Source organism: Streptomyces sp. NPDC046303 (assembly GCF_055588085.1).
Genome location: NZ_JBVJFA010000008.1, coordinates 169,316 through 259,215 on the forward strand (window position 1 = coordinate 169,316; position 89,900 = coordinate 259,215).

Sequence of the window (89,900 nt, forward strand, 5' to 3'; positions counted from 1 at the left end):
CCGTGTGGACCTCGATCTTCGAGCCGGTGTCCACCTTCAGCTTCCTGGAGCGCTACGGGCGCCTGTCGGAGCTCACCAAGCGCCACGACCTCCCGTACCACATCATCGGCTCCGACCTCGCGGGCGTCGTCCTGCGCACCGGCCCCGGCGTGAACGCCTGGAAGCCGGGCGACGAGGTCGTCGCCCACTGCCTGTCGGTCGAGCTGGAGTCCTCGGACGGCCACAACGACACGATGCTCGACCCCGAGCAGCGCATCTGGGGCTTCGAGACCAACTTCGGCGGCCTGGCGGAGATCGCACTGGTCAAGTCGAACCAGCTGATGCCCAAGCCCGACCACCTCAGCTGGGAGGAGGCCGCCTCCCCCGGCCTGGTCAACTCCACCGCCTACCGCCAGCTGGTCTCCCGCAACGGCGCCGGCATGAAGCAGGGCGACAACGTCCTGATCTGGGGCGCGAGCGGCGGGCTCGGCTCGTACGCCACCCAGTTCGCCCTGGCCGGCGGCGCCAACCCGATCTGCGTGGTCTCCAGCCCCGAGAAGGCGGACATCTGCCGCGCGATGGGCGCGGAGGCGGTCATCGACCGCAACGCCGAGGGCTACACGTTCTGGAAGGACGAGCACACCCAGGACCCGAAGGAGTGGAAGCGCTTCGGCAAGCGCATCCGCGAGCTGACCGGCGGCGAGGACATCGACATCGTCTTCGAGCACCCGGGCCGCGAGACCTTCGGCGCCAGCGTCTACGTCACCCGCAAGGGCGGCACCATCACGACCTGCGCCTCGACCTCCGGCTACATGCACGAGTACGACAACCGCTACCTGTGGATGTCGCTGAAGCGGATCATCGGCTCGCACTTCGCGAACTACCGCGAGGCGTGGGAGGCCAACCGCCTGGTCGCCAAGGGCAAGATCCACCCGACGCTGTCGAAGGTGTACTCCCTGGAGGACACCGGCCAGGCCGCGTACGACGTCCACCGCAACCTGCACCAGGGCAAGGTCGGCGTCCTGGCGCTGGCCCCCGAGGAGGGTCTGGGCATCCGCGACCACGAGCTGCGCGCCCAGCACATCGACGCCATCAACCGGTTCCGCAACATCTGAAGTCCGCAGAGGATCGCCTGAGATGACAGAGCGCCAGAAGGACAGGCCGTGGCTCATGCGGACGTACGCCGGCCACTCCACGGCCGAGGCGTCCAACGAGCTGTACCGCCGCAACCTCGCCAAGGGCCAGACCGGCCTGTCGGTCGCCTTCGACCTGCCGACGCAGACCGGCTACGACCCGGACCACGTCCTCGCCCGCGGCGAGGTGGGAAGGGTCGGGGTCCCCGTCTCCCATCTGGGCGACATGCGGCGGCTGTTCCAGGACATCCCCCTGGAGCAGATGAACACCTCGATGACGATCAACGCCACCGCCATGTGGCTGCTGGCGCTCTACCAGGTGGCCGCCGAGGAGCAGGGCGCGGACATATCCCTGCTCCAGGGCACCACACAGAACGACATCGTCAAGGAGTACCTCTCGCGCGGGACGCACGTCTTCCCGCCGGGACCCTCGCTCCGCCTGACGACGGACATGATCGCGTACACGGTCAACCACATCCCGAAGTGGAACCCGATCAACATCTGCAGCTACCACCTGCAGGAGGCCGGAGCCACCCCGGTCCAGGAGATCTCGTACGCCATGTCCACCGCGATCGCGGTGCTGGACTCGGTGCGCGATTCGGGCCAGGTGCCCGAGGAGCGCTTCGGCGAGGTGGTCGCCCGCATCTCCTTCTTCGTGAACGCGGGCGTCCGCTTCATCGAGGAGATGTGCAAGATGCGCGCCTTCGGCCGCATCTGGGACCAGGTCACCCGTGAGCGCTACGGCATCGAGAACGAGAAGCAGCGCCGCTTCCGCTACGGGGTCCAGGTCAACTCCCTGGGCCTGACGGAGGCGCAGCCGGAGAACAACGTCCAGCGCATCGTGCTCGAGATGCTGGCCGTCACCCTCTCCAAGGACGCCCGCGCCCGCGCGGTGCAGCTGCCCGCCTGGAACGAGGCGCTGGGCCTGCCCCGGCCCTGGGACCAGCAGTGGTCACTGCGCATCCAGCAGGTCCTCGCGCACGAGAGCGACCTGCTGGAGTACGAGGACATCTTCGCCGGATCCCACGTCATCGAGGCCAAAGTCGACTCCCTGGTCGCCGACTGCCTGGCCGAGATCGACCGGATCCAGGAGATGGGCGGGGCGATGGCCGCCGTCGAGTCCGGATACCTGAAGTCCCAGCTGGTCTCCTCGCACGCCGAGCGGCGGGCCCGGATCGAGGCCGGCGAGGACAAGATCGTCGGCGTGAACTGCTTCCAGCAGACCGAGGAGAACCCGCTCACGGCCGACCTGGACGGCGCCATCATGACGGTCGACCCGGCGGTGGAGGCGCTCACCGTCGAGCGCATCGCCCGCTGGCGGGCCGAGCGGCAGGAGTCCTCGGACCGGCAGGGGAACGGCGACCCGTTCGTCTTCCCCACCACCGGGCAGGCCCTGGAGCGCCTCAAGGAGGCCGCGGCGGGCACCGAGAACCTGATGGAGGCCACCCTGGAGTGCGCCCGCGCGGGTGTCACGACCGGCGAGTGGGCGAGCGCCCTGCGCGAGGTCTTCGGCGAGTTCCGCGCTCCGACGGGGGTCTCCTCCGCCCCGGTGGCGGTCACCGCCGAGCCCGGTACGCCGATGCACGAGGTCCGCGAGAAGGTCGCTCGAACGGCCGACGAGCTCGGCTCGGGCCGGCTGCGCCTGCTGGTCGGCAAGCCCGGCCTGGACGGGCACTCCAACGGCGCCGAGCAGATCGCCGTACGGGCCCGCGACGCCGGCTTCGAGGTGGTCTACCAGGGCATCCGGCTGACCCCGGAGGAGATCTCCTCCGCGGCGCTGGCCGAGGACGTGCACTGCGTGGGACTGTCCATCCTGTCCGGCTCCCACAGCGCGCTCGTCCCGGACGTCCTGGAGCGGCTGCGCACGGCGGGGGCGGGTGACATTCCCGTCATCGTCGGAGGCATCATTCCGAACGCGGATGCCATCACACTCAAGGCAGCCGGTGTGGCCGCCGTCTTCACGCCGAAGGACTTCGGCATCACGGAGATCATCGGTCGTATCGTCGACGAGATCCGCAAAGCCAACAAGCTCGCCCCTCTCGAAATCGTTGCAAGCACGGAGGTCCCCGCATGACCACGCCTGTCCACCCGGTGAACCGTCTTCGCCCGCGTCGCTCCTGCCTCGCGGTGCCGGGTTCGAACCCGCGCTTCCTGGAGAAGGCCCAGGGCCTGCCGGCCGACCAGGTCTTCCTGGACCTGGAGGACGCCTGCGCGCCGCTCGCCAAGGAAGGCGCCCGCCACACGATCGTGGACGCGCTGAACAACGGTGACTGGACGGGCAAGACCCGCGTCGTGCGCGTCAACGACTGGACCACTCACTGGACGTACCGCGATGTCATCACGGTCGTCGAGGGCGCCGGGCAGAACCTCGACTGCATCATGCTGCCGAAGGTGCAGGACGCCCAGCAGGTCGTGGCCCTCGACCTGCTGCTGACGCAGATCGAGAAGACCATGGGCTTCGAGGTCGGCAAGATCGGCATCGAGGCGCAGATCGAGAACGCCAAGGGCCTGGTGAACGTCGACGAGATCGCCGCCGCCTCCCCGCGCCTGGAGACCATCATCTTCGGCCCGGCCGACTTCATGGCCTCCATCAACATGAAGTCGCTGGTCGTGGGCATGCAGCCGCCCGGCTACGGCGCGGACGCCTACCACTACATCCTGATGCGGATCCTGATGGCGGCCCGCATGCACAACCTCCAGGCGATCGACGGCCCCTTCCTCCAGATCCGCGACGTGGACGCGTACCGCGAGGTGGCCGGCCGGGCGGCGGCGCTGGGCTTCGACGGCAAGTGGGTGCTCCACCCGGGCCAGGTCGACGCGGCCAACGAGGTCTTCTCCCCCTCCCAGGAGGACTACGACCACGCCGAGCTGATCCTCGACGCGTACGACTGGTGCACCTCGGAGGCCGGCGGCAAGAAGGGCTCGGCGATGCTCGGCGACGAGATGATCGACGAGGCCAGCCGCAAGATGGCCCTGGTCATCGCGGGCAAGGGCCGGGCCGCCGGCATGCAGCGCACCAGCAAGTTCGAGATCCCGGAGGCCTGACCCCATGCAGTTCGGACGCACGTACGAGGAGTTCGAGGTCGGGGCGGTCTACAAGCACTGGCCCGGGAAGACGGTCACGGAGTACGACGACCACCTCTTCTGTCTGCTGACCATGAACCACCACCCGCTCCACATGGACAGCAACTACGCCGAGAACACGACCGACTTCGGCAAGAACGTGGTCGTGGGCAACTACATCTACTCGCTGCTGCTCGGCATGTCCGTGCCGGACGTCTCCGGGAAGGCCATCGCCAACCTGGAGATCGAGTCCCTGCGGCACGTGGCGCCGACCTTCCACGGCGACACCATCTACGGCGAGACCACGGTCCTCGACAAGACCCCGTCGAAGTCGAAGAACGACCGCGGCATCGTCTACGTGGAGACCAAGGGCTACAAGCAGGACGGCACCCTCGTCTGCGTCTTCCGGCGCAAGGTGATGGTCCCGACCGAGACGTACATCAAGGAGCGCGGCGGCGAGCAGCCCGGCCGCCCGCAGCTGAAGGAACAGGGGAAGTAGCCATGGCCCGACTCGCCCAGACCGCCGGGCTCACGGACGTCCAGCGGGAGATCCTCAAGACCGTCCGGGAGTTCGTCGACAAGGAGATCATCCCGGTCGCGACCGAGCTCGAGCACCGCGACGAGTACCCGCAGCAGATCGTCGACGGCCTCAAGGAGCTCGGCCTCTTCGGCCTGATGATCCCGGAGGAGTACGGCGGTCTGGGTGAGTCGCTCCTCACCTACGCGCTCTGCGTCGAGGAGATAGCGCGGGGCTGGATGTCCGTCTCGGGCATCATCAACACGCACTTCATCGTGGCGTACATGCTCAAGCAGCACGGCACGCAGGAGCAGAAGGACCACTTCCTCCCGCGCATGGCGCTGGGCGAGGTGCGCGGCGCGTTCTCGATGTCCGAGCCGGCGCTGGGCTCCGATGTGTCGGCCATCACGTCCAAGGCGGTGAAGGACGGCGACGAGTACGTCCTGAACGGCCAGAAGATGTGGCTGACGAACGGCGGCAGCTCCACCCTGGTGGCCGTTCTCGTGCGAAGTGACGAAGGACACCCCGAGGGCACCGCGCCCCACAAGTCGATGACGACCTTCCTCGTCGAGAAGGAGCCGGGCTTCGGTGAGGTCCGTCCGGGCCTGACCATCCCCGGCAAGATCGACAAGATGGGCTACAAGGGCGTCGACACGACCGAGCTCATCATGGACGGACTGCGCATTCCGGCCAATCGGGTCCTCGGAGGCCAGACGGGCCGAGGGTTTTACCAAATGATGGACGGGGTCGAGGTCGGCCGCGTCAACGTGGCGGCCCGTGGCTGCGGCGTCGCTCAGCGTGCTTTCGAGCTCGGTGTCTCGTATGCCCAGCAACGTCACACTTTCGGCAAGGCGATCGCCGAGCACCAGGCCATCCAGTTCAAGCTGGCCGAGATGGCTACCAAGGTCGAAGCCGCCCATGCGATGATGGTGAACGCAGCACGCAAAAAGGACTCCGGGGAACGAAACGACCTCGAAGCAGGGATGGCGAAGTACCTCGCCTCCGAGTACTGCAAGGAGGTGGTGGAGGACGCCTTCCGCATCCATGGCGGCTACGGGTTCTCGAAGGAATACGAGATCGAGCGCCTCTACCGCGAGGCTCCGATGCTGCTGATCGGTGAAGGTACCGCCGAGATCCAGAAAATGATCATCGGGCGACGCCTGCTCGAGGAGTACCGACTCCAGGGCTGAAAGTCCCTTTTGCGGCGAATCATCCACCGATTCGCCGCAAAAGAGTCACTAGCAGTCACTGGCTGACGGACATCGACTCGGCTTCTGGCTTGCCCAGTTGTTGCGCGCAACCGATAGCATTCCAGTAAAGCCGCCGTCCCGTCCCCCCGTTTGCGGCGCGGCAATCACCCGCTACGAAGGTCATCCATGCCCCACAGCCAAACCTCTGCACCTCGCGACAGCCTCCTTGGCGTACGCCTCGCGCGCGGAGCATCGCCGTGGCTTCTGCCGACCCTCGCCACCGCGGCGCTCAGCCTCACCCGGGCTCGCAAGTCCGGGCGCTGGGCCGCGGCGGCCGTGCCCACCACCGCGCTCGCGGCGGGCATGCTGTGGTTCTTCCGCGACCCCGAGCGCGAGATCGCCCAGGGCCGTGTCATCTCGCCCGCCGACGGTGTGGTGCAGAGCATCATGCCGTGGAAGGACGGGCGGACCCGCGTCGCGATCTTCATGAGCCCGCTGAACGTCCACGTCAACCGCGCGCCCCTCGCGGGCACGGTGACGTCCGTGGAGCACATCCCCGGCGGATTCGTCCCGGCGTTCAACAAGGAGAGCGAGAACAACGAGCGCGTTGTCTGGCACTTCGACACCGAGCTCGGTGACATCGAGATGGTGCAGATCGCCGGCGCAGTCGCCCGGCGCATCGTTCCGTACCTGCCGGCCGGCACCAAGGTCGAGCAGGGCGAACGCATCGGTCTGATCCGCTTCGGCTCCCGCGTCGACATCTACCTCCCCGAGGGTGTCGAGGTCGCGGTCGAGGTCGGTCAGGCCACCACCGCGGGGGTGACACGAATTGACCGTGACTGACCCTGAGACTCCGGCAGCCGGCTGGGTGCCCGAGCCCGCCGAGGAGGAGTCCGCCGAGGACGACATGCCGCTCTCGCTGCGGCTGTCGATAGCGGACACCCTCACCCTCGGCAACGCGACGTGCGGATTCATGGCGGTGTACTTCACCACCACCGGAATCCTCATCCCGCACCTCACCGGCAGCGGCGAGTCGGGCATGGCCCGCAACAGCGCCGCGACGGCGGTGATACTGATGCTGCTCGCCGCGGTCTTCGACCTCTTCGACGGCATCGTGGCCCGCAAGCTGCGCAGCTCGCCGATGGGCGCCGAGCTGGACAACCTGTCGGACCTGATCAGCTTCGGCCTGGCTCCCGCGTACTTCGTGCTCGTCTACGGCATGGTCGCCGACGACGCGGTGCAGAAGATGTCGGCGCTGGCCGCGATCGTGGTGCTGCTGGCCGTGGTGCTCAGACTCGCGAGATTCAGCTGCGTGACGATGAAGGACGGCATGTTCCAGGGCATGCCGAGCCCCTTCGGCGCGCTGACCGTCGTCTCGATCGTGCTGCTGGAGCTGCCCTTCATCCCGACGCTGCTCGCGATCATCGGGGTGGCCTGGCTGATGGTGAGCCGGGTCGAGTACCCCAAGCCGCGGGGTGTCCTCGCGGTGGCGATGCTCTGCTGGATCATCGGTGCGATGGGGCTGCTGGCGGCCTGGGCGTTCGACGCCCCGGGCGGTCAGCTGCTGCTCCAGACCGGCTGCGCCCTGCAGATCGCGATGGCGGCGACCATTCCGCTGTTCGCGACGACCCGGCGGGCCAATACGTTCCGGCACAACCGCCGTGAGGCTCGCGCCACGACGCTGCGCTGAGCTCGACGTGGGAGAGGGCCCCGGATGCCACTGGCATCCGGGGCCCTCTTTCGTCGTGTGCGGTGGTGCCGCGCCGGCGGCCCCGGGCTGTGCCTCAGCCGGCGGGGGTGTACGTCTGCGCCGCAGGCACCACGGCGGGCTCCTTGATCACCTTGAGGCCGCCCGGGGTCTGCTCGTCCGGCTTCATGATCACGCTTTGGCGGGTGGAGGGGGACTTGGGGTCGGAGAAGTCGTGGGTGATGCCGAAGCCGCTGTCGTAGGCCTTCAGGCCCAGCAGGGCCCTGCCGACGCCCTCGCGGGTGAGGTCCTTGTCGGCGCAGGCCTTCTTCAGGGCCTCCCCGTAGACCGCCGCGGCCGTGTAGCCGGCCACCACGCCGTTGTCGAGGCCCGCTCCCGGGTAGGCCTCCTTGTAGGCCGTCGCCAGGGCCGCCGGGCCGGGGGCCGGGGAGCCGATCGGCAGGCTGGAGGCCGCGACGTAGTAGTCCTTCTGCAGGGCCGCGCCCGCCGGGGTGGCGAGCAGCTGGGGGGCGAAGGCCGAGTTGTTGCCGACGACCGGGACGTTCCAGCCGCCGGCGGCGGCCACCCCGACCAGCGAGGCCGCCTGCCGTGGCCCGGCGCTGATCACCACGGCCTTGACCCCGGCCTGCTTGAGGGCCGCGACCTGGGCGGACATGTCGTTGTCGGTGGGCTTGATCTTCTGCTCGACGACGGTGAGGCCGGCCTCCTTGGCCGCGTGCTTGGCCCCGGCCAGGGCGTTCTCGCCGTAGTCCCCCTCGAAGTACACGTGCCCGATCTTGTCGCCGGAGGCGATCCGCTTCTGTTCGAGGAGGTAGCCGATGGCGTTGACCGTCTCGATGTCGTACGTGGCCCCCACCGTACGGATGGACGGGCTGCCCAGCAGCGAGGCCGACCAGGCCTGCGGGATGACCAGGCCCTTGTCCTGGCCGTCGATGCGGTCCTTGGCGGCGGCGACGAACGGGGAGCCGATGAACTGGGCGAAGCCGAGCACGTCGGGCTCCAGCTCGGTGTAGCCGGCGAGGGCCTTCTGCGGGTCGTATCCGTGGTCGCGGACCGTCAGCTCCAGCTGCCGGCCGCAGATGCCGCCCGCGGCGTTGGCCTGCTTGATCCAGAGCTGCTGGGCCTGGGTGACGCTCTTGCCGAGCGAGGCGTAGACACCGGTCATGTCGGTGAGGGCGCCGAGCTTGATGGCGGTGGCGGTGACCCCCTTGCCCGTCTTGACGCCTCCCTCGCCCTGCTCGTCGCCGCCCGAGGTGTTCGCCTTTCCGCTGCACCCGGCGGCGCCGGTGAGCAGGAGCGCGGCCGCGAGGGCCGCCGTACCGAGTCGCGCTCGCTTGTCCGTGCCGGGTCTGATCACGCTGGCTCCTTCGGGGGTCGGATCCGGGCGAGGCCGCCCGGGAGGAACAGGACGACGGCGACGACGGCCGCGCCGTACAGGTAGCGCGACGCCTCTCCCGGGGAGACACCGCCGGCGCCGGGGGCGGCGACGAGCGGGAGGGCGTCGCTGTATCGGGTGAGCAGCTGGGGCAGCAGGGAGACGAACGCGGCGCCGATGACGGCGCCCGCGACCGTGCCGAGCCCGCCGATCACGATCATGGCGAGATACTCGAGGGACAGGACCATGCCGAAGTAGTCGGGCACGGTGCGCTGGAAGACGAGGGCGAGCAGGACCCCCGCCAGGCCCGCGTACATGGAGGACAGGACGAAGACGGCGGCGCGGTAGCGGGCGACGGGGACGCCCATGACACCGGCGGCGATGGTGTGGTCGCGCAGGGCGTTCATGGCTCGGCCCGGACGCCCGCGCAGGATCCCGCGGGCGAACAGGGCGCAGGCCAGGAGCGCGGCGAGCGCGACGTACCAGAGCTTCTCGGCGGACTGGAAGGGGACCGCGGCGATCACGGTCTCGGTGTCGTCGAAGGTGATCCCGAGGAGGGAGAGCGGCTCGACGGCGCGGCCGTTGAAGCCGCCGGTGAGCGGGGTCGCGTTGAACAGGACGTGCTGGCCGATGAAGATCAGCGCGAGGGTGGCGATGCCGAGGTAGGCGCCGCGCAGCCGGCCGGCGATGGGGCTGAACAGCCCGCCCGCGGCTCCGGCGAGGGCGACGGCGAGCACGGCCGCCAGCCAGCTGGGCAGGCCGAGGCCGACGAGTTCGTGGCCGCCGGAGCGCCCGCCGTCCCCGGCCAGCGCGCAGTATCCGTACGCGCCGACGGCGAGGAAGAAGGCGTGCCCCATGGACAGCTGGCCGGTGGCTCCGGTGAGCAGGTTGAGGCCGATGGCCCCGATGGCCGCGGCGATGGCGAACAGCCCGGCCTGGAGCCAGAACCGTTCCAGGTAGAAGGGCAGCGCGAGGAGCACGACGGCCCCCGCCGTCCACAGGAGCGGGCGCAGGGGGAACGGGCGCCGCGAGGCCCGGCTTTCCGAGGTGGGGTGCGGGCTGTCAGACACGGGCGGGCTCCTTCGTGCCGAAGAGGCCGGCCGGGCGCAGCAGCAGCACCACGACCATGACCAGGTACGGGGCGAGGTCGCCGATGCCGCGGCCGAGGAAGGCGAGCTGGCCCTGGTAGCCGGTGGCCATGGCCTCGGTGACGCCGACGATCAGGCCGCCGGCGAGGGCTCCGGTGGTGGAGTCGAGGCCGCCGAGAATGGCCGCCGGGAAGGCCTTGAGAGCGGCCAGCGAGGTGGCCCGTTCCAGGCCGGGGGTGGGGAAGACGGTGAGGAAGAGCGCCGCCACGGCGGCCAGTGCCCCGGCGACCGCCCACGCCGCCAGGGAGACCCGGCCCAGCCGCACGCCCATCAGCGCGGCGGTCTCCGGTTTCTCGGCGGCGGCCCGCATGGCCACGCCCCAGGCGGTGTACCGGAACAGCAGCAGGAACGCGCCGATCAGGAGGGTGGCGGAGACGAAGGCCGCGATCCGGGTCTGCGGGAGGGTGACCGGGCCGAGGTGGACCACGGCGTCGCCCCAGGGGTCGCCGAGGGCGAGGACGTCCGTACCGATGCGGCGGGTGAGATCGGTGGTGATCAGGATGTCCACGCCGATGGTGACGATGGCGAGGACGCTCTGGTCCTGGCCGCGGTAGCGGCGCATGACGAGGAACTCCACCGCGGCACCGACCGCGGCGGCGGCGCCGACTCCGACGGCCAGGGCGGGCCAGAATCCGATGTCGTCGTGCAGGACGGCGGTCACCCAGCCGCCCGCCAGCAGGAGCGAGGCGTGGGCGAAGTTGACGACCTCCGTGGCCTTGAAGATGACCACGAAGCCGAGGGCGATCAAGGCGTACACGGAGCCCATGGACAGGCCGCCGAGCAGCAGTTCGAGGAAGGTGGTCACGCGGCCGGGTCCTCCTCTCCGAGGTAGGCGCGGACGACCGCCGGGTCGTTCTGCACCTGGGCGGGCGTCCCGCCGCCGATCCGTCTGCCGAAGTCGAGTACGGTCACCGCGTCCGCGAGCCGCATCACCACCCCCATGTCGTGTTCGACCAGCACGATCGAGATGCCGAGGCCGTCCCGGACGCCCGCGATGACGGCGGCCGTGCGCCGGCGTTCGTCGGCGGTCATTCCGGCGACGGGTTCGTCCAGGAGGAGCAGCCGGGGCTCCATGCACAGGGCCCGGGCCAGCTCGACGAGTTTCTGCTTCCCGTACGGGAGGGAGCCCGCGGGCGCGGCCAGGTCGGCGTCCAGGCCGACGAAGGCGGCGATCTCGCGGACCCGTTCGCGGTGCCGGCGGTCCTCGCGGACGGCGGCGGGGAGCCGGAGCCCGGCCGCGAGGAACCCGGAGCGCATCAGCCGGTGGCGGCCGAGGAGCAGGCTGTCGGCGACCGTGGTGCGCGGCGGCAGGGCCAGGTTCTGGAAGGTCCGGGCGATGCCGAGGGCCGCGACGGCGTGCGGGGCGAGGCCGGTGAGCTCGTCGGCGCCGAAGCGGACGCTGCCCGCCGTTGCGCGGTAGACCCCGGAGAGCACGTTGAAGCAGGTGGACTTGCCGGCGCCGTTGGGGCCGATGACGGCGTGCAGACTGCCGGGCTCGACGGTGAAGGAGACCCGGTCGAGGGCGGTGAGCCCGGCGAAGCGGACGGTGACGTCGGTGACCGTGAGCGGCGCTGTGCCGGGGCCGCCGGGGCCGGGGAGCCCCGTCATGCCGACCACCTGCGCAGGGTGCGGGTCCGCTCCGGGGCCGGGGCGGCCTCGTCGGTGATGCCGAGGTAGCGGCGGCGCACCTCGTCGGAGGCGGCCAGTTCGGCGGCCGGGCCGGACAGGGTGACCTCGCCGACCTCCAGGACGTGGGCGTGGGAGGCCAGCCGGAGCGCGAGCGCGGCGTTCTGCTCCACCAGCAGCACCGAGGTGCCCGAGGCGTTGATCTCGGTGATGGTCGCGGCGATCGTCGCGGCCATCTTCGGCGCCAGGCCCAGTGAGGGCTCGTCCAGGAGCAGCAGCCGGGGGCGGGCCATCAGGGCGCGGCCGAGGGCCAGCATCTGCTGCTCGCCCCCGGAGAGCAGCCCCGCCCGCTGGCGGGACCGTGCGGCGAGGACGGGGAAGAGTCCGTGGACGCGGGCCAGCGAGCGGGCGGTGTCGGCGCGGGAGCCGGCCCGGGCCCCGAGGGCGCCGGCCCGCAGGTTGTCCGCGACGCTCATCCGGGCGAACACCTGCCGTCCTTCGGGGACTTGCACCACTCCGGCGGCGACCGCGCGGGCCGGGGCCAGTCCGTCCAGGGGCATGCCGTCGAAGGTCACGCCTCCCCCGGTGACGGCGCCGCGGTGGAACGCGAGCGTGCGTGACACCGCCCGCAGCAGCGTCGTCTTTCCCGCGCCGTTCCCGCCGAGTACGACGACCACGGCGCCTTCCGGTACGTCGAGCGACACGGCGCGCAGCGCCCGGACCGGCCCGTAGCCGACGGACAGTTCGCGCACTTGGAGCGAGGCCACATCCCCTCCCACTGCCAGGCCCTGTTCGGGCGTTGTGCTGGCGCACAGACCAGCACCGGGCGGGGCGGCCGTCCACGGCCCGAAGCGGAATCGCTGCCGATGACCAGCCGGGGGTGGGGTCCGGTTGTGCAGCGGCACAGACCTGCGTACGGGGCCCCTTACGCAGGGGGGCCGCGGGTGACATCCTCAGCGGCCATGGGCGGACGCAGGGCGCGGACGGAAGCGGAGTGGTCGGTGCTGGTGACGGCGGCCGAGGTGCTGCTGGAGCGCGTCCCGGAGCTGACCGAGCGGCTGATCGGCGATCTTGCGCAGCACTCGCCGCTGTACGACCTGGTGGTGCCGCGGGACGAGCACTGGCAGCAGATCAGCGAGGCCATGCGGTACGGCATCGAGGCGTTCGCCGCGCGCCGCTCGGACCCGCGCCAGGACCTGGTGTACGCGGAGGAGCTGGGGCGGCGGCGGGCCGAACAGGGGCTGCCGCTGGACCTGTTGCTGTACGCGTACCGGCGCGCGGGCCGGCTGACCTGGGACGCGCTGCTGGACATCGTGACCGAGGAGGACCCGGACGCGCTGCCGGTGCTGGCGCGGACGGCCGGGGCGATGTGGGCCGGGATCGAACAGCAGGCCGCGACGACGGCGGAGGCCTACCGGGCGGGCGAGCGGGAGATGCGCCGGCGCAGCGACGAGCGGGTGCAGGCCCTGCTGGACGCGCTGCTCCACGGGGACGCGGCGCCGGGCCTGGCGGCGCGGGCTGCGGCGGGCCTGGACCTGCCGGAGCAGGGGCGGTACGCGGTGGTCGTGCTCCCCGTGGACCGGCGAGACTCCGTGCACCGGGTCGCGGCGGTGGGCGGGATGCGGCTGTTCTGGCGGATGCGGGCGGAGCAGGAGCTGGCGGTGGTGGCCCTGGGGTCGTGCTCCCCGGAGGAACTGGCGGCGGAGCTGGCGGACCGCTGCCACGGGCCCGGCGGGATCAGCCCGGTGGTGGACGGCCTGGCGGAGCTGGGCCGGGCGCGGCGGCTGGCGGAGACGGCGCTGGCCACCTGCGGTGCGGAGGAGCGGGGCCTGGTCCGGCTGTCGCAGCGGCTGCCCGCGGCGCTGGTGGTCGGTCAGCCCGAGCTGGCCGGTGAGCTGGTCCAGGCGGTGCTGGGGCCGCTGCTGGGGCTGGACCCGGCGGACCGGGCGGTGCTGCTGGAGACGCTGGACGCGTGGCTCGCGGCGGAGGGCTCCGCGGGGCGGGCGGCGAGCCGCCTCTACTGCCACCGCAACACGGTGTTCAACCGGCTGCGCCGCCTGGAACACCTGACCTCCCGCTCCCTGTCCCGCCCGCACGACCTGGTGGCCCTCACCCTGGCCCGAGACGCCCACCGCCTGTCGTCGACCGCGGGCCCGGTGACCTGACCGCCGGCCCGGGCGGGTACGCCGGAGTCGTAGGCTTGATGTCGGGAAACCGCCAGCCTTGGTGGGTCTCGCCCCGGATCCTGGAGCCATGCACACCGACACCGAGCGCTGCGTAAGGGCCGTGCAGTCGAAGGACGCCCGCTTCGACGGCTGGTTCTTCACCGCGGTCCTGACCACGCGGATCTACTGCCGGCCCAGCTGCCCCGCCGTACCGCCGAAGGTCGAGAACATGACCTTCCTGCCCAGCGCCGCCGCCTGCCAGCAGGCCGGGTTCCGGGCCTGCAAGCGGTGCCGGCCGGACACCAGCCCGGGCTCCCCCGAGTGGAACGCCCGCGCCGATGCCGTCGCCCGCGCGATGCGGCTCATCCGGGACGGGGTGGTGGACCGCGAGGGGGTGCCGGGGCTCGCCGCCCGGCTGGGGTACTCCACCCGCCAGGTGGAGCGGCAGCTCAGCGCCGAGCTCGGTGCCGGACCGCTGGCCCTGGCCCGGGCCCAGCGCGCCCAGACCGCCCGGCTGCTCATCGAGACGTCCGAGCTGCCGATGGGCGATGTCGCGTTCGCCGCCGGCTTCTCCTCCATCCGCACCTTCAACGACACCGTCCGCGAGGTCTTCGCCCTCTCCCCGAGCGAGCTGCGGCTGCGCGCCGACAAGGCCGGCCGCCATCAGCCCCGGATCCCCGGGACGATCAGCCTGCGGCTGCCGTTCCGGGCGCCGCTGACCCCGGACAACCTCTTCGGGCACCTGGCCGCGACCGCCGTCCCCGGCGTGGAGGAGTGGCGCGACGGCGCCTACCGCCGGACCCTGCGCCTGCCCTACGGCACCGGGGTCGTCGCCCTGACCCCGCAGCCCGACCACATCGGCTGCCGTCTCGCCCTGACCGACCTGCGCGACCTGACCATCGCGATCAGCCGCTGCCGCTGGATGCTCGACCTCGACGCCGATCCCGAGGCGGTGGACGAGCAGTTGCGCTCCGACCCGCTGCTGGCCCCGCTCGTCGACAAGTCCCCCGGGCGCCGGGTTCCCCGTACGGTCGACGCGGCGGAGTTCGCGGTACGGGCGGTCCTCGGCCAGCAGGTGTCCACCGCGGCGGCGCGCACGCACGCGGCCCGGCTGGTCACCGCGCACGGCGAGCCCGTGGAGGACCCGCTGGGCGGGCTGAGCCACCTCTTCCCGTCCCCGCAGGCCCTCGCCGCGGTGGACCCGGAGTCGCTGGCCATGCCGCGCACCCGGCGCACCACCTTCACCACTCTGGTCGCGGCGCTCGCCGACGGCTCGCTGCCGCTCGGCATCGACAGCGACTGGGAGGCGGCGCGCGTTCAGCTGTCCGCGCTGCCCGGTTTCGGCCCCTGGACCACCGAGGTCATCGCGATGCGGGCGCTGGGCGACCCGGACGCGTTCCTGCCGTCCGACTTGGGCGTCCGGCGGGCGGCGCGGGGGCTCGGGCTGCCGTCCACGCCCTCGGCGCTGACGGCCCGGGCGGCCGGCTGGCGGCCCTGGCGCGCGTACGCCGTCCAGTACTTGTGGGCCACCGACGACCACGCCATCAACCACCTGCCCGCCTGAGGAGCACACCGTGAACAGCACCGCCAAGCAGCACACCGTGGTCGAGAGCCCGTACGGCCCGCTCACCCTGGTCGCCACGGACGGGGTCCTCAGCGGCCTGTACATGACGGGACAGCGCCACCGCCCGGCCGAGGAGTCCTTCGGGGAGCGGGTGAGCGCCGAGGAGGAGCCGTTCCCCGAAGTGGTGCGGCAGTTGACCGCGTACTTCGGCGGGGAGCTCACCGCCTTCGACCTGCCGCTGCGGCTGGAGGGTACCGACTTCCAGCGCAGCGTGTGGGACCAGCTGGTACGGATCCCCTACGGCGAGACCTGGTCGTACGGGAAGCTCGCGGCCGAGCTGGGCAAGCCGAACGCCTCGCGCGCCGTGGGCCTGGCCAACGGGAAGAACCCGATCGGCATCATCGTGCCGTGCCACCGCGTGATCGGCGCCTCGGGCAGCATGACCGGCTACGGCGGCGGCCTCGAACGCAAGGTCCGCCTCCTCGACTTCGAGGCCGCGGCCCGGCAGCTCTGACCGATCGTTTCGCGATGATTCGCACTGAGGTGCGTCTGGGTGACCTGATGCGTGGCTCCGCCCGCCCCGCGCAGGTCGTTCAGCGTTCCTCGTCCGGGTAGCCCCAGTCGATGACGCCCTTCGCCGCCGGGGCGGCCTCGGACACGGCGAACGCGAAGGAGCTCTCGAACGCCGGCTGCCACTGGCCGAAGCGGGTGATGCTGAGCGGGAAGTGCGTCTCGCCCGACACGTAGTGGACACCGTCGTCGCAGGCCGTGCCGTAGCTGATCTGGTTCTCGATGCCCTCGTCGCGCAGCAGCTCGCCGATCGATTCGGCGACCGCCTCGGCCTGTGCCGCGTCCGTGAGCTGCGAGACGGTGAAGTGGAGATTGATGTTGACCGACATGCCCGCAGGCTACCGCCCGCCGGCGACAGGGCGAGCCCCGGCCGCCGCGGCGTCGCCTCCGTCGTCAGACCACGAGCAGCGGCACCAGCAGGGCGAAGGCCGCGCCCGCCTCGACCGCGTAGCCGTACAGCGAGGGGTGCTGGACGGGGGCGGCGAGCAGGACCACGCTCTGCCGGGCGGCGGCGGCCGCCACCCAGTCGGCGTCGGCGCCGAGGTTGCCCTGGTACCAGCCTTCGCAGGAGCCGGGGCCGCTGACCGCGAGCAGGTCGTCCTCGCGGCGGTACAGGGCCTGCCATTGGGCGGCCGGAACGGACCAGCCGTCGAAGTCGGTGAACGGGAACCAGCCGCCGTCGCGGATCGCGGTGTCGAACAGCCAGACCGGCATCCCCTCCGGGGTCACCTCGCCGGCGGACTGCTCGTCGGTGGTGAAGTGGACCATGGGGAGGGCGTCGGGCCCGTCGGCGGTGCTGGGCCAGGCGTACATCGTGATCATCAGCTGATTCTGTCCTGCTCGCAGTAAGCCCGGTGTTACGAGACGCCCTTTTCTACGAGGAGGTGGGGCGGCGGCCGTTCTCGAGTTCGGCGGCGCCCTCGCCCGACCGCAGGACCCGGTAGGCCTCTTGGGTGCGCAGGCCGAGCGATCCGGGGAGGTAGGCGGTGAGTTCGGCGGGATCGACCAGCCGCCAGGAGATCAGCTCCTCTTCCTGGAGCGTGATGGAGGCGAGCTGCCCGGCGTCGAGCACCCCGCCGTCGTAGAGGTAGGCGACCAGCGGCGGGCGGTCCGGCCCGAGGGTCCAGTCCACGGCGAGGAGCCGGCCGAGCGGCACGTCGATGCCGATCTCCTCGGCGCTCTCGCGGCGGGCGGCGGTGCGCGGCGACTCGCCCAGGTCCGACTCGATGGTGCCGCCCGGCAGGGCCCAGCCCTCCCGGTAGTTGGGCTCGACGAGCAGGACCTTGCCGCCGGCGTCCCGGTAGAGGGCGGCCGCGCCGGCCAGTACCCGGGGCAGGCTCGCGATGTAGGTGGCGTAGTCATCGGTGGTGGTCACCTCGCCACCCTATCCAGACGCGCTACACGGGATCCGGTCCGTCTTCCCGGTCGCGGCCGCGGGACTCGGCGACGCGCCGCAGCCCCGGGTGGCGGGCCGGGCCCTGTTCGGTGGTGGCGTCGCCGACCATGGCCCGTACCGCGTCCCCCAGTCCGTGCAGCGCGTGGTGGCGGGCGGGTCCGGCGCCGGGGTCCTCGCGCAGATCCGTCAGCAGGGCCCAGCAGAGCAGCAGCATGACGATGACGAAGGGCAGTGCCACGAGGATGGTGGCGGTCTGCAGGGATGTAAGTCCTCCGGCGACGAGGAGCACGGCGGCGACGGCCGCCATGAGCACGCCCCAGGTGACGACGAGCCAGGTCGGCGGGTGGAGCGCGCCGCGGCTGGTGAGGGAGCCCATGACCAGGGAGGCCGAGTCGGCGCTGGTGACGAAGTAGGTCATGACCAGGGCCATGGCCACCCAGGAGGTGACCGCGGACAGCGGCAGGGCGTCCAGCATCGCGAACAGCGAGGCCTCCGTACCGTCCTTGATCTTGGCGGCGAAGTCCACGGCTCCGGCGGAGTCGAGGCGGATGGCGGTGCCGCCCATCACGCAGAACCAGATGACGGTGGCCCCGCTGGGCACGAGCAGGACGCCGATCAGGAACTCCCGGATGGTGCGGCCGCGCGAGATGCGGGCGATGAAGGTGCCGACGAAGGGCGCCCAGGAGAGCCACCACGCCCAGTAGAAGATGGTCCAGGAGCCGAGCCATCTGGCGTCGGTGAAGGCGCCGGTCCGGCTGGCCATGGGCAGCAGCCGGTGGAGGTAGCCGCCGATGCTGGAGGGGATCACGTCCAGGACGTAGACGGTGGGGCCGAGCAGGAAGACGAAGAGCATGAGGGTGGCCGCGAGCACGATGTTGATGGTGCTGAGCCACTTCACGCCCTTGTGCAGGCCGGAGAAGGCGGAGAGCACGAAAGCGGCCGAGAGCGAGCCGATGATGATCAGCTCGACGGTGGTGGAGTCCTCGACGCCGGTGGTGAGGGAGAGCCCTTTGGACACCTGGAGCGCGCCGAGTCCGAGGCTGGTCGCGGTGCCGAAGACGGTGGCGAAGACGGCGAGGAGGTCGATGGACTTGCCGGCCCACCCGTTGGCCCGTTCTTCACCCATGAGGGGGACGAAGGCGGAGCTCAGCCGGTTGCCGCGGCCCTTGCGGAAGGTCGCGTAGGCCAGGGCGAGGCCGGCGATGCCGTAGATCGCCCAGGGGGTGAGGGTCCAGTGGAAGAAGGAGTACTCCATGGCCGCGAGGGCGGAGGCGCCGGTGGCCGGGGCCGCGCCGGAGGCGGGGGGCGGGTTCAGGTAGTGGGTGAGCGGCTCCCCCACCCCGTAGAACATCAGGCCGATGCCCATGCCGGCGCTGAACATCATCGCGATCCACGCGAGGTTCGTGAACTCCGGCTCGGAGTCGTCGGCGCCGAGGCGGATCCGGCCGAAGCGGCTGACGGCGAGCACCACGCACATCACGAGGAAGGCGTCGGCGGCGATCACGAACAGCCAGGCGAAGTTGTCCAGGACCCAGGCGAGCGCGGTGCTCGACGCGGTGTCGAAGGAGTCCTTGGCGAGGGCCGCCCACGCGACGACGGCCAGCACGGCGATCACGCCCACGGTGACGACGGTGTGGTCCGGGGTGCCGTCCGCCGGACCTCCGGGGCCGTCACCTGGGTGGTCCGGAGGTGGCTGTTCCCGTGAATCCGCGCTCATGCGGCCACACTATGCAGGCGTTTGTCCCCCTTTAGGTGCATGGCGCGCCGGGTGTGGCCCAGGCCACTCATGGGCATAGGAGGATCCTCCGGATAAGCTCATGGCGGCGCGACTGCACTGTTCGATAGCAAGGGAATAGCAAGGTGACGGACGGAGCAGTAACTGAGGCCGCGCGCGTGCTCATCGCCGCGGACAAATTCAAGGGCTCGCTCACGGCCGTTCAGGTCGCGGAGCGGGTGACGGCGGGCCTCCGCAAGGTCGTACCGGGCGTGGAGATCGAGACCCTCCCGGTCGCGGACGGCGGCGACGGCACGGTGGCGGCCGCGGTGGCGGCCGGTTTCGAACGCCGGGAGGTACGGGTGACCGGGCCCCTCGGCGACCAGGTCACGGCCGCTTTCGCGCTGCGCGGGGGCACCGCGGTGGTCGAGATGGCGGAGGCCTCCGGGCTGCAGCTGCTGCCTGCGGGCACCTTCGCCCCGCTGACGGCCACCACGTACGGCTCGGGCGAGCTGCTGAAGGCCGCGCTGGACGCGGGCGCCCGCTCCATCGTCTTCGGCGTGGGCGGCAGCGCCACCACCGACGGCGGCGCCGGCATGCTGGCGGCGCTGGGCGCGGTGTTCCTGGATGCGAACGGCGAACCGGTCGGTCCGGGCGGCGGCGCGCTGGCCGGGCTGGCCTCGGCCGACCTGTCGGGCGTCGACCCCCGCTTCGCGGAGGTCGACTTCGTCCTGGCCAGCGACGTGGACAACCCGCTGACCGGCCCGAAGGGCTGCGCGGCGGTGTACGGCCCGCAGAAGGGGGCCTCGCCGCAGGACGTGGCGGCGCTCGACGCGGCGCTGGCGCACTTCGCCAAGGTCCTCGAGAAGGCGATCGGTGCGACGGCCGCCGAGTGCGCGGTGCTCCCGGGTGCGGGCGGCGCGGGCGGCATCGGCTACGGGGCGCTGCTGCTCGGGGCCACCTTCCGGCCCGGCATCGAGCTGATGCTGGAGGTACTGGGCTTCGCGCCGGCGCTGGAGCGCGCCACGCTGGTCATCACCGGTGAGGGCTCGCTGGACGAGCAGACCCTGCACGGGAAGGCCCCGGCGGGTGTCGCGGCGGCGGCCCGGGCCGCGGGCAAGCCGGTCGTGGCGGTGTGCGGGCGGCTGCTGCTGACCCAGGAGGCCCTCGAGGCCGCCGGGATCCGCAAGGCCTACCCGCTGACGGACCTGGAGCCGGACCCGGCGAAGTCCATCCCGAACGCCGGTCCCCTGCTGGAGCAGGTGGCGGCCGCCATCGCCGCGGACGTCCTCTGACCCGGCGCACGCTCCAACCGAGGCCCGGCCCCGCTGTGGGGGTGCCGGGCCTCGGCCGTTCCCGGGGGAAGCACCGACCCCAAACGGACTGGACAGTGTTAAAAAGGGCTCATGACCGGACGTTTTGGTCGCTGGCCGACCGGGTGGGGCTCGCGCTTGTTCGCGCGCCTGTCCCGGTGGGGGCGGAGCGTCGCCGGTCAGGTCTTCGCCCTCCAGGCGGTGATCGTGCTGCTGCTGGCCACCGCGGCCGCGGTGGCCCTGGTGCTGCAGTCCCGGTACGACAGCCAGCGCGACGCCCGCAACCGTTCGCTGGCGGCTGCCGAGGCCTTCGCGCACGCGCCCGGACTGCCGGCGGCGCTGAAGGCACCGGATCCGACCGCCGTCCTCCAGCCGCTGGCCGACTCCGCCCGCCGGGCCTCCGGCGTCGACTTCATCGCCGTGATGCGCACGGACGGGCTCCGGTACACCGACTCGCGGCCCGAGCTGATCGGCCGCCGGGCCACGGGCGACCTCTCCCGGGCCGTCGCCGGGCAGTCCTTCACCGAGACGTTCACCGGAGAGCCCAGCGACGCGGTCCGGGCCGTCGTACCGGTCCGGGACGCCCAGGGCGCCGTGGTGGGCCTGGTCGGCACCGGCATCGAGGTGGAGAACGTGTCCGAGGTGGTCGAGGACCAGGTGCCGCTGCTCGTCGGCGCCGCGGCGGCCGCCCTGCTGCTCGGCACGGGCGGCTCCTTCCTGGTGAGCCGCCGGCTGCGGCGCCAGACCCACGGGCTGCGGGCGGACGAGATGGCCCGGATGAACGAGCACCACGAGGCCGTCCTGCACGCCGTCCGCGAGGGCGTGCTCATCATCGGGACCGACCACCGGCTGGTCCTCGCCAACGACGAGGCCCGCCGGCTCCTCGGCCTGGCGCCCGATGCCGAAGGGCGGCACGTTTCCGACCTCGGTCTCGACACCCGGACCACCGAGCTGCTCGCCTCGGGCCGGATCGCGACGGACGAGGTGCACCTGGCGGGCGACCGGCTGCTCGCGGTCAACGTGCGGCCCGCCAAACCGTACGGGGGCCAGTCCTCCGGCACCGTCATGACCCTGCGCGACTCCACCGAGCTCGCGGCGCTGTCCGGCCGGGCCGAGGTGGCCCGCGGGCGGCTCCAGCTGCTCTACGACGCCGGTGTGCGGATCGGTACCACCCTGGACGTGGTGCGGACCGCGGAGGAGCTGTCGGAGGTCGCCGTCCCCCGTTTCGCGGACTTCGTCACCGTGGAGCTGCTGGAGCCGGTGCTGCGCGGTGAGGAGCCCTCGTCGGCCGCCGGCGTGTACACCGAGATGCGGCGGGCGGCGATGAGCGGTGTCCGCGCCGACCAGCCGCTCCAGCCGGTCGGCGACATCATCCGGTTCGAGGTGCCGACGGCTCCGATGGCGGCCGCCCTGGACGCCGGGCAGGCCGTGCTCGCGCCGGACCTGCACGCCGCCATGGGCTGGCGGGCCCAGGACGCGCAAGGAACCAGGGAAGCCCTGGGCTACGGGCTGCACTCGCTGATCAGCGTGCCCCTCCAGGCGCGCGGCGTGGTCCTCGGCATGGCCAACTTCTGGCGGGCCCAGGACACCCCGGAGGCCTTCGACGAGGAGGACCGGTCCTTCGCGATGGAGCTCGCGGCGCGCGCGGCCGTCTCGATCGACAACGCCCGCCGTTTCACCCGTGAGCACGCGACGGCCGTGGCGCTCCAGCGCAGTCTGCTTCCCCGGGTGCTGCCGGACCTGACCGCCGTGGACGTCGCCTTCCGCTACCTGCCGGCGAAGGCGGGGGTCGGCGGGGACTGGTTCGACGTGATCCCGCTGCCCGGCGCCCGGGTGGCGCTGGTGGTCGGCGACGTCGTCGGCCACGGCGTGCACGCCGCGGCCACGATGGGCCGGCTGCGCACCGCCGTGCACAACTTCTCCACTCTGGACCTGCCGCCCGACGAGCTGCTCGGGCACCTGGACGAGCTGATCGACCGGATCGACCAGAGCGACACCGGCGGCGGTGAGGCCGAGGCGGACGAAGCCCTCGCGGAGACCGGGGAGGAGCCCGCCGGCATTACGGGTGCCACGTGCCTGTACGCGGTCTACGACCCGGTCTCGGGGCGGTGCGCGATGGCCAGCGCCGGGCACCCCGGGCCGGCGCTGATCCGCCCCGAGGGGGGCGTGGAGTTCCCGGAGCTGCCCACCGGGCTGCCGCTGGGGGTCGGCGGCATGCCCTTCGAGGCGACCGAGTTCCGGCTGCCCGTGGGGAGCCGGCTCGTACTGTTCACCGACGGTCTGGTGGAGGACCGCCGCCGCGACTTCGACAGCGGTCTGGCGCTGCTGCGGGAGTCGCTGTCCCGCTCCGGCCGCAGCCCCGACCAGGCCTGCTCGGACGTGCTGGCCGCGCTGCTCTCCCCGGTGCCGGACGACGACATCGCCCTGCTGATCGCCGACACCCGGCGGCTGGACGCGGACCGCATCGCGGAGTGGGACGTGCCGGTCGACGCCTCGGCCGTCTCCCGCGTGCGCAATGCCGGGGCGGCGCAGCTCGCCGCCTGGGGCCTGGAGGACGTCTCCTTCACCACGGAGCTGATCCTCAGCGAGCTGGTCACCAATGCCATCCGCTACGGGTCCGCGCCCATCCGGGTCCGCCTGCTGCGCGACCGCACGCTGATCTGCGAGGTCTCCGACGGCAGCAGTACCTCCCCGCACCTGCGGTACGCGGCCACGACCGACGAGGGCGGCCGCGGGCTGTTCCTCGTCGCGCAGTACGCCGACCGGTGGGGCGTGCGGTACACGGACCGGGGCAAGGTCATCTGGGCCGAGCTGCCGCTGACGGCGGGCACGGAGCCGCCGGCTCCCGCGCCGCTGGACCTGGACGCGCTGGAGGACCTGGCCTGGTGAGGGCGCGCCGTCGGACCGGGCGGCGTCACACGGGCCGGGTCGCCACCGCGCGGGTCCGGGCCAGGAGAACCGCGACGTCGTCCTGCGGGTCGCACGGCAGCAGCTGCTCCAGGATCGCGTCGCACAGCTCGCCGAGCGGCTGCCGCGCCTCCGTGAGGGCCCGTGCCAGCTGGTCCATGCCCTCGTCGAGGTCCCGGTCGCGGGCCTCGATCAGGCCGTCGGTGTAGAGCACGAGCAGGGTCCCCGGGGGCAGGCTCACCTCTTCGGTGCGGAAGTCCTGGCCGCCGGTGCCGAGGGGGGTTCCGGGCGGGCCGTGCAGGAAGGTGATGGCGCCGTCGGCTCCGACGACGGCCGGCGGCGGGTGGCCGGCGCGGGCGATCACACAGCCGCCGGACGCCGGGTCGTGGACGGCGTACACACAGGTGGCCATCTCGTCCTCGCCGAGGTCGGCCACCACGGCGTCGAGCGAGCGGAGCATCTGCTCCGGGGGCACGTCGAGGCGCGCGAGGGTCCGTACCGCCGTGCGCAGCTGCCCCATGACGGCCGCGGCGTGGATCCCGTGGCCCATGACGTCGCCGATCACCAGACCGGTCCGGCCGCCGGGCAGCTGGATGACGTCGAACCAGTCCCCGCCCACGTCGTGGTCGCTGGCGGGCAGGTAGCGCCCGGTCAGTTCGAGACCGGCGACCCGGGGGAGCTCGCTGTTGGTGAGGCTGCGCTGGAGGGTGAGGGCGGCCTGCCGCTGGCGGGTGTACATCCGGGCGTTGTCGATGTTGAGGGCGGCGCGGGCGACCAGCTCGTCGACGAGTACGCGGTCCTCGTCGTCGAAGGGCTCGCGCTCGCGCAGCCGGGTCACCGCGACCGCGCCGAGCACCTGCCCGCGGGCGACCAGCGGGATCATCCGGGCGGAGCCCAGGGTGGCGAGGTAGGTGCGCAGGGCGTCGGCGCGCGGGTCGGTGATCAGGGCCGGGACGTCGGCTGCGTACAGGTTCATCGGCCGGCCTTCGGCGATGACCCGCTCGTAGACGCTGTCCGGGGGGATCTGGAAGGTCTGGCCGGCCTGGAGCTTCGCGGTGGGCGCGGTCGGGTCGGGGAAGGCGGCCGCCAGCCGGCGCATCACGCCGCGGGTGGAGGCCGCGGCGGCCGGGGCCTCGTCCGGGCCCAGGACCGATTCGAGGAGCTGTACGTCGGCCGAGTCCGCGAGCTGCGGTACCAGCAGGTCCACGATCTCCTGGGCGGTCTGGTGGAGGTCCAGGGTGGTGCCGATGCGGGTGCCGGCCTCCGCCAGGAGGGCGAACCGGTGCCGGGCCCGTTCGGCTTCGGCCTGGGCCCGCTGTCCGTCGGTGATGTCGATGAGGGAGGCGATCAGGCCCAGCGGCCGCCCCGAGCCGTCGAGCAGCGGGGCGTAGGAGCAGGACCAGGTCCGGTCGTGGTCGGGGTCGGCGGCGGTGCGTCCGGTGCGGCGGACGTCGACGACGGCCGTGCCCCGTTCGAGGACCTGGCGCATGGTGGCCTCGAGGACGGTGGCGTTGACCCCCGGGACCACCTCGGTGAGCCGTTTGCCGAGGTGTGCGGCGGCGGGGACGCCGTTCATCCGGGCCAGGGCGTCGTTCACGCGCAGGAAGCGCAGGTCGGTGCCCAGGGTGGCGAGGCCGATCGGCGACTGGGTGAACAGGCTCTGCAGGGCGGCGAGCGAGTCCCGCATGTGGAGGACCTCGGAGGTCTCCACGGCGATGAGCATGGCCCCCGTACGCCCCTGCGGGTCGGCGGCGGGCACGATCCACATCTCCATCACGACGCGGTGGCCGTCGCGGTGGCGCACGGGGAGGGTGCCGACGACGGTCTCGCCCGCCTGGACCCGGCGGGTCAGGTCGTCGGCGAGTCCGCGGTTGGCCTCGGGGACGAGGACGGAGCTGCCGGGGCGGCCGAGGATGTCCTCGGGGCGGTGTCCGAGCAGGTCCTGGGCGGCGAGCGACCATTCGACGATGCGGCCGTCCGCGTCCTCGCGCCACAGGGCGATCGGCAGGAGCTCGCGGAGCACGCCCGCGTACCCGACGGCTGCGACCGGCGGGTCCGGCACTTCGCTCGTCGACTGGTAAGTGTCCACCGCACCGACCTCACCCCGGGGGGCCTGATTCCTACCGGTTCACCCTATCCGAGGGCTTGCCGGGTGGCTCTGTGTCCGGCAGGAAGAGCCGGACAGCCGGGGGCGGTCGGCGGGAAGCAGGGTCTTGACTGGGTGGAAATAGGGAGGAAACTCGTGATTACACCGGAACACCGGAAAGAGCCGCACCTCCCTCAGGAGACGTCCAGAGGCCCGCGTGACCCTTGTCCAGGCTCTGGCCAGGCCCCCGGCAGATCTCCGCGGTCCACGGGAGCCATCGGCGACGGCGGATGGCTCATGGAATCGGCGGGACTGCCGGGGACTGCCCTGTTCGGACGGGGTTGCCCCGGGGAATCCGGCGGGCTCGTCCTAGCGGGCGAGGCCTTCGAGGGGCCGCGGCGCGTGCGCGGTGTCCAGGACCGCGGCGACGGCCTGGGCGAGCCGTGGGATCCGGTGCCCGGGTATCCCGGCGATGTTGATCCGGCCCGAGGTGGTGCCGTAGACGGCGTGCCCGTGGCGCAGTTCGAGCATCTGCTCCGCGGTGAGCGGCAGCATCGAGAACATGCCCTTCTGGCGGTCGAGCGACCGGGCCTGCGCGTCATGGCCCAGGGCGCTCAGATGGGTCGTCAGGTCGGTCCGGTTGGCGGTGATCCGGCCCCGCATGACCTCCAGTTCCGCCCGCCACAGCGACCGCAGCCCGTCGTCCTCCAGGATCGTCGCCACGACGGCCGCGCCGTGCTCGGGCGGCATCGAGTACAGCGTCCGGGCGGCGTTCTGCAGGGCCGTCTCGGCGTGCCCCAGGGCCCGGGCGGACGTGCCGAGGACGATGGCGCAGCCGGTGCGGTCGCTGTAGAGCCCGAAGTTCTTCGAACAGCTGACGGCGATCAGCATCTCGGGCACCCGTGCGGCCAGGATGCGCGTGGGCAGCAGGTCGGCCTCCAGGCCGTCGCCGAGCCCGTGGTAGGCGAGGTCGACGAACGGAACCCAGCCGTCGCGCACGGCGCGTTCGGCCAGCGCCTCCCAGGCGTCCAGCGTGGGGTCGGCTCCGGTCGGGTTGTGGCAGCAGCCCTGGAGCAGGACCACGTCGTCGCGCCGCGCCGCGCTCAGTTCCCGCAGGACGCCCTCGGTGTCGAAGCCGCCCTCGGCGTCGCGCCAGCCGAACGTACGGACCTCGAGCCCGGCGGCCTCCAGGATGGGCCGGTGGTTGACGTAGGCCGGATCGCTGATCCACACCGTGGTGCCCGGGCGGGTGCGGCGGATCAGGTCGGCCAGCAGCCGCAGCGCGCCGGAGCCGGCGACGGTCTGCACGGTCACGGCCCGGCCGGCCGGCGCCTCGGGCCCCAGGACCATCGCCTGCATGGCGCGGTTGAAGGCGGTGCTGCCGGAGAGCCCCCGGTACTCCTTGGACTCGGCCCGTTCCGCCAGGCGGATCTCCGCCTCGCGGACGGCCGCCATCACGGGGGTGCGGCCCGTGTGGTCCCGGTAGACGCCGAGGACGAGGTTGAGGCGTTCGGGCCGCTCGTCGGCGGAGAACTCGGCGGTCAGGTCCCACAGCGGGTCGGTGGGCGGCGGCGGGAGGAGCTCAAGCATGGGCGGGAACCTTGGGTCGGGGGCGTCGGTTGGCGAGGACGACGCCGGCGGTGATGAGGGGGACGCCGACGAGTACGGCGATGCCGGGGGTCTCCCCGAGCAGGGGGATGGCCAGCAGGACGACGGCCACGGGGCTGAGGCTGCCGCCGATGGAGCTGCGCTCCGCGCCGAGCCTGCGGATGGCGACCGCGTACAGCAGACCGGCGCAGAGGCCGACTCCGAGCCCCTGCACGACGAGGAACAGGGCGATGTCGGCGCCCGCGGCGTGCGCGAGGCCGGTCGGGAGCACACCGGTCAGGACCAGGACCCCGATGATCGCGAAGGAGGGCAGGCACAGCAGGCCGATCGACCCGACGGGGTCGAGGGCGACGTCGCGCAGGCCCACCGTGTACAGGGCCCACAGGCCGCTGGCCACCAGGAGCGTGCCGGCCCCCTCCAGGACGTCGGCGTCCACCGGGACGACGTAGCGCCAGACCAGGGCGGCCACGCCGACCGCGATCAGCGCGAGCCCGGCCGCCTGCGTTCCCTTCGGGGCGCCGTGCCCGCGGGCGGCCATCAGCGCGGAGACGAACAGCGGGACCATCCCGGGGACGATCGAGCCCACGAACGCCGCCGAGGTCAGGGAGCCTCCGTGCATGGCCGCCAGGAAGAACGGCACCCCGGCCCCGCAGACGATCTTCAGGGCGGGGCCCGGCCGGACCGCCGCGATGCTGTGGCGGCGCCGCCACAGCGCGGGGAGCAGGACGACGAGCGGGACGCCGAAGCGCAGCAGTGCGGCGTCGGCCGGCAGCAGGGTCGAGGTGCTCAGGGCCCGGGCGCTGAGCGCGAAGGCGGCCCAGATGGACACGGTCACCAGCAGGGCCAGGACGCCCTCGGTCTGCGGGGAGAGCCCGCGCCGGCTGGGGGTCCCCCCGGCGGTGGCCGGGGGCAGGGGTCCGGCCGGCGGGCCCTCCGTGTGGGGAGGCGCGGTCGCCCCGGTGATGTGCGTTGCGACCACGTCGTTGCTCCAGCCGTACGAGACCGGACCGGTCTGGTCCGTTCCCGGGCAACGGTAGGGCTTAGGCCGGGGCAGCCGATTGCCAGTTCTGCCCGTCGGACATACGTTTGGGGCAGGATCTGCCAAGAACCGCCGAGGATCCGCCGAGGAGTGACCGTGGACGCAGTCGATCTGCAGATCATCCGGGAATTGCAGGCCGACGGGCGGCTGTCCAACCAGGACCTGGCCGACCGCGTCCGGCTCTCCCCCTCGCCCTGTCTGCGCCGGGTGCGGCGCCTGGAGGAGGCGGGCCTGATCCGCGGCTACACGGCCATGGTCGACCAGGTCGCCTTCGGGCTCCCGGTGACCGTCTTCGTCCGGATCCGGCTGGAGCGGCACACGGCGGAGGCGGTCCGGCTCTTCGAGGAGCACGTGGCGGTCATCGAGCACATCCAGGACTGCTACCTGATGGCGGGCAGCAGCGACTACCTGCTGCGGGTGGTCATCGAGGACCTGGAGGCGTACGAGGCCCTGGTGCGCCACCGGATCCACGCCATCCCCGGCATCGCCTCGATCGAGTCGAGCTTCGCGTACGGCAGCGTGAAGCAGTCCCGTACGTACCCCCGCCCCTCCCCCCGGTCCTCACCGCGGCCCTCAGCCCAGCGATGAACCGGACGGGACGACGACCCCGTACAGATCGGCGATCGTCGCGAGCGCGGCCTGGTGGATCTGTACGGCGGGCAGGTCGGCGACCGCCGTGCACAGGGGCCGGGTCGCGCAGGCGTCGGCGACCACGGTGGGCCGGTTGCCGCGCAGGAACGCGCCTTCCGCGGTGAAGGTCACGCACATGTGGGTCATGAAGCCGATGACGATGACGTCCTTGTTGCCGGCGGCGTCGACGTGTTCGCCCAGGTCGGTGTCGACGAAGGCGTTGGGAACCGTCTTGACCACGACGGTCTCCCCCTCGACGGGAGCCACGCTCGGGTGGATCCGGCCGATCTCGGCCCGGATGTCGTACGGGGTCCCCGGGCCGCCGTCGTTCACGACGTGGATGACCTTCGTGCCGGCCTCCCGGGCCCTGGCCAGCAGCGCGGCTGCGGAGTCGAGGGCGGCCCGCCAGCCCGTCAGCTCCATCACGCCGCGGGTGTAGGTGTTCTGGTAGTCGACCAGGATCAGCGTCGCACCGGCCAGCGGGGCCGGAGTCGGGTCGAAGCCGTTGAGCTCGCGCAGGGTGGTCGAAGGCATGGGAATACCGTCCTCGGAAGTTGTGCGGAAGGGTCCGGGCCACTTGCTCGGTGGCCGCGTATGGAACGCTATGACCCACCCAGCGTGTCGGCAATGTCATCCGACTTGCAGATACCGACATCCCGCAGGGCCGCCGAAGGGACACCAGTTGAGCCCCGTCACCCGATTCGTCGTCATCGTCCTCTTCGACGGCGTCGACCTGCTGGACGTCACCGGACCGCCGGAGGTGTTCGCCCTGCTGCGACGCGAGGCCGGCGGGACCGCGGGCTACGAGGTCGTCCTGGCCGCCGAGACCATGGACCCCGTCACCACCTCCGCCGGGGTCCGCATCCTTCCCGACACGACCTTCCAGGAGGTCGGGGGGAGGAGCATCGACACCCTCCTGGTGCCGGGCGCGGTCGAGACCGACGGCGGGGGCCGCGTGCGCGCCGTGACCGATCCCGCCGTCGTCAGCCGGGTGAAGGCCCTCGCCGGGCGGGCCCGGCGCGTGGCCTCGGTGTGTGTGGGAGCCCACATCCTCGCGGACGCCGGGCTCCTGGACGGCAAGCGCGCCACCACCCACTGGTCCACCGCGCGGCAACTCGCCGCCGAGCACCCCGCGGTCGAGGTCGACGCCGATCCGATCTTCATCCGCGATCAGGACGTGTGGACGGGCGCGGGCATCAGCGCCTGCCTCGACCTGTCGCTGGCCCTGGTGGCCGACGACTTCGGGGAGGCCCTCGCGCTCCGCATCGCCCGCCAGCTGGTGATGTACCTGAAGCGGCCGGGCGGGCAGAGCCAGTTCAGCGTCCCGCTCGAGCCCGTCTCGACGACGCGCCGCGTCGAGGACCTGCGCCACCACATCACGCGCCACATCGCCGACCCGCTCACGGTCACCGACCTCGCCGCGCACGCCCATGTGAGCGAACGCCAGTTGACCCGGATCTTCAAGGCGGAACTGGGCATGACCCCGGCGGCCTACATCGAATCGGCCCGTGTCGAAGTCGCGCGCAACCAACTGGAATCGACGGACGCCACCCTCGAACGCATCGCGTCCGCCTCCGGCTTCAACACCACCGACACCCTCATCCGCGCGTTCCGCCGACAGCTCGACACGACCCCGACGGAATACCGCAACCGCTTCCGGTCGCCCTAAGCCGTCTCTAACGCGCGGCTTCGACGGCCGCCGCGAAGGCGGCGTAGGCCTGGTCGTCGAAGAGGACGAAGCGGACCTCGTCCACCTCGGTCCGGGTGGTCCGTACGGTCTCCACGGCGATCCGCGCGCCGTCGTCCATGGGCCACCCGTAGATCCCGGTGGAGATGGCCGGGAAGGCGACCGTACGGGCCCCCAGCTCGTCGGCGACGCGCAGGGATTCCCGGTAGCAGGAGGCCAGCAGCTCCGACCGGTCGTCCTCCCGCGACCAGACCGGGCCGACGGTGTGGATGACGTGCTGCGCGGGGAGCCGGCCGGCGGTGGTGGCGACGGCCTTGCCCGTCGGCAGGCCCTTGCCGTAGTGCGAGCGGCGCAGGTCCTCGCAGGCGGCGAGGATCTCCGGGCCGCCGCGCCGGTGGATGGCGCCGTCGACCCCGCCGCCGCCGAGGAGGGAGGAGTTGGCGGCGTTGACGATCGCGTCGGCCTTCTCGGCGGTGATGTCGCCGCGGACCAGGGTGATGCGGACCATCAGGCGTCCTTTCGCAGGTGGCGCCACACGGCCTTGGCGGCGTTGTGGCCGGACATCCCGTGCACGCCGGGGCCGGGCGGGGTGGCCGAGGAGCACAGGAAGACCGCGGGGTGGGCCGTCGTGTACGGGAACAGCGTGATCTTGGGGCGCAGCAGGAGCTGGAGTCCCGAGGCGGCGCCGCAGGCGATGTCCCCGCCGACGTAGTTGGGGTTGCGGGCGGCGAGCTCGGGCGGGCCGGCCGTGGCGCGGGCCAGGACCAGGTCGCGGAAGCCCGGTGCGAAGCGCTCCAGTTGGCGCTCGACGGCGTCGGTGAGGTCGCCGTGCCAGCCCTTGGGGACGTGGCCGTACGCCCAGAACACGTGCTTGCCCTCGGGTGCGCGGCCGGGGTCGACGAGGCTGGGCTGGGAGGTGATGAGGAAGGGGGTACGGGGGGCCCGGCCGCCGGAGGCCAGTTGCAGGGCGGCGTCGATGTCGCGGGTGCGCGGGCCGATCTGGACGGTCCCGGCCCGGCGCGGTTCCTCGGCGGTCCACGGGACGGGGCCGTCGAGGGCGTAGTCGATCTTGTAGACGGCGGCGCCGTACCGGTAGCCGTCGTAGGCGCGGCCCAGGCGGGCGATGCGGGCCAGCGCGGTCGGCGAGGTGTCGAAGACGTAGGCGCGGGCGGGCGGGAGGTCGTCGAGCCGTTTGACCTCGAAGCCGGTGTGGACGGCGGCGCCGAGGTCGCGGAGGTACGCCGCGAGGGCGTCGGAGATCGACTGCGAGCCGCCGCGCGGCATGGGCCAGCCGTTCGCGTGCGCGGCCAGCGCGAAGACGAGGCCGATGGCGCTGGTGGCGATCCCGTCGAGCGGGGCGATGACGTGCGCCACCAGCCCGGCGAACAGCGCGCGGGCCCGCTCGTCGTGGAAGCGGCGCAGGAGCCAGGTCGAGGGCGGCATCCCGGCGAGCCCGAAACGGGCCAGGGTGAGGGGGTCGCGGGGCAGCGCGGTGCTGGGCAGTGACATGAAGTCCCGGGCCAGGGTGTCCCACTTGCCGAGGAACGGCTCGACGAGGCGCCGGTACGCGCCGGCGTCGCGGGGCCCGAAGGACGCCGCCGTCTCGGCGACCGAGCGGGACAGGACCGCTGCCGTGCCGTCGTCGAAGGGGTGCGCCATGGGCAGCGGCGGGTGCAGCCACTCCAGCCCGTACTGCTTCAGCGGCATCGTCGCGAAGACCGGCGAGCCCACGCCGAGCGGGTGCACCGCCGAGCAGGGGTCGTGTCGGAAGCCGGGGAGGGTGAGCTCCTCGGTCCGGGCCCCGCCGCCGACCGTGTCCGCGGCTTCGAAGAGGGCCACCGAAAAGCCCCGCCGGGCGAGTTCCACGGCGGCCGTGAGCCCGTTGGGCCCCGCCCCCACCACGACCGCATCGAGAATCGACGGCACTTGCGACTCCTTCGTCCGGCGGCGCCACCGCCCCCAGGATATTCCGGCTCGCCGCGGGCCCGGCCGGTCTCTTCCCGATCGTGCCCGACCCGCGTCGGAAGAGACGCCTAGGGGGTGTCTGACGGAGGTCCGAGGCGTCGCGATGCCCGGCACGCACTCTCGCCGCACCGGCCGAAAGCCCACGTACGTCCAGTACGCGGGCATCCGGCCGGCACGCCGAGAGCACGCACCGGACACCGCTCCTTCACCACGGACCTCCGTCAGACACCCCCTAGCCCCGCAGCAGGTCGCGGATGCGGACCGCGGTGGCCTCGTCCCGTCCGACGGCGAACGGCAGCGCGTTGTCCCGGTCCACCCGGAAGGGGATCCCTTCGACGGTGCTCTGCGCCCCGCCGGCCTCCGCGACCAGCAGCAGCCCGGCCGCGTGGTCCCAGGCCGAGGGCCAGGTGAACGCGAGGCCGTCCATCTCGCCGCGGGCCACCTTCAGGTACTCCAGGCCGGCCGATCCGCAGGGCCTGGCCGCCACGCCGGGCACGTCCAGCCGGCCGAGGGTCCGCTTGTCCTCTTCGGAGGTGTACAGCGGGTGCGCCATGGCGACCCGCAGGTCGGCGCCCGGCTCGGGCGAGCCGCTGCGGATCCGCTCTCCGTTGACGTACGCGCCCTGCCCGCGCACGGCGGTCGCCAGCTCCTCCAGGGCCGGGGCGAAGGTCCAGGAGGCGAGGATCTCCCCGCGGTGGGCCAGCGCCACGAGGGTGCAGAAGCCCGGCTCGCCGGAGACGAACTGGCGGGTGCCGTCGACCGGGTCCACGATCCACACCGGGGCGTCGGCGCGCAGCGCCCCGTACACGTTCGGGTCGGCGTGCACGGCCTCCTCGCCCACCACGGCCGAGCCGGGGAGCAGCCGCTGGAGGGAGGCGGTGAGGTGTTCCTCGGCCTTGCGGTCGGCGACCGTCACCAGGTCGTGCGGGCCGCTCTTCTCGTCGACCTCGTGCTCGGCGAGCTGCCGGAATCGCGGCATGATCTCGATCGCCGCCGCCTTGCGGACGGCCTCTTCCACGTCGGACAGGCCATGGGTAAGGAACTCATCGATCATGCACCCATCACATCACGTCCGACCGGCAAACCCCACCGACAATCTCCGACGGACGGCCGGACTCCCGATGTACCGGGGGTGAACCGGGCCGCGGCTCAAAGGCGCGGCAGCAGGGCGGTGAGCGGGAGCGCGGTCGCGTCTTCAGGGGGGCGCGACAGGTGCAGCGTCGTGTGGAAGTAGCCGTCGGTCTCCTTCCCGTGCGGGTCATCGCCGGCCGCGGTGACCGCTTGGACGGCGTATCGCTGTTCGTCCGCGTCCGTGAAGCGTCGTTGCCGGAACGTGTGCGTGGTGGTCCTCTCGGTGACCAGGCCCTTCGCAGCCAGGCATGCGGCAATCGACTCGTACGAGGTGGTCCGCAGGACGAAGGCCGCGACCCATACCGGGCCCTGGGTACAGGCCAGGATCGGTTGGAAGGTGCGGGGGGACAGGAAGGTGGCCCCTCCGGTGATCGTGATCAGCCGGGTCTGCCGAGCGGCGCGAAGCAGGGACGGAGAAGGAGGCGCGGTTTCGAGGTTCTCGGCGAAACCTTGTTCCAGGAGACCGACCTCGCACGCGTAGGAGATGGCGTTCTTGGACATGTCCAATCCGATCACCCGGGCCGGCTCACGGCGCCGACGGGCCGCGTAGTAGCTGCGGTCCCATGCGATCAGTTCGGCTGTGGTGAGCGCGGCCGCCTGCGGCGACGTGTAGTGGGCATAGAGGTCGTCCAGTGTCACCTCATGGTTGAGGAGGGCGGCGTTGATGCCGTAGGAGCAGCAGATGTCCAGCACGGTCACCGGTCGTTCCGCCGCGCGGGCCGTCTGCGTGCGGGCGGCAACCGCCCGCCGGAAGACGCTCTGTCCGTGATGGGGTGCCCGGTATTCCAGTGGACCCAATGACCGGAAATAGGCCCGAGGATCCGGCTGATCGTAGATGTCGTCGAACGCGGTCATACCCTCCGGGACGGGGATCCCCGACGTCTGCGGGCCGCCGGCAGCGTCGTTCCCCTGTCCCCTGTTCCCCATCCCGCTCATTCCGGTCCTCCTCGTACAGCTCAGGTCCGCTGTCGATCAGAGTCGGTGACCCCGGGCGGTACGGGAAGAAGGCAGGCAGGAATCCAGCCACACGCTGCAACAGACTCTCTTCCGTGACGACCACGCCTGAGCGAGTACCGGCACGGGCCGACCGATCGATGACGCCTGTGCGCACGGATATCGGCTCGCGGGAGGTCGCCGACTGGCACGCTGCATGCATGAAGCACGCGGAAGTACTGCTCATCGGGGGACGGGCCGGTGTCGGCAAGACGACGGTGGGGTGGGAGGTTTCGGCGCAGCTGCGCGCCGCGGTGGTCTCCCATGCGGTCATCGAGGGTGACTTCATGGGGCAGGTGCATCCGGCACCAGAGGGGGACCCCCACCGTTCGGAGATCACCGAGAGGAACCTGACGGCCGTGTGGGAAAACTTCGCCCGGCTCGGCTACCGCCGTCTGATCTACACGAACACGGCAAGCGTGCTGCCCGAGGCGACCGGCATGTTCGAGCGTGCCATGGGCGAGGACGTGCGCATCACGCGGGTCTTGCTCACTGCTTCCGACGCCACCGCCCGCGAGCGGCTGGTCGGCAGGGAACTCGGCTCGGAGCTGGAGCAGGAGTGGGAAGGCAGTGTCCGTAAGGCACTGCTTCTGGACCAGAGGGCCTCCGAGGGGACCGTGCGGGTGGTGACAGACGGACGGCCTGTCGTGGACATCGCGCGCGAGGTGGTGGCCGCCACCGGCTGGGCCGAGCAGCATGCCGCCCGCTGCTGACGATCGCACCCCCGGGCTCAGGAGACGTTCGAGGTCCTGACGAGTGACGCACCCAGTCCGACGGCCCAACCGTAGTCGGCGAGCGGTTTGAGGAAGGCGATGAGGCCGTCCGCCGGGAAGGGCCCTCGCCCGAGGCCGAATGCGAGCCGCCGACGGCGAAGGCCAGGACCGCGGCCGGGTTCCAACCGCCCTTGTACCAGTAAGGGCCGCCGGGCCGGTGCAGCCCGGCCAGGCCGAGTACGGTGCGGCGGATGATCCAGTAGTCGGCGATGAGGAGGCCGGCCACCGTGCCGAGGAGGCCGCCCACCAGGCCGGGGATCAGCGCGCCGGTACGGAAGTTGATCAGTCGGGGAGCGGCGATCACCTCCCAGGTGCGGGTCTCCCGGGTTGGTCACCATCGGTCCGATGTGCATCTTCTGCGTGGAGGACAGGATCTGGCTGTAGATGACGAACGGCTCCTGCCACAGGACAGCCGAGTCGAAGGTCCAGCCGTACCGGAAGCCGTTGCGTTCGGCGTGCTTCATCAGCTGACGACCTGGGAGGCGGGCGGGTCGGTTTGGAGTAACGAAACGAACCGGGCTGCGCTCACCGGCTGCGACCAGAAGCCGAACCTGAACCCTGAAGGAGCAGGCCGGTGAACTGGTGGGCCGCATCCCGTAACGTCCCCACCCTCGCCGCCGTCACCGCTGTCACGGCCGGCGCAGGCCTGGCATTCGGACAGAGCCGCATCCCCGTACCCGCGATGGTCGGCGGGGCCGGACACTTCCTTCTCGCCGCGCTGATCACCGTCATCCCCGCCGTCACATGGCTCGCCTTCACCGGCCGCGCCCGGGACGCCACGGAAACAGTCGCCGTGCGGGCCGTCCACCGCTTCGATACCTCCCTCGCCGCCGTCTGCGCAACCCTCGCCCTGAGCATGGCCGTCCTCGGACACTTCGCGGGCGCCCACTCCGTGGCCCTGGCCATCGGCCGGAACACCGCCTTCTACCTCGGCCTTGCGCTCACCCTCAACCCCCTCACCGGCGCCCGGATCGCGGCCCCGGTCCTCACCGCTGTCCCCCTGGTCCTCGCCGTCGGAGGATGGAAGAGCGGCGGCCGCGGAGCGCAGCCGTGGGCTGTCGTCCTGCACCCCGCAACCAGCATGCCCGCCCTCCTGGCGGGCGTCGCGGTCCTGGTTGCCGGGGCGACGTTCAGCAGCCTCAAGCCGCCGCGCGACGCCCTTTAAGAGGCCGACCTCAACTGACCTCACAACCGACAGGACGGGCCGCCCCACTCAACCTGGGGCGGCCCGTCCGCACTCTACGGACCTCGCAGGCGGTTGGTGATAGCACCCATGTGCTTCCCCCACTCCCAGTTGACCTCGGTGATGCGCTCCCGGCCGCGCAGCAGGCTCCTGCTCCGCGGGAACAGAGCAAAAGACGTCCGTCGACTGTGGGCCGTTGTCGATCGCCTCGGCCAGTTGTTCGGAGTGGACGTCCGTAGGGGCTTGAGAACTCGGTACCAGGGGTGGTCGTCTGGTTGCCTGAGCCACTGGCAGCCGTTGTGCCGCTGACGGCTCCAGACGGCACGAGGTCGGATACGAACTCGGGTCCGGCGTGCCCGGTCAGCAACATCGGCAGCAGCACGATGATTTGACGAACCGTCCGCCCGCGGGGACCGCGCCGGGCGCGCGCTCAACGCGGCCGCGCGGTCGGATATCTGGCCGGGCGGGCCGATGGGGACGGTGGCGGTCAGGGAGGTGGAACCCTTCTTCGGGGACGGAACGAGGCGCTCGGGGCACCAGCGGGTCGTGAGGCGCGGGGCGTGGTGCGAGGGGGAAAGGGCTCAGGCGTTGATCACGGGGATGATCTCGGAACCGTAGGCGTCGATGGCGGCCTCCCTGGCGTCGTGCATCGCGTACACGGCGAACTGGTCGACGCCGAGGTCGCGTAGGGCCCGGAGCTTGGTGATGTGGGCCTCGGGTGGACCCAGCAGGCAGAAGCGGTCGACGATCTCGTCGGGGACGAAGTCCGTGGACGGGTTCCCGGCGCGGCCGTGGTGGCTGTAGTCGTAGCCGTGGCGGGCCTTGATGTAGTCGGTCAGGGCGTCCGGGACCAGCCCGGAGTGCTCCCCGTAGCGGGAGACCAGGTCGGCCACGTGGTTGCCGACCATGCCGCCGAACCACCGGCACTGGTCGCGGGCGTGGGCGAGGTCGTCGCCCACGTACGCGGGGGCCGCCACGCAGATGGTGATCGAGGCCGGGTCCCGGCCGGCCTCCGAGGCGGCCTCCCGGACGGCCTTGACCATCCACTCGGTGAGGAAGGGGTCGGCGAGCTGGAGGATGAACCCGTCGGCCTTCTGCCCGGCCAGGGCCAGGGCCTTCGGCCCGTACGCGGCCATCCAGACGGGCAGCTTCCCCTCCCGGATCCAGGGGATCCGGATCGGGCTGCCGTCGACGACCGCCTCACGGCCCTCCGCGAGGTCGCGGATCACGTCGATGGCCTCGCCGAGCCGGGCCAGGGTGTTCGGCGCGCGCCCCGCGACCCGCATCGCCGAGTCCCCGCGGCCGATCCCGCACACGGTGCGGTTGCCGAACATGTCGTTGAGGGTGGCGAAGGTGGAGGCGGTGACCTCCCAGGTGCGCGTGCCCGGGTTGGTGACCATGGGGCCGACGTGCATCTCCTGCGTGTGCTCGAGGATCTGGCTGTAGATGACGAACGGCTCCTGCCACAGCACGGCGGAGTCGAAGGTCCAGCCGTAGCGGAAGCCGTTGCGCTCGGCACGGCGCATGAGGCTGACGACCTGCGAGGCGGGCGGGTCGGTTTGCAGGACGAGGCCGAAGTCCATACGTGCGGCTCCTTACGGGGCTTACAGGTACTGGCAGGTGGAGCGCGGGATGAACACGCCGTGGCCGGGCCGGCCTGCGTACTCGCGCCGGTCGATGACGAGTTCGCCGCGCGAGAGCACGGTGTCGACGCGTCCGGTGATCCGCTTGCCCTCGTACGCCGAGTAGTCCACGTTCATGTGGTGCGTCTCGGCGGAGATGACCTGCTCGGCGTGCGGATCGTAGAGGACGATGTCGGCGTCGGAGCCCGGTGCGATGGTGCCCTTCTGCGGGTAGAGGCCGAACATCCGGGCCGGGGTCGCGCAGGCGATCTCGATCCAGCGGCGGCGGGTGATGTGCCCGTCCAGGACCGCCTGGTGGAGCAGGTCCATGCGGTTCTCCACCCCCGGCAGCCCGTTGGGGATCTTGGAGAAGTCGCCGCGGCCCAGCTCCTTCTGTCCCCGGAAGCAGAACGGGCAGTGGTCGGTGGAGACCACCTGGAGGTCGTTGGTCCGCAGCCCCCGCCAGAGCGCCGCCTGGTGCTCCTTCGGCCTCAGCGGGGTGGAGCAGACGTACTTGGCGCCCTGGAAGTCGGGCTCCGCGAGGTTGTCGGTGGACAGGAAGAGGTACTGCGGGCAGGTCTCCCCGAAGACGGGCAGCCCCTTGTCGCGGGCGGCGGCCAGCTCCGCGACCGCTTCCTCCGCCGAGACGTGGACCACGTACAGGGGGGAGCCGGCGACCCGGGCGAGCTGGATGGCGCGGTGGGTGGCCTCGGCTTCCAGGAGCACCTTGCGAACCTCGCCGTGGTGGCGGGGGTCGGTCTCGCCGCGCGCCAGGGCCTGTTCGACGAGGACGTCGATGGCGATGCCGTTCTCGGCGTGCATCATGATCAGCCCGCCGTTGCCGGAGGCCCGCTGCATGGCGCGCAGGATCTGCCCGTCGTCGCTGTAGAAGACGCCCGGGTAGGCCATGAACAGCTTGAAGGAGGTGATCCCCTCCCCGACCAGGAGGTCCATCTCCTTGAGGGTGCCCTCGTTGACGTCCGAGAGGATCATGTGGAAGGCGTAGTCGATGGCGCAGTTGCCGTCGGCCTTGTCGTACCAGGTGTCGAGGCCCTCGCGCAGGGCGTGGCCCACGCTCTGCACGGCGAAGTCGACGATGGTGGTGGTGCCGCCCCAGGCGGCGGCCCGGGTTCCGGTCTCGAAGGTGTCCGAGGCGGAGGTGCCGCCGAAGGGGAGCTCCATGTGGGTGTGCGCGTCGACCCCGCCCGGGATGACGTACTTCCCGCTCGCGTCGATCGTACGGTCGGCCGTCCAGGCCGCGGCGGCCGCCGAGCCGTGCGCGGCGAGGGCCGCCACGCGGCCGTCCTCGATCAGGACGTCCGCGTGCAGTTCGTCGGCGGCCGTGACGACGAGGCCGCCGCTGATCAGGGTGCGGATGCTCATCGGACTCCCCCTACTGGACGCTGCGCAGTGCCTGTTCGAGGATCTCGGCGCCCTCTTCCGCCTCGGCGACGGTGAGGGAGAGCGGCGGCGCGATGCGCAGCACGCTGGTGTTGTGCCCGCCGCCCTTGCCGATCAGCAGGCCGCCCGCGCGGGCGGCCTCCAGTACGGCGGTGGCCGCCTCCGGATCGGCCTGGTCGGTGCCGGGCCTGGTCAGTTCCAGTCCGGCCATCAGGCCGCGGCCGCGTACCTCCCGTACGGCGGGCGAGTGGGCGGCGACGGCGCGGAGCCGCTCCAGGAGGAGGCCGCCGACGCGGCGGGCGTTGCCCTGGAGGTCGTGCTCCAGCAGGTACGCGAGGTTGGCCAGGCCGGCCGCCATGGTGACCGGGGAACCGCCGAAGGTGGAGATGGAGTTGGAGTCGAGGCAGTTCATCACCTCGGCGCGGGCCACGACCCCGCCGATGGACATGCCGTTGCCGATGCCCTTGGCGAAGGTGAGGATGTCCGGCGGGCCGTTCTGGGCGTGGGCCTGCCAGCCCCAGAAGTGTTCGCCGGTGCGGCCCCAGCCGGTCTGCACCTCGTCGCTGATCCACAGGATGCCGTGCCGGTCCAGGACCTCGCGGAAGGCCCCGTACAGGCCGTCGGGCGGGGAGGTGAAACCGCCGACGCCCTGGATCGGCTCGGCGATCAGCGCGGCCACTCCCCCGCGGGCCTGCCCGAGCACGTCCTCGAGGTCGGCGACGGCCGCGGCGGTGAAGTCCGTGTCGTCGAGGTGCGCGAGGGGGCCGCGGGTGCGGACGGCGCCGTGGACGTAGTACGTCTGGAGCGGCGAGAGGCTGGTCGGGGACCAGCCCCGGTTGCCCGTGATGGAGACGGTGGAGAAGGACCGGCCGTGGTAGCTGTTGCGCATCGCCAGGATCTGGTTGGAGCGGCGGTACGTCGTCGCGAGCAGCAGCGCCGTGTCGTTGGCCTCGGTGCCGGAGGTGGTGAAGAAGACCCGGGCGTCGGGGATCCCGGAGAGCGTGGCGACCCGTTCGGCCAGCTCGATCATCGGGCGGTTCAGGTAGAGGGTCGAGGAGTGGATGATCCGCCCGGCCTGTTCGGAGACGGCCTTGGTGACCTCGGGCAGTGCGTGGGCGGTCATCGTGGTGAGGATGCCGCCGAAGAAGTCGAGGTAGCGGTTGCCGTCCGCGTCCCAGACGTGGCGGCCCTCGCCGTGGGTGAGCTCGATGGGGCGGTCGTAGTACAGGGCGAGCCAGTCGGGCAGGACGGTGCGGTGGCGGCTGTGCAGGGGCGTCGGGTTGGTCACGGCTGTACGAGCCCTCCGTAGGCGTCGGGGCGGCGGTCGCGGTAGAAGGCCCATTGGGTGCGGACCTCGTCGATGAGGCCGAAGTCGAGGTCGCGGACGAGGAGTTCCTCTTCCTTGTCGCTGGCGACTTCGCCGACGAACTGGCCGCGGGGGTCGACGAAGTAGCTGGTGCCGTAGAAGTCGTTGTCTCCGTACTCCTCTTGGCCGACCCGGTTGATGGCGGCGATGAAGTACTCGTTGGCGACGGCGGAGGCCGGCTGTTCCAGCTGCCACAGGTGCGAGGACAGGCCGCGGTGGGTGGCGGAGGGGTTGTAGACCAGCTGGGCGCCCGCCAGGCCCAGTTGGCGCCAGCCCTCGGGGAAGTGGCGGTCGTAGCAGATGTAGACCCCGACCTTGCCGACGGCGGTGTCGAAGACGGGCCAGCCGAGGTTCCCCGGCCGGAAGTAGTACTTCTCCCAGAAGCCCTTGACCTGGGGGATGTGGTGCTTGCGGTACTTCCCGAGGTAGCTGCCGTCGGCGTCGATGACGGCGGCGGTGTTGTAGTAGAAGCCGGCGCTCTCCAGCTCGAAGACCGGTACGACGATGACCATGCCGGTCTCGCGCGCCAGGTCCTGCATGCGGCGGACCGTCGGGCCGTCGGGGACGGCTTCGGCCCAGCGGTAGTGCTCGGGTTCCTGGACCTGGCAGAAGTAGGGGGCGTTGAACACCTCCTGGAAGCCGATGATCCGCGCGCCCTGGGCGGCGGCCCGCCGGGCGTGCTCCTCGTGTTTGGCGATCATCGATTCGGTGTCTCCGGTCCAGGTGGCCTGGACCAGTGCGGCGCGGACGACTTGGGCCATGAGCTGCTCCTCGCGACGGGAACGCCGGTTCTACGCACGTAGACGGTTGTCCGTAGGGAGTAGAACGTAGGCCTCGTCACAGCGTGGGGCAAGACCGCGTTGCGCGGTTGGAGTAGTCGATCAAGTTACGTCGCCCCACGGTCGATTGCGGTCAGGCGGCGGGCGCTTTACGCCGTGGCCATGCCCGCCACCCGGAGCGCGTGGACCAGGTTCCGCCGGTGGGTCGCGGAGGCCTCTCCGGCGGCCTGGAGCAGCCTCGGCACGAACCACTGCGGGGCCCGGCGGGCGAGGGCGGCGGCCTCCTCCGCGGTGCGGACCCGGACGAAGGCACCGAGGAGGGTGTCGGCCTCCCGGACGCGGCCGGCCGCCTCGAGCGCGAGCGCGGCCTCGGCGATCTCGGCGGCGGGGCGGGCCATGCCCTGGCGCAGCAGGCGGTCGCCGTCGGCCTCGCGGCCGGCCTCTCCGAGGGCGGCCGCGGCCGCGGCGAGCCGCTCGGGCGGCAGCGAGGCCGCCTCCCACAGCAGGGTGGCCCAGTCGGCTGCCAGTCCGGCGCGGACCAGCTGGTCGGCGAGGCCGGGGAGCCGGTCCGCGGGCCAGGCGGCGATCTCGCAGAGCAGTGCGTGGGCCTCGCCGCCGCGGCCCCGCGCGCGCAGCGCGATCAGTTCGGCGACGGCCGCCCGTGCGTTCCCGGCGCGGGGCGCGGCCGCCTCGCCGGCCGCGGATGCCGGCTCCTGCGGTACGGGGCCAGGGCCGGTGGTGTCCGGGGGGAGTTGGGCCGACTGCCGTTGTGCCGATTGCCGTTGGGCCGCTTGCCGTTGGGCCGGGGCGTCCTCCGCCGGCCCGGCCGTCGGGCGGCCGAAGCGGGCTCCGCGCGGGGCGGGGATCCCGGGCTCGGGGTGGCCGGAGCGCGCTCCGTGCGGAGCGGATCCGAAGTGCGGCCCGCCGGGGAGGCGGTCGCCGTCCGGGTGGCCCGGCGGCGGGGTGAAGGCCAGCGGTTCGGGCGCCGCCGAGCCCGCGTACCGGGCGCCCCCGGCCCGCCGCCCACGGCGGAGCCACCGCCCCTCGGCCCGCCCGACCGGCGCCTGGTCCTGCGCCTCGGCCCCGGCCTCCGCGTGCTGCGACACCGCGGCGCCGGCCTCCGTCCACACCGAAGCCGCGGCGTGCGCCCCCACCGGGTCTTCGGCGTGCGCCGCCCCCGGCTCCTCGGCGGGCGGTAACACCGCGGCGCCGGACTCGGGCCACACCGGGCCCTGGGCGTACGCCCACACCGGCTCCTCCGCCGGCGGCGCCATCGGGATCCGGGCGTGCGCCTGCGGCCAGGGCGGGCCCTGGGCGTCGGTCTGCGGCGGGGCCGGCCGCTGCCGGGGTACGCCGGGGAGCGGCTCCGCGGCTTCCGGCCCGCCGGGCGGCGCCGCCTCGCCCGGGGCGCCGGGCCGCAGGGCCGACAGGCGGGTCGCGAGGTCCTCGTGGCGGGCCGTGGCACGGGCCGCGTCGTCGTGGGTCCAGGAGAGCTCCCGGGCGAGGGCGTCCCGTTCGGCGGGGTCGGCGGCGCCGCCGAGCCGGGCCGTCAGGCTCCGCACGGCCGCCTGGGTGGCGGCCTGCTGCGCGACCGCCGCCGTGTACTGGGTCCGGAGCTGCTCCGCGCCGCCCGGCAGCCCGTCCCAGGCGGTGACCGCCGCGGCCCGCAGCCGGGCGGCGTACGCGGTCTCCCGCGCCGCGAGCTCCTCGCCGCGCGCCGCCGCCAGATCCCGCAGCAGCGACTCGACCACGTCCCACGGGGGCAGCGCGGCCCCGTCGAGACAGGCCCGCACGCCCTCCGGATCCCGGCGCAGGAACTCCCCGTACCAGCCCGCCCCGGGGTCGAGCCGTTCGGCCAACGCCCTGAGGTATGCGGCGAATTGACCGATCGCCGGCGCAGTCGCGGTCTCCATGACCGCATTGGACCCCACCCGTGTTACGGGCGGGCTACGGGCACCTCAAAGCTTGACGGCGATCGCGGTGTGCGGACGCCGGCCCCGCCGCGCCAGCATCGCGGGCACGTCCACCGCCCAGAACTGCCAGGTGTACTTGCGCAGCATGAGCCCGCGCACCCGCTTCAGACCCTCCGCGTCGAGCAGCCGGGCCTCGCCCTCGCGTACGGGCGCGCCGTCCGGCACGCGTCCGCGCACGTCGCAGGCGGTGACGGTGACCCGCCCGTTGTTGCGGATCCGCTTGACCTTCCACGCATCGCTGCGCGTCCACACGTACAGCTCCGCGCCGTCGGCGACCGCCCACACCGGCGTCGCCACGGGTGTGCCGTCCTTGCGGAAGGTGGTGAGACTGACGTACCGCGCCCTGCCCAGCTCTTCGAGATCCATGCCGGAACCCTAAGCGGCGGCCCACCCCGCCGGCAGCGCGGTCATCTGGTGCGCGCGCTCGAGCCGGGGGTGGCCGACGGCGATGCCCGGCCGTCGGGCACGGCGCAGGCCGCGAGGAGCAGGCCTCCCGCGAGGAGCGCGCCGAGGAGTCCGAAACCGAGTCTCTGGGGTGCGTTGGTGGCTGACACGCCCTCACGCTTGCCCCGCGCCCCGGCCGCGCCACCGCCGATTGGGCCGTTCGGCCGCCGGAACTCCCCTGCGGGCGGGTGTTCTCAGGCCGGTACCGCCACCGGCGCCGGTTCCGGCGCGCAGCGGCGCAGCACCTCGTCGAGGGAGAGCCCGAGGACGCCGGCGAGGGCCGCCACGGTGAAGAAGGCGGGGGTGGGCGCCCGGCCGGTCTCGATCTTGCGGAGGGTTTCGGCCGAGAGCCCGGCTCCGGCCGCGATCTCGACCATGCTGCGCGGACCGCGCGCCTCGCGCAGCAGCGCGCCCAGCCGCTCGCCGCGCTCGCGCTCTTCGGGGGTCAGGGGGGTTCGGACCATGCCCTCATCCTACCTCGCGGCCCAATAAGTATCCCGTTACAGTTATACCGGTATAGTTATTGGCATGGTGGAACTCAAGACGGACCAGTCGATCGAAGAGATGCGCGCCGCCGGCCGCGTCGTCGCCCACGCCCTCGCGGCCGTACGGGAGGCCGCGCGGGTCGGGGTCTGCCTGCTGGACCTGGACCGGGTGGCCCGCGGCGTACTCCGTGAGGCGGGCGCGGCCTCCCCCTTCCTCGGCTACCGGCCGAAGTTCGCGCCGGTGCCCTTCCCCGCCGCCGTCTGCATCTCGGTCAACGACGCCATCGTGCACGGGATCCCCGGCGCGTACCGGCTGCGCGACGGCGACCTGGTCAGCGTCGACTGCGGGGCCCGGCTCGGCGGCTGGGTCGGGGACGCGGCGGTCAGCTTCACCGTCGGCCGGGCCCGGCCGGCCGACCTGCGACTGATCGGGACCGCCGAGGCGGCCCTCGCCGCCGGCATCGCCGCGGCCGTGCCCGGCAACCGGATCGGCGACATCGCCCACGCGGTGGGCACGGTCTGCCGCGCCGCCGGATACGGCATCCCCGACGGCTTCGGTGGCCACGGCGTGGGCCGCCGCATGCACGAGGACCCGGGCGTGCCCAACGAGGGCCCGCCGGGACGCGGCATGACACTGCGCCCCGGCATGGTCCTGGCGATCGAGCCGATGCTGACCGGGGGCGGCACCGACGACTACACCTGCGACGGGGACGGCTGGACCCTGCGCACCGCCGACGGCAGCCGCGCCGCGCACGCGGAGCACACGGTCGCGATCACCGCCGGCGGTCCGAGGATCCTCACCGCGCCGTGAGCCCGTGCGAGGCGCGGCGGCTCACGGCCTGCCGTGCGGGTGGACCACCATCGCCGAGCCGCCGCCCCGGCGGCTCGTCTCGGCCGCCGCCAGCCAGCGCCCGTCCGGCAGGCGCTGCACACCGGTCGCGGCGCCGATCTCCGGGTTCTGCCGGAATCCCTGGCCGAGCGCCTCCAGCTCCGCCCGCAGCGGGCTGTTCCACAGGCCCGGCTCCAGCTCGGTGGTGGTCTGGTTGCGCTGGCTGGCCCGCGGCGCGGCGATCGCGTCGACCAGCGGCAGGCCCCGGTCCAGATGGCCGGTCAGGGTCTGCAGGACGGTCGTGATGATGGTGGCCCCGCCCGGGGAGCCCAGCGCGAGCACCGGACGCCCGTGTTCGAGGACGATCGTCGGCGACATGGAGGACCGCGGCCGCTTCCCGGGACCGGGCAGGTTCGGGTCGTGGACGCCGGGCGCGGCCGGGGCGAAGGAGAAGTCGGTCAGCTCGTTGTTGAGCAGGAAGCCGCGGCCCGGGACGGTGATCGCGCTGCCGCCGGTGGACTCGATGGTCAGGGTGTAGGACACCACGTTGCCCCAGCGGTCGGCGACCGTCAGGTGGGTGGTGTTCTCCCCCTCGTACGTGGTCGGCGCCGCCTGCCCGGTGGTGGCGCAGGGCGCCGGGTTCCGCGGGTCCCCGGGGGCCAGCGGACTGGTCAGCGCCCGGTCGGGCTTGATCAGGCAGGCGCGCGAGTCGGCGAACCGCTGGGAGAGCAGTTCCCTCGTCGGCACGTCCTCGGCGGCCGGGTCGCCGACCCAGCGGCCCCGGTCGGCGAAGGAGATCCGCGAGGCCTCGATGAAGCGGTGCAGGTACTGCGCCTCGGACAGCCCCGAGAGGTCGCTGCGCTCCAGGATGTTCAGTGCCTCGCCGACGGTGGTGCCGCCGGAGGACGAGGGGGCCATGCTGTACACGTCCAGGCCCCGGTAGCTCACCTGGGTCGGGGCCTGCCGCTTGGTGGCGTACGCGCGCAGGTCCTCGGTGGTGAGGTCGCCGGGCCGGACCTTGCGGGCGGCCGCGGGGTCCACCGGCGGCGTGCGGACGGTACGCACGATGTCCTCGGCGATCGGGCCCCGGTACAGCGCGCCGGTCCCCTTGCGGGCGAGTTCCGCGTACGTGGCGGCCAGGTCCGGGTTCTTGAAGGTGGAGCCGACCACCGGCAGGGCGCCGCCGGGCAGGAACAGCTCCCGGGTGGCCGGGAAGTCCCGGAACCGGGCCTCGTTGGCCTCGGTCTGGGCGCGGAAGGTGGCGTCGACGGTGAAGCCGTCCCGGGCCAGTTTCTCGGCGGGCTTCAGCAGGTGGCGCAAGGGGCGGGTGCCCCACGCGTCGAGGGCGCTCTTCCAGGTGGCGGGGGTACCGGGTACGCCGACCCCGAGGCCGCTGGTCTGGCCCTCGGCGAAGGGGATGGGCAGGCCGTTCTCCTGGAACAGCGCCGCGGTGGCCGTCGCGGGGGCCGTTTCGCGTCCGTCGACGGTGTGCACGCGCCGGGAGGCGGCGTCGTAGTAGACGAAGTAGCCGCCTCCGCCGATGCCCGCCGAGTAGGGCTCGGTGACCCCGAGCGCGGCGGCCGTGGCGATGGCGGCGTCCACCGCGTTGCCGCCGGAGCGCAGCACGGCGATCCCGGCCGCGGAGGCGTCGGCGTCGACACTGGCGACGGCCCCGCCGTACCCCGCGGCCACGGGCACCTTGGGCGGGGTGGCGGCGTCCGACGGCGGAGCGGCGGCCCCGGTGGACACGAGCGCCCCGGCGAGGGCGACGAGCGCTAACTGACGTGCGGCGGGACCACGCATCCGGTTCCTCCAGTCGACTGCCTGTCAGACCTAGGTGGAGCAGCGTAACTTCACCGCACCCCGCGCGTCAGGAATGTCGTGCTGCGGCTACCATCCGCCGCATGAACGACGACGTGCGCAACATCGTGCTCGGGGTGATAGCCACCGCCCTCAGCGGTGGCTTCGGCTGGTTCACCCGGACCTACCAGTGGCGCCGCGCGCTCCGCCGCAAGCAGGCCTTCTTCGGGCTGCCGACCGGGTCCGACTGCCTGTTCGTCGTCAACCGGCAGATGGGCGGCACCCCTTCGTCACTGCACCGCAACGACGCCTTCGCGCTGCTGGAGATCTCCGCCCTGATCAAGGACTGCGGGGCGAACGTGCAGATCATCACCCACGACGAGGCTCGCCAGGGATTCGGGGACCGGGCCGAGTTCTGCATCGGCGGCCCGGTCTCCAACAACCGCACCACCGCGCACCTGACGTCCATGCTGCCCGGCGTACGGGTCGACAACAGCACGGAGAGCGGACCCGACCGGGGGGCGATCTCCGTCGGCGGGGAGCTGTACCGCTGGGAGAAGGGCATGGTCGAGCACGTACTGCTGGCGCGGCTGACGACGGGGCGGGGTGCGCGACCGGTGTTCCTGCTGTCCGGGCAGACCGCCAACAGCAACCAAGCGGCCGCCCGTTACCTGGCCAGGAACCACGAGCGGCTCGCCCGCAAGTACCGCGGTGAGTCCTTCTGCATCGTGCTGAAGGTGATCAACTCCGATGCGTACGGGCCCGATGTGACGGAGCTGGTCGCGGACGTCACCGCGGCGGCCCGGACACCCGCAGCGGCAGCCGTGTGATCCCGTTGATGAAGTTGGAGACCAGCCGCCGGGGCGGGCCCGCGAGTTCGGGCACGGGCATGGCCGCGCACCACTCCTCGTAGAAGGTGCGCAGCTGGAGCCGGGCGAAGTGGGCGCCCAGGCACACGTGCGGGCCGTCCCCGAAGGAGACGTGCGGGTTGCGCTCCCGGTTCAGGTCCAGCTTCCCGGGGTCGGTGAAGACGCGCTCGTCGTGGTTGGCGGAGGCGTGGAAGACCACCACCTTGTCCCCGGCCCGGATCCGCTGCCCGGCCAGTTCGGTGTCGGCGGCGGCGGTCCGGCGGAAGCTGAGCACCGGCGGGTGGACGCGCAGCAGTTCGTCGACGGCACGGTCCTGCGGGACGCGGCCCTCGGCGAGCATCAGGTAGGCGTCCGGGTCGCGGGCGAGCGCGAGCAGGCCGCCGGGGGCCGCGCTGCGCACCGTGTCGTTGCCCGCGACGGTGAGCAGGAAGAAGAACATCTCCAGCTCGGCCGGGTCCAGACCGGCCTGGGCGAGGGCCGTCATCACGTCGTCGCCGGGGTGCGCGCGCTTGTGGGCGGCCAGTTCGCGGGCGTACGCGAACATCTCGCCGAGCAGCGCCGGGGAGCGCGGGTTGAGCGGCTTGCCGTCGGGGCCGAGTAGCGGCTCCGGGGCGTCCTCCGGGTCCTGGTAGCCGATGATGCGTACGGTCCACTCCAGCAGCAGGGCGCGGTCGGAGGCCGGCACGCCCAGCAGGTCGGTGAGGTTCAGCAGGGCGTACTCGTCCGTGACGGTGCGCACCAGGTCGGCGGCCGCGTCCTCGGCTCCCTCCCGCGCCGCGGCGAGCAGGGTCCGGGCGCGTTCCCGTACCCGCCCGGCGAAGGCGTCGACGCGGGCCGGGGTGAAGGCGCGGGAGACGATCCGGCGCAGCGTTCCGTGGGCCGGCGGGTCCTGGTTGAGCATGGTGCGGCGCAGGAACGGCAGGTCGGCCGGGTCTGGGTCGCGGATCTGGGTGGCACCGGTCCAGGAGGAGTACGTGCGGTGGTCGCGCAGGACGCTCACGACATCGGCGTGCCGGGTGACCGCCCAGAAGCCGGGGCCCGCGGGCCATCCGAGGATCTCGGGCTCGGCCTGCCAGGCCACCGGGTGGCGTTCGCGCAGCAGCCGGTAGCGGTCGTGGGGGATGCCCTCGGCGTAGATCCGGGGGTCGAAGACGTCGGGGACGTCCGCGGCGGGGTCCATGGGGCCACCGTGACGGGTGCGCGCCCCCGCCCGCAAGGGGCCGGGCGGCGTGCCCGCGCCCGCGGGCCGTCAGCCGGCGAGCTCGCAGTCGGCGGGGCTGAGCGCGGTGTCGGTGCCCCGGAGCGTGACCCGGTTGAGGGTGCCGGGGGCGGCGGCGAAGGCGAGGGTGCACACGAGCTGGCCGCGGGCCAGGTCCGACAGGTCGCCCACCGTGAACGGCAGCTGGGCCGTCACCGCTTCGTTCCCCTCGGACCCGGTGACCACCACGCTGCCCAGGCGCGGGTCGCCGTGCGGGGGCAGCGCCGTCGTGAGGCCGGCCTCCCGGGCGCGGCCGGCCGGGCCTGCCAGCAGCACCTGCAGGAGCGGGGTGGGTTGCATGCGGTAGCCGTCCGCGAAGACGGGGGTCGGGACGAGCCGGTCGCCCTCGCGCGAGACGAAGTAGAGGACGGGCCCGTCCGTGCCCGGTACCTCGACCATGGCGGCGTGCCCGCTCTCGATCACCCCGGTGGGTTTGATCCCGCATCCGGCGAGCAGCACGGCGCAGCCCGCCAGGGCCGCGGCCGTCGCGCCGCCCCGGATCCGCACCCTCTTCCGAGTCTTCCGGGACTTCGGGGTCTTCGGGGTCTTCGGGGTCTTGCGCTGCGTCATGCGCGGGCCTCCAGCGGCATGTCGAGGGTGAACACCGCTCCCCCGGCGGGCCCGTTGTGCGCCAGCAGGGTGCCGCCGTGCAGGCGCACGTTCTCCAGGGTGATGGCGAGCCCGAGCCCGCTGCCCGCGGAGCGGGTGCGGGCGGCGTCGGCCTTGAAGAACCGGTCGAAGATGTGCGGCAGCACCTCGGGGGCGATGCCGGGCCCGCTGTCCGCGACCTCGATCAGCAGCCTCTCGCGGTCCTCAGGGCCGGGCGCGGTCCGTACGGTGACGCGCACGGGGGCGCCGCCGTGGCGCAGGGCGTTGCCGACGAGGTTGGCGAGGATCACGTCGAAGCGGCGCGGGTCGAGCCGGGCGCGGGTGCCGGCCGGCAGCTCGGTGAGCACGGTGAAGACGCTGCCGTCGTCCCAGCGCCGGCGTTCCAGGGACTTGGCCACGGCCTCGGCGAGGTCCACGTCGTCGAGGTGGAGCTCGGCGGCGCGGGCGTCGAAGCGGGAGATCTCCATCAGGTCCTCGACGAGGACGGCGAGTTTGCCGGTCTCGGCGCTGACCAGGCGCAGGGCCTTGGCGGTGTCGGGGTCGAGCCGCTCGGCGTCCTCGTCGAGGACCTCGGTGACGGCGAGCATCCCGGCGAGCGGCGTGCGCAGCTCGTGGGAGACGTCGGAGGCGAAGCGGCGGGCCCTGGCCTCCGCCTCCTGGAGCTCGTGCACCGACCGCTCCAGGGCGCGGGCCGTTTCGTTGAAGGTGCGGGCGAGCCCGGCGAGTTCGTCGGCTCCCCGCACGTCGATACGGGTGTCGAGGCGGCCGCGGCCCAGGCGCTGCGCGGCCCGCCGCATGTCGCGGACCGGCCGCAGCACGCTGCGGGCGGCCAGCAGCGCGGGGACCACGGCGATGGCAAGGCCCGGTACGGCGCCCTTCTGGGCGGCCTCGACCATGGCCTGGACGGTCTGCTTCTCGTCGGACAGCGGCATGCTGGCGAAGAAGACGGCTCCGGTGGGCTCGTCGTACCCGCTGTGGTGGAAGCGGGCGGCGACCCCGAAGGTGAGGTACGTGTTGCCGCCCTTGAGCTCCACCCGCTGGAAGGCGCCGTACTGGTTGTCGCGCACCTTCTGGCGCAGGGTGTCGGTGATCGCGCCGGCGGCGGTCCAGCCGCTGTTGGCGGAGGCGCGGAGGCTGCCGTACTCGCCGAAGACGCTCCACGGGTGCGGTTTGGCCCGTTTCCCGAGGTCGATGACGATCTTCTGGAGGTCGTCCTGGGTCAGCGGGAGCCGCAGCGGTTGCTGCTCCAGCTGGTCCCGCAGGGTGTTGAGGGCGGTGTCCTGGCTCTGCTTGAGGATGGCGTTGCGCGCCTGCTGGTAGGTGAAGCCGGCCGTGGTCGCCGCGGTGACCGCGGCGACCAGCAGGAAGGCCGCGATCAGCCGGGTGCGCAGCCCGAGCGGCGCCATGCGTCTCACGGCCGCCTACAGGGGGCCGAAGCGGTAGCCGAAGCCCCGCACGGTCTGGATGTAGCGGGGGCTGCCGTCGGGGTCCTCGACCTTGGTCCGCAGGCGGCGTACGCAGGCGTCCACCAGCCGGGCGTCGGCGTGGTAGCTGTGGTCCCAGACGTACTCGAGGAGCTGCTGGCGGGAGAAGACCTGTTCCGGAGAGGACGACAGGTGCAGCAGGAGCTTGAGCTCGCTGGGGGCGAGGGGGACGCGCTCGCCGTTCTTCGCGACGGTCAGCCCGGAGCGGTCGATGGCCAGCTCGCCGTGGTGCTCGACCTCGGGGCGGCTGCCCGCCGGGGTGCTGAGGCGGCGCAGCACGGCTTTCACGCGGGCCTCTATGACCTCGGTGCGGGCGGGTTTGACGATGTAGTCGTCGGCGCCGGCCTCGAGGCCGATGACTATGTCGAAGTCGTCGCCGCGTGCCGTGAGCATGATGATCGGCACCTCGCTGGTCTCGCGGATCCTGCGGCAGACCTGCACCCCGTTGATCCCCGGCAGCATCAGGTCGAGCAGCACCAGTTCGGGGCGGAAGCCGGCCATCAGCTCGAGTCCCGCCTCTCCGGTCTCCGCGGCGCTCACCTCGTGGCCGCGGCGGCGCAGGCCGAGGCCCACGCCCTCCCGTATGGAAGGGTCGTCCTCGATCAGCAGTACGCGTGGCATCCGGTCAGTATCCCAAGGTGGTTCATGGCTCGCCTCCGGCTAACGGCCGATCTTGCGGCGCAGGGAGTCGAGCTGGTCGGTGATCTCCGTCAGGCGCAGCGGCCCGGCGAGGAGGACGACGACGAGCAGCAGTACGGCGGTTCCCGCCGCGACCGCGGCGAAGTCGCCGAAGCGGTCGGCGGCGCCGGCCGCGGCGTACCCGGCGGCGGCGGCCGGTACGCAGGCGGCGAGCAGCCGCAGGTGGGTGCGTACGGCTGTGGCGCGCCGTTCCGTCCGCGTGCCCGCGCGCGGGCCGAGCCGCCGGGCGAGGGCGTACGCGGTGACGGCGGCGCCCGCCGTGAAGGCGACCGAGGAGGCGCCCGCCATGCCGGCCACGGCCCAGCGCGGGGGCAGCAGGAGGTAGGCGGCGTACGACAGCCCGGCGTTCAGCGCGACGATCACCAGGTTCAGGAAGAACGGGGTGCGGGTGTCGGACAGGGCGTAGAAGCCGCGGGAGAGCACGTACTGCGCGGAGTAGGCGATCAGGCCGGGGGCGAAGGCGATCAGCATGCCGGCCATGGCCTCGACGTCGGCGGCGCCGGTGCGGCCGTACCCGTAGACGGCGCCGATCACCCAGGGGGCGAGGGCGGCGAAGAGCGCGGCGGCGGGGACGACGAGCGCGGCGCTGGAGCGCAGCGCGTACGAGACGTCCTTGCGCAGGCCCGCGAGGTCGCCTTCGCTGGCGGCCGAGCTCATCCGGGGCATCAGGGCGGTGACCAGGGAGACGGTGATGATGCCCTGGGGGACGACCCACAGCTGGTAGGCGTTGCTGTAGGCGGCGTAGCCCGCGCCGGCTTCGAGGTCTCCGACGGTGGTGGAGAGCCGGGTCACCACCCAGTAGGCGATCTGGTTGGTGAACACGAGCAGGACCAGCCAGCCCGCGTTGCGCAGCGGGCGGGTGAGGCCGCTGCCGCGCCAGTCGAAGCGGGGGCGCCAGCGGAAGCGGGCGGCGCGCAGCGAGGGGACCAGGGCGAGTGCCTGGATGACGATGCCGGCGGTGGTGCCGAGCCCCAGCAGCCGGGTCTCGGCGGCGGTGAGGCCGCCGCCGGCCGCGTCGTGGGAGAGGGCGAGGAACAGCCCGAAGACGCCTGTGACCACGAGGTTGTTGAGGACCGGGGTCCACATCATCGCGCCGAACCGGCCGCGGGCGTTCAGCACCTGACCGAGCAGGGTGAAGAGCCCGTAGAAGAGGATCTGCGGGAGGCAGAAGCGGGCCAGGGCGACGGTGGTGCTCTGCTGGGCCCCCGTGTACGAGGGGGTGTACGCGCCGACGATCAGCGGCGTGGCCAGGACGGCGGCGGCGGTGAGCACGACGAGCGCCGCGGTGCAGGCGGTCAGCAGCCGGTCGGTGTAGGCGGCTCCGCCGTCCCGGTGTTCCTTGGCGGCGCGGACCAGCTCGGGTACGAAGACGGCGTTGAGGGCGCCGCCGATGAGCAGCATGTACAGGATGTTCGGGACGGTGTTGGCGACGGCGTAGCCGTCGCCGAGCAGTCCGGTGCCCAGCGCGGCGACGACGACGGCGGAGCGGACGAAGCCGGTGGCGCGGGAGACGATCGAGCCGGCCGCCATGAGCGCGCCGCTGCGCAGCACCGAGGTCTTCCCCGGTGCCGCGCTGCCGCCGGTGCCCTCGGCGGCCGGTCTGGTGTCGGTGGCGGACGTCACCGGCGGGCCATGTAGGCCTGGAAGGCCCTGTAGAGCGCCGTGTTGGCGTATCCGTCCATCGGGGTCTCCCACTCTCCGAGCGTCTCGACGACCTCTCCGCCGGTGCCGAGCTTCCAGCGCAGCAGTCCGAACGGGCGTTCACCCGGGTCGAGGGTGGAGGGTACCCCGCGCATGTCGTATTCGTCCGCTCCGAGGGCGTGTGCGTCGCGCATCATGCGCCACTGCAGGGCGTTGCTGGGCCGCACGTCGCGCCGGTGGTCGGCGGAGGCGCCGGTCTGGTACCAGACGCGGTTCCCGGCGACGATCATCGTGTGCGCGGCGAGTATCTCGCCCTGGTGTATGCCCAGGTAGAGGCGCATGCGGCCGGGTTCCTCGGCGTTGAGGACCTCGTACTGCTGCTGGTAGTACGCCAGGGAGCGGCCGAGCCGGAAGCCGTCGCGCTCCTCGGTGATCCGCAGCAGCCGGTAGAACTCGGGGAGGTCGGCGGCGGTGCCGACGACCGTCTCGACTCCGGCCTTGGCGGCCTTGCGCACGTTGCGGCGCCACTCCTGGTTGAGGCTGGACCACAGCTCTTCGAGGGTGCGGTCGGCGAGCGGGACCCGGAAGACGTGGCGGGGCTGGGCGTCTCCGTCGTCCTCGCCGCCGCAGCGCTTCCAGCCGCGGGTGCGCAGCCGGTCGGCGAGGGCGGCGCCGACCGGGTCCACTTCGGTGGCGAGGACGTCGGATATCTGCCGGCCGGGCCCGGTGGCGGACTTGACGCCGGCGGCGTCCCAGCGCCGGTAGGCGGGGGTGGGGCCGATGCGGACGGCGAAGGCTCCGGCCGCTCTGAGGTGGCGCAGGAGCGGGTTCAGCCAGCGGTCGAGGTGCGGGTCGGCCCAGTCGGCGACGGGGCCTTCCGGAAGGTAGGCGAAGTATTTGCGGGTGCCGGGGAATTGGCGATAGAGAACGAGTCCGGCACCGGCAAGCCCACCGCCGGGGTAGTGCCATCCGACCCTTTCCGAGCGCCAAAGGTCCTTCACCCGGGCCCACGAGGGGTACTGGAGGAAGCTCGCCTGTCGGTGCCGGGAAAGGAACTCCTGGTATTCGGCGACGGACAGGGTGCGCACCGGGAGTTCCTCCTCCTGGTCCTGCCGGGTGGTCACGAGCAGTGCACACATGGCTGATCGGCCTTCCTGTGCGTCCGGGAACTGGCGTTGCACAGGACTCTCACAGCCGTCCATGACCGAAGTGCGCGGCGATGGTGACCGGACGATGACCGTTTCGCTGCGGTCCACGTCACAACCGGACGTGCGAACTTTTCCGCGGATTGCGCAACCTAGAGTCGCCCCGTTCGCATCTACGTTTGCGAACGATCACCGCTTCCCGCTACTCGAAGGGACCCTTCGTTGAGCCGCATACGCCGTACCGCCATGGCGAGCACCGCACTTCTGGCCGCCGCGCTGACCGCTTGCTCGGGCGGGAGCGGGAGCGGGGGCGGAGCGGCCGGTGAGGCCGAGCTGAAGCCGAAGGCGGACATGGCGGTCTCGGTCAACCTCACGGGCGACCAGGTGAAGGCGGGCGAGCCCGTCACGGTGACGATCGCCGAGGGCAAGCTGGCCCAGGTGAAGGTGACCGACGCCAAGGGGGCGGAGCTCCCCGGGAAGATATCCGACGACGGGAAGACCTGGACCTCGCAGCGCAATGCCGCGCCCGGCGCGGAGTACAAGGTCGAGGCGCAGAACACCGAGAGCCAGAGCGCCTCGGCGCAGTTCAAGACCTCCGCCGCGGACAAGGTGAACAAGGTCTCGATCAACATACCCAAGGGCAGCACGGTGGGCGTGGCCATGCCGGTGTCGCTCGTCTTCGACAACCCGGTGGCGAACAAGGCCGAGGTGGAGAAGCAGCTCAAGGTCACCACCTCGGACAACACCGAGGGCTCCTGGGGCTGGATCAAGGACTACTCCGGCAACGACCGCGTCGACTGGCGGCCCAAGGAGTACTGGAAGTCCGGCACGGACGTGAAGGTCGAGATGAACCTGAACGGCGTGGACTCCGGGAAGGGCGGCGGCCTGTTCGCCCGTGACTACAACACCGAGTTCAAGATCGGCAAGGATCGCCGGATCGAGGTCAGCCTCGACACGAAGAAGATGTCGGTGACCCAGGACGGCCAGGCGCTCAAGACGATCCCGGTATCGGCCGGCACCCCGGGCGGCAAGAAGGCCTCATGGTCCGGGAAGATGGTGATCATGACCAAGGAGGGCACCATCCGGATGGACTCCCAGACGGTGGGCCTGGACGACGCGTACGACAAGATGGTCGACTACTCGATGCGGCTCACCTGGTCCGGCATGTACGCGCACGCCGCACCGTGGAACGCCGGCAACTTCGGCCGCGCCAACACCAGTTCGGGCTGTGTGGGGATGAGCGACGCCGACGCCAAGGACTTCTTCGCCCAGTCCCAGATCGGCGACCCCTTCGAGGTCGTCGGCAGCGGCTCCAAGGGCAACGCGGACATCGGCAACGGCTACGGCGAGTGGAACCTGTCCTGGGACCAGTGGAAGGCCAAGAGCGCCCTGTCCGGCGCTCCGCAGAACGGCTGACCCCCACGCCTTGCCGCACGGCTGACACGTATCAATCGTTACCAGCGCGTAACTTACCCACGGGTTACCTCCGGTAACCCGCTCACGTTACCGTCGGGTCACTTTGACAACCCCGGCGCACGCGAGGAGAGCGATTGATGCAGCGCACCACCACCGCCGCAGCCGTGGCAGCCCTGCTGGCGGCAGCCGCCCTGGGCCTGGCCCCCCACCAGGCCCAGGCGGCTCCCGCCCCCACCGTGGCGGTCCCCGCCGACGCCTCTTCGGAACTGAGCTTCCACGACATCCCCGGCTCCGGCGGCATCACCCTCAAGGGCAATGTCTTCGCCCCCTCGGGCGCCGCGGCGGGCGAGAAGTACCCGTTGATCGTGCTGCCCACGAGCTGGGGCATGCCGCAGATCGAATACATCGCCCAGGCCAGGAAGCTCGCCGACTCCGGCTACGTCGTGGTCAGTTACACCTCCCGCGGCTTCTGGCTCTCCGGCGGGCAGATCGAGGTGGCCGGCCCCCCGGACATCGCGGACGTCTCCGCCGTCATCGACTGGGCCCTGGCCCACACCGCCGCCGACGCGGACCACATCGGCCTCGGCGGGGTCTCGTACGGCGCGGGCATCAGCCTGCTGGCCTCCGCACACGACCCGCGGATCAAGGCCGTGGTCGCGATGAGCGGCTGGGCCGACCTCATCGACTCCATCTACTCCGGCCGCACCCAGCACCTCCAGGCCGCCGGCATGCTCGGCGCCGCCGGTTACCTCACCGGCCGCCCCGGCCCCGAACTCCAGTCGATCCTCGGCGACTTCCTCGGCTCCCGGCTGGACCGCGAGCAGCAGATGATCGAGTGGGGCAAGAAGCGTTCCGCCTCCGAGCAGGTGGACCGGATCAACGCCAACGGCGCCGCGATCATGCTCGGCAACGCCTGGGGCGACACCATCTTCCCCCCGAACCAGTACGCGAGGTTCTTCGAGCGGCTGACCGGTCCCAAGCGCCTGGAGTTCCGTCCCGGCGACCACGCCACCGCCGAGGCCACCGGCCTGCTCGGCCTGCCCAACGACACCTGGACCAACGCCCACCGCTGGTTCGACCGCTACCTCAAGGGCGAGCGCAACGGGGTGGACACCGAGGCCCCGGTGCAGCTCAAGTCCCGCAGCCAGAACGGCTACGAGGGCTACGCGGACTGGAAGTCGGTCGGCGCGGCCGGCACCGAGAAGCTCGCGCTCTCCGACAGCGAGCACCTCTTCGCCAACGTGGACTCCGGCGCCAACGGCGGCATCCTCTTCCTCTCCAGCATCCTCGACCAGCTCGCCCAGGCGCCCCCGGCCGCCTCGATCCCCCTCCTCCCCCGCGCCTTCGCCGCCGTCTGGCAGTCCGGGCGCCACGACGAGCCGCGCCGCATCCGCGGCACCGTGAAACTGCACACCACCGTCACGCCCACCAAGGGCGACGGCACCTTCGTCGCCTACCTCTACGACGTCGGCCCGCTCGGCATCGGCAAGCTCGTCAGCAACGCCCCGTACACGTTCCACGGAAAGGTCCCCGGGCAGGCCTTCGGGGTGGACCTGGAGCTCCTCTCCACCGCCTACGACGTACCCGAGGGCCATCGGCTCGCCCTTGTCATCGACACGGTCGACCCGCTCTACATCGAGCACAACCCCACCGGCGCACAGCTGACCTTCTCCTCGCCGGCCTCCGATCCCAGTTACGTATCGGTGCCGCTGCGCGAGCAGTGATCCACGGCTGCTGCCGGGCAGGGCCGGCCCATCGGAGCTACGGGCGACCCGGCGGCCCCTCGACCGGGGGGCCGCCGGACCTGCCGAAGCCGGCGGCGGCCACGGCGAGCGGGGGCACGGTGAGAGCCGGGATCGTGACCATCGGCCGGGCCCCCCTCAATGCTTCAGGATCTTGGAGAGGAAGTCCTTCGCCCGGGCGCTCTCGGGAGCCGTGAAGAACTCCTCCGGGCTCCGGTTCTCGACGATCCTGCCGTCGGCCATGAACACGACGCTGTGGGCGGCGGAGCGGGCGAAGCCCATCTCGTGGGTGACCACGACCATGGTCATGCCCTCGGAGGCGAGCTGCTGCATCACCTCCAGCACCTCGTTGATCATCTCCGGGTCGAGGGCGGAGGTGGGCTCGTCGAAGAGCAGGGCCTTGGGGTTCATGGCGAGGGCGCGGGCGATGGCCACGCGCTGCTGCTGCCCGCCGGAGAGCTGGGCGGGGAACTTGGCGGCCTGGTCTGCGAGGCCGACGCGCTCCAGCAGCTCCCGGGAGCGTTGGTCCGCCTCTTCCTTCTTGCGGCCGCGGACCTTCATCTGGGCGAGGGAGACGTTGGCGAGGACGGTCTTGTGGGCGAACAGGTTGAAGGACTGGAACACCATTCCGACCTCGGCCCGCAGCCGTGCCAGTTCCTTGCCCTCCGCCGGCAGCGGCTCCCCGTCGATGAGGATGGTGCCCGATTCGATGGTCTCCAGCCGGTTGATCGCCCGGCACAGGGTCGATTTGCCGGAGCCGGAGGGGCCGATGATCACCACCACCTCCCCGCGGCCGACGGTGAGGTTGATGTCCCGCAGGACGTGAAGAGCCCCGAAATGCTTGTTGACGTCCCGCAGCTCGATCAACGGATCGACGGCCATGCGCTGCCCTGCCCACTTGTCGGTGTGTCGAGGTCTGCGCAAACTATCCAGCCCAGGACGGCACTTCGCCCCGACACGCCTGAACGGACATAAACGTCACATAAACCTCTGCGCGTGTCAGCCTTCGGAGGCCTCCGCGTACGCCTGGCTGAGCTCGGGTGATCCGGTCATCGCCCAGGACACCCCGGACTCGATCACGTTCAGCTCGCGGCCCGAGGACAGCCGGATCACCGGCTGGCCGTTCGGCCACACCTGCCAGCCCGTCCCCGGAACGGTGCGGATGATCACGGTCCCGAGGTAGAAGCCCGCGTCGTTGCCGAGCCACGGCACGATCTCGGGATCCCGCCGCCAGCGGGGCATCAGCTGGTCGAGCGCCTCCAACGAGGCCGGGGTCTCATCCAGTTCGAGTCCGACCGCCCTCGCCTGGACCCGCAGCATCTCGCACTCCGAGAACAACTCGGCGACGCCCTCGGGATCATCGGCCAGGGCGTCGGCAAGACCCGCGGCCCGATGCGTTTCGTGCCGGTTCAGCCAGTTGTCCAGGAAAGGGATGTTCATACCGCACAGCGTCGCACCAGGACCCGCCGCTGGCCACAGGGCGCGCCTGGACGGGTCCCGTGCGGTCGGGCCGGTGGTCGGGCCGGTGGTCGGGCTAGCGGTCCAGGTCCAGGTCGATGACGACCGGCGCGTGGTCCGACGCTCCCTTGCCCTTGCGCTCCTCGCGGTCGACGTAGGCATCGGTGACGGCCTTGGTGAAGGGCTTGTTCCCGTACACCAGGTCGATGCGCATGCCCCGGTTCTTGGGGAAGGCGAGCTGGCGGTAGTCCCAGTACGTGTACGGCCGGTCGTACTTGAGGGGCCGCGGCAGCACGTCGGAGAGCCCGGCCGCCCGCAGCGCCTCCAGGGCGGCCCGCTCGGCGGGGGTGACGTGGGTGAGGCCCGCGAAGACCGCCGGGTCGTACACGTCCTCGTCGGTCGGGGCCACGTTGAAGTCGCCGAGCACCGCGAAGGGGCGGGGGCCGGCCGCGTCCTCGGCGACCGCGGCGGTCAGCGAGCGGAACCAGTCCAGCTTGTAGCCGTAGTGGTCGTGCTCGACCTCGCGGCCGTTGGGCACGTACACCGACCACAGGCGCACTCCGCCACAGGTGGCGGAGATCGCGCGGGGCTCCTGGACGCCCTCGTAGTCGGGCCCGCCGGGCAGGCCCATGACCACGTCCTCCAGGCCGGCCTTGGAGATGAGGGCGACGCCGTTCCACCGGCCGGTGGCGTTGACGGCCGACTCGTAGCCGAGCTCACGCAGCTCCGCGTGCGGGAACTGCTCCGCGGAGCACTTGGTCTCCTGGACGCACAGGACGTCCGTGCCGGAGGCCTCCAGCCAGGCCAGCAGGCGGGGCAGCCGGGCGGTGATGGAGTTGACGTTGAAGGTGGCGATACGCATGCGTCCCAACCTACCGCCCGGCACCGACAGTCACAGGTCGGCGGTGTCGCCCGCGGAGAGCCGGCCGTGGTCGGTGCCGCCGAAGGTGTCCAGGACCATGTCGTAGACCGGCCTCGCGATGTCGGCGAGGTAGGCGTCGTGGATGTCGATGGCCCGCCGCGGCTTGACCTCGCGGAGGTAGTCGATCACCTCGGCGACCTTGTTCCAGGGGGCGTGCACCGGGACCATCAGCGTGTCCACCGGCGCCCCGGGCACGGTCAGCGCGTCCCCGGGGTGGAAGAGCGAACCGTCGACGAGGTACCCGACATTGGTGACCCGCGGCATGTCCGGGTGGATCACGGCGTGCAGCTCGCCGTGCACCTGGACCTCGAATCCGGCGGCGCTGAAGGCGTCTCCGTGGCCCACGGTGTGCACCCGGCCCGGGTAGGCGGGGGCGATCCGCTCGGCGACGCTGCGCAGGGTCCACAGCTCGGCGGCCGGACGGGCGTCGAGCGCGGCGCGCAGCCGGCCCTCGTCGAAGTGGTCGGGATGCTCGTGCGTGACCAGCAGGGCGTCGGCCCCGAGGCCCGCGTCGGGTTCGCTGAACGCGCCCGGGTCGATGACGAGCGTGCGCCCGTCCTTCTCCAGCTGGACACAGGAATGCAGCCGCTTGGTGAGCTTCATGATCCCAGGCTATTGCCTGCCGCGGCACTGGCGCCGCGGTTGCTCGGGGCGGGCGCTCAGGGCGTGGTGGAGGAGACCACGTAGACCTTGGAGACCTTGGGGTCCGTGAGGTCGACGGTGATGTCCCTGGTGGGCCTCGGGTCGTCCTGTTCGATCGTGGTCCCGAGCCACTCGGTCCCGGGCTTCCAGTCCCATCCCGCGACGGAGGTGTCGTGCTCGGAGATCGACACCCCGGGAGTCAGCTCCTCCCGGCTGGTGCCGACGTCGGCCAGGAAGGAGTCCAGGTCCGCCGGGGTCACGGCGAACTGGGTGAACAGCCGGCTCGTGCGCCAGTTGTTGGTCTCGAGGAACCCGACCCGCCAGGCCTTCGGCGGGATGGGGACCTCGTAGATGCTGCGCTGCACCCGGGAGGGCCAGCCCGGACGCACCGTGGACGCGCCCACCCTGGCGGCCTTGTCGCGGCCGCTCTCGCGGCTCTGCTGGGTGGAGATGGCCAGGTAGCCCGCGGGTACGCCGACCAGCAGCAGGATGATGATCGCGGTGATCCAGCGGCGCTTGACGACGTGCCTGCGGTCCTCGGCGGTGGGCGGCGGGCCGCCCCCGTCGGGGGCGGCGGCAGCCTGGCGGGGCAGGTAGGGCGGGGTCACAGCTGTTCCGTGTCCTTGGGGTCCGTGGCGTCCGCGGGGGCGGCGGGGGTGCGCCGGCCCAGCTGCTGCGCGTAGCGCTCGTACCGTTCGTAGCGCTCGACGCGGCGGCGGGTGGCGCGCCGGAAGCGGCGGGCGACGAGCCGCGCCAGGTCGGCGGCACCGACCATACCGGCCTCGGGGCCGAGCTCGGCCTTGGCGATCCGGGCCTCGGGCCGGTAGCCGCGGCCGGTGAGGTGGCGGCGGAAGGCGTCGCGAGCCGGGCCGATGAGCAGGTCGTCGGCCGCGCTGACGCCCCCGCCGATGACGAAGCAGGCGGGGTCGAGAGCGGCGGCCAGGTTGGCGATGCCCACGCCGAGCCACTGGCCGATGTCCTGGAGCAGCTCGACGCACATGGCGTCGCCCTCGCGGGCCAGCTCGGTGATGAGCGGCCCGGTGATCTCGGAGACGTTCCCGCCGACCCTGGCGATGATGTTGTGCGCGACCGGGGAGTCGGCGGCGGCCAGCTCGCGGGCCTCGCGGACCAGGGCGTTGCCGGAGCTGTACTGCTCCCAGCAGCCGCGGTTGCCGCAGGGGCAGCGGTGCCCGCCGGGGACGACCTGCATGTGGCCGAACTCGCCGGCCACCCCGTACCGGCCGCGCTTGACCTGGCCGCCCTCGAGGATGGCCCCGCCGATGCCGGTGCCGAGGGTGATCATGACAAGGTGGTCCTCGCCGCGGCCCGCTCCGAAGCGCCATTCCGCCCACGCGGCGGTGTTGGCATCGTTGTCGACCATGACCGGGACCACGAGCCGGGACTGGAGCGCGTCGCGCAGCGGCTCGTCGCGCCAGGCCAGGTGGGGTGCGAACAGGACGCGGGAGCGGTCTGCGTCGACCCAGCCGGCCGCGCCGATGCCCACGGCGTGCACGTCGTGCCGGTCGGAGAGGTCCAGCACCAGCTCGACGATGGTGTCCTCGACGACCTTGGGGCTCTTGGACTTGTCCGGGGTCTCGGTGCGGATCTTCTCCAGGATGACGCCGTCGGCGTCGACGACCCCGGCCATCACCTTGGTGCCGCCGATGTCGATGCCGACGGTCGGGACCCGCGGGGCGGTCAGGTGCGACCTGCGCTCACGGCTCCCGATGGTCCGCAGGACGGTGCCTCGCGCCGACCCGCGGTGGGCGAGCGTGAAGTCCCGGTACGTGCTCATCGAGTCGTGTCGTTCCTGTCGGCGTCGGAAAGCGGGGCGGACGCGGTGTCCGGACCTGATTCTGCCACTCGCTCCAGTTCGTGGCTCAGCTCGTCGAGCTCGGAGCCGCCCGCCATCTGGCGGGTGAGCTCGTCCAGGGTGATCGAGTCGCGCGTGTGGCTGCCCGCCATGGTGCCGCGCTTGAGCAGCACGAACCGGTCTCCGACGAGGTGGGCGTGGTGCGGGTTGTGGGTGATCAGCACCACGCCGAGGCCCGCGTCACGGGCGGCGGCGACGTACTTGAGGACCACGCCGGACTGCTTCACGCCGAGGGCGGCGGTGGGCTCGTCGAGGACGAGGACCTTCGCCCCGAAGTAGACGGCGCGGGCGATGGCCACGCACTGCCGCTCGCCGCCGGACAGGGTGCCGATGGGCTGGTCCACGTCGCGCAGGTCGATGCCCATGCGCAGCAGCTCGGCGCGGGTGGTCCCGCGCATGAACTCCACGTCCAGGCGGCGGAAGGGGCCGCGGCCCTTCGTCGGCTCGGAACCGAGGAAGAAGTTGCGCCACACCGGCATCAGGGGGACGACGGCGAGGTCCTGGTGGACGGTGGCGATGCCGCGGTCGAGGGCCGCCCGCGGGTTGGCGAGCACGGTCTCCTCGCCCTCGATCTCGAAGGAGCCGGCGTCGTGCTGGTGCAGGCCGGCGATGATCTTGATGAGGGTGGACTTGCCGGCGCCGTTGTCGCCCAGCACGCAGGTGATCTCACCCGCCGAGACCTCCAGGGAGACCCCCTGGAGGGCACGGATGTTGCCGTAGTACTTGCTGACTCCGGTCAGCTTCACCAGGGATGTCGCGCCGCCCTCATCGGGCACTGTGATGGTCACTTCGCCTCCGCCCGCTTGCGGACCCATGCGTTGAGCAGCGTCGCGAGCAGCAGCATCGCGCCGAGGAAGAACTTGAACCAGTCCGGGTTCCACTGGGCGTAGACGATGCCGTTGCTGGTCATGCCGAAGATGAAGGCGCCCACCGCCGAACCGATGGCGGAGCCGTAGCCCCCGGTCATCAGACAGCCGCCGATGACGGCCGCGATGATGTACAGGAACTCGTTGCCGACCCCCTCGCCCGACTGGACCACGTCGAACGAGAACAGGATGTGCTGCCCGGAGATCCAGGCGCACAGGGCGACGCCCATGTAGAGGCCGATCCGGGTCTTCACGACGGGGACGCCGGTGGCGCGGGCCGCGTCGGCCCCGCCGCCCACCGCGAAGATCCAGTTCCCGGCGCGGGTGCGCAGCAGGATCCAGGTGGCCACGGCGACCAGGGCCAGCCACCACAGGATGGTGACCTTCAGGGTGACCGAGCCGACGTTCCACTGCGAGGCGAAGAGCGCGCGTGCGGAGGAGAAGCCCTCCATGTCGGCGATGGTCTTGGTGGAGACGGAGCCGCTGATGAGCTTGGTGAAGCCGAGGTTCAGGCCGGTCAGCATCAGGAAGGTGCCGAGCGTGATGATGAAGCTGGGCAGTTTGGTACGGGTCAGCATGAACCCGTTGAAGAAGCCGACGGCCAGGGTGACGGCAAGGGACACCAGGACACCGACCCACACGTTGGCGGTCATCTGGTAGCTGAACATGGAGCTCAGCAGCGCCGAGGTGGTGACCATGACGCCGGCCGAGAGGTCGAACTCGCCGCCGATCATGAGCAGGGCCACGGGGACGGCCATGATCCCGATGGTGGAGGCGGAGTACAGGACCGTGCTGAGGCTGGACGCCCGCAGGAAGCTGTCCGCGGCGAAGGAGAAGAAGACGAAGACGGCGGCGGCGCCGACGACGGCGCCCAGCTCGGGGCGGCCCAGCAGCCTGCGGACCACGGAGGCGGGCGCGAGCCGTTCGTCCACGGTGGTGGCGGACGCGCTCATCGGCTGCCCCGCTTGATGAAGTCCTCCAGCCCGGCGGCCTCGGCGCCGGTGACGATCTGCGGTCCGGTGAGCACCGGACGGCCGCCGCCGAGCGTGTCGCCGTTGTAGCGGTAGAGCCACAGCAGGTCGATCGCCTCGTAGCCCTGGAGGTAGGGCTGCTGGTCGACGGCGAAGCCCAGGGCCCCGGACTTCAGGTCGCGGGCGACGGACTCGTTGAGGTCGAAGGTGTCCACCTCGGCCTTGCTGGCCGCCGCCTCCTTGGCCTTGACCGCGGTGGGGGCGAAGGGCGCGCCGAGGGTCAGGATCGAGTCGACCCCGGGGTCCGCCTGGAGCTTCGCCTGGATGGCGGCCTGGACGGACGGCATGTTGGTGCCCTCGACGTAGAGGTTCTCCATGGTGCCGGAGAAGGTCTTCTTCGCACCGGCGCAGCGCTGCTCGTGGCCCACGTTGCCCTGCTCGTGCAGGACGCAGACGGCTCTCTTGCGGCCGCGCTTGCTCAGCTCGGTGCCGACCGCCTCGCCCGCGATCGTCTCGTCCTGGCCGATGTGGGTGAGTGCCCCGTACTCGGCGGACTGGGCGGATCCGGAGTTGACCGTGACCACCGGGATGCCGGCCTTGACGGCCTTGCCGATGACGTCCTTGAGGGCCTCCGGCTTGGCGAGGCTCACGATGATCCCGTCGACCTTCTGGTCGATGGCGTTCTGCACGAACTGCGCCTGCTGCTGCGCCTGGTCGTCGTGGGAGTAGACGAAGTTGATGTTGTCCTTCGCCGCGGCCTCCTTGGCGCCCTTCTGGACGATGTCCCAGAAGGTGTCGCCGTCGCCCGCGTGCGTGACCATCGCGAAGGTCCAGCGCGGGGTGGAGACGGCCGGCCGGCCCGCCTCGGCGGCCTTCGCCCGCTCCTCGGCGCGCTTGCCGCCCGTACTGCTGCAGCCCGCGAGCGAGGCCCCCAGTACCGCCGCGAGCACGGCGCCCACGACGCGTACCCCTGTCCGAACCCTAGCCACGTCGCCGCGCCCTTCCCTCGTCACCAATTCGGTCATTCCGGTTCCAGCCGCTCAGTATCCGCCACAGTGGACCATGCAGGCTCATCGGGGCATGCCCGGGCAGATTGACAGGTCCCCCGTACGGGGTCAGGTTGAGTGCATGCGCATCGGGCTCATCGGGACGGGCCGGATCGGGTCCTTCCACGCGGCGGCACTGGCCCGCCACCCGGACGCGGGCTCGCTCCTGCTCGCCGACGCCGTTCCCGCGCGGGCGGCGCGGCTGGCCGACCGGCTCGGGGCCACCGCCGCGCCCTCCGTGGAGCAGGTCTTCACCTGGGGCGTGGACGCGGTGGTGGTGGCCTGCGCGACGGAGGGGCACGCGGAGCTGGCCGTACGGGCGGTGCGCGGCGGGCTGCCGGTGTTCTGCGAGAAACCGCTGGCCCCGGACCTGGCCCGGACCCTGGGTGTGCTGCGCGAGGTGGAGGCCGCCGACGGCGTGCTCCAGGTGGGTTTCATGCGCCGCTTCGACGCGGGCTACCGCACGGCCCGGGAGCTGGTCCACTCGGGCGCCCTGGGCCGGCTGCACACCGTACGGACGATGACGGCCGATCCGGCTCCGCCGCCCGCCGCGTACCTGGCGACCTCCGGCGGGCTGTACCGGGACTGCCTGGTGCACGACTTCGACATGGTGCGCTGGGTCACCGGGCGCGAGGTGACGGAGGTGTTCGCGGCCGGGTCGGACGCCGGTCCGGCGCGGTTCCGCGAGGCGGACGACATCGACACCGCCGCGGCCGTGCTCACGCTGGACGACGGGACGCTGGTCACGGCGACCGGTACGCGGTGCAACGGCGCCGGGTACGACGTGCGGATGGAGCTGGCCGGGGAGCTGGACCAGGTCTCCGCCGGGCTGGACGACCGTACGCCGATCGCCTCGACCGAGCCGCAGGGCCCGCCCCCGGCGAGCAAGCCGTGGACGGGGTTCCTGGAGCGGTTCGGCCCCGCGTACGAGGCGGAACTGGCGGCCTTCGTACGCCTGGTCCGCGGCGAGGGCCCCAACCCCTGCGACGGCCGGGAGGCGCTCGCCGCGTTCCGGGTCGCGGAGGCGTGCGAGCGCTCGCGCCGCGAGGGGCGCCGGGTCCGGCTGACGGAGCTCCCGGATCTGTGAGCGGGTGGCCATCGGGCCACCTTAGGGCCGCTGTTCACCCTGGATGGGGAGCGGTTTCGGACAATCAGCCGACGGCGCGGCGGCCCCACGCCGTACCGGCGAGCACGAGGGCGGCGCCCGCGAGGGCGAGGGGGCCGAGGTGCTCGCCGCCGATGGCGATGCCGGCGGCGGCCGCCCACAGCGGCTCGGTGCCCAGCAGCAGGCTGACGCGGGAGGGCGAGGTGCGGCGGACGGCCCACATCTGCACGAAGAACGCGAAGAGCGTGCACAGCACGGAGAGGAAGACCAGCCCGGCCCACTCGGCGGCCCCGAATCCGGCGGCCACGGCCCACGGGCCGTCCCCGGTCCCGGGGACGGCGGCCAGGACCGCGAACACGAGTACGGCGCCGCCGAACTGGACGGTGGTGAGGGACAGCGAGTCGGCGTCCTGGACGGCCTTGACCCGGGCCATGAGCAGCACGTGCAGCGTGCGGGCGAGGGCGGCGCAGAGGATGAGCAGGTCGCCCGGGCTGGGCGCGGTGAACCCCCCGCCCTGGGTGAGCAGGACGACGCCGGCGATCGAGACCCCGGCGGCGGTGAGGAACGCGCCCGAGGGCCTGCGCCGCTGCACGGCCGCCTCGGCGAGCGGTGTGAAGATCATGGTCAGGCTGATGATCAGCCCGGCGTTGGTGGCGGAGGTGTGGACGACCCCGTAGGTCTCCAGCAGGAAGATCCCGCCGAGGACCAGCCCCAGCAGCCCGGCGCCGCGCAGCTGGGCGGGGGTCAGCGCGCGCAGCCGGCGCCAGCCGGCGACGGCCAGCACGGGCAGCACGAGCCCGAAGCGCAGGAGGAGTACGCCGATCACGGTCTGGGTGGTGGTGATGCCCTTGGCGGCGAGGTAGCTGCCGCCCCAGACGACGGCGACGGCCAGCACCGGGAGGTCGGCGAGCCAGGCGGCGCGGCGGAGGCCGTTGCCGGGGGCGCTGCCGGGGCTGCTGCCGTGCTGGGCTTCGAGTGCGGACGAGGACGAGGTCACGGTCACCGGGCGGTCTCCAACGGTCCGAGAGGAGTGGAGACTTCGGCGGCTCGCACACGTGCGGGCTCACCGTACCGGAGCCGATCATGCCGGTCGACCCGTTTGCGGTCCTGTCGGACCGGCCCCGTAGCATCGGGGACATGGCTGATCTCTACGCCCTGGACCTGGCCTTCGACCTCGTCGAAACCACCCCGGACGCCGTGGTCGCGGAGCTGCGGCGGCAACTGGCGCCGGACGGACTCCTGGGGACCAGGGGCCCGGCGCGGCGCGTCGGGGGCATGCTCGTCGGCGAGTTCGGGCCGGACGACCGCGGCGGCTGGGCCCTGACCAGCCGCCAGGAGATCCACGCGGAGCAGCTGCCGGACCTCGAGGACCTGCTGCTGCTCCTCGCACCCCACATCCGCCCGCCGGGCCCGGTCGGCCGGATCCGGCACTACGAGCACGAGTCCCCGGACCTGCTCGTCCTGCGCGAGCGCCGCGTGGTCCAGCTGGCCCTGGACCCCCGCTAGCACGGGGACGGGAAGGGTTCAGTCGTCGAGGAACGTGCCGAAGGTGGCGCGTCCCTTGGTCCGGTAGGTGTGGATGGCGATGCCGCTGGGCGTCGTACGGGAGCCGGTCAGCTCGAAGGCCGTCGGCAGCCCGCCCGTCGGGAACAGCCGCCGGCCCGCGCCCAGGAACACCGGGAAGACCTGCAGGTTGATCTCGTCCACGAGGTCCCGGGCCAGCAGCCACTGCGCGAGCTGCCCGCTGCCGTGCACTTGGAGCTCCCCGTCCAGCGCGTCCTTGACGCGGACGATCTCGCTCTGCAGGTGCTCCCCGTCGATGACGGTGGCCGGCCCCCAGGCCGGCTCCTTGAGGGTGGTCGAGGCCACGTACTTCGGCAGCCTGTTGAGCTTGTTCGGGACGGGGTCGGCGGGGTCGTCGTGCTCCGGCCAGTACGCCGCGAAGATCTCGTACGTCCGGCGCCCGAGCAGAAACGCCCCGGCCCGCTCGAAGACCTCGTTGACGAACTCCCCCATCCCCTCGTCGGCGTACGGGACCACCCAGCCGCCGTACCCGAACCCGCCGCTGGTGTCCTCCTCGGGCCCGCCGGGTGCCTGCATGACTCCGTCGAGGGTCAGAAAGGTGGTGAGGGTCAGCTTGCCCATGGCTCTGCGCTCCTGGCTCGATCGTCCTTACGCAGATTCAGACTCCCGCTCCCCCGGATTCTCATCGCTCCGCCACGCGGAGACGCGCGGGCCGCTCCCCCGATCACCCGCCCGCGCCGGTGACCGGCCTCAGGTGGAGCCGCCGGGGCCCAGGAGCTGGTCGCCGAGCGGGGAGCGGCGGTAGAGGACGTGGCGGCCGTCGCGGGCGCGGGTGACCAGGCCCGTGCTGTGGAGGACCGCCAGGTGCTGGGAGACGGCGCTGGGGGTGACCTGGAGGCGGCGGGCGATCTCGACGGTGGGCAGGGGGCCGTCGAGGAGGGCGAGGAGCGTGGCCTTGGGCGGGCCGAGGAGCTTTCCGAGCGCGGTGGCGTCGGGAGGGCGCGGGGCGGACCACAGGGTGGCCACGCCCCTGCTGGGATAGGCCAGGGCGGGTGGCTGGTCGGCGGTGACGGGCGGGGCGGGTTTGTGGGCGAAGACGGAGGGGATCAGGAGCAGCCCGCGGCCGGCGGCCGGGATGTGGAAGTCACCGAGGACGTTGTCGATGTGCAGGGTTCCGTCGTCCCAGTGCAGGTTGGGGTGCATGTCGGCGAAGAGCCGCCGGGCGCCGCCGACGGCGAGCTGCCGGGCCCGGTAGGTCATGTCGGCTTCCAGGACGAGCCGTATCGCCGGCCAGGCCGGCTTGATCGCGAGGGTCCAGTACCGCTCGATCAGCTCGCAGATGGTGTCGCGCAGGGCGAGGAGCGCGCCCTCGTCACCGGCGGTCGCCGCGTGCAGGGGCGCGGGCAGCGGATCGGGGGCGTGCGCGTCCAGCAGGTCGCGGCGGACGATGGCCGCCGGGGTACGGCGCACGACGGCCAGTTCCTCGGCGAAGGTGGCGGAGAACCGCCGGGGGCGGGGGCTCAGGAAGTCCGGCAGCGTGCGGCGCTGCGCGACCAGCGAGGTCAGGAGTTCCGTGTCGAGCACACCGATGCGCGGGAGCACCGAGCGGCGCCAGGGGGTGTGGAGCGCGGACAGGCCCGGCTCGCGCAGGACCCGCAGGCTCAGCACGGTGTCCTGGAGCGGGGACAGGGCGAAGCGGGTGTCCGCGAGGTCGTCGGCATCGAGCCCGAAGCTGATCATTAAGCCCGAGGCTACATCCATTGGCGGGTGCGGGCCGTTGGGCTGGACTGCCGGGCATGACAGAGAGCGCATGCGCCGCGGCCGGCCCGGCCCGGAACGAGCGGAAGCCGGCCACGATCCCGGCGGGCCCGACCCCCACGGCGGCGCCGGCAGTCCTGACCGCACCGGCAGGACCGGCAATGCTGACCGCACCGGCAGGACCGGCAGCACCGACCGCAGTGGCAGGACCGGCAGCACCAGCAGCACCAGCAGCCCCGGCCGCACCAGTAGCCCTGGCAGCCCCGGCAGCACCAGCAGCCCCGGCCGCACCAGTAGCCCCGGCCGCACCGGCAGCCCCGGCGCCCGCTGCGCCGGCCACGCTCGATCGGCGTCTGATCGCGCTCCTCGCGCTGACCTGCGCGATCGCCGTCGGCAACATCTACTTCCCGCAGGCCGTGAGCCCACTGGTCGCCGCCGGCCTGGGCACCTCGCCCGACAAGGCGGCCGTGGTGGTCACCGCCACGCAGATCGGCTACACCGCGGGCATCTTCCTGCTGGTCCCCCTCGGCGACCGGCTTCCCTGCCGACGCCTCCTCGTCACCCTGCTCGCGGCGAGCGGCGCGGCCCTGCTCGCCGCCTCCCTGGCCCGCAGCCTGACCCAGCTGGTCGCCGCCAGCGCCGTCGTCGGTGTGACCACCACGTCCGCCCAGCTCATCGGCCCCATGACGATCGGCCTGGTCGCGGAGGGCCGGCGCGGCGCGGTGATGGGGACCCTGCTCAGCGGCTCCATCGGCGGGATGCTCCTGGCCCGCACCTTCAGCGGCGCGCTCGGTGAGCGGTTCGGGTGGCGGGCCCCCTATCTGGTGGCCGGGCTCGTGGGGCTGTGCCTCGCGGTGGTGCTGGCCCGTGCGCTGCCCGCCACCCCCGCCGCCACGCCCCGCACACCCCTCCGCTCGCTGCCGGTCCGGCCGCTGCGGCTGCTGTGCGCCGAGCCCGAACTGCGGCGCTCCGCCTGGTACCAGGCGGCCCTCTTCGGCGGGTTCTCCGCCTCCTGGACCTGCCTGGCGCTGCTCCTCACCGGCCCCCTCTACGGATTCGGTCCGCAGGCGCTCGGCCTCGTGGCGCTCACCGGGGTGATCACCATGGCCTGCACCCCGGTGGCCGGCCGGATCGTGGACCGGATCGGTCCCGACCGGGTCAACCTGGCCTGCTTCCTGGCCACGCTCGCGGCCGCGGCCGTCCTCGCCGCCGGCGCCCGGGGCGGTACCGCGGGGCTCGTCGCGCTCGTCCTCGGCACGATGCTGCTGGACACCGCCATGCAGTGCGGCATGATCGCCAACCAGGCGCGCTTCTACGCCCTGCGCAGCGACTCCCGCAGTGCCCTGAACACCGCGTACATGACGTGCGCCTACCTGGGCGGCAGCGCCGGATCCTGGCTCGGCCTGCAGCTCTACCGGCACGGCGGCTGGCTCGGGGTCTGCCTGCTGCTGGCGCTCCTGACGGCTCCGGCCGCCGATTCCTTCCGCCGGGTACGGGCCGCGAAACGCCAGGGCGGATTCCTGCCAGCCCCGTAGAGCCTTCGGCGATTTCATTGAAGTCGCAACCAACGAGGGAGAAGAAGCATGAACGAGAACACGGTGGCCCTGGTGACCGGCGCAAGCCGCGGGATCGGAGCGGCGAGTGCGGTGCGGCTCGCCGAGGACGGGGCCGACGTCGTGATCACGTACGTCAACGGCGCGGAGGCGGCGGCCGAGGTCGTCGGGAAGATCGAGGCGCTCGGGCGGCGTGCGGTCGCCGTGCGGGCCGATGCCGCGGATCCCGCGGCCGGCGCCCTGGCGGTGGAGCGGACCGCGCGGGAGTTCGGGCGGCTCGACGTGCTGGTGAACAACGCCGGGGTGGGCGTGCTCGGGCCGCTGGACGCACTGGGCCCCGCCGAGGTGGACCGGGTCCTGGCGGTCAACGTACGCGGGGCGTTCCTCATGGCGCAGGCGGCGGCCGGGCGGATGCGGCAGGGCGGCCGGATCATCACCATCGGCAGCTGCGTCACCCAGCGGGTGCCCGGTCCGGGCGCCACGCTCTACACGATGGGCAAGTCGGCGATGATCGGGCTGACGAAGGCCCTGGCCCGGGAGTTGGGCGGGCGCGGGATCACCGCGAACATCGTCCACCCCGGACCGGTGGACACCGACATGAACCCGGCGGACGGTCCGCATTCCGGCCCGCAGGCGGCGATGACCGCCCTCGGGCGCTTCGGCACCGCGCGGGAGGTCGCGGCCGTGGTGTCCTTCCTCGCGGGCCCGGAGTCCTCGTACGTGACGGGCGCCGAGTTCGCGGTGGACGGCGGCCACGCCGCCTGAGTGCTGCGTCCCGGCGCGCGGGCAGGACCGGTCCATCGGTCCCGGACGCGCTGGAAGGCCCGTTGGGGCGCACCGCCTGGCGGTGCGCCCCAACGGGCCTCACCCCCGGGGGTGTCGGCCCCCGGGGCTGGTCCTCACGGCGCCGGACTACGCGCCGAGTTCCTGGGCGCGGGCGTCGTGCGCGGCGGCGCCGGCCTCCGTCAGGGAGCCGTGCAGACGCAGGCGGGAGAAGCCTCCGTCCGGGAAGATGTCGATCCGGACGTGGGTGCCGACCGCCGGGGTGTCCAGTACGAAGCGGTGGTTGGTGTCGGGCTGCAGGCGGGTGCGCGGCAGGAACTCCGTCCACTCGCCCTCCTCGCCCGTCTTGATGGAGAGCGAGGCCCAGCCGGCCGAGTTGCCCTTGAGGTAGGCGGTGTCGATCTCGACGGCGCGGATCTCGGACTCGGCGACGAGCTGGTAGCGGATCCAGTCGTTGCCGTTGTCGCGGCGGCGGGCGGTCTCCCAGCCGTCGTCCATCTTGCGGGAGCGGCCCGGGTTGATGGTGTTGGTCGGCGGGGAGTAGAAGCGGTTGGACGCGTCCTGGACCGAGCCGCCGTTCTCGAGCGCGACGACGTCGAAGGTGCCGAGCGTGGCGAGCCACTTCGGGTCCGGGACGACCTCGCCGTACACGCGCAGGCGGGCGATGCCGCCGTCCGGGTGCTGGTTGACGCGCAGGTGCGTGAAGCGCTGCTCGGCGGTCACCTCGAAGCCGTTGGCCGCGTGGCCGCCGACGGTGGTGCGCGGGACGAGCACGGTCCACTTCACGTCGTCGGCGAGGAGCTCCTCCGGGGTCGGCGCGAGGTCGCCGGCCCAGTTGGTGCCCTCGATGGAGACGGCCTGCGGCATGTTGCCGCGGAAGTGGGCGGTGTCGACGACGATGCCGCGGATGACGCCGGGGGCGCCCAGGCGTACGAGCGCCCAGTCGTGGTCCTCGGCGGTCGGCCAGGGCTGGGTGGCGGAGACGCCGCGGCGGCGGCGGGTCTCCCAGCCGTCCATGATCTTGCCCTTGTGGCCGAAGTGCTCGGGGTCGAAGTGCGCGGCCTCGGCGATGAGCAGGTTCTCGCGCTGGGCGAAGAACTCGTCGTTGGCGGCGATGACACCGGCGCCCAGCTCACGGGCGGCGAGGTTCGCGTACTGGGTGAACGGGAAGTCCGCGGTGCGGTAGTCCGCGTACGGGTCGCCGCCTCCGTACGGGTTCGCGTTACCGGTGAAGGAAGGAATCGCCACTGTCAGTTCTGCCTTTCGAGGAGGAGGCCCGTGGGCTCGGTCGGGGTGCCGTGGTCGGCGATCTGCGTACCGCGCAGCCAGGTGGACTTCACGACGCCGTGCAGGGTCTTGCCCGCGTACGCCGTGATCCGGTTGCGGTGGTGGAGTTCGGCCGGGTCCACAGTGAACGTTTCTTCAGGGGCGAGGACGGCGAAGTCGGCATCGCGGCCCACCTCGATCGCGCCCTTCTGCGTCAGTCCGGCCAGGGCGGCCGGGGCGGCGGACATCCAGCGCACGACGTCCTCGAGGCTGCGGCCGCGGCGGCGCGCCTCGGTCCAGATGGCGGGCAGGCCCAGCTGGAGGGAGGAGATGCCGCCCCACGCGGAGGCGAAGTCCTGCGTCTTGAGGTCCGCCGTGGAAGGCGAGTGGTCGGAGACGATGCAGTCGATGGTGCCGTCGGCCAGCGCGTCCCACAGGAGGTCCTGGTTGGCGGCCTCACGGATGGGCGGGCAGCACTTGAACTCGCTGGCGCCGTCCGGGACTTCCTCGGCCGTGAGGGTGAGGTAGTGCGGGCAGGACTCGACCGTGATCCGGACGCCCTCGGCCTTGGCGGCGGCGATCAGCGGCAGCGCGTCGGAGGAGGACAGGTGCAGGACGTGGACGCGGGCGTTCAGCCGCCTGGCCTGGGCGATGAGGTTGCCGATGGCGGTGTTCTCGGCGTCGCGCGGGCGCGAGGCGAGGAAGTCCGCGTACTTCGGGCCCGGGACGACGGGGGCCGCGTCCAGGTGGTGCGGGTCCTCCGCGTGCACGATCATCAGGCCGCCGAAGCCGGTGATCTCGGCGAGGGAGGCGGCGAGCTGCTCCTGGTCGAGCTCGGGGAACTCCTCCACGCCCGAGGGCGACAGGAAGCACTTGAAGCCGTAGACGCCGGCGTCGTGCAGCGGGCGCAGGTCCTTGACGTTGTCCGGCAGGGCCCCGCCCCAGAAGCCGACGTCCACGTGCGCCTTGGTACGGGCGACGTCCTGCTTGACGCGCAGGTTGTCGGTCGTGGTGGTCGGCGGCAGGGAGTTCAGGGGCATGTCGAGGATGGTGGTGATGCCACCGGCCGCGGCGGCGCGGGTCGCCGTCCAGAAGCCTTCCCACTCGGTGCGGCCCGGGTCGTTCACGTGGACGTGGGTGTCGACCAGACCGGGGAGCAGGACGTCGTCGCCGAAGTCCTCCAGCCGGGCTCCGGCCGGTACCTCGGCCTCGTACGCCAGCACGGCCGTGATCTTCCCGCCGGCGACGGCCACCGAAGCGGCGCGCGTCCCCTCGGGAGTGATGACGCGCGTCGAGCGCAGTACCAGTTCCACAGCCACGTCGGCCACCGGAACCTCCCCATCTACTTCCACAGAGCGAAATTCAACGTTCTGTTGACGGAGTCTTCACGGCGATCGAGAGCCAGTCAAGAGTGCCCGGACGGACCGCTGACCCGCCCGCGTCGCGATTGGATGTTTCCACAGGATGGAATTAAGATTTCGCTATACAGAATGTAGCTACCACCACCGGGGAAGGGGAGGTAACTTCCCGAGGACGTCCGCCACCCGGACAAACCGCCTCTGACCGGCGGGGACGGCATCGCCCCTGCACTAGGGCCGAAGCCGACCGACCGGTAGGCTGCTTCCTTGCCTGCCAGCACCGAAAGGACCGCGCCGTGCCGACGTCCAGCGCCAGCACCACCGACGCTTCCGCCAAGACCACCGCCGCCAGCGGTGGCGTCCAGTCCCTTGAGCGCGCCTTCGATCTGCTCGAACGCATGGCTGACGCGGGGGGTGAGGTCGGCCTCAGCGAGCTCTCCGCGGCCAGCGGACTGCCGCTGCCCACGATCCACCGTCTCATGCGGACGCTCGTCGCGTGCGGATACGTCCGCCAGCAGCCCAACCGGCGGTACTCCCTCGGGCCCCGGCTGATCCGCCTCGGCGAGTCCGCGTCGCGGCTGCTGGGCACCTGGGCGCGCCCCTACCTCGCCCGCCTGGTCGAGGAGACCGGGGAGACGGCGAACATGGCCCTGCTCGACGGGGACGAGATCGTCTACGTCGCCCAGGTGCCGTCCAAGCACTCCATGCGCATGTTCACCGAGGTCGGCCGGCGGGTGCTCCCGCACTCCACCGGCGTGGGCAAGGCGCTCCTCGCCTACACCCCGGCCGACGAGGTACGGGCGCTGCTCTCGCGCACCGGCATGCCCGCGGCGACCGAGAAGACCATCACCACGCCCGAGGGCTTCCTCGAGGCGCTGGACCAGGTCCGCAAGACCGGCTACGCGGTCGACGACAACGAGCAGGAAATAGGAGTCCGCTGCCTCGCCGTGTCGGTGCCGAACTCGCCGACCGCCGCCGCGATCTCCATCTCGGGCCCGGCCGGCCGGGTGACCGAGGCCGTGGCCGAGTCCTTCGTGCCGATCCTGCAGACCGTCGCGGCCGAGCTGTCGGTGGCCCTGTCCAACCAGAACCCGGCGTAGCGCAGGCCTGCCCGAACGGCCCCGGCCCCCCCTCGACCAGGGGACCGGGGCCGTCCGCGTCCCCGCGCTCAGGACGCCGGGACCGCGACCGGGTCCGCGACCGGATCCGGGCTCCGGGCCAGGCGGCCGTCGGCCATGGTCACCGTCCGGTCCATCCGCCCCAGGTGGGCGTGGTCGTGGGTGACCAGCACCGTGGCCGTGGAGCGCTCACGGGTCAGCGTGACCAGCAGGTCGAGCACGGCGGCGCCGCGCTCGTGGTCCAGCGCGCTGGTCGGCTCGTCGACCAGCAGCACGGAGGGCTCGTTCATCAGGGCCCGCGCTATGTTGATCCGCTGGCGCTGGCCCCCGGAGAGCTGGTGGGGCCGCTTGTCGGCCTTGTCCGCCAGACCCACCGCGTCCAGCAGCTCCAGCGCGCGCCGGCGCAGCGGGCGCGCGGGCCTGCCCGAGAGGTGCGCCATGACCTGGAGCTGTTCGGCGGCGGTCAGCGAGGCCGGCAGGTTCGGCTGCTGGAAGACGATGCCGATCTGCTCCCGGCGCAGGGCCGACTTCGCGGCGGCGCTCATCTCCGCCGTGTCCCGGCCGGCGACGACCACCCGGCCGGAGTCGGGGGTGACCAGGGTGGCGGCGACGGCGAGCAGGCTGGACTTGCCGGAACCGGAGGGTCCGATCACCGCCGTCAGGGTGCCTGCGGGCACCTCCAGGCAGACCCCGTCGAGCGCGGTGAGCCGGGAGTCGCCATCGGGGTAGGTGAGCGTGACGTCGTGGAGGAGCAGGGTCATCGGGCGCTCCCGAGAGCGGTCAGGGGGTCGACGGCGGTGATCCGCCGGATGGACAGGGCCGCGCCCAGCGCGCCGAGCGCGATCAGCACGGCGGCCGGGACGAGCACGGTGGCGGTGTCGAGCACGAAGGGCACGTTCCCGCCGCTGATCAGCGCCCCGAAGCCGGCGGCCAGGGCGGTGCCCAGTCCGGTGCCGGTCACGAGCATCACCACGGCCTGCCCGAGGGCGTCCTTGAGGAGGTACGGGGTGGAGGCACCCAGTGCCTTCAGGACGGCGATGTCCCCGCTGCGCTGGATGGTCCACACGGTGAAGAAGGCGCCCGTCACCAGGGCCGAGATGGCGAAGAGGAAGCCGCGCATCAGCTGGAGCGAACCGTTCTCGGCCTGGTAGGAGCCGATGGCGCCCAGGGCCTCCTCCACGGTCCGGACCGCGGTGCCGGCGGCCTCGTCGGCGGCGGCCAGGTCGATGCCCTCGCCGGAGACGGCGACGACGGTCGCCCAGGTCTGCGCGGTCTGCGCGGTCTGCGGGTTCTCCGCGGTCTCCGGGGACGTGCCGGGGTTTCCGATGCGCTGCCAGTCGTTCAGGTCCATCCAGACCACGGGGGTGTGGCTGTACGCGGCGGTGCCGGAGACCGCGGCGACGGCGAGGTCGAGCGGGCCGATCTTCAGCCTGGCGCCCGCGGTGAGGCCGCCCAGCTCCTTCGCGGCCTTCTCGGTGAGGACCACCTGGCCCGTGGCGAGGCCCGCGCCGTGCGGGGCAAGCCCCCCGGCCGGCTCCACGCCGAAGGCGGACACCGCGGCGGTGCGCCCGCCCGCGGCGGCGTTGGCGGTACGGATGCCCAGCGGCTCGGCGGCGCTCACCCCGCGCCGCCCCCGCCAGGTCTGCCAGGCCCTCTCCGGGACCTGGGAGTGGGTGAAGGACACCTGCTGGTCACCGGCGGGCGCGGCGAACGCCAGATGGGTGGCGGGCAGCCCGGTGACGGCCGAGACGTTCTCCCGGGCCAGACCGGCGGTGAGTCCGGACAACAGGCCGACCAGCAGTGTGATCAGCAGGACGACCGAGCCCATGAGGGCGAACCGGCCCTTCGCGAACCGTAGATCTCTCCATGCGACGAACATGTCCCCCACCGTGGTCTTCCGCCCCGGCCCGAGGCATCGCGCCGCGGTAGCGATCCTCGGATCGAAGGGTGCACCGAGAGATCAACCCTTCGATTGACCGGGGCCGCCCGGGCCCGACTTACGCTGGTCCGGCGATGACTCCTCCCGTTCCCCCGGTTCCCCCCGTTCCCGCCGCCCCCCGCCCCCTCACCCCCGTGTCCGCCGTGCTGCGGCTGTGCCTGCACGCCCTGCTGCTGGGGCTGCTCGCGCTGGCCGCCGGCCGGGCGCTGGCCGACTCCGCGCCCCGGGCCGGCTGGGTGGTGGCCGTCTGCGCGGTACTGGCCGCCGTGTACGCGGGCGGTGTACGCACCCCCGCGGTGCACCGCTCCCGGCGCGCCGGGGCGGTGTGGCTGGCCGCGCTCGGCGCGATCTGGGCGGCCCTGCTGGCGGTCTCCCCCGACGGGCTGTGGATCGCCTTCCCGCTGTACTTCCTGGAGCTGCACCTGCTGCGGCTGCGCTGGGGTGTCGCGGCCGTCGCGCTGACCGCCTGCACGGCCATCGGGGGGTTCCTCGCGCACAGCAGCGCGGTGCCCCCGGGAGCGTTCCTCGGGCCGCTGCTGGGCGCGGCCGTGGCGGTGGCGACCGTACTGGGCTACCAGGCGCTGTACCGCGAGAGCGAACGCCGCCGCGAGCTGATCGAGGAGCTCATCACCACCCGGGCGGAACTGGCCGCCGCCGAGCGGGGCGCCGGGATCCTCGCCGAACGGGAACGCCTCGCCCGGGAGATCCACGACACCCTGGCCCAGGGGCTGTCCTCCATCCAGCTGCTGCTGCGGGCCGCCGAGCGGGCCCTCGGCGAAGGTCCGCCCCAGGAGGCGGCGCTGGCGCACATCGCGCAGGCGCGCGAAGCCGCCCAGGAGAACCTCGCCGAGGCGCGTCGTTTCGTACGGGCCCTGACCCCGCCGGATCTGGAACACGGCTCTCTGCCGGCGGCCCTGCGGCGGCTGTGCTCCGGCGCGCCCTGGCCGCGCGTGCGGTTCTCGCTGAGCGGCACGCCGCGGGTGCTGCCGACCCCGTACGAGGTGGCCCTGCTGCGGATCGCCCAGTCGGCGCTGGCCAACGTGGTGCGCCACGCGCGGGCCAAGCGCGCCGAGATCACGCTGACCTTCATGGACGCCTCGGTGACGCTGGACATCGTGGACGACGGGCAGGGCTTTGACCCTTCTTCGGCCGCCGCGGCGTCGGGGGACGGGGGCTTCGGGCTGCCCGCGATGCGCTCGCGCGCCGAGACCCTGGGCGGGCTGTTCACCGTGGAGTCCGACCCGGGCCAGGGCACCGCCGTGGCCGTCACCCTGCCGCTGCCCCTGGAGGCCTCCTGATGACCATCCGGCTGCTCCTCGCGGACGACCACCCGGTGGTCCGGGCGGGTCTGCGCGCGGTACTGGACACCGAACCGGACTTCGCGGTGGTGGCGGAGGCCGCGACCGCCGAGCGGGCGGTGGAACTGGCCGGCGCCGAGCCCGTGGACGTGGTCCTGATGGATCTCCAGTTCGGGCCGGGGATGCACGGTTCCGAGGCGACGGCCCTGATCACGGCCCGCCGGGACGCGCCCCGGGTCCTGGTGCTGACCACGTACGACACGGACGCGGACATCCTGGCGGCGGTGGAGGCCGGCGCCTCGGGCTACCTGCTGAAGGACGCCCCGCCGGAGGAACTGGCAGCGGCGGTACGGACCGCCGCGGCGGGCCAGTCGGCGCTGGCCCCGGCGGTGGCGCTGCGGCTGATGGACCGGATGCGGACCCCGGCGGAGGCACTGACGAAGCGGGAGCTGGAGGTGCTGCAGCTCGTCGCGGACGGCCTGTCGAACCAGCAGATCTCCAAGCGGCTCTTCCTCAGCCAGGCGACGGTCAAGTCACACCTGGTGCACATCTACGCGAAGCTCGGCGTCGACTCGCGCACCTCGGCGGTGGCGGCGGCCGCCACCCGCCGCCTCATCCGCACCCCGTAAGGCCGGCCCCGGCGCCGTGGCCGTGGCCGGGACGGACGAAAGTCCCGCGCCGGCGGGCCGGACGGCCCCCTTTGGCGTCCCGGGGGCGTGGACGCGGGCACGGCGGGCAGGCGCACCTGGCAGCCCTGCACCGACGGACGGAAGGACGGGACCGTGCCCGGATCCACCACCCCCATCGATCGCACCACCAGCCGCGTGACCTCGCCGGAAGCGACTGCGCCCGCGTCGGCGGGCGGGCCTGCGAGCGGGCCTGCGCACGCGTCGGTGCCGGACCGTGCCGGGGTGCCCCGGATCGCCCTGGCCCACCAGGTGGCCCCCGAGGACGCCCGGGAGCTGACCGGGCTCTTCTTCACCCGTCTGCGGAGCCTGCCGGAGGGCACGGCGGAGCACCGGTACGTGCGCAACACGCTGATCGAGATGAACATGGCCCTCGTACGGTTCGCCGCACGCGGGTTCCGCAGCGGGAGCGCCGGCGGGGCCGGCGCGGAGCTGGAGGACATCGTCCAGGCCGGCACGATCGGACTGATCAAGGCGATCGACCGCTTCGATCCCGACCGGGGGGTGCACTTCTCCACCCTCGCCCTCCCGTACATCACCGGGGAGATCAAACGGCACTTCCGGGACACCACCTGGGCGGTGCGCGTTCCGCGCAGGCTCAAGGAGCGCAGCATCGACCTCACCAGGGCCGGCGACGACCTCTCGGCCGCGCTGGGCCGCGCCCCCACCGTGCGCGAGATCGCCCGCCACCTCGGCTTGGACGAGGAAGAGGTCATCGAGGGGCTCGTCGCGGCCAACGGCTACTCCACCGAGCCCCTCGACGCCCCGGCGGGCGGTGCGGAACAGACCGCGCCGCGCACGTCCCGCACCCCGGCGGACGCCGCCGGGGAGAGCGACCGCGCCATCGAGCTCTTCGAGGACCTGCACGCCCTGGGACCTCTGCTGCACGAGCTGTGCGCACGGGACCGGGAGATCCTGTACTTGAGGTTCGGACGGGAGATGACCCAGTCCGAGATCGGCGCCGAGCTCGGCATCAGCCAGATGCAGGTCTCGCGCCTCCTGACCCGCATCCTGACCAGACTGCGCACGGGCATGCTCGCCGAATGACCCCGGCGGGACGGCCCGTACCAGCTACCCAGCCGGTGATGACCCATGAGTCCCTTGATCCCGCAGGACCCCGACACGCTCAAGCAGTACCTCGCGCGTGAGGTCAGAGCCTTGCGGGAGGCGGCCCGCCACGGGGCCGGCGTCCGGGTCGACGAACGCCCGGCGGGGGAAGGGGCCCCTCCGGCGGACGAGCGCGTGGACGTCTGCTCGTGCGGCAGTCCGGGGCCCGGCCACGGCTGCAGCGACGGCGCGGAGGAACACGACCCGTGGGAGTGCGTCTGCGCGACCCTGCCGGCCATCCCGCTGTCGGCAGCGCTGTTCATCCCGGTGCGCGACGAGACCGGGCGGACGGTCGACTTCACGGTCCAGGCCGGCAACCACGTCCGCGCGGCCGACTGGCTGGAGGCTCCGGACCGCCAGATCGGCCGGCGGCTGCTCGAAGTCCAGCCGGGGGCCGCGGTCGGCGGGCTGGTCGGGGCTCTGGACTCCGTGCTGAGTACCGGCCGTGCCCTGAAGGGGTACGCCCTGGACTACACGGAGCAGCGCAGCGACGGTCTGCACCGCACGAAGCTCCTGTACGACGCCTCGTCCTGCGGCGACAAGGTGCTGGCGACGTGGCGGGCGGCCCACAACCGCATGGAACTGCTCTCCCTGGACGCGCAGTACATCGGGTCCATGGGCTGGGGCACCTGGGACCTGCTGTCCGGCGAGGTCGCCTGGTCGGAAGGGCTCTCGTCGATCTTCCGCAACGATCCGTCCCGGCCTCTGACCCTGGCCGAACTGTGCGACGTCGTCCTGCTGGACGACGTGGCGCGCCTGGGAAAGTTCCTGCTGGCGTTGATCGACGGCGAGGAGCCGTCGGGGACCGAGATCCGCTTCAACGTGCTCGGGGAGGTGCGCACCCTTCACCTCGTGGGGCATCCCGTCATCGCGATCGACGGACTCCCCTGGTCGGTGCACGTCATCGCGCGCGACCTGACGTCCCAGGTGCGCAGCCGGCAGCGGCTTGCCGCGACGCGCAGGCAGTCGGACCGGCTGAGGGAGGAGGCGGCCGCCGAGCGGCGGGTCGCCTCGGCTCTGCGGGAGGCGCTGCTGCCGACGCACTCGGCCGCTCTCGCCCAGGCGGGCCTGTCCGTGGCGGCGGCTTACCTGCCGGCGGAAACGGATGCGGCGGTGGGCGGCGACTGGTACAAATGCCGCCTGCTGCCGGACGGCCGGACCCTGCTCGCCATCGGTGACGCCTGCGGGCACGGACTGAGCGCGGTCGCCCGGATGGCGCAGCAACGGCACGCCCTCGCGGGCCTGGCCCACGCCCCGGGGACGCACGCGGGCCAGCTGACCACCTGGCTCAACGAGCTGCTGTGCGCCGACCCGGTCGCCGAAACGGCGACCGCGATCATCGGGCACATCGACGGGGAGCGGCGGTTCCGCTGGGCGTGTGCCGGCCACCCGCCGCCGCTGCTGCTGCGTGACGGCAGGGCCTCCGTGCTGGACACGGAGCACCGCGGCCCCCTCTTCGGGCTCCTGCCCGGGCACGAGTACGGGACCGCGACCGCGGACCTCCTGCCCGGTGATCTCCTGCTGCTCTACACGGACGGCATGGTCGAGCGCCGGGGTGAGGACATCGCGGACAGCATCGACATCCTGCGCAAGGTACTGACGGGGTGCAGCGGGCTCGACCCCCAGGAGACCCTCGACCGGATCATGGAGGCGTACACGCCCGAGGAGCACGAGGACGACACCTGCCTGGTGGCGCTGGGCGTCGGCTGATACCCCCGCCCTGCGACCGGGGCCCTGCGGGCTGCTGCCCGTACGGCTATGCCACCCAATAGGGCCGGTCCACCGCCGGGGCGAGCGGGACCCCGTCGTGGAAGGCCTGGGCGAGGAGCCGGACGCCCTCGTCGAGGCGGTCGGCGGGCAGGGTGTACGGGATCCGGAGCCGGTGCTCGAAGGTGCCCGGGTCCACGCCGAAGCGGGCGCCGCGGCCGATGTGCACCCCGGCCGCCGCGGCCCGTTCGGACAGGGCGGAGCTGACGGGCTCGCCGAGGTCGACCCAGAGCGAGAGCCCGCCCGGCGGGAGCTGCCAGGACCATTCCGGGGTGTGCCGCTGGAGGGACTGCACCAGGGCCTCGCGCCGGATCCGCAGCTGCGCCAGGCGCGCGGGCAGCGAGCGCTCCATGCTCTCCATCAGCGGGAGCGCGACCAGCTGGTCGAGGACCGAGCCGCTCATGTCGGCGGAGACCCGTACGGACGTCAGCTCGGTGATCATTTTGGCGGTGGCCCGGATCCAGCCCACCCGCAGGCCGCCCCAGTGCGTCTTGCTGAGCGAACCGATGGTGATCACGTGTTCGGCGCCGCCGCGCGGGGCGAGCGAGGCCAGCGGCGGGGGCGCGGGCACGTCCAGTGCGATGTCGGCGATGGTCTCGTCGACGACCAGCCAGGTGCCGGCGGCCCGGGTCGCCGCGAGCAGCCGCAGCCGCTGCTCCGCCGGCATCAGCGCGCCGGTCGGGTTGTGGAAATCGGGGATCACGTACGTCATCCGGGGCACGGTCTGGCGCAGCGTGGACTCGGCGATCTCCATGTCCCAGCCCGCGTCGGAGACGGCTATGGACCCGGTGCGCAGCCGGGCGTGGCGCAGGGCGTCGAGGGCGTTGGCGTAGGTGGGGTTCTCGGTGACGACCCGGTCCCCGGGGCGGCAGAGCAGGCTGACGACCAGGGCGAAGGCCTGCTGGGCGCCGGCCGTGACCAGGATCTGCTCGGGGCGGGTGGGCAGGCCGCGCCGGGTGAACCGTTCGGCGACGGCCCTGCGCAGGTCGGGGAGGCCGAAGGGGTGGTAGCCGGGGCTGCGGGCGAGGCGGGGCAGCCGCGGGGCGGCCCAGGCGAAGGCCTCGGAGAGGCTGTCCTCCGGGGCGCCCATGGCGGCGATGGCGAGGTCGATCCCCGGGTCGCCGTCGGGCCGGCCTCCGGTGCCGCCGCCGATGAGGCCCGGCGAGCCGACCGGGAGGTGGCCGTCGGGGAGTTCGGTCCAGGTGCCGGAACCGCGGCGGCTGCGGAGGTAGCCGCTCTCGCGCAGCAGGTCGTACGCCCCGGTGACGGTGGCCCGGCTGGCGCCGACCGCCTCGGCGAGCTCGCGCTCGGCGGGCAGCCGTACGTGCAGGGCGATGCGCCCGTCGAGGACCAGGGTGCGCAGGGCGTCGGCGAGCGCCCGGTACCCGGGGCGGGCCAGCACCTCCGCGGGGAGCAGCGCCGCGAGCTGACGGCTGCCGATCGTTCTGTCCGCTGTCTGGACCACTCGCCCGTTCGCCATGCCAACCTCCCCTGATTGGCTCTGACGGCCAGGCCAATCAGGGACCAGACTCGCCGCATTGGCCCCCGATTGGCAAGGAGACGCGTGATGTTGACCGACCGTGACGAACGAGCCCTGCTGGCTGCCGCCGAGAACCGGATCTCCCCTCCGCTGCGGATGGGGGCCGCGCTGGCCTCCGTACGGCGCTCGCTGGCGCGGCGCACGCGGCGCAGCCGGGTTTCCCCGGGGGAGCGAGAATCGGTGGCATGTCAGCCGATTCCCACACGCCTTCCGACTCCGCTCCCCACTCCGCTCCCCCCACCGGCGCACCGGTGATCGCGGGCCTGCTCCTGGCGGCGGGCGGTGGCCGCCGCCTGGGCGGCCGGCCCAAGGCCTTGCTCCCGTACCGCGGCCGCCCGCTGGTGGAGAACGCCGTACGCGTACTGCGCGAGGCGGGCTGCGGTCCCGTCCACGTGGTGCTCGGCGCCTCGGCGGCCGAGGTCCGCGAGCGCGCGGACCTGTCCGGATGCGTGGTCGTGGACAACCCCGACTGGGCGCAGGGCATGGGCTCCTCCCTGCGGGTCGGCCTCGCGTCCCTGGCCGGTACGGGCGCCCGCGCGGCCCTGGTCTCCCTGGTGGACCAGCCGGGCATCGGTCCGGCGGCCGTGGGCCGGGTACGGGAGGCGTACCGCTCCCCCGCCAGCCTGGTCGCGGCGGCCTACGGCGGGGAGCGCGGCCATCCGGTGCTGTTCGGCTCGGACCGGTGGGCGGACATCGCGGAGACGGCCGACGGCGACAAGGGTGCGCGTGTCCACCTGACACGGCACGCGGCAGAGCTCACTCTGGTGGAGTGCGCGGATGTGGCCGAACCCTTCGACATCGACGTGCCGGCCGATCTGGCGCGGCTCGAGCGGAACTGAGGCGCGTTCGGGCAGCGCAGGGCGTGACCGGTGTGGCACTGAGAGCCATACCGTGGGCAAAATCTGTCGACTCGGAGAATCTCGATATCAACAAACCATTGAACTTCCACCATGAGGAAATTACTATCCACTGGTCAGAAGCGCCCTGAACCCACAGACGGCGCCCGCGACCGTAGTTTGGAACTCTCCACCATCGACGGCACTCCGTGCCGTCCGCGCGCGAGCATTCCCCCGCGGCCGCCAGGCACCGCCGCTGCAAGGAGTGACAGATATGTCCGCACCAGCGCCGTCATCGCTGGCCATCGTCGATGCCGAACCCCTGCCCCGACAGGACGAAGTCCTCACAGAAGCGGCGCTGGCCTTCGTGGCCGAGCTCCACCGGCGGTTCGCCCCGCGCCGGGCCGAGCTCCTCGCCCGGCGTGGCGAGCGGCGCGCCGAGATCGCCCGCACCTCCACGCTCGACTTCCTCCCGGAGACCGCACAGATCCGCGAGGCCGACTGGAAGGTCGCGCCGGCCCCGGCCGCGCTCAACGACCGCCGCGTGGAGATCACCGGTCCGACCGACCGCAAGATGACCATCAACGCCCTGAACTCGGGCGCGAAGGTCTGGCTCGCCGACTTCGAGGACGCCTCCGCCCCCACCTGGGAGAACGTCGTCCTCGGCCAGCTCAACCTGATCGACGCCTACGAGCGCCGGATCGACTTCACCGACGCCCGCACCGGCAAGGCGTATGCGCTGAAGCCCGCCGAGCAGCTCGCCACGGTCGTGATGCGGCCGCGCGGCTGGCACCTCGAGGAGCGCCACCTCCAGTTCGAGGGCGGCCCGGCCTCCGGCTCGCTGGTGGACTTCGGCCTGTACTTCTTCCACAACGCGAAGCGTCTGATCGACCTCGGCAAGGGCCCGTACTTCTACCTGCCGAAGACGGAGTCGCACCTGGAGGCGCGCCTCTGGAACGAGATCTTCGTCTTCGCCCAGGACTACGTCGGCATCCCGCAGGGCACCGTCCGCGCCACGGTCCTGATCGAGACGATCACCGCCGCGTACGAGATGGAGGAGATCCTCTACGAGCTGCGCGACCACGCGGCCGGCCTGAACGCGGGCCGCTGGGACTACCTCTTCTCCATCGTCAAGAACTTCCGTGACGGCGGCGAGAAGTTCGTCCTGCCGGACCGCAACGCGGTGACGATGACCGCCCCGTTCATGCGGGCGTACACCGAACTCCTGGTCCGCACCTGCCACAAGCGCGGCGCGCACGCCATCGGCGGCATGGCGGCCTTCATCCCGTCCCGCAAGGACGCCGAGGCGAACAGGATCGCCTTCGAGAAGGTCAAGGCCGACAAGGACCGCGAGGCCGGCGACGGCTTCGACGGCTCCTGGGTCGCCCACCCCGACCTGGTCCCGATCGCGATGGCCTCCTTCGACGCCGTGCTCGGCGACAAGCCGAACCAGAAGGAGCGCCTGCGCGAGGACGTCTCGGTGGCTCCGGGCGAGCTCATCGCGATCGACTCGCTGGACGCGAAGCCCACGTACGACGGCCTGCGCAACGCCGTCCAGGTCGGCATCCGGTACATCGAGGCCTGGCTCCGCGGCCACGGCGCCGTCGGCATCTTCGGCCTGATGGAGGACGCGGCCACGGCCGAGATCTCGCGCTCGCAGATCTGGCAGTGGATCAACGCCGGCGTCGTCTTCGAGAACGGCAAGACCGCCACGGCCGAGCTGACCCGCACCATCGCGGCGGAGGAACTGGCCGCCCTGCGCACCGAGCTCGGCGAGGAGGCCTTCGCGGCCGGAAAGTGGCAGCAGGCCCACGACCTCTTCCTCCAGGTCTCCCTGGACGCGGACTACGCGGACTTCCTCACCCTCCCCGCATACGACCAGCTGGTCGGCTGAATGTCTGAATTCGACTGAAACGCACAGCAGTCGAACGCAGCCCCCTCCGCCCCCGTCGCCTTTCCGGCGCCGGGGGCGGAGTGGTTTTTGGGCCACTTCGGGGCGATCAGGGAGGGCGGGGCCGAACGACCGGTCGGTTGTTACTCGTTCGTAACATGACTGTACCTAGCGGTAACAAGTGGGCGCGTGTCACCTTTCCGGTGCCACCGGCCGGCGGTAACCCCCACTTCCCCAGCCATGCGGCGGAGTTGTCCTGGCTCCCGCATGGCCGACCGCAGGAGTTCCGCCGTGATCGGATTCCGCACCGCCAGCAAGGACCGGGCCGGCAGTCGTGTGCGACGACTGGCCGGGGCCGGAATGGTTCTGCCGCTCGCCGTCGGCGCACTGATGTCCGCCGGCGCCGGGACCTCCGCCGCCAGTCCCGGCAGCGGGCCCACCGCCGTGGTCTCCATGGGCGACAGCTACATCTCCGGCGAGGCCGGGCGCTGGAAGGGCAACAGCCTGACCAACACCGGGAGCCGCAACGGCACCGACCGGGGCTGGGTCAGCGGCAGCAGTTACGATCCCGGCAAGGTCTACGGGACCACCGCGGGCGGCTGCCACCGCTCCGACTCCGCCGAGGTGCGCAGCGCCGGGGCGATCGCGGACGTGGCGGTCAACCTGGCCTGTTCCGGGGCCACGTCCGAGAACGTGTTCCGCGCCTCGAACGGCGGGGTGGCCTTCAAGGGCGAGGCTCCGCAGGCCGATCAGCTCGCCGCGGTGGCCGCGAGCCACAACGTCAAGGTCATCGCCCTGTCCATCGGCGGGAACGACCTCGGCTTCGCCGAGATCATCAAGGACTGCGCGTACGACTTCATCATCTGGAACTCGTACTGCTACGACGACCAGCAGTACGGCGTGGACCAGAAGATCGACGCGGTGATGGGCGCGGTCGGCAAGTCCGTGGACGAGATCCGGGCCGTGATGCGCGGGGCCGGGTACGCCGACTCCTCCTACCGGATCGTGCTGCAGTCCTACCCGTCGCCGATCCCGCGCGGTGCGGAGAACCGGTACACCCAGAGCGACTGGAGCCGCCTCAACACCGGCGGTTGCCCGTTCTGGAACCGGGACTCGGACTGGGCCCGGGACTCGCTCGTCCCGCAGATCGCGAACCGCATCAAGGGTGTCGCGGCCGCCAAGGGCGTGCAGTTCCTGGACCTGCGCGACATGCTCCAGGGCCGCGAGGTCTGCGCCAAGGCGAGCAAGCAGGTGACCTCGACGGTCCCGGCGTCGGCCACGACGAGCGAGTGGGCGCGCTGGATCGACAACAACGAGTCGCAGGGCCTGATCCAGGAGTCCATGCACCCGAACTACTTCGGCCAGCTGGCCGCGGGCCGCTGCCTGGCCCTGGTCGTGGCACAGCCCGCCGCGTCCGGGTTCGGCTGCAAGAACACCGCCGGTGCCGATCAGAGCGGGATGTACCTGACGCCCGCTCCGTAACGGGAAAACCCGATGGTCCACGGCGGTACGGGCTGGCATGCTGCCGCGCATGGCAGCCCGTACCGCACGTCCCAGTCTCTACATCTCCGTCGACATCGAGGCCGACGGACCCATTCCCGGCCCGTACTCGATGATCAGCTTCGGGGCCGCCGTCGCCGGGCGGCAGGACGGCGGGTCGTATACGGCCGCCGATCCCGAAGAGCTCACCTTCTACCGGGAGTTGCGGCCGATCGCCGAGGACTTCGTACCCGAGGCGCTCGCGGTGAGCGGGCTCGACCGGGACCGGCTGGTGCGCGAGGGCGCCGATCCGGACACGGCGATGGCGGAGTTCCGCACGTGGGTGCGGGAGGTCTCGGCCGGCGCCCAGCCCGTGATGTGCGGCTACCCGGCCTCCTTCGACTGGACCTTCCTGTACTGGTACCTGATGCGCTTCGGCGGCGACAGCCCGTTCGGCCACTCCGGCTGCCTGGACATGAAAACGCTCTACGCGACGAAGGCGCGCGTCCCGCTGCGGGCCGCCGTCAAGGGCAGGATGCCGCGCGAGCTGCGGTCGCGCCGGCGGCACACGCACCACGCGCTGGACGACGCGATCGAGCAGGCCGAGCTGATGAGCAACCTGATGCTCTGGAGTCCGCCCGCCCAGGCCGCCTCCCCCGCCGCCTCCCCTCGCGTCACCCACCTGGCGTGGGGGCGCATCGAGGCCGAAGGGCTCGCGCCCGGCAAGGACTTCAAGCTCTATCCCGGCGGCGGCCGGCCCTGGGACTGGTCCGAGCACGGCACCCGCCACGACCCCGGCGTCCCGCCGCAGGACGTACGTGAACTCCTCGACCACGGCGCGCGGGTGGTCGTCCTGAGCCGGGGCATGGAGGAGCGCCTGGGGATCATGCCGGAGACCCTGGAGGTCCTGCGGGCGGCCGGGGTCGAGGTGCACGTGGAGGAGACGAGGGCGGCGGTGGCCCTGTACAACCGGCTGACCGCGACCGAACGCGTCGGCGGCCTCTTCCACTCGACCTGCTGACGGCCGCCCGGAACGGCGTGCATACCGGCGCGTCGGCGCGCACGCCACACCCGCAGTGGGTGGCGTGC

The 89,900-nt window shown here is 72.3% G+C and carries 82 protein-coding genes and 2 pseudogenes (1 of these 84 cut by a window edge); 33 read left to right on the forward strand and 51 right to left on the reverse strand.

The genetic code is table 11. The features are described 5' to 3' along the window. The 7 genes from ccrA to pssA all read left to right on the forward strand — a co-directional run. Nucleotides 1-1,094 carry the 3' portion of a crotonyl-CoA carboxylase/reductase gene (ccrA, locus tag ACZ6I1_RS11085; protein WP_469285704.1) on the forward strand. Its footprint begins 244 nt before the window's first position, so 1,094 of the gene's 1,338 nt are visible here — the last part of the coding sequence; the start codon falls outside the window, past its left edge; the stop codon is at nucleotides 1,092-1,094. 22 nt (nucleotides 1,095-1,116) lie between these two features. Then, a complete protein-coding gene (locus ACZ6I1_RS11090) occupies nucleotides 1,117-3,186 on the forward strand; it encodes a protein meaA (protein ID WP_469285706.1) in 2,070 nt (689 codons plus the stop codon). After that, the gene (locus ACZ6I1_RS11095; RefSeq protein WP_249768874.1) at nucleotides 3,183-4,157 is read left to right on the forward strand and encodes an HpcH/HpaI aldolase/citrate lyase family protein; all 975 of its coding nucleotides are present in this window, start codon (nucleotides 3,183-3,185) and stop codon (nucleotides 4,155-4,157) included. Before ACZ6I1_RS11090 ends, ACZ6I1_RS11095 begins: the two co-directional genes overlap by 4 nt. 4 nt (nucleotides 4,158-4,161) lie before the next feature. Next, the gene (locus ACZ6I1_RS11100) at nucleotides 4,162-4,674 is read left to right on the forward strand and encodes a MaoC family dehydratase (protein WP_030155134.1); all 513 of its coding nucleotides are present in this window, start codon (nucleotides 4,162-4,164) and stop codon (nucleotides 4,672-4,674) included. Between the two features lie 2 nt (nucleotides 4,675-4,676). Next, complete coding sequence (locus tag ACZ6I1_RS11105) at nucleotides 4,677-5,882, forward strand: acyl-CoA dehydrogenase family protein (protein WP_031158096.1); 1,206 nt, start codon at nucleotides 4,677-4,679, stop codon at nucleotides 5,880-5,882. A gap of 186 nt (nucleotides 5,883-6,068) precedes the next feature. Next, nucleotides 6,069-6,725 (forward strand): phosphatidylserine decarboxylase, encoded by a 657-nt coding sequence (locus ACZ6I1_RS11110; protein ID WP_446590037.1) that lies wholly within the window; start codon nucleotides 6,069-6,071, stop codon nucleotides 6,723-6,725. Continuing rightward, nucleotides 6,712-7,572, forward strand: coding sequence for a CDP-diacylglycerol--serine O-phosphatidyltransferase (gene pssA, locus ACZ6I1_RS11115; RefSeq protein WP_215146715.1), 861 nt, complete (start codon nucleotides 6,712-6,714; stop codon nucleotides 7,570-7,572). Before ACZ6I1_RS11110 ends, pssA begins: the two co-directional genes overlap by 14 nt. Before the next feature lie 94 nt (nucleotides 7,573-7,666). Here the strand turns inward: pssA and ACZ6I1_RS11120 are convergent, their stop codons facing one another. From ACZ6I1_RS11120 to ACZ6I1_RS11140, 5 genes are read right to left on the reverse strand one after another with little or no spacing between them, the layout of a single operon-like run. Further along, nucleotides 7,667-8,947: an ABC transporter substrate-binding protein gene (locus ACZ6I1_RS11120; RefSeq protein WP_469285711.1), complete on the reverse strand. Its 1,281-nt coding sequence runs from the start codon at nucleotides 8,945-8,947 to the stop codon at nucleotides 7,667-7,669. Beyond that, on the reverse strand, nucleotides 8,944-9,978 hold the full coding sequence (locus ACZ6I1_RS11125) for a branched-chain amino acid ABC transporter permease (RefSeq protein ID WP_469285867.1): 1,035 nt from the start codon (nucleotides 9,976-9,978) through the stop codon (nucleotides 8,944-8,946). Before ACZ6I1_RS11125 ends, ACZ6I1_RS11120 begins: the two co-directional genes overlap by 4 nt. A gap of 49 nt (nucleotides 9,979-10,027) precedes the next feature. After that, nucleotides 10,028-10,918: a branched-chain amino acid ABC transporter permease gene (locus ACZ6I1_RS11130; protein ID WP_469285713.1), complete on the reverse strand. Its 891-nt coding sequence runs from the start codon at nucleotides 10,916-10,918 to the stop codon at nucleotides 10,028-10,030. Next, nucleotides 10,915-11,721: an ABC transporter ATP-binding protein gene (locus ACZ6I1_RS11135; protein WP_469285716.1), complete on the reverse strand. Its 807-nt coding sequence runs from the start codon at nucleotides 11,719-11,721 to the stop codon at nucleotides 10,915-10,917. The genes ACZ6I1_RS11130 and ACZ6I1_RS11135 overlap by 4 nt, the downstream gene beginning before the upstream one ends. Next, a complete protein-coding gene (locus ACZ6I1_RS11140) occupies nucleotides 11,718-12,506 on the reverse strand; it encodes an ABC transporter ATP-binding protein (protein WP_469285718.1) in 789 nt (262 codons plus the stop codon). Before ACZ6I1_RS11140 ends, ACZ6I1_RS11135 begins: the two co-directional genes overlap by 4 nt. Nucleotides 12,507-12,701: 195 nt before the next feature. On the opposite strand from ACZ6I1_RS11140, the gene ACZ6I1_RS11145 reads away from it, so the two are divergent. The 3 genes from ACZ6I1_RS11145 to ACZ6I1_RS11155 all read left to right on the forward strand — a co-directional run bounded on the left by ACZ6I1_RS11145 (nucleotide 12,702) and on the right by ACZ6I1_RS11155 (nucleotide 15,982). Then, entirely contained in the window at nucleotides 12,702-13,904 is a 1,203-nt protein-coding gene (locus ACZ6I1_RS11145) for a PucR family transcriptional regulator (RefSeq protein ID WP_469285720.1), read from the forward strand. 88 nt (nucleotides 13,905-13,992) lie between these two features. Continuing rightward, nucleotides 13,993-15,468 (forward strand): DNA-3-methyladenine glycosylase 2 family protein, encoded by a 1,476-nt coding sequence (locus ACZ6I1_RS11150; RefSeq protein ID WP_469285723.1) that lies wholly within the window; start codon nucleotides 13,993-13,995, stop codon nucleotides 15,466-15,468. A gap of 10 nt (nucleotides 15,469-15,478) precedes the next feature. After that, nucleotides 15,479-15,982 (forward strand): methylated-DNA--[protein]-cysteine S-methyltransferase, encoded by a 504-nt coding sequence (locus ACZ6I1_RS11155; RefSeq protein WP_469285726.1) that lies wholly within the window; start codon nucleotides 15,479-15,481, stop codon nucleotides 15,980-15,982. Nucleotides 15,983-16,061: 79 nt separating this feature from the next. Here ACZ6I1_RS11155 and ACZ6I1_RS11160 read toward each other — a convergent pair whose 3' ends face one another. From ACZ6I1_RS11160 to ACZ6I1_RS11175, 4 genes are all read right to left on the reverse strand, one after another. Continuing rightward, nucleotides 16,062-16,367 carry a hypothetical protein gene (locus tag ACZ6I1_RS11160; RefSeq protein WP_469285728.1) on the reverse strand — a complete coding sequence of 102 codons (306 nt, stop codon included), beginning with the start codon at nucleotides 16,365-16,367 and terminating at the stop codon, nucleotides 16,062-16,064. Nucleotides 16,368-16,431: 64 nt separating this feature from the next. After that, the gene (locus tag ACZ6I1_RS11165; protein WP_469285730.1) at nucleotides 16,432-16,860 is read right to left on the reverse strand and encodes a hypothetical protein; all 429 of its coding nucleotides are present in this window, start codon (nucleotides 16,858-16,860) and stop codon (nucleotides 16,432-16,434) included. A gap of 52 nt (nucleotides 16,861-16,912) precedes the next feature. Further along, nucleotides 16,913-17,413, reverse strand: coding sequence for an NUDIX domain-containing protein (locus tag ACZ6I1_RS11170; protein ID WP_469285732.1), 501 nt, complete (start codon nucleotides 17,411-17,413; stop codon nucleotides 16,913-16,915). A 22-nt stretch (nucleotides 17,414-17,435) separates the two neighbouring features. Further along, a complete protein-coding gene (locus tag ACZ6I1_RS11175; RefSeq protein WP_469285733.1) occupies nucleotides 17,436-19,151 on the reverse strand; it encodes a BCCT family transporter in 1,716 nt (571 codons plus the stop codon). Between the two features lie 143 nt (nucleotides 19,152-19,294). Here ACZ6I1_RS11175 and ACZ6I1_RS11180 point away from each other — a divergent pair, with 143 nt between their 5' ends. Then, nucleotides 19,295-20,443 carry a glycerate kinase gene (locus ACZ6I1_RS11180; protein WP_469285734.1) on the forward strand — a complete coding sequence of 383 codons (1,149 nt, stop codon included), beginning with the start codon at nucleotides 19,295-19,297 and terminating at the stop codon, nucleotides 20,441-20,443. Nucleotides 20,444-20,554: 111 nt separating this feature from the next. Continuing rightward, a complete protein-coding gene (locus ACZ6I1_RS11185) occupies nucleotides 20,555-23,350 on the forward strand; it encodes a SpoIIE family protein phosphatase (RefSeq protein WP_469285736.1) in 2,796 nt (931 codons plus the stop codon). Between the two features lie 25 nt (nucleotides 23,351-23,375). Here ACZ6I1_RS11185 and ACZ6I1_RS11190 read toward each other — a convergent pair whose 3' ends face one another. The 3 genes from ACZ6I1_RS11190 to ACZ6I1_RS11200 form a co-directional block, all read right to left on the reverse strand. After that, entirely contained in the window at nucleotides 23,376-25,457 is a 2,082-nt protein-coding gene (locus ACZ6I1_RS11190; RefSeq protein WP_469285738.1) for a SpoIIE family protein phosphatase, read from the reverse strand. A 366-nt stretch (nucleotides 25,458-25,823) separates the two neighbouring features. Continuing rightward, entirely contained in the window at nucleotides 25,824-27,044 is a 1,221-nt protein-coding gene (locus tag ACZ6I1_RS11195; RefSeq protein ID WP_469285740.1) for an aromatic amino acid transaminase, read from the reverse strand. Further along, nucleotides 27,037-28,041, reverse strand: coding sequence for a DMT family transporter (locus ACZ6I1_RS11200; protein WP_469285742.1), 1,005 nt, complete (start codon nucleotides 28,039-28,041; stop codon nucleotides 27,037-27,039). The genes ACZ6I1_RS11195 and ACZ6I1_RS11200 overlap by 8 nt, the downstream gene beginning before the upstream one ends. 156 nt (nucleotides 28,042-28,197) lie before the next feature. On the opposite strand from ACZ6I1_RS11200, the gene ACZ6I1_RS11205 reads away from it, so the two are divergent. Beyond that, a complete protein-coding gene (locus tag ACZ6I1_RS11205) occupies nucleotides 28,198-28,689 on the forward strand; it encodes an Lrp/AsnC family transcriptional regulator (RefSeq protein WP_469285744.1) in 492 nt (163 codons plus the stop codon). Here the strand turns inward: ACZ6I1_RS11205 and ACZ6I1_RS11210 are convergent. Beyond that, nucleotides 28,675-29,265, reverse strand: coding sequence for an isochorismatase family protein (locus ACZ6I1_RS11210; protein ID WP_469285746.1), 591 nt, complete (start codon nucleotides 29,263-29,265; stop codon nucleotides 28,675-28,677). The two genes, ACZ6I1_RS11205 and ACZ6I1_RS11210, sit on opposite strands and share 15 nt — an antisense overlap. A gap of 148 nt (nucleotides 29,266-29,413) precedes the next feature. Here ACZ6I1_RS11210 and ACZ6I1_RS11215 point away from each other — a divergent pair, with 148 nt between their 5' ends. Next, nucleotides 29,414-30,400: a GlxA family transcriptional regulator gene (locus tag ACZ6I1_RS11215; protein ID WP_469285748.1), complete on the forward strand. Its 987-nt coding sequence runs from the start codon at nucleotides 29,414-29,416 to the stop codon at nucleotides 30,398-30,400. A 7-nt stretch (nucleotides 30,401-30,407) separates the two neighbouring features. Here ACZ6I1_RS11215 and ACZ6I1_RS11220 read toward each other — a convergent pair whose 3' ends face one another. From ACZ6I1_RS11220 to ACZ6I1_RS11235, 4 genes are all read right to left on the reverse strand, one after another. After that, nucleotides 30,408-30,926, reverse strand: a complete 519-nt coding sequence (locus tag ACZ6I1_RS11220; protein WP_469285750.1) for an O-acetyl-ADP-ribose deacetylase — start codon at nucleotides 30,924-30,926, stop codon at nucleotides 30,408-30,410. Beyond that, the gene (locus ACZ6I1_RS11225) at nucleotides 30,926-32,344 is read right to left on the reverse strand and encodes a phytoene desaturase family protein (protein WP_469285752.1); all 1,419 of its coding nucleotides are present in this window, start codon (nucleotides 32,342-32,344) and stop codon (nucleotides 30,926-30,928) included. Before ACZ6I1_RS11225 ends, ACZ6I1_RS11220 begins: the two co-directional genes overlap by 1 nt. Before the next feature lie 271 nt (nucleotides 32,345-32,615). Then, on the reverse strand, nucleotides 32,616-33,437 hold the full coding sequence (locus ACZ6I1_RS11230) for an inositol monophosphatase family protein (protein ID WP_469285754.1): 822 nt from the start codon (nucleotides 33,435-33,437) through the stop codon (nucleotides 32,616-32,618). A gap of 95 nt (nucleotides 33,438-33,532) precedes the next feature. After that, complete coding sequence (locus ACZ6I1_RS11235) at nucleotides 33,533-34,369, reverse strand: hypothetical protein (RefSeq protein WP_469285756.1); 837 nt, start codon at nucleotides 34,367-34,369, stop codon at nucleotides 33,533-33,535. 299 nt (nucleotides 34,370-34,668) lie between these two features. Here ACZ6I1_RS11235 and ACZ6I1_RS11240 point away from each other — a divergent pair, with 299 nt between their 5' ends. Then, entirely contained in the window at nucleotides 34,669-35,220 is a 552-nt protein-coding gene (locus tag ACZ6I1_RS11240; protein ID WP_469285869.1) for an AAA family ATPase, read from the forward strand. Between the two features lie 17 nt (nucleotides 35,221-35,237). Here ACZ6I1_RS11240 and ACZ6I1_RS11245 read toward each other — a convergent pair. Further along, nucleotides 35,238-35,575 (reverse strand): annotated as a pseudogene (locus ACZ6I1_RS11245) (cytosine permease); the annotation flags it as partial. Beyond that, a pseudogene (locus ACZ6I1_RS11250) lies at nucleotides 35,573-35,809 on the reverse strand (LLM class flavin-dependent oxidoreductase); the annotation flags it as partial. The pseudogenes ACZ6I1_RS11250 and ACZ6I1_RS11245, both read right to left, overlap by 3 nt. Nucleotides 35,810-35,854: 45 nt before the next feature. On the opposite strand from ACZ6I1_RS11250, the gene ACZ6I1_RS11255 reads away from it, so the two are divergent. Then, nucleotides 35,855-36,445, forward strand: coding sequence for a hypothetical protein (locus tag ACZ6I1_RS11255; RefSeq protein WP_469285758.1), 591 nt, complete (start codon nucleotides 35,855-35,857; stop codon nucleotides 36,443-36,445). 599 nt (nucleotides 36,446-37,044) lie between these two features. Here the strand turns inward: ACZ6I1_RS11255 and ACZ6I1_RS11260 are convergent. From ACZ6I1_RS11260 to ACZ6I1_RS11295, 8 genes are all read right to left on the reverse strand, one after another. Continuing rightward, nucleotides 37,045-38,046, reverse strand: a complete 1,002-nt coding sequence (locus ACZ6I1_RS11260) for a TIGR03842 family LLM class F420-dependent oxidoreductase (RefSeq protein WP_469285760.1) — start codon at nucleotides 38,044-38,046, stop codon at nucleotides 37,045-37,047. Nucleotides 38,047-38,067: 21 nt separating this feature from the next. Beyond that, entirely contained in the window at nucleotides 38,068-39,468 is a 1,401-nt protein-coding gene (hydA, locus tag ACZ6I1_RS11265) for a dihydropyrimidinase (protein WP_469285762.1), read from the reverse strand. A 10-nt stretch (nucleotides 39,469-39,478) separates the two neighbouring features. Next, nucleotides 39,479-40,774 (reverse strand): aspartate aminotransferase family protein, encoded by a 1,296-nt coding sequence (locus ACZ6I1_RS11270; protein WP_469285764.1) that lies wholly within the window; start codon nucleotides 40,772-40,774, stop codon nucleotides 39,479-39,481. Continuing rightward, nucleotides 40,771-41,613: a nitrilase-related carbon-nitrogen hydrolase gene (locus ACZ6I1_RS11275; protein WP_469285766.1), complete on the reverse strand. Its 843-nt coding sequence runs from the start codon at nucleotides 41,611-41,613 to the stop codon at nucleotides 40,771-40,773. Before ACZ6I1_RS11275 ends, ACZ6I1_RS11270 begins: the two co-directional genes overlap by 4 nt. A 167-nt stretch (nucleotides 41,614-41,780) precedes the next feature. Continuing rightward, nucleotides 41,781-43,544: a hypothetical protein gene (locus ACZ6I1_RS11280; protein ID WP_469285768.1), complete on the reverse strand. Its 1,764-nt coding sequence runs from the start codon at nucleotides 43,542-43,544 to the stop codon at nucleotides 41,781-41,783. Nucleotides 43,545-43,589: 45 nt separating this feature from the next. Then, on the reverse strand, nucleotides 43,590-43,970 hold the full coding sequence (locus ACZ6I1_RS11285) for a PPOX class F420-dependent oxidoreductase (protein ID WP_469285770.1): 381 nt from the start codon (nucleotides 43,968-43,970) through the stop codon (nucleotides 43,590-43,592). Nucleotides 43,971-44,011: 41 nt separating this feature from the next. Then, nucleotides 44,012-44,158, reverse strand: coding sequence for a hypothetical protein (locus tag ACZ6I1_RS11290; protein ID WP_469285772.1), 147 nt, complete (start codon nucleotides 44,156-44,158; stop codon nucleotides 44,012-44,014). An 84-nt stretch (nucleotides 44,159-44,242) separates the two neighbouring features. Further along, a complete protein-coding gene (locus tag ACZ6I1_RS11295; protein WP_469285775.1) occupies nucleotides 44,243-44,512 on the reverse strand; it encodes a helix-turn-helix domain-containing protein in 270 nt (89 codons plus the stop codon). A gap of 64 nt (nucleotides 44,513-44,576) precedes the next feature. Here ACZ6I1_RS11295 and map point away from each other — a divergent pair, with 64 nt between their 5' ends. After that, a complete protein-coding gene (map, locus tag ACZ6I1_RS11300) occupies nucleotides 44,577-45,344 on the forward strand; it encodes a type I methionyl aminopeptidase (protein ID WP_469285778.1) in 768 nt (255 codons plus the stop codon). 21 nt (nucleotides 45,345-45,365) lie between these two features. Here the strand turns inward: map and ggt are convergent, their stop codons facing one another. Next, on the reverse strand, nucleotides 45,366-47,165 hold the full coding sequence (gene ggt / locus ACZ6I1_RS11305; RefSeq protein ID WP_469285780.1) for a gamma-glutamyltransferase: 1,800 nt from the start codon (nucleotides 47,163-47,165) through the stop codon (nucleotides 45,366-45,368). A 101-nt stretch (nucleotides 47,166-47,266) separates the two neighbouring features. Between ggt and ACZ6I1_RS11310 the strand changes: the two genes are divergently transcribed. Continuing rightward, entirely contained in the window at nucleotides 47,267-47,992 is a 726-nt protein-coding gene (locus tag ACZ6I1_RS11310) for a hypothetical protein (RefSeq protein WP_469285783.1), read from the forward strand. Here the strand turns inward: ACZ6I1_RS11310 and ACZ6I1_RS11315 are convergent. The 6 genes from ACZ6I1_RS11315 to ACZ6I1_RS11340 form a co-directional block, all read right to left on the reverse strand. Further along, a complete protein-coding gene (locus ACZ6I1_RS11315) occupies nucleotides 47,952-49,211 on the reverse strand; it encodes a cytochrome P450 (protein ID WP_469285785.1) in 1,260 nt (419 codons plus the stop codon). The genes ACZ6I1_RS11310 and ACZ6I1_RS11315 overlap by 41 nt on opposite strands. Nucleotides 49,212-49,280: 69 nt before the next feature. After that, complete coding sequence (locus tag ACZ6I1_RS11320) at nucleotides 49,281-49,859, reverse strand: GerMN domain-containing protein (protein ID WP_469285787.1); 579 nt, start codon at nucleotides 49,857-49,859, stop codon at nucleotides 49,281-49,283. Beyond that, nucleotides 49,856-51,304, reverse strand: a complete 1,449-nt coding sequence (locus ACZ6I1_RS11325) for an ATP-binding protein (protein WP_469285871.1) — start codon at nucleotides 51,302-51,304, stop codon at nucleotides 49,856-49,858. Before ACZ6I1_RS11325 ends, ACZ6I1_RS11320 begins: the two co-directional genes overlap by 4 nt. Before the next feature lie 15 nt (nucleotides 51,305-51,319). Further along, nucleotides 51,320-52,003 carry a response regulator gene (locus ACZ6I1_RS11330; protein ID WP_469285789.1) on the reverse strand — a complete coding sequence of 228 codons (684 nt, stop codon included), beginning with the start codon at nucleotides 52,001-52,003 and terminating at the stop codon, nucleotides 51,320-51,322. Nucleotides 52,004-52,042: 39 nt separating this feature from the next. Then, nucleotides 52,043-53,704, reverse strand: coding sequence for a murein biosynthesis integral membrane protein MurJ (murJ, locus tag ACZ6I1_RS11335; protein WP_469285791.1), 1,662 nt, complete (start codon nucleotides 53,702-53,704; stop codon nucleotides 52,043-52,045). After that, a complete protein-coding gene (locus tag ACZ6I1_RS11340; protein ID WP_469285793.1) occupies nucleotides 53,701-54,861 on the reverse strand; it encodes a lipid II:glycine glycyltransferase FemX in 1,161 nt (386 codons plus the stop codon). Before ACZ6I1_RS11340 ends, murJ begins: the two co-directional genes overlap by 4 nt. A 252-nt stretch (nucleotides 54,862-55,113) precedes the next feature. Between ACZ6I1_RS11340 and ACZ6I1_RS11345 the strand changes: the two genes are divergently transcribed. After that, nucleotides 55,114-56,283, forward strand: coding sequence for a L,D-transpeptidase (locus tag ACZ6I1_RS11345; protein ID WP_469285795.1), 1,170 nt, complete (start codon nucleotides 55,114-55,116; stop codon nucleotides 56,281-56,283). Between the two features lie 137 nt (nucleotides 56,284-56,420). Further along, entirely contained in the window at nucleotides 56,421-58,007 is a 1,587-nt protein-coding gene (locus ACZ6I1_RS11350; protein ID WP_469285797.1) for a CocE/NonD family hydrolase, read from the forward strand. 156 nt (nucleotides 58,008-58,163) lie between these two features. Here the strand turns inward: ACZ6I1_RS11350 and ACZ6I1_RS11355 are convergent, their stop codons facing one another. The 9 genes from ACZ6I1_RS11355 to ACZ6I1_RS11395 form a co-directional block, all read right to left on the reverse strand. After that, nucleotides 58,164-58,907: an amino acid ABC transporter ATP-binding protein gene (locus ACZ6I1_RS11355; RefSeq protein WP_469285799.1), complete on the reverse strand. Its 744-nt coding sequence runs from the start codon at nucleotides 58,905-58,907 to the stop codon at nucleotides 58,164-58,166. 117 nt (nucleotides 58,908-59,024) lie between these two features. Beyond that, the gene (locus ACZ6I1_RS11360) at nucleotides 59,025-59,465 is read right to left on the reverse strand and encodes a DUF6278 family protein (protein ID WP_469285801.1); all 441 of its coding nucleotides are present in this window, start codon (nucleotides 59,463-59,465) and stop codon (nucleotides 59,025-59,027) included. 94 nt (nucleotides 59,466-59,559) lie between these two features. After that, complete coding sequence (locus tag ACZ6I1_RS11365; RefSeq protein ID WP_469285803.1) at nucleotides 59,560-60,345, reverse strand: exodeoxyribonuclease III; 786 nt, start codon at nucleotides 60,343-60,345, stop codon at nucleotides 59,560-59,562. Nucleotides 60,346-60,375: 30 nt separating this feature from the next. Next, nucleotides 60,376-61,008, reverse strand: coding sequence for an MBL fold metallo-hydrolase (locus ACZ6I1_RS11370; protein WP_469285805.1), 633 nt, complete (start codon nucleotides 61,006-61,008; stop codon nucleotides 60,376-60,378). 56 nt (nucleotides 61,009-61,064) lie between these two features. Next, a complete protein-coding gene (locus ACZ6I1_RS11375) occupies nucleotides 61,065-61,655 on the reverse strand; it encodes a hypothetical protein (RefSeq protein WP_469285807.1) in 591 nt (196 codons plus the stop codon). After that, the gene (locus ACZ6I1_RS11380; RefSeq protein WP_469285809.1) at nucleotides 61,652-62,842 is read right to left on the reverse strand and encodes an ROK family glucokinase; all 1,191 of its coding nucleotides are present in this window, start codon (nucleotides 62,840-62,842) and stop codon (nucleotides 61,652-61,654) included. Before ACZ6I1_RS11380 ends, ACZ6I1_RS11375 begins: the two co-directional genes overlap by 4 nt. Next, the gene (locus ACZ6I1_RS11385) at nucleotides 62,839-63,735 is read right to left on the reverse strand and encodes an ATP-binding cassette domain-containing protein (RefSeq protein WP_469285811.1); all 897 of its coding nucleotides are present in this window, start codon (nucleotides 63,733-63,735) and stop codon (nucleotides 62,839-62,841) included. Before ACZ6I1_RS11385 ends, ACZ6I1_RS11380 begins: the two co-directional genes overlap by 4 nt. Continuing rightward, nucleotides 63,705-64,739, reverse strand: coding sequence for an ABC transporter permease (locus tag ACZ6I1_RS11390; protein ID WP_469285813.1), 1,035 nt, complete (start codon nucleotides 64,737-64,739; stop codon nucleotides 63,705-63,707). The genes ACZ6I1_RS11385 and ACZ6I1_RS11390 overlap by 31 nt, the downstream gene beginning before the upstream one ends. Continuing rightward, complete coding sequence (locus ACZ6I1_RS11395) at nucleotides 64,736-65,746, reverse strand: substrate-binding domain-containing protein (protein ID WP_469285815.1); 1,011 nt, start codon at nucleotides 65,744-65,746, stop codon at nucleotides 64,736-64,738. The genes ACZ6I1_RS11390 and ACZ6I1_RS11395 overlap by 4 nt, the downstream gene beginning before the upstream one ends. A gap of 139 nt (nucleotides 65,747-65,885) precedes the next feature. On the opposite strand from ACZ6I1_RS11395, the gene ACZ6I1_RS11400 reads away from it, so the two are divergent. Continuing rightward, a complete protein-coding gene (locus ACZ6I1_RS11400; RefSeq protein WP_469285817.1) occupies nucleotides 65,886-66,890 on the forward strand; it encodes a Gfo/Idh/MocA family protein in 1,005 nt (334 codons plus the stop codon). 64 nt (nucleotides 66,891-66,954) lie between these two features. Here ACZ6I1_RS11400 and ACZ6I1_RS11405 read toward each other — a convergent pair whose 3' ends face one another. Beyond that, entirely contained in the window at nucleotides 66,955-67,803 is an 849-nt protein-coding gene (locus ACZ6I1_RS11405; protein ID WP_469285873.1) for a DMT family transporter, read from the reverse strand. Nucleotides 67,804-68,045: 242 nt separating this feature from the next. On the opposite strand from ACZ6I1_RS11405, the gene ACZ6I1_RS11410 reads away from it, so the two are divergent. Beyond that, nucleotides 68,046-68,414 (forward strand): hypothetical protein, encoded by a 369-nt coding sequence (locus ACZ6I1_RS11410; protein WP_469285819.1) that lies wholly within the window; start codon nucleotides 68,046-68,048, stop codon nucleotides 68,412-68,414. A gap of 18 nt (nucleotides 68,415-68,432) precedes the next feature. Here the strand turns inward: ACZ6I1_RS11410 and ACZ6I1_RS11415 are convergent, their stop codons facing one another. Both ACZ6I1_RS11415 and ACZ6I1_RS11420 read right to left on the reverse strand, forming a co-directional pair. Next, nucleotides 68,433-69,053, reverse strand: coding sequence for a dihydrofolate reductase family protein (locus tag ACZ6I1_RS11415; protein ID WP_469285821.1), 621 nt, complete (start codon nucleotides 69,051-69,053; stop codon nucleotides 68,433-68,435). A gap of 129 nt (nucleotides 69,054-69,182) precedes the next feature. Beyond that, nucleotides 69,183-70,172, reverse strand: coding sequence for an ArsR/SmtB family transcription factor (locus tag ACZ6I1_RS11420; RefSeq protein ID WP_469285823.1), 990 nt, complete (start codon nucleotides 70,170-70,172; stop codon nucleotides 69,183-69,185). A gap of 371 nt (nucleotides 70,173-70,543) precedes the next feature. Between ACZ6I1_RS11420 and ACZ6I1_RS11425 the strand changes: the two genes are divergently transcribed. Together ACZ6I1_RS11425 and ACZ6I1_RS11430 are read left to right on the forward strand one after the other, a co-directional pair. After that, the gene (locus ACZ6I1_RS11425) at nucleotides 70,544-71,725 is read left to right on the forward strand and encodes an MFS transporter (RefSeq protein ID WP_469285875.1); all 1,182 of its coding nucleotides are present in this window, start codon (nucleotides 70,544-70,546) and stop codon (nucleotides 71,723-71,725) included. A gap of 48 nt (nucleotides 71,726-71,773) precedes the next feature. Then, entirely contained in the window at nucleotides 71,774-72,508 is a 735-nt protein-coding gene (locus tag ACZ6I1_RS11430; RefSeq protein WP_469285825.1) for an SDR family oxidoreductase, read from the forward strand. 147 nt (nucleotides 72,509-72,655) lie between these two features. Here ACZ6I1_RS11430 and alc read toward each other — a convergent pair whose 3' ends face one another. Both alc and allB read right to left on the reverse strand, forming a co-directional pair. After that, nucleotides 72,656-73,774: an allantoicase gene (alc, locus tag ACZ6I1_RS11435; RefSeq protein ID WP_469285827.1), complete on the reverse strand. Its 1,119-nt coding sequence runs from the start codon at nucleotides 73,772-73,774 to the stop codon at nucleotides 72,656-72,658. A 2-nt stretch (nucleotides 73,775-73,776) separates the two neighbouring features. After that, nucleotides 73,777-75,111, reverse strand: coding sequence for an allantoinase AllB (gene allB / locus ACZ6I1_RS11440; RefSeq protein ID WP_469285877.1), 1,335 nt, complete (start codon nucleotides 75,109-75,111; stop codon nucleotides 73,777-73,779). 335 nt (nucleotides 75,112-75,446) lie between these two features. Between allB and ACZ6I1_RS11445 the strand changes: the two genes are divergently transcribed. Beyond that, complete coding sequence (locus ACZ6I1_RS11445; RefSeq protein ID WP_469285830.1) at nucleotides 75,447-76,250, forward strand: IclR family transcriptional regulator; 804 nt, start codon at nucleotides 75,447-75,449, stop codon at nucleotides 76,248-76,250. Nucleotides 76,251-76,318: 68 nt separating this feature from the next. Here the strand turns inward: ACZ6I1_RS11445 and ACZ6I1_RS11450 are convergent, their stop codons facing one another. Together ACZ6I1_RS11450 and ACZ6I1_RS11455 are read right to left on the reverse strand one after the other, a co-directional pair. Continuing rightward, entirely contained in the window at nucleotides 76,319-77,029 is a 711-nt protein-coding gene (locus ACZ6I1_RS11450; protein WP_469285832.1) for an ABC transporter ATP-binding protein, read from the reverse strand. Next, the gene (locus ACZ6I1_RS11455) at nucleotides 77,026-78,147 is read right to left on the reverse strand and encodes an ABC transporter permease (RefSeq protein WP_469285834.1); all 1,122 of its coding nucleotides are present in this window, start codon (nucleotides 78,145-78,147) and stop codon (nucleotides 77,026-77,028) included. The genes ACZ6I1_RS11450 and ACZ6I1_RS11455 overlap by 4 nt, the downstream gene beginning before the upstream one ends. Before the next feature lie 134 nt (nucleotides 78,148-78,281). On the opposite strand from ACZ6I1_RS11455, the gene ACZ6I1_RS11460 reads away from it, so the two are divergent. From ACZ6I1_RS11460 to ACZ6I1_RS11475, 4 genes are all read left to right on the forward strand, one after another. Beyond that, nucleotides 78,282-79,505: a sensor histidine kinase gene (locus tag ACZ6I1_RS11460; protein ID WP_469285836.1), complete on the forward strand. Its 1,224-nt coding sequence runs from the start codon at nucleotides 78,282-78,284 to the stop codon at nucleotides 79,503-79,505. Then, nucleotides 79,505-80,134 (forward strand): response regulator, encoded by a 630-nt coding sequence (locus tag ACZ6I1_RS11465; protein WP_469285838.1) that lies wholly within the window; start codon nucleotides 79,505-79,507, stop codon nucleotides 80,132-80,134. The genes ACZ6I1_RS11460 and ACZ6I1_RS11465 overlap by 1 nt, the downstream gene beginning before the upstream one ends. A gap of 195 nt (nucleotides 80,135-80,329) precedes the next feature. Continuing rightward, nucleotides 80,330-81,238, forward strand: coding sequence for a SigB/SigF/SigG family RNA polymerase sigma factor (locus tag ACZ6I1_RS11470; RefSeq protein ID WP_469285879.1), 909 nt, complete (start codon nucleotides 80,330-80,332; stop codon nucleotides 81,236-81,238). Nucleotides 81,239-81,283: 45 nt separating this feature from the next. Further along, a complete protein-coding gene (locus ACZ6I1_RS11475) occupies nucleotides 81,284-83,008 on the forward strand; it encodes a PP2C family protein-serine/threonine phosphatase (RefSeq protein ID WP_469285840.1) in 1,725 nt (574 codons plus the stop codon). 46 nt (nucleotides 83,009-83,054) lie between these two features. On the opposite strand, the gene yczR is transcribed toward ACZ6I1_RS11475, so the two are convergent. Continuing rightward, nucleotides 83,055-84,545 carry a MocR-like transcription factor YczR gene (gene yczR, locus ACZ6I1_RS11480; protein ID WP_469285842.1) on the reverse strand — a complete coding sequence of 497 codons (1,491 nt, stop codon included), beginning with the start codon at nucleotides 84,543-84,545 and terminating at the stop codon, nucleotides 83,055-83,057. 245 nt (nucleotides 84,546-84,790) lie between these two features. Here yczR and ACZ6I1_RS11485 point away from each other — a divergent pair, with 245 nt between their 5' ends. From ACZ6I1_RS11485 to ACZ6I1_RS11500, 4 genes are all read left to right on the forward strand, one after another. Beyond that, nucleotides 84,791-85,444 carry a nucleotidyltransferase family protein gene (locus tag ACZ6I1_RS11485; RefSeq protein WP_469285844.1) on the forward strand — a complete coding sequence of 218 codons (654 nt, stop codon included), beginning with the start codon at nucleotides 84,791-84,793 and terminating at the stop codon, nucleotides 85,442-85,444. A gap of 271 nt (nucleotides 85,445-85,715) precedes the next feature. Continuing rightward, nucleotides 85,716-87,335 carry a malate synthase A gene (aceB, locus tag ACZ6I1_RS11490; protein WP_469285846.1) on the forward strand — a complete coding sequence of 540 codons (1,620 nt, stop codon included), beginning with the start codon at nucleotides 85,716-85,718 and terminating at the stop codon, nucleotides 87,333-87,335. Between the two features lie 288 nt (nucleotides 87,336-87,623). Continuing rightward, nucleotides 87,624-88,814, forward strand: a complete 1,191-nt coding sequence (locus ACZ6I1_RS11495; RefSeq protein WP_469285848.1) for a GDSL-type esterase/lipase family protein — start codon at nucleotides 87,624-87,626, stop codon at nucleotides 88,812-88,814. A gap of 49 nt (nucleotides 88,815-88,863) precedes the next feature. Next, nucleotides 88,864-89,832 carry an MTH938/NDUFAF3 family protein gene (locus ACZ6I1_RS11500; protein ID WP_469285850.1) on the forward strand — a complete coding sequence of 323 codons (969 nt, stop codon included), beginning with the start codon at nucleotides 88,864-88,866 and terminating at the stop codon, nucleotides 89,830-89,832. The last annotated feature ends 68 nt before the right edge of the window (nucleotides 89,833-89,900 follow it).

Excerpts from the sequence above, each read along its gene's own strand:
- ACZ6I1_RS11430 (WP_469285825.1), top strand. The coding sequence starts at position 71,774 with ATGAACGAGAACACGGTGGCCCTGGTGACCGGCGCAAGCCGCGGGATC.
- ACZ6I1_RS11285 (WP_469285770.1), bottom strand. The coding sequence starts at position 43,970 with ATGGATCTCGAAGAGCTGGGCAGGGCGCGGTACGTCAGTCTCACCACC.
- aceB (WP_469285846.1), top strand. The coding sequence starts at position 85,716 with ATGTCCGCACCAGCGCCGTCATCGCTGGCCATCGTCGATGCCGAACCC.
- ACZ6I1_RS11345 (WP_469285795.1), top strand. The coding sequence starts at position 55,114 with ATGGCGAGCACCGCACTTCTGGCCGCCGCGCTGACCGCTTGCTCGGGC.
- ACZ6I1_RS11500 (WP_469285850.1), top strand. The coding sequence starts at position 88,864 with ATGGCAGCCCGTACCGCACGTCCCAGTCTCTACATCTCCGTCGACATC.
- ACZ6I1_RS11185 (WP_469285736.1), top strand. The coding sequence starts at position 20,555 with ATGACCGGACGTTTTGGTCGCTGGCCGACCGGGTGGGGCTCGCGCTTG.
- ACZ6I1_RS11475 (WP_469285840.1), top strand. The coding sequence starts at position 81,284 with ATGAGTCCCTTGATCCCGCAGGACCCCGACACGCTCAAGCAGTACCTC.
- ACZ6I1_RS11090 (WP_469285706.1), top strand. The coding sequence starts at position 1,117 with ATGACAGAGCGCCAGAAGGACAGGCCGTGGCTCATGCGGACGTACGCC.
- ACZ6I1_RS11330 (WP_469285789.1), bottom strand. The coding sequence starts at position 52,003 with ATGCCACGCGTACTGCTGATCGAGGACGACCCTTCCATACGGGAGGGC.
- ACZ6I1_RS11295 (WP_469285775.1), bottom strand. The coding sequence starts at position 44,512 with ATGGTCCGAACCCCCCTGACCCCCGAAGAGCGCGAGCGCGGCGAGCGG.
- ACZ6I1_RS11410 (WP_469285819.1), top strand. The coding sequence starts at position 68,046 with ATGGCTGATCTCTACGCCCTGGACCTGGCCTTCGACCTCGTCGAAACC.
- ACZ6I1_RS11340 (WP_469285793.1), bottom strand. The coding sequence starts at position 54,861 with ATGTGTGCACTGCTCGTGACCACCCGGCAGGACCAGGAGGAGGAACTC.
- ACZ6I1_RS11420 (WP_469285823.1), bottom strand. The coding sequence starts at position 70,172 with ATGATCAGCTTCGGGCTCGATGCCGACGACCTCGCGGACACCCGCTTC.
- ACZ6I1_RS11145 (WP_469285720.1), top strand. The coding sequence starts at position 12,702 with ATGGGCGGACGCAGGGCGCGGACGGAAGCGGAGTGGTCGGTGCTGGTG.
- ACZ6I1_RS11275 (WP_469285766.1), bottom strand. The coding sequence starts at position 41,613 with ATGGCCCAAGTCGTCCGCGCCGCACTGGTCCAGGCCACCTGGACCGGA.
- ggt (WP_469285780.1), bottom strand. The coding sequence starts at position 47,165 with ATGCGTGGTCCCGCCGCACGTCAGTTAGCGCTCGTCGCCCTCGCCGGG.
- ACZ6I1_RS11240 (WP_469285869.1), top strand. The coding sequence starts at position 34,669 with ATGAAGCACGCGGAAGTACTGCTCATCGGGGGACGGGCCGGTGTCGGC.
- ACZ6I1_RS11370 (WP_469285805.1), bottom strand. The coding sequence starts at position 61,008 with ATGAAGCTCACCAAGCGGCTGCATTCCTGTGTCCAGCTGGAGAAGGAC.
- ACZ6I1_RS11095 (WP_249768874.1), top strand. The coding sequence starts at position 3,183 with ATGACCACGCCTGTCCACCCGGTGAACCGTCTTCGCCCGCGTCGCTCC.
- ACZ6I1_RS11360 (WP_469285801.1), bottom strand. The coding sequence starts at position 59,465 with ATGAACATCCCTTTCCTGGACAACTGGCTGAACCGGCACGAAACGCAT.
- ACZ6I1_RS11100 (WP_030155134.1), top strand. The coding sequence starts at position 4,162 with ATGCAGTTCGGACGCACGTACGAGGAGTTCGAGGTCGGGGCGGTCTAC.
- ACZ6I1_RS11110 (WP_446590037.1), top strand. The coding sequence starts at position 6,069 with ATGCCCCACAGCCAAACCTCTGCACCTCGCGACAGCCTCCTTGGCGTA.
- ACZ6I1_RS11450 (WP_469285832.1), bottom strand. The coding sequence starts at position 77,029 with ATGACCCTGCTCCTCCACGACGTCACGCTCACCTACCCCGATGGCGAC.
- ACZ6I1_RS11400 (WP_469285817.1), top strand. The coding sequence starts at position 65,886 with ATGCGCATCGGGCTCATCGGGACGGGCCGGATCGGGTCCTTCCACGCG.
- ACZ6I1_RS11315 (WP_469285785.1), bottom strand. The coding sequence starts at position 49,211 with ATGGACCCCGCCGCGGACGTCCCCGACGTCTTCGACCCCCGGATCTAC.
- ACZ6I1_RS11465 (WP_469285838.1), top strand. The coding sequence starts at position 79,505 with ATGACCATCCGGCTGCTCCTCGCGGACGACCACCCGGTGGTCCGGGCG.
- ACZ6I1_RS11460 (WP_469285836.1), top strand. The coding sequence starts at position 78,282 with ATGACTCCTCCCGTTCCCCCGGTTCCCCCCGTTCCCGCCGCCCCCCGC.
- ACZ6I1_RS11135 (WP_469285716.1), bottom strand. The coding sequence starts at position 11,721 with ATGACGGGGCTCCCCGGCCCCGGCGGCCCCGGCACAGCGCCGCTCACG.
- ACZ6I1_RS11320 (WP_469285787.1), bottom strand. The coding sequence starts at position 49,859 with ATGACGCAGCGCAAGACCCCGAAGACCCCGAAGACCCCGAAGTCCCGG.
- ACZ6I1_RS11415 (WP_469285821.1), bottom strand. The coding sequence starts at position 69,053 with ATGGGCAAGCTGACCCTCACCACCTTTCTGACCCTCGACGGAGTCATG.
- ACZ6I1_RS11325 (WP_469285871.1), bottom strand. The coding sequence starts at position 51,304 with ATGGCGCCGCTCGGGCTGCGCACCCGGCTGATCGCGGCCTTCCTGCTG.
- ACZ6I1_RS11355 (WP_469285799.1), bottom strand. The coding sequence starts at position 58,907 with ATGGCCGTCGATCCGTTGATCGAGCTGCGGGACGTCAACAAGCATTTC.
- ACZ6I1_RS11280 (WP_469285768.1), bottom strand. The coding sequence starts at position 43,544 with ATGGAGACCGCGACTGCGCCGGCGATCGGTCAATTCGCCGCATACCTC.
- ACZ6I1_RS11195 (WP_469285740.1), bottom strand. The coding sequence starts at position 27,044 with ATGCTTGAGCTCCTCCCGCCGCCGCCCACCGACCCGCTGTGGGACCTG.
- ACZ6I1_RS11160 (WP_469285728.1), bottom strand. The coding sequence starts at position 16,367 with ATGTCGGTCAACATCAATCTCCACTTCACCGTCTCGCAGCTCACGGAC.
- ACZ6I1_RS11260 (WP_469285760.1), bottom strand. The coding sequence starts at position 38,046 with ATGGACTTCGGCCTCGTCCTGCAAACCGACCCGCCCGCCTCGCAGGTC.
- ACZ6I1_RS11380 (WP_469285809.1), bottom strand. The coding sequence starts at position 62,842 with ATGAGCACGTACCGGGACTTCACGCTCGCCCACCGCGGGTCGGCGCGA.
- ACZ6I1_RS11105 (WP_031158096.1), top strand. The coding sequence starts at position 4,677 with ATGGCCCGACTCGCCCAGACCGCCGGGCTCACGGACGTCCAGCGGGAG.
- ACZ6I1_RS11235 (WP_469285756.1), bottom strand. The coding sequence starts at position 34,369 with ATGACCGCGTTCGACGACATCTACGATCAGCCGGATCCTCGGGCCTAT.
- ACZ6I1_RS11485 (WP_469285844.1), top strand. The coding sequence starts at position 84,791 with ATGTCAGCCGATTCCCACACGCCTTCCGACTCCGCTCCCCACTCCGCT.
- hydA (WP_469285762.1), bottom strand. The coding sequence starts at position 39,468 with ATGAGCATCCGCACCCTGATCAGCGGCGGCCTCGTCGTCACGGCCGCC.
- ACZ6I1_RS11210 (WP_469285746.1), bottom strand. The coding sequence starts at position 29,265 with ATGCCTTCGACCACCCTGCGCGAGCTCAACGGCTTCGACCCGACTCCG.
- ACZ6I1_RS11175 (WP_469285733.1), bottom strand. The coding sequence starts at position 19,151 with ATGAGCGCGGATTCACGGGAACAGCCACCTCCGGACCACCCAGGTGAC.
- ACZ6I1_RS11150 (WP_469285723.1), top strand. The coding sequence starts at position 13,993 with ATGCACACCGACACCGAGCGCTGCGTAAGGGCCGTGCAGTCGAAGGAC.
- ACZ6I1_RS11230 (WP_469285754.1), bottom strand. The coding sequence starts at position 33,437 with ATGATCGATGAGTTCCTTACCCATGGCCTGTCCGACGTGGAAGAGGCC.
- ACZ6I1_RS11390 (WP_469285813.1), bottom strand. The coding sequence starts at position 64,739 with ATGAGCGCGTCCGCCACCACCGTGGACGAACGGCTCGCGCCCGCCTCC.
- ACZ6I1_RS11365 (WP_469285803.1), bottom strand. The coding sequence starts at position 60,345 with ATGCGTATCGCCACCTTCAACGTCAACTCCATCACCGCCCGGCTGCCC.
- ACZ6I1_RS11385 (WP_469285811.1), bottom strand. The coding sequence starts at position 63,735 with ATGGGTCCGCAAGCGGGCGGAGGCGAAGTGACCATCACAGTGCCCGAT.
- ACZ6I1_RS11455 (WP_469285834.1), bottom strand. The coding sequence starts at position 78,147 with ATGTTCGTCGCATGGAGAGATCTACGGTTCGCGAAGGGCCGGTTCGCC.
- ACZ6I1_RS11165 (WP_469285730.1), bottom strand. The coding sequence starts at position 16,860 with ATGATCACGATGTACGCCTGGCCCAGCACCGCCGACGGGCCCGACGCC.
- map (WP_469285778.1), top strand. The coding sequence starts at position 44,577 with ATGGTGGAACTCAAGACGGACCAGTCGATCGAAGAGATGCGCGCCGCC.
- ACZ6I1_RS11220 (WP_469285750.1), bottom strand. The coding sequence starts at position 30,926 with ATGGTCCGCATCACCCTGGTCCGCGGCGACATCACCGCCGAGAAGGCC.
- ACZ6I1_RS11310 (WP_469285783.1), top strand. The coding sequence starts at position 47,267 with ATGAACGACGACGTGCGCAACATCGTGCTCGGGGTGATAGCCACCGCC.
- ACZ6I1_RS11350 (WP_469285797.1), top strand. The coding sequence starts at position 56,421 with ATGCAGCGCACCACCACCGCCGCAGCCGTGGCAGCCCTGCTGGCGGCA.
- yczR (WP_469285842.1), bottom strand. The coding sequence starts at position 84,545 with ATGGCGAACGGGCGAGTGGTCCAGACAGCGGACAGAACGATCGGCAGC.